The sequence below is a fragment of the Burkholderia sp. BCC1998 genome (assembly GCF_905339875.1).
GTDB lineage: Bacteria > Pseudomonadota > Gammaproteobacteria > Burkholderiales > Burkholderiaceae > Burkholderia.
Genome location: NZ_CAJPHE010000008.1, coordinates 55,520 through 168,039 on the forward strand (window position 1 = coordinate 55,520; position 112,520 = coordinate 168,039).

A 112,520-nucleotide genomic window follows, 5' to 3' on the forward strand; every position below is an offset into this window, starting at 1 on the left:
GGCGGGCAACGCCAGCAATGGCAGCGCGACGGCCGGCACGGGCAACGGCGGCGGCGGCGGAGCCGGCGGCTCACCTGACGCCAGCGGCGGGGGCGGCGGCAATGCCACTGCGAGCGGCGGCTCCGGCTCCGGCACGGGCGGCGGCGCGATCGCGGCCTCGGTCGGCGTAGGCGGTTCCGGCAAGGGCAGCGGCACAGGCTGGGGCGGCGGCACCGGCACAGCCAATCCCGGCTCCGCGTGGGCCAGGAATCATGGCAGCGGAAGCGCGTCGGCATCGGCCGGCAGCGGCACCGGCACCGGCACGGGTACCGGCACCGGCTCGGGCAGTGGCTCAGGCGGCGCAGGGTCGGCGGGTACGTCGACCGCTTCGGGCGGATCGGGCGCAGGCATCGGCGGCGCGGGTGCGGCCGCGGGCGGCACCGGCGGCGCGGCGGCGGCCACGGCGGGCAACGGCGGTGCCGGCGGCGCGGGCACGGGCGGCGGCGCGACGAACGGCGGCGCGACGACGACGGCCAGCAACGGCGGCGCAACCGCGGGTAGCGGCGCGGTGGGCGCGATGGGCGGCGCGGGCGGCGCAGGCGGCACCGGCAACGGCGGCGTCGGTAACGGCGCGGTCGGCGGCGCGGGTGGCGCAGGCGGAGCCAATGCGGTCAACGCGGGGACGTTCAACATGTCCAACGCGATGGCGAGTGTCGGCCAGACCGCCGCGGGCATCATGGTCGCCAACCAGAACAGCGGCATGGCGTCGTTCGTTCAGCAGGCTGTGACCGTCCAGGCGAACCTGTCCGTAGGACGTTAGCCGGCCGGCCGGTCCTGGTGAGCCGGATGCATTGACGCGGGCGCAGGCGAGCCCGCGACTTGCGTTCCATCGCCGATGGACAGGACCGCCGGCGAGGGCGGGATGGCCGAACGGCCGTCTCGCTCTCGTTGGCGCAGGCCGGGCTGATTTCCGTCGATCGACGGTCACGCGGATTCCGCTCCCTGTGCGCCGGTTTCGAGCCGGCTCGCGCAGGGACCAAGGAGACAGCCATGCGAATCCGAACGGCACTTTTGCTGGTGATATTGCCTGCGGCGCTGCTGCCGGGCCTGACGGCCCATGCCACGGCTGACGGGTCGCGAACCGTTGCGGCGGAGGCCACCGCCGATGTTGCGCCGGCAGCGGCACCTTCCCTACCCGCAGCGCGCGCGGATCACGCCGATCCGGCCGCGGCCGTCGCGCCCCCTGCGGCAGCCATACCCGCTGCGACCGGCACCGCGACCGCTCAAGCGGGCGGCTTCGGTGTCGCGATGACGCCTGACCAGCTCGACGAGCATCGGGGCGGCGATGCGCTGATCGGCCAAAACTATCTGACCGGCGCGGTGACCGATAACGTGGCGAACCGCGTGTCGACCGGCTCGAATTCGATCGCCGACGGCTCGTTCGCCAATGCGAGCGGCCTGCCCACGGTCATCCAGAATACCGGCGCCAACGTGCTGATTCAGAACGCGACGGTGCTCAACGTGCGCTTCGGGAACTGAGCGATGAGACAGGTTGCCGCAGCATGCATCGCGGCGCTCGCTTACGCGCTGTCCGTCCCGGTTGCATGGGCGGACGAGATGACGGTCGTCGATCCGGCGGGCGCCGGCTATGCGATGCACGTCACGAGTCTCAAGGAGGCCCGCTTCAAGCGCACCGTCAAGCAGCAATTCGATTTCAGTTGCGGGTCGGCTGCCGTCGCGACGCTGCTGACTTATCAGTATGACTATCCGATGACCGAGCAGACCGCCTTCGCCCAGATGTGGGAGAACGGCAATCAGGAGAAGATTCGCCAGCAGGGCTTCTCGCTGCTCGACATCCGGCGGTTTCTCGACGCGCACGGCTTCGTCGCGGACGGCTTCGAGCTGCCGTTGCAGACGCTCGCCAGGACGCACACGCCGGCGATCGTGTTGATCACCGAGCACGGCTATCACCATTTCGTGGTCGTGAAGGGGCTGCGTGACGGGCGTGTGCTCGTCGGCGATCCTGCCACCGGCACGCGCCCGATGTCGCTGGCGAGCTTCGAGCAGAAGTGGGAAGACCATGTGATTTTCGTGATTCACAATCGGCCCGAGCTGGCGGTGTTCAACGACCCGCGTGACTGGCGCGTCGCGCCCAGCGCGCCGCTCTACACCGGTATCGCGCGCGACGGCCTGTACAACGTCGTGATGCCGAAGCACGGCCCGAACGACTTTTGAGGACCGTCATGAGATCCCAGACCAGGAACATCGCCGGCATCGCCGTGATGGTGTGCGGCGGGGTGACGTCCGTGAGTGCGGCGGCGATGCAGGACGACGCGCTGGCCGCGACCGACGTGCCGGTCGCGCAGACGAGCGGCGTCGTCGAGGCATCCGCCGCGAATGCGGGTGCGGATGCGGCGCCTGCGGAGTCGCGGGCCGGCGAGGTGCCGATCCTGCGTGCCGCGCCGCTCGCGATGGCGGAGTGCGCGGCAGGGCCGCCGGCCGCGGAGCCGGGCGGCGCGCAGGAACGGAACTGGCCGGCAGCCGGCGCGATCGCGCTCAGCGACGCGCGCCTCGATGCGATGCGCGGCGGCTTCGATATGCCGAGCGGTCTGAAGGTTTCGTTCGGCGTGTCGCGTGTCGCGTTCGTGAACGGCAATCTGGTCACGACGACCAGCTTCAACATCCCGGACATCAGTCATATCACCGCGCAACAGGCGCAGGCGCTGGCGGCCGCGAACGCGGGCGCGCTGATCCAGGTCGGCGCCGGCAACGCCGCGCAGCCCGCCGCGCTGCCGGCGCTGACCGGCGCGGTAATCCAGAACACGTTGAACAACCAGCAGATCCAGGCGGTGACGACGATCAACACGACCGTCAACACACTGTCGACGTTCAAGAACCTGAACGTGATGTCGACGCTGAACAATGCGTTGATCGGCGTGTTGCCGGGGCGATGAAGGCTCGGTGAGCGACCGATGAATGGCAGGCGAGCGCGCACTGGCGCGCCGGGGCCCGCGTGCGGCGCGCGGCCCGCCGCACGCGCACGCTGGCGATCAGAATGCGATCGGCACGCGCAGCGTCATGACCACGTCCGGCGTGTCGCGTGTGAGGCCGGCGCCGATCGAGAGATTCAGCGTGGTCTTCGGCGACAACCGGTACGAGTAACCGAGGAGCAGTGAGCCGAGGATCACGCGCACCGAACTGGGCACCGTCTGGCCGTTCTGTTTCGTCGGCAGTACGATGCTCTGGTCGTAGCCGAGGCTCACCGACGCTTTCTCGTTCAGCGCGAGGCCCATGCCGATATTGAAACCCCAGATGTCGCCGGGCTGCACCTTGCCGATGAAGTCCTTCTGTCCATCGCGAATCGTGAGGCTGAGATTGTCGCGGCTGAAGCTGTGCAGATAGCTCAGGTTGCCGAAGAACACCACCGGGTCGGACGGAAAGAGCCACGTGAGGCCAGGCTGGATCGCGTAGAAGCCGGAGCCCGTCGGCTGCTCGAGCGGCAGGCCGGTGCCGGTGGCATTGCCGACGCAGCGCGTGACGCAGTCGGTGACGACGTCGAACGGGCTCTTGCCGGTGGCGCTCTTGAAGCGCAGCCAGCCGATGTAATAGAACTTGTCGGGGCCGCCGGTATTGAACTGGTAGCGCAGCGTCATTTCGACGTCGCCGAGGCCCTTGCCGTGGCTGTTGAACGCGTTGTCCTGGGCGGTGCCGGTGAAGATCTCGCGGCTGATCGTGTCGTTCGTCGAGTACACATAGGGGACGCGGACTTCGACTTCCATCCGGTTGGTGATCCCGTAGCGCACCGCGACCGCGCCCGTCAGCGTGGTCGTCTTGACTTCCCGTACGTCGACCAGGCCGATCAGCAGCGCCGGGATGATCGTGTAGCCGACGAGTGCGACGCGGTTCGACGACGAATAGCTGAACTGGAAGGACGGCTCGACGACGAACTTGTTCTTCGGCGTCAGCACGCCGGGCTGATCGAAGATCGGCGCGACAGGCGGCGGTGCGGTTTCCGCCACCGGCGCCTGGCCGACCGGCCGGCTCGGCGGCGCGGCGGACCCGGCCGACGATTGCACGTTGCCGGGGGCGTTGCCGGCCGCGCCGGGCGCGCCGCCCGGGGAGCCGGTATCGGCCTGCGTCGCCGCGTCGCCGGAGCCGCCGGCATCGCCGGTGCCCGCGCCACGCCGGGCCGCGAGTTCGCGGTTGTCCAGCGCCCGGCTCAGGCGCGAGAGATTGGCTTCCTCGTCGGCCAGTTTGCGCTTGAGCGCACTCAGTTCCTGCAGATGGCGATCGACTTCCTGGCGCAGCGCGGAAATGTTCTCCTGCGTCGACTGGGCGTCGAGCGACTGCGCTTGCGCCTGGGCCTGAAAGAGCAGCACGCTTGCATAGCTGATGGCATGGATGCAGCGAAATGGCATGCGCTTCACGGTGCGTCTCCACGATCGGGCCTGCGGTTCCCCGGTGCACACCGACGGCTGGCCGGCGCGCGTGTTGCCCCGGATCTCCTCGCGTCACATCGCACGCGAGCCAGAGGATGTTTCTCCGGCGGCAACGACATGCGTGATCGAACGCAATGAAACGTCGGCAGCGAGGCCGCGCGCCGACACTCGATTGTCGATGTGCACGACGTCATGTCCCGCCGGCCGAACGACGCGGGGGCAGACCTCACGAGGCTAGTGCAGGCGGGCATCGAAAGCCAACCAGACAAACCCTTGCCCGCGTACGGTGGACAACGGACGTCACGGTTCTCCCTGTTTCACGGGGGCTTGCGTCAAAACCGAATGCACGTTTCGAGCCCGTGCGCGCAGGCTGCGCGGCGGGTTCATGGCAGTGTTTTCCCGTGTGCCGGCGGGCGTTGTTCCGATCAGGCGATGCAGGGGGGCGACCGCCGTTGCCGGAGAGGCGATCGCGCGGAAATCGCGCGTTCCCTTCCATCCGTGAGGCGCGTCGGTTGCGCGGGAAACGATTCGACGCGAGCGCGATCGTGCCGCGGCTCGTCGGCCGGCACGGGTTGAACGCGATCAGGTATCGGGAATACGGCTCGGGCTTGATGGCCGCGCGATACGTCGCGCTCGTCGTGCGGCATGGGAATGCCTGACGTCGAGGTGGCACGCAGCGTACCGGCGAATCGTGGGCGGTTGTCCTGTCAGCGTTGACCGGGCGCACGCACGACCTGCGCCGAATCACGTTGCCTCGCGTCGTCGCGGCGCGAAACAAAAAACCCGCCGGCAGGCTGGCGCTTGCGGGCGGGCGAAGACACCTCGGGCCGAGCGGCGCGGGTGTCGCGTGAAGAACGGAGAACCGGGTTGCGTCAGAACTTGTGGCGCAGCGCGAGACGCACGGCCACCTGGTTCGACGTCGACGACGGCGCGTCGGTGCCGGGGATGAACGCGTTGTCGAGAATCGAGTTCGTCTTGTCGCCGGCGATGTGCTGGTACGCGGCCTGCACGTACACGTCGGTGCGCTTCGACAGGTTGTAGTCGGCCATCAATCCGACCGAGTGGATCTTCGGCTTCGCGTCGCCGGTCGATGCGTCGTACTTCTCGAGCGACAACACGTACTGCGCGCCGACCATGAACGCCGGCGTGATCTGGTACGAACCGTTCACCTCGAAGTTCTGGTACTTGATCGCGCTGACGGTCGCACCCGGTGCGATGATCGCGCCTGGCGTGCCGAGGTAGCCGTTGCCGGTCGGGTTCTTGTAGTTCGAGTTCGTGTATGCGAAGCCGACCGTCGCGGGTCCGAACGTGTAGTTGATGCCCGCGCCGAACACGCGCATGCGCTCGGCGATGTAGCTCGCGTCGTTCGCGGTGATCGCGCCGGCCGAGCCGTCGCCCGGCCGGTTCGCCTGCAGGTAGGCGGCGCCGATCAGCAGGCCGTTGTTCTGGTATTGCGCGCCGAAGCTGTACGCGCGGTTGTCCGAGAAGTTCGTGCTGTTGCTGAAGCTGTATGCACCGCCGAACTGGAAGCCGCCGAAGTTCGGGCTCGCGTACTTCACCGTGTTGTCGAGGCGGAACGAGTTGTCGGTGTTGTCGTTGTCGAACGGGTGCGCGAGCAGGTAGCCGCCCCAGTTGCCGTTGGCCGTGGTCGGCGCGAGATAGTCGACGACGGAGTCGTACTGGCGGCCGAACGTCAGCGTGCCGTACTGCGTCTGGCTCAGGCCGACGTATGCCTGGCGGCCGAACATGCGGCCGCCCTGGTTGAGCCGGCCGGTGTTCACGTCGAAGCCGTTCTCGAGCTGGAAGATCGCCTTCATGCCGCCGCCGAGATCCTCGCTGCCCTTCAGGCCCCAGCGGCTGCCTTGCGCGTAGCCGCTCGCCATCTCGTAGACGTGGCCGGTGCCGACGTTGTTCGTGTAGTTCAGGCCTTCGTCGATCACGCCGTACAGCGTGACGCTGCTTTGCGCGAACGCGGGGGCTGCGAAGGTTGCCGTTACGGCGAGCGCCGTCAGGGTCTTTTTCATTGAGAGATCTCCGGGATATCCAGCTTCTTGTATCGGTTGTCGTGAGCGCGTCCGGCGAGGCGCGCCCCGTCATCCGGGGCGACCCGGCGCAGCGCGCGCGGCGCCGGAAACGCGCGATGCGCGGCGGCGCGGCGACCGGCTGGGTCGGGTCGTGTCTCCTCCGATGACACCGCGCATTCTTCCCAAGCCGAAACGGATTCGAAAGCGAGTAATTTCGATGGATGGGATCGGGTTCGCCAATGGGGCGCGGCGGGTCGTTTCGACGGTCGAAACGGTGTGCGCGGCGCCGCGCTTCAATGTGGGTCGAGCTGTGCCCGAACAAGGCTCGACGCAGCCCGTTCCGGGCCGTGCGCGGGCCCGGTGAATCGGCTGAGGGGCCCGTCCGGCGGGCCTCGCGAGGCACCCGACGATCGATTGGCGCTGCCGATTGCAATGATCGGAATTACTCGTTTCCCTAAACATATTGGTGGCTCGACCATGCAGCCTGACCGGACGTGGCTGGCTTCGCGATTTGCCGGTCGCCGCGCATGCCGCGACGCACAAACAACAGATTCGATTTGGAGACGACCCACCATGCAGATTCGACGACTGAAAACGGTCCTTCTCGCCGCCGCGGCGATCCTGTCCGCGCCCGCGGCCCATGCGGCCGGCGGCGCGTGCGCCGACGGCAAGACGGTCCATTTCGCGGGCATCACGTGGGAGAGCGGATCGTTTGCGACCGAAGTGCTGCGGCAGATCATGGAGAAGGGCTACGGCTGCAAGACGGACGTCGTGCCGGGCAGCACGGCCGCCACCGAAACGGCGCTCGCGCGCAACGACCTGCAGATCTGGGCCGAGCAGTGGACGGGCCGCAGCGAGATCACCGCGAAGGCCGTTTCGTCGGGCGCCGTGAAGCTGATCGGCGACACGCTGCCGGGCGGCACGACCGAAGGCTGGTTCGTGCCCGACTACGTGGTGAAGGGCGATCCGGCGCGCAACATCAAGCCGGTCGCGCCCGGGCTCGTGTCGGTCGACGATCTGCCGAAGTTCAAGCAGGTGTTCGCCGACGAGGAGGAACCGGACAAGGGCCGCTTCCTGAACTGCCCGACGGGCTGGGACTGCGAGCGCGTGAACACGCGCCTGCTGAAGGTGCTGAAGCTCGACCAGTCGTACACGAACTTCCACCCGGGCACCGGTGCGGCGCTCGACGCGGCGATCGCGTCCGCGTACCAGCGCGGCGCGCCGATCGTGTTCTATTACTGGGGCCCGGCCGCGCTGATGGCGAAATACAAGTTCACCGCGCTGAAGATGCCGGCCTATAACGAAGCATGCTGGAAGACGTTGCGCGACGAGAGCAGCACGCACCAGTGCGCGTCGTCGTACATGGTGTCGCGGCTGACGGTCGGCGTGTCGAAGCCGTTCGCCGATGCGAATCCCGATCTCGTCGGCGTATTCGGCAAGGTGCGTTTCCCGATGGACTTCCTGAACCAGACGATCCTCGAGATGACGACGAGGAAGATCGACGGCGCGGCGATGGCCACGCAGTTCCTGAAGACCCGTCAGGACATGTGGAAGCAGTGGGTGCCGGCCGACGTCGCGCAGAAGATCGCCGGCAGCCTGAAGGGCGCGTAACCTGCGCGCGGCGACGGGCCCGCGCCCGTCGCCGCCGTCACGCGCCTTCGCGGCGCGACGGAGAATCAACATGAACGGCTTCTTTCTGCACCTGTCGATCGCCGACTGGGTGAACAGCGCGCTCGAGACGTTCGTCGCGCAATACGGCGACAGCTTCCATCACTTCAGCGCGCTCGTGTTGCGCTACCTGCTCGTGCCGCTCGAAGGCGCGCTGCGCGTCGCGCCGCCGTGGCTCGTGCTGCTGGTCGTCGGCGCGATCGCGTGGAACGCGACGCGCCGCATCGGCCTCGGCGCGCTCTTCATGCTGCTGCTCTACGCGATCGGCTGCTTCGGCCTGTGGGACAAGCTGATGCAGACGCTCGCGCTGATGCTCGTCGCGACGGTGCTGTCGGTTGCGATCGGCGTGCCGGCCGGCATCCTCGCGTCGCGCAGCGCATGGCTGCGCCGGATGCTGCTGCCCGTGCTCGACGTGATGCAGACGCTGCCGAGCTTCGTGTACCTGATCCCGGTGCTGATGCTGTTCGGCCTCGGCAAGGTGCCCGCGATCCTCGCGACGATCATCTACGCGCTGCCGCCGCTGATCCGCCTGACCGATCTCGGCATCCGCCAGGTCGATCCGGACGTGACGGAAGCCGCGCGTGCGTTCGGCACGACGCGCTGGCAATTGCTCGTCAACGTGCAGTTGCCGCTCGCGCGGCCGAGCATCATGGCCGGCATCAACCAGACGACGATGATGGCGCTGTCGATGGTCGTGATCGCGTCGATGATCGGCTCGCGCGGGCTCGGCGAGGACGTGCTCGCGGGCATCCAGACGCTCGACGTCGGCAAGGGCACGCAGGCCGGCCTCGCGATCGTGATCCTCGCGATCGTGATCGACCGGATCAGCCAGGGCTTCGGCCAGGAGCGGCGCGCGCGCCGCCGGCTCGCACAGCAGCGCCGACAGAAGGGCGCGTCGCGCGTGCCGTACCGGCTGCCGCGCAAGGCGGAGTCGGCGGGCGTCGATTCGAATCAGGCGACGCAATCGTCGCGCGCATAGGAACGGAGGCAGACATGGCGACCATCGACGTCAAACACGTGTACAAGCTGTTCGGGCCGCAGGCCGCGCATGCGCGCGTGCTCGACCTGCTGCGCTCGGGCAAGCGCAAGGCCGACGTGCTGGCCGAAACCGGCTGCAACGTCGGGCTCAACGACGTGAGCCTCGGCATCGAGTCGGGCGAGATCTTCGTGATCATGGGGCTGTCGGGTTCCGGGAAATCGACGCTCGTGCGGCACTTCAACCGGCTGATCGAGCCGACGGCCGGCGAGATCGTGATCGACGGCAGCGACGTGATCAAGCTCGACGCGCACGGGCTGCGCGAGCTGCGCCGTTTCAAGGTCAGCATGGTGTTCCAGAACTTCGGGCTGCTGCCGCACCAGACCGTGCTCGACAACGCCGCGTATGCGCTGCGCACGCGCGGCGAGAAGCGCCACGACGCGGCCGAGGCCGCGCGCAACTGGCTGACGAAGGTCGGGCTCGACGGCTACGGCGATCATTATCCGGACGAGTTGTCGGGCGGGATGCGGCAGCGTGTCGGGCTGGCGCGCGCGCTGGCGGCCGATACCGACGTGCTGCTGATGGACGAGGCGTTCTCCGCGCTCGATCCGCTGATCCGCACCGAGATGCAGGATCAACTGCTCGAACTGCAGGCGACGCTGTCGAAGACGATCGTGTTCATCACGCACGATCTCGACGAGGCGCTGCGCATCGGCGACCGGATCGCGATCCTGCGCGACGGCACGCTTGTGCAGGTCGGCACGCCGGACGACATCCTGTCGCGTCCGGCGGACGATTATGTGCGGCGGTTCGTCGAGAAGCGCACGAGCGTGAACTGACGCGTCGTGCCCGGTCAGGCCGCGCGGTGCGCGGCCGTCGTCAGCACGATCTTGCCGACGTGCACACCGGAGTCGATCAGCGCGTGCGCGCCGCGCGCGTCGTCGAGCGGGAAGGTGCGGAACACCTGCGGCCTGACCGTGCCGGCTGCGACGTGCGGCCACAGGTGCCGTTCGAGTTCGGCGATGAGCGCGCCCTTCTCCTCCGGCGTGCGCGAGCGCAGCGTCGAACCGATGTGCGTGAGGCGCTTGGTCATCATCGGCCACACGTCGAGTTCCTTCGCCGGCCCGTTCAGCGCGCTGACCTGCAGGATCCGCCCGTTCATCGCCGCGGCCCGGTAATTGCGCGCGACGTAGTCGCCCGCGATGATGTCGAGGATCACGTCCACGCCCTTGCCGGCGGTGATCCTGTCGACTTCGGCGACGAAATCTTCTTCCCGGTAATGCACCGCGTGATCCGCGCCGAGCCGCAGGCTCGCGGCGCGATGCGCTTCCGAGCCGACCGTCGTGATGACGGTCGACGCGCCCATCGCCTTCGCGATCATCGTCGCGGTGGTGCCGATGCCCGACGCGCCGCCGTGGATCAGCACCGATTCGCCCGCCTGCAGCCGCCCGCGCTGGATCAGGTTCAGCCAGACCGTCAGGAACGTTTCCGGCAGCGCCGCGGCTTCGATCATGTCGAGTCCGGGCGGCAGCTTCATCGTCGTGAGTTGATGGGCGACCGCGTATTCCGCATAACCACCGCCCGTCACCAGCGCGCTGACCCGGTCGCCCGGCGCGAAGCCGTGCACGGCTGCGCCGGTCGCGACGACTTCGCCCGCGATTTCCAGGCCCGGGATGTCGGATGCGCCGGGCGGCGGGTTGTAGAGTCCCTTGCGTTGCAGCACGTCCGGGCCGTTCACGCCGGCGGCGTGAACCCGGATCAGCACTTCGTCTGCCTTCGGCTGCGGCGCGGGGCGACGTGCGGTTGCAAGGACTTCGGGGCCGCCGGGGCGGGTGATTTCGACTGCCGCCATGTCGGCGGGAACGGGGGAGAGCGTATCGGACATGTTTGCCTCGAAAAGACTGGTGAGTGGTCGGTGAAAAAAGTATAGGCTTGGGCCTTGATGAATTCGCGCAGCGATTTGCACGACCACAGATGCAAATTTGCATCACACCGGAGAAGCCGCTTGAACTGGGACGACGCTCGGATCTTTCTCGCGATCCACCGCGAACGCAGCCTGCGCGGCGCCGCGCGGGCGGTCGGGCTCGACCAGGCGACGGTCGGCAGGCGGCTCGCGGCGCTCGAGCGCGCGCTCGGCGCGACGCTGTTCCTGCGCACGTCGGCCGGGTACGTGCCGACCGCGGTGGGCGAGGTCGCGCTGCGCAACGTGGAGAAGATGGAGCAATCGGCGATCGACCTGGTGCGGCAGACCCAGGGCGTCGACCGGCGTCTTGCCGGCGACGTGCGCGTGACGACGACCGATACGATCGGGCTCGAATTCGTGATGCGCGCGATGCGCGACCTGCACGACGAGCATCCGGACGTGCGCGTGCTGCTCAACACGTCGACGCAGGTGGAGAACCTGGCCAAGCGCGAGGCGGACATCGCGATCCGCACGATCAAGCCCGACAATCCCGATCTGCTCACGCGCCGGCTCGCCGCGTGGCCGACGGGGTTGTACGCGTCGGAGGAATACCTGGAGCGGCATGGCGAACCGGTGCCCGGCACCGGCTTCGAAGGACATGACCTCGTGTGCTTCCTGCCGCACCTGAATGCACGCGGCCCGCTCACGGTGGTCGGCGAGCCGGTGCGCGCGGGGCGGATCGTGTCGGGGTTGAATTCGAATCTGATGTTGCGCGCGGCGGCGCGCGCCGGGCTCGGGCTCGCCGAACTCCCGGTGCCGATCGCGGAGCGCGACGCGCTGGTGCGCGTGTGGCCGGCGCGTACGTCGGCGCGTCCTTACGAAGTCTGGATGGTGACGCACAAGGACTTGCGACATACCGCGCGGATGAGCGCGATGATCGATCATATCGTGCGGGTGTTCGACGAGGTGGAGGTGCGGAGCGGGGCGCGGGATTGGAGGTGAATTGAAGGACGAGATGCGGTTCGCTGCAGTGTGTCGACGATCTGCGGGATCGACCCGGGCGGGCGCGACCTGTTCGATGCGGGCGAACCGGCTCTCGGGGCGTGAAAAACGAACGGCGGTAGTGATTTTCCGATGAACGAGAGGGCTCGATGAACCGATTCAGCGTGGACGGAAAAACGCTTGGCGATTGGGCGAAGTTTCACGACTACTTCGCGAGCGAATTCGGATTTCCGGGTTACTACGGCCGGAACATGGATGCATGGAACGATTGCATGAGCGACTATTGCTACGAGCACGGCATCGTGTCGCTGCGGATCGACGATGCGGGAGCGTTGAAGGACCGCAATCCGGAGATATTCGCCGCACTCGTCGAGTGCAGCGCGTTCATCAACTGGCGAGCAACGAAGGAAGGGGGCGACCCGTTGATCGTGTTGTCCTATTGCGCGTAGTCGCGGCGTTGACGTTGCGTTGAGTTGAGTCGCATCGTGAAGCCGATCACCGGGCCGGCACGCAACCGCATGGCGCGCGCCTGCCCGCATCGTCGAGAACGCAGCCGCCTTAATGCGTGACCGTTTCCCGTTCGCTTGCTCTCACGGCAGCCGCGTCGCCACGCCCCGCATCCGCCAGAACCAGATCCGCGCCTTTCTCCGCGACCATCATCGTCGGCGCGTTGATGTTGCCCGACGTGATGTTCGGGAACACCGATGCATCGACGATCCGCAGCGCCTGCAGCCCGTGCACGCGCAACGACGCATCGACCACCGACGTCGCGGCGTCCGGCCCCATCGCGCACGAGCCGCACAGGTGGTAGATCGAACCCGACTGCTCGCGGAAATACTGCAGCATCGCTTCGTCGGAATCGACCTGCGGCCCCGGCGAGATTTCCTCGACGGTCATCGACTTCAGCGCCGGCGCGCGCATCAGCGCACGAATCACCTTGCTGCCCTGCACGGCCTCGTCGAGATCCTTCTGCGTGGTCAGCGCATTGATGTGGATCTTGGCGGCATCTTCCGCGCGGTTCGAGGCGATCTCGATCGTGCCGCGGCTCGTCGGCCGGCACGGGTTGAACGCGATCAGGAATCCGGAGTAAGGCTCGGGCTTGATGCTCGCGCGGTCGCTCTTCGGGATCCGGTACGACAGCGGGTTGAAGTAGAGCTGAATGTTCGGCTCGTGCGCATCGGCCGTGCCGCGGAAGAAGCCGCCCGCCTGATTCACGCTCATCGCGAGCGGGCCGCGCTTCGTCAGCAGATAGCGCAGGCCGATCTTCATCTTGCCGAGCAGGGTGCCCATCTCGTCGTTCAGCGTCGGCCGGTTCGCCTTGAAGTAGAAGCTCACGCACAGGTGGTCCTGCAGGTTGCGGCCGACGGCCGACAGCGCATGCACGAGCGGCACGCGCCGGCGCGCGAGCAGCGCCGGATCGCCGACGCCCGACAGTTGCAGCAGCTTCGGCGTATCGACTGCACCGGCCGCGAGGATCACCTCGCGCGCGGCGACGAGCGTTTCGTCGCCATGCCCGCCCGCGACGACCACGCCGGTCGCGCGCGTGCCGTCGAACGTCACGCGCCGCACGAGCACGCCCGAGCGGAGCGTGAGGTTCGCGCGGCCCAGCGCGGGACGCAGGTACGCGAAGCTGCTGGAGCAGCGTTCGCCGTGCTTCGTGTTCAGGTCGTAGATGCCCGCGCCCTCGAACTGCGCGCCGTTGAAATCGTCGGTGCGCGGCAGGTTCAGTTCGCCGCAGCCCTTCAGGAACTCATGGACGATCGGATGCACGTCGGCCTTCATCGACGTGATGTGGATCGGCCCCGTCGCGCCGTGATGCTGCGGATCGGTCGCGCCGGCCGCGTGGGTTTCGAGCTTGCGGAAGTACGGCAGCACGTCGTCATACGCCCAGCCCGGATTGCCGGCGGCCGCCCAGTCGTCGTAGTCGCTGCGCTGGCCGCGCACGTAGACCATCGCGTTGATCGAGCCCGACCCGCCGACCACCTTGCCGCGCGGGCAGTACAGCTTGCGATCGGCGAGCTGCGCCTCGGGCTCGCTGTAGTACATCCAGTTGTAGCGGCGGTTGTAGTAGGTCTTCGTGAAGCCGACGGGCACCTTGAACCAGAACGACGCGTCGCGTTCGCCCGCTTCGAGCAGCAGCACCGAGTGCCGGCCCGATTCGCTCAGGCGGTTCGCGAGGATGCAGCCGGCCGAGCCCGCGCCGACGATGATGTAGTCGTAGCTCATGTCTGTCCTTTGCGCTCAGCCCTTCGCGGGGGCGAGATCCTTCACGTCGACGGGCTTTTCGCCCATCTGCAGATGCAGCCGTTCGCCGGTGTACGGCGTGTGGCGCTTCACGACGTCCATGTCGAGTTCGATGCCGAGGCCCGGCTCGCTCGACGGGACGATGTAGCCGTCTTCCCAGCGGATCGGCGTCTTCACGACTTCGGCGTGGAAACCGCCCCACGTCATGATGCTTTCCTGGATCAGGAAATTCGGCGTGCAGGTCGCGAGCTGGATGCTCGCGGCCGCGCCCACCGGCCCGTTGTACAGGTGCGGTGCGATCTGCGCGTAGTGCACTTCGGCGAGCGTCGCGATCTTCTTCGCTTCGAGCAGGCCGCCCACACGCGCGACGTTCAACTGCAGGATCGATGCGCCGCCCGCCTGCAGCAACTTGTGGAATTCGTACTTGGTGGTCAGGCGCTCGCCGGTCGCGATCGGAATCGACGTGTGCTTCGCGACTTGCGCGATCGCCTCTTCCTGGCCGGGGGGCACCGGCTCCTCGAACCACAGCGGGTCGTATTTCTCGAGCCGCTTCGCGAGCCGGATCGCCGACGACGGTACCATCTGCCCGTGCGTGCCGAACAGCAGGTCGGCCTTGCTGCCGACGGCTTCGCGCACCTTGCGGCAGAACGTCTCGCAGCGGTCGAGCACTTCGAGCGACAGCTGGTGGCCCGAGTAGGCCGTGTACGGACCGGCCGGATCGAACTTGACGGCCGTGAAGCCGAGCTTCACGTTCTCGGCCGCGCATTCGGCCGCGAGGTCGGGATCGTCGTAGTCGTATTCGCCTTTCGCGTTCTTCGGGTACAGGTACGTGTACGAGCGCAGCCGCTCGTGGATCTTTCCGCCGAGCAGTTCGTACACGGGCTTGCCGGCGGCCTTGCCGATGATGTCCCAGCACGCCATTTCAAGGCCGCTGACCACGCCCATCATCGTGAGATCCGGTCGCTGCGTGAAGCCGCTCGAATAGGCCTGGCGGAACAGCCGTTCGACGTGATGCGGGTCGCGGTTCAGCAGGTGGCGTTCGAACACGTCGTCGATGATCGGCGCCATCGCCTTCGGGCCGAACGTCGCCGAGTAGATCTCGCCGACGCCTTCGATGCCGTCGTCGGTCTTCAGCTTCACGAAGATCCAGTACATCCCGCCGACATGCGGCGGCGGCACGGCGACGATATGGGTTTCGAGCGAAACGATCTTCATGCGGACTCCTGGATACGGTGAATGCGGGTGAGGCGGTATTTGAGGAACGCGGCGGCGCCCGCGCCGCAGAGCGCGATCGCAGCGATGTAGCCGAAATAGAGCTGGTAGCCGTGGGCGCCCGGCCAGGTCTGCGTCACGTAGCCGTTGATCAGCGGCACGAACACGTCGGGCGAATAGCCGAGCACCGAGATCAGGCCGATCGCGAGTCCGGCGCAATGGGTCGGCACCTTGCAGTCGTCGAGCAGCGACCAGTAGAGGCCGCGGATCGCATAGGTGAGGATGCCGATGAACAGCACGAGCACGACGAGCATCGCCTGCGGGCTGTGCGCGGGCGCGGCGATCAGCCCGACGAGCGACAGCGCGGTGAGCACCAGCGCCCAGAACAGCACCGACACCTTCGACACGCGGTCGCCGAGGAAGCCGCCGCCGATGCCGCCGACGGGACGCATCCACAGCTTGAGCGTCGTGATGAAGCCGGCCGCCGTCGCGCTGAGCCCGAAATTGCCTTCATGCAGATAGGCCGAGAAACTGTAGGTCGCCCAGAACACCTGGTAGCCGCAGAACACGATCGCGGCGACGAGCCACAGCTCGGGGATCGCCGCGAGCGTCTTCAGGTCGGTCAGCACGCTGCCTTTTCGGCGTTCCGTCACGGCCTTGCGATCGTCCGCGCCCGCCGGATCCTTCACCAGCGCGAGCAGCACGCCGAGCGCGATGCAGAAGAACGCGTACAGATGCACGACGAGCGTGAAGCCGGCTGCATCGGTGCCGCCACGCGCTTGCGTCATGTAGGCGAACAGCGTGATCGCGATCGTCGCGAGCAGCGCCTCGACGAGCCCGCGGCCGCCGTCGAGCAGCCCGAAGAAACGGCCCTGTTCGTCGGGGCCCGCGATCATGTTCACGCGCTTGATCACGGCGGCCCAGAACGTGAGGCCGGTGGTCAACCCCCAGCCGCCGAAGATCAGCACGAGCGTGTGGAACGACGGCCCGGTCGCGTAGACGAGCCCGAGCGCGCCCGTCGCGAGCAGCGAGAAGCAGATCAGCCAGCGCGGCGACAGGCGGTCGGCGAGCCAGCCGCTCGGCAGGTAGCTGACGAGGAAGATCGTGCCGAGCGACGAATACAGGTAACCGAGCTGCACGTCGTCGATATGGAAAAACTGCAGCATCGTCGGCTGGTACACCTGCCGCAGATACAGCATCGGGTAGATCGCGCCCGCGGCAATCACGAGCAGCAGCAGTTGCAGGTAGCGTTGCGCGCGGGAATGCTGCGACGCGTGAGCGTCGTCGTGCAGCGCGAGCGACGCGGCGGGCGTCGACGGTTGGGTCGGCATGATGTCTTCCTCCATCAGGCGTCCTTGAAGCGGACGCCTGCAGGTTTTTTATGTTCTGGTCGGGTCAGGGGCGGCGCGCGCGGCGTGGTGTCGTGGTGCGCGCGCCGGAAACGGTGCGTTGGTGCGGCGGTGTCAGTACTTCATGACGACGAGGCGCGTCTGCGTGAATTCGAGCATCCCGTGCTTGCCGTCGTCGCCGCCGAGGCCCGAGCGCTTCCAGCCGGCGTGGAAGCCCTGGTACGGATCGGCCGGCGTGCGGTTCACGTACAGCTCGCCGGCCTCGATCGCGTTCGCGACGGTCATCGCGGTGCGGTAGCGCTCGGTATAGAGCACCGACGACAGGCCGAACTGGTGGTCGTTGGCCTGCGCGATCGCTTCGTCGATCGTCGTGTAGCGCAGCACGGGCATGATCGGGCCGAAGGTTTCCTCCTGCACGATCTCCATGTCCTGCCGCACGCCGGTGAGCAGCGTGGCCGGGTAGAAGAAGCCGGGGCCGTCGGGAATCGCGCCACCGGTTTCGAGCGTCGCACCCGCCGCGATCGCACGTTCGACCATCCCGTGGATGTGCGCGCGCGCCGATGCGCTGACGAGCGGGCCCATCCGCGTGGCGTCCTGCGCACGGTCGCCGATGCGCACGGCGGCCATCTTCTCCTTCAGCAGCGCGACGAAACGGTCGTGCACGCTGTCGTGCACGTACACGCGCTCGATCGCCGTGCAGAGCTGGCCGCAATGGGTCGTCTTCGACGCGACGAGCGCGGCGGCAGCGCGTTCGAGGTCGGCGTCGGGCTCGATGATCGCGGGCGTCTTGCCGCCGAGTTCGAGCGACGGCTTCGCGATGTTCGCCTTGCAGTAATCGAGCACCTTGCGGCCCGCGTTCACGCTGCCGGTCAGTGTGATCATCCCGACTGCCGGGTGCGTGCACAGCGCTTCGGCCGTCGCGTGATCCATCGTCAGGATGTTGACGACGCCCGGCGGGAAGCCCGCTTCGTCGGCCGCCTTCGCGATCTCGAACGCGGACACCGGCGTGTGGTTGCTCGGCCGCACGACCACGGTATTGCCGGCGATCAGCGCGGGCGCGACCTTGCGCAGCAGCGTGTAGACGGGATAGTTGAACGGGATCAGGCATGCGACGACGCCGATCGGCTCGCGCTGCAGGAACAGGTTCTCGTCGGGCGTGTCGCTCGGGATGATCTCGCCCTCGATCCGGCGTGCCCATTCGGCGTGATAGCGCGTGATCTGGCCCGCGTAGACGGCTTCGTTCGACGCGTCCTCGATGCTCTTGCCGGATTCCTGCGCGAGCGCCGCGCCGATCTCCGGAGCACGCGCGGTCAGCGCGTCGGCTAAGCGGTGCAGGTACACGGCGCGCTCGGCGCTCGGCAGCTTGCGCCACGCCTTTTGCGCGGCGGCCGCGGCGTCGACGGCGGCGAGCGCGTCGGCCGGCGTCGCGGCCGGCACGCGCGCGAACGGCGCTTCGGTGGCGGGATTGTGGACCACGATGAACGCGTCGCTTTCCGGGGCGACGAAACGGCCGTTCACGTAGTTGCGTTCAGTGCGCATGAAGTGACTCCTCCGATGATTGCGGGCGGATCGCTTCGGGTGGCGACGCGCGCGGTACGGGACAGAGGCCATTCTCTTCATGCGTTTAGTGCACGACAAACGACTTATTTTCGCGTCGAGCATGAGAAAAATGCAAGTTACTCGACCGATCGGCCGGAATCGCGCGTCCGGCAAGGCTGCCGTGGTGCGGGCCGCGAGCGGGACGGGCGGCGGCGGGCCCGCATTTTTCGACTGATCCGGATGCGCGCGCGAGCGGGAGCCGGTAAGGTGTCGGCCGCGGTTGACGCTTCGGCGCGGCGCGGGGCGGTCGGCTACGCTTGGGGCACGGATCGTGTGTTAGGCCAGCGGCACTTGCGGCAGCGGCGACGACGGTTCGAGATGGCGCTTCGCGAGCCACACTTCCTGCTGCAGCCAGTCGCGGAACTGGACGATGTGCGGCAGGTTCGTCTGCTCGGGCCGCGTGACGAACCAGTACGACTGGTGGCCGTCGACGTGTACGTTGAGCACCTGCATCAGCTGCCCGGTCGCGAGTTCGCGCGCGACCATGTGGCGATCGGCGATCGTGATCCCGAGGCCGTCGATCGCCGCGCGGATCGCGTGGTCGAGCAGGTCGAATTCGTAGCCGCCGCGCGTGTCGACGTCGGCGATGCCGGCGGCCTTCAGCCAGTGCTGCCAGGTCAGGTAGCGCTGGTCGTCGGTGGCGAGCACGTGCAGCAGCGTGAAGCGGTTCAGGTCGATCGGCGCGCCGTCCTGCCGCAGCCGCGCATACAGCGCGGGCGCGCAGACGGCGATATGCTGCTCCTGCATCAGCAGTGCGTTGTCGAAGCCGTCCCATTCGCCGTCGCCGAAGCGGATCGCGCAGTCGAGCACGCGCGATTCGCCGAGACTGTCGTGGATGCGGGTCGTGAGGCTCAGCTCGAATTCGGGATGCGCGTCGCGCAGCCGGCCGAGCCGCGGCATCAGCCAGCGCGCGGCGAAGGTGGGCGGCACGTTCGCGCGCAGGCGGTTCAGGTGGGTTTTTTCCTGCAGGCTGCGTACGGTCAGCTCGATCTTGTCGAACGATTGCTGCAGCGCGCGCAGCAGCACGCGGCCGGCCGCCGTCAGTTCGAGCTGGTGATGGCGCCGCTCGAGCAGGGTTTCGCCGAGCTGGCCCTCGAGCTGGCGAACCTGGCGGCTGACCGCGCTCTGCGTCACGTTGAGCAGCTCGGCCGCGCGTGTGAAGCTGCCGGTGCGGCCGGCCATCTCGAAGGCTTTCAGCGCGTTCAGCGCCGGCATCTTGCGTCTCACGGGGCGGTGTCGTGTCTGGTGCGGGATGCTTATTGTAGGCGGGCGGCGCGGGCGCTGGGGGCGATGAATGGATGCGACGAAGGGGGCGGGCCCTCGGGGCTTTTTACGGCGCGGCGGTTGATGCACGTCGTTGCGATGAGACTGCCGGCGGGATGGACGGCGGCGCCGGCCCGCAACAGCACGAACGATACGAACGATACGAACGATACGAACGAAAGGGACACACATCATGCGACGCCTGCCATCGTTGATCGCGCTGCGATTTTTCGAGGAGACCGCGCGTCACCTGAGCTTCAACCGTGCGGCGGTTTCGCTGTGCGTGACGCAGGGGGCGGTGAGCCGGCAGATCCGGCTGCTCGAGGAGGCGCTCGGCGCGCGGCTGTTCGAGCGCGATCACAAGGGCGTGCGCCTGACCGATGCCGGCCAGCGGTTGCTGCCGTTCATCGGGCAGGCGTTCGATACGATCGAACGCGGCGTCGACGAAGTCGCCGCCACGCGGCCGGGTGCGAAGCGGCGCCTGACGGTGTCGCTGCCGCCGACCTTCGCGACGCAGTGGTTTTCGCCGCGGCTCGGCACGCTCGCGCAGGCGCTGCCCGACGTCGAGCTGTCGATCCGCACCGAGCCGGCCGACGACTGCCATTGCCACATCCGCTTCGGGCGCGCGGCGCGCGCGGGAATGCAGTCGGAGCTGCTGATGATGGAACGGCATGCGCTCGTCGGCGCGCCGCGTTATCGCGGCGATGCGCTCGACGTGCTGCTCGGCCGACTGCCGTCGCTGCATGTGCTGCACGAAGGCAAGCGCCTGACGCTATGGGCCGACTGGTGCGAGCAGGCCGGCGTGCCGGTGGCGCGGATCGCCGACGGCATCGAGTTTTCCACGCTCGAACAGGCGATCCGCGCGGCGCGCAAGGGCGCGGGGCTCGCGGTGGTCGACCTGAACATGATCGAGGAGGAGATCGCCGAGGGCAGTCTCGTGCGGCTGTCGCCGGTACAGCCGATCGGACCGTTCGGCTATTGGCTCGATGTCGAGCCGGAGAGTATCGCGGTCGAGCCCGTGGTTGCGTTTGCCGCGTGGTTGCGGGGGCAGGCGGGGCGGAAGGGTTAGGCGGCGATTGTGGGACGCGACTGATCGGAATGCGGGAAAAATCGGATCAGGCCGGGCACTGTCGGACAGTGCTTCCGGCATGGTGTCCGTTAAAGACCGTTACCAACGGGAGACGTAAACGGTCGTTGTCGAGCCGAACCGGACGGCTTTTTCCTGTCGTTGCCGGCTACGCGTCGGGGTCGTGTCCGAAGTGCATGAGTGTCTCCCGGCGGCCGCTGGCTTCGATTTCCGCGATCGATACGACCGGCAACTGGCATTTCGAGAGATCGATACGCCCGACGTTGAAGACGGTGCGTCGCGGCGGGGACGCCGGCATGTCGGCTGGCCGTGTGTCGTGCCCGACGGCGGACTTGCGCATGACGCGCGCCAGGCTTTGATGGAGTTCGTTTGCGACGAGCATGTCGAGGAGTTGCCTGGCTTCGGAGACGAGTGCGAGGCGATGCCGGTTCGCCGGCCGGCCCCGCTTCGCCGTGGCGCGCGCGATCCGGAATCCGGCAATCGGCGTGTGCTTTGCGTTCATTCGTAAATCCCCTTTTCGATCAGGTATCGGTGCAACGCGTGCACGGATGTGCCATGCGGTGCGACGTCGAATGTCATCCAGCGGTGCGATCCCGCCACGCGCCAGAAATCTCGCCCGAATCGCGTCGCATAGAGCGCACGCAGCGACCGGAGCGATCCGTCGGCAAGACCGATCGGGTGCCCCTGGAAATACTGGAACAACGCCGCTTCATCGCTGCACTTGTCGGGAATGGGCGCGTCGAAACCGAACCGTGGCCACGCGTAGTACCCGCATAGCTGGCGCCCGCCCGGTTTGGGCGCTGCTTTCCGGCCCCCCGCTGCAAATGCAATGATTCGGGTGATGCCCAACGTATCAGACGCCCTGACGATGCGCCACAGCATCGCCGCGCCGAGTCCCGCGATTGCGTTGTCGACGAGATCGATTGTCTTGAGTTCGAGTAGGGATGTGTCCGATTCTCGACGCACCGATACGCGGTTCTCGGATCGGATCCACGTGGTGTTCGTGACCGAGAAGGTCAACGAGCCTCTGCTGTCGAGATAGGCTTGAATCTCCGATCCCGTAGGCGCTCCGCACAACGAAACGAGCAGTTCGTCAGAGACGTCGCCGCTCACGCCGAGCAACGCGGAAATGTCGAGGTCGTTTCGATCGATCGCGAGACGATCGTCGAAGTACGTCGCCTCGTACGGCAGAACATGGCAGAGATCGACATGCTGGGCGGGCATGGTTGCGGCCGGAAGAATGGAAAACCCCAGCATATCGCCGCGAATCCGCCGCGCCGAGTCCGCCGAACGGCCAACCGCGAGACGGAACGCCCGCCGTCCCGCCGGCCTTACGACCAGTCGAACGTCAGCAGCGCCGCGCGGCTGACCGGCTCGTATGGCCTGTTGCCCGGTGTAATGCGTGTCCAGTTCCTTGCGAAAGCCTGCGTCGTACGTGTCGGGCGGGTTCTCCGGATAGAAGTAGCGCGGGTCGCCGAGCAACGTATAGCGGTTGTTTTCGTCGAGCCGGAACCCGATCCAGTTCGCGCGCAGATAGTCGTTGTGGCACGCGGCCGTGTCCTGCCCGACGAGCCCGTCATAAGGTTCGACCGGGCTGATCAGGTGGATCCAGCCCTCCCATTACGGATCGACCGCCGACAGGTCGATTGACACGAGCGGATGCAGATGGCGCGCGAGTGCTGCCTGGTGCGCGGCGAAGACGTCGGTGTCCGACGCATAGACCTTCAGGCCGGGTTGTGGCGTGACGATGTCTTCGATCATGATCGGTGTCCGCATGGTGAGCGTTCGGCAAGGCTTCACGCGTGAAGGCGAAAACCGGATGAATGCCGGCGCCGCAGCAGCCTGTCGGAATCAGGTTCCGTTCATCCGCCCGATCGGATGTGAAAGCATTCGCGCTGCCCCTCTGGAGATCGTCTTCCTGATAATAGTTGATAGCCGGGATACGCTTGATGGATCGAATTCAATCCGGTCGGGAGGTCGACATGATCAGTGCGGAACTGGGCCAGCAACTGGAGGCTTATGTCGCGATGCTGGTCGAATCGGGGCGTTACGGGTCCAAGAGCGAAGTGCTGCGCGAAGGCGTGCGCCTGATCCAGGATCGCGAGGCGCAACTGAACGCGCTGGACGCGGTGATCGCGCGCAGCCTGGCCGATGCGCAAGCAGGGCGCGGCGCCGAGGCGGCGGAAGTCTTCGATCGTCTCGAGGCGAAGTATCGGGCGCAGGCGGATCGGCAGGCCTGATCGTGCGCCTGTCCGATTTTGCGATTGCCGAACTCGAAGCGGTCGCCGATTACATTGCACGCGACAACCCGCAACGCGCCGTGACGTTCGTGCGGGAGATTCGCGACAAGTGCATGAGTCTGGCCGCGATGCCGCTGGCGTTTCCGCTGGTGCCGCGCTTCGAGCGTTACGGCGTGCGGCACCGCGTGTATGGCAACTACCAGATCTTCTATCGGGTCGTCGGCGATCCGCCGACGCGGATCGACATCCTTCACGTCCTGCACGGCGCGCGGGACTACGCGTCGATTCTGTTCTGAGCGAACGCGAGCATCTCATCGCGCCCGGAATGAGCGAGCCGCCCGCGACCGAGTCCGACAGAATCGCGCTCGGTGTCGCCGGCGCGCATCGGCGGCGAGTCGAGGCAAAAGCCCCGCGCGCGATGAAGCCGGCGGCCACGCGGCCCGCCACCCTCGTCAATGCCCCGACGCTTCCTCCAGCGTCAGATGCTTCGTCTCCGGCGCCCACGCGATGGACACGATCATCCCCATCAGCAGCACGCCCGCGAGCGCGAACATCGTCGCGTGAAAGCCGAACGTCGCGATGCCGGCCGGCAGCAGGAACGTGCCGATCGCCGAACCGAGCCGGCTGCACGCGATCGCGAGGCCCACGCCGCTCGCGCGCACTTCGGTCGGGAAGCACTCGGGCGGGAACACGCCGACGAGGTTGCTGAACGCCGACATTGTCAGCGTGAAGATCGCGAACGCGACGATCATCGCGACGGCCGCCGTCGACGGCAGCACCGCGAGCGCGACGAGCGACGCGCACGTCACCGCGAACGAGCCGATCAGGAAGCCGCGTCGCGACAGCCGGATCGTCAGCCAGATGCCGATCAGCGCGCCCAGCACGAGAAACGCGTTCAGCAGCAGGTCCGCACCGAAGCCTTCGGCGAGGCCGATCGTCTTCAGGATCGTCGGCAGGAACGTGTAGATCGCGAAATACGGAATCACGAGGCACACGAAGAACGCGCAGTTGAAAAGCGTGCGGCGGATCAGGTCATGCCGGAACAGTCGCGCGAAGCCGGCATTCGCCTGCGGTTCGGCCGAACCGTCGAGCATCACGTGCGGCCCGAAATGTTTCGCGACGATGGCGCGCGCTTCCTGCACGCGGCCCTTGCCGAGCAGCCAGCGCGGCGATTCGGGCGTGCCGATCCGCAGCACCAGCACGATCAGCGCGGGCAATGCAGCCGACGCGAGCAGCCAGCGCCATGCGTCGGGCGCGGCGTCGCCGTACGCGAGGCCGAGCACGTTCGCGGCGACATAGCCGATCGTCCAGATCACGCTGAACGAGCCGAGCAGCGCACCGCGATGCTTGCGCGGCGAGAATTCGGCGAGGATCGCGTGGCCGACGGTGAAGTCGCCGCCCATCCCGAAGCCGATCAGCACGCGCAGCACGCACAGTTCGAGCGGCGACGTGACGAAGAACTGCGCGAACGCGGCCGCCGTGATGATCACGAAGCTCGTCAGGAAGATCTTCTGCCGGCCCATCCGGTCGGACAGCCAGCCGAACACGAGGCTGCCGAAGAAGATGCCGATCAGCGCCGAGCTGCCGATCATCCCCATCCAGAACGCGTCGATCGGCATCTGCCCGCCGAGCGCGGCGAGCGCATAACCGATCGTGCCGAGCGTGTAGCCTTCGGTGAAATGCGCGCCGAACGTGAGGCCGGCGATCTTCACGTGAAAACGGTTGAGCGGCACGTCGTCGAGCGCGACGGGGCGGTGCGGCGCCTCGGCGCCACGCGACAGCGGCAACGCGCGCGCGGTGCCGGATTGAACGTTGGCTGGGGTCAAGCTGCCTCCTGGATTGTCATGCGCGATGCGGCGGCCTGCGCGGGCACGAATGCCCGCGAGCGCCGTGCAAGGCGCCGCGCGCCCGGGCGGCGCGCGGCGCGGATCGACCGCGGGGAGCGGTCAGCGGCCGAGGCCGGCCATCAGCGTGTACTTCAGTTCCACGTATTCGTCGAGGCCGTACTTCGAGCCTTCGCGGCCGAGCCCCGATTGCTTGACGCCGCCGAACGGCGCGACTTCGGTCGAGATGATCCCGTCGTTGACGCCGACCATCCCGCTCTCGAGCGCACCCGACACGCGCCACGCGCGGCCGAGGTCGCGCGTGTAGAAGTACGCGGACAGCCCGAACGGCGTGTCGTTGGCCGCGGCGACGGCCTCTTCCTCGGTCGTGAAGCGGAAGCAGCCGGCGACGGGGCCGAAGGTTTCCTCTTCGGCGATCAGCATGTCGGGCGTCATGCCGGTCAGCACGGTCGGCTCGTAGAACGTGCCGCCGAGCGCGTGGCGCTTGCCGCCGGTGAGCGCGTGCGCGCCCTTCGCGGTTGCATCGGCCACGTGCCGCTCGACCTTGCCGAGCGCCGCCTCGTTGATCAGCGGCCCCTGGTCGACTTCACCGGCGAGCGCGTTGCCGACGCGCAGCGTGCGCACGGCGTCCGCCAGCTTGCGCGTGAACGCGTCGTACACGCCGTCCTGCACGAGAAAGCGGTTCACGCATACGCAGGTCTGGCCCGTGTTGCGGAACTTCGACGCGATCGCGCCCGTGACCGCCGCATCGAGATCGGCATCGTCGAACACGATGAACGGCGCGTTGCCGCCGAGTTCGAGCGACAGCTTCTTCAGCGTGTCGGCCGACTGCTTCGCGAGCAGCTTGCCGACCCGCGTCGAGCCCGTGAACGACAGCTTGCGCACGACGGACGAACTCGTCAGCGTCTCGCCGATCGCGACCGCGTCGCCCGACACGACGTTGAACACGCCGGCCGGCACGCCCGCGCGCTCGGCCAGCACCGCGAGCGCGAACGCCGACAGCGGCGTTTCCTCGGACGGCTTCAGCACCATCGTGCAGCCGGCCGCGAGCGCGGGGCCGGCCTTGCGCGTGATCATCGCGAGCGGGAAGTTCCACGGCGTGATCGCCGCGACGACGCCGACCGGCTCGCGCGTGACGACGATCTGCGAATCCGGCTTCGGGCTCGGGATCACGTCGCCGTACATGCGCTTCGCTTCTTCCGCGAACCATTCGAGAAAGCTCGCCGCGTACGCGACTTCGCCGCGCGCTTCCGCGAGCGGCTTGCCTTGCTCGCGCGTCAGCAGCTCGGCGAGCGCATCGCGATGCTCGAGCATCAGCTCGCCCCAGCGCTTCACGCGTGCGCCACGCTCCTTCGCGGTCAGCGCGCGCCACGCGGGAAACGCGTGCGCGGCCGCGTCGATGGCGCGCTGCGTGTCGTCGGCGCCGCCTTTCGCGACTTTCGCGATCGTCTCGCCGGTCGCGGGGTTCAGCACCGGATAGGTCGCATCGCTCGCGCCATGCGATTCGTGCCATTCGCCGCCGATGTAATGGCCGGTCCTCAGAAATTCGTTCATTGTGTGTCGTTCCTTCAGTGCGTCGGAGCCGCAGCCCTTCAGTCCGTTGCGAAGCTGCCCTGCGCCGGACGCGACGCGCGCGCGATGCGCTTGCCGGCCGTGTAGTCGTTGATCAGGTCGCACGGCGTGTAGTTGCGCTCCAGTTCGTGCAGTTCTTCCTCGGTGAGCTGCGTTTCGAGCGCGCCGAGCGCGCTGTCGAACTGCGCGACGGAATCCGCGCCGACCAGCACGCTCGCGACGCCGGGGCGGCTCAGCACCCACGCCTGCGCGATCTGCGCGGGCGGCACGCCGCGGCGCTTCGCGACCTTCGCGACCGATTCCGCGATTGCGAGCGACGCAGCGTCGCCGTACATCTGCGCGGTGAAGAAGTCGGTCTGGTTGCGCGTGGATTGCGGCTCGCAGGTCAGCAGGCCGCGCGCGAGCGGGCTGAACACCGACACGCCGACGCCCTGGTCGATGCAGTACGGCACCATCTCGCGCTCTTCCTCGCGATACGCGAGGTTCAGCTGCAGCTGCATGTTGATCGGTTTGTCCCAGCCGTTTCGTTCGCAGGCCTGCATGATCTTCGCGAACTGCCACGTGTACATCGTCGATACGCCGATATAGCGCGCCTTGCCCGCGCGCACGATGTCGTGCAGCGCGCTCATGGTTTCCTCGACGGGCGTGTTCACGTCGAAGAAGTGCAGCATGAAGATGTCGACGTAATCCATCCCGAGCCGCGTCAGCGAACCGTCGACGCCGTCGAGCACGTGCTTGCGCGAATGGCCGCCCGCGTTCGGATAACTGCCCATGTCGTAGCCGACCTTGGTCGTCACGACGAGCTCCTCGCGGCGCGCGTTGCGCTTCAGGATGCGACCGACCACTTCCTCGCCGACGCCCGTCGAATAGAAGTCCGCGAGATCGATGAAGTTGACGCCGGCGTCGAGCGCGCGGCGCACGATCGGCTCGCTCTGCGCTTCGTCGAAGATCCAGGGCTTCCATTCCGGGGTGCCCATGTTCATCGTGCCGAGACACAGGCGGGACACCTTCAGGCCGGACTGGCCGAGGCGGACGTATTCCATGTTTCCTCCAGGTGCGGCCTTGTGTCGGCCGCTCGTCGTCGTCAGTTTTTCTTCGGGGTGTAGAACGGGTTCGACACGTCGCGCGCGGCGGCGAATACCGCATCGCGATGCGGCAGTCCTTCCATCGCGGCGACGATCGCGTTGCGGCACGCACGATAGTTGTTCTCGAACACGGCATCGAGGTCGTCGGTCTGCGGGTTCACCCAGTTCGCCGACACGACGACCCAGTCGTTTTCCGCCTCGGGCGGCAGCGTGCCGTTCTCGAGCGCTTCGGCCACCGCTTTCGCGATGCCGGCCTGCGACGCGCCCCACGTGGCGTTGCCGTGGAAATCGCCGGCGATCTGCGCCTTGTTGACGTACAGCGTGAGCGGCTTGGTCGGCACGCCCGGCTGCGCGATCACGACGAACGGCGCATGGCCGGCCGACGGCGTCGCGAGGGCCGTGGCGAACGCCTGGCCCGCCGGGCCGTTGCGCGGGCCGACCAGCACGTTGATGTGCGCGAGGTTGACGCCGGGGCCTTCGAAGCCTTCGCCGATGTAAAGCTGCCTGGGTTGAGATGCGGTCATTGCGGTGTCTCGTCGATGAGGTTGGGAGTGAGGCGATTGTGGTGGGCCGCGGCGCGGCCGGTGAATCGATGTTTTCTGATCGGGCTATGAGTTTTCGTCGTCTCCGGGAATGCCCTGAGCCCGGCGCGCGGACGCCCGCCGGGCGGGCCTCGGCCGGCGTCGTGACGGCGGGCGGGGCGGGATCGGCGGGTGGGCATTCGCGAACCGGCTCCGGGTTTGTCATACCCGGGCAGGGGTTGGAGGGCCGGGCGCTTCCGGACAACAATCGGCGTGCTCCGAGCCCTATCTTTCGTCTTCCCTTCTTTTTTCGAAAGCGAGTAATTCCGATGGCTGCCATTCAAAGGCCCGATTGGTCGAAGCTCAGTTCGCTCGATCCCGAGCTGATCCGCGCATTCGTCGCCGTCGTCGAGAGCGGCGGCTTCACCGCGGCGGCCCGGCAACTGCATCGCACGCAATCGACGATCAGCCTGCGCATCCGCACGCTCGAGGAGCGGCTCGACACGCACCTGTTCATGCGCAACAGCCGGCGGCTCGAACTGTCGCGCGACGGCGAGAATTTCCTGATCCATGCGCGCCGCATCATCCAGGTGCAGAACGACGCGATCCTCGCGCTGAAGCAGGCGAGCAGCGACCGCGGCGTCGTGCGCTTCGGGCTGCCCGAGGACTATGCGGAGCTGTGGCTGCCGGACCTGCTGAAGTCGTTCTATGCGATGCGGCCGGGCGCGCGCTTCCACGTGCATTGCCGCACGTCGCTCGAACTGCTCGAACGGCTGCAGGCCGGCGAGCTCGACGTCGCGCTCGTCGTGCGGCACGGGCCGAACGCGGGCGGGCGGCTGCTCGGCCGGCACGAGGTCGTGTGGGCCGCGCACCGCGATTTCGCGCTCGGCCCGCAGGCGTCGGTGCCGCTCGCGCTGTTTCCGGAGACGTGCTGCTACCGGCAGCGCGGGCTGCAGGCGCTCGCGACGGCCGAGCGGCCGTATCACGTCGTCTATACGAGCCAGAGCCCGACCGGCATCAAGATCGCGGTGAACCACGGCGCGGCCGTGACGATGATCGACCGCTGCACGCTGCCCGAGAACTGGCGCGTGCTCGACGAGACCGACGGGCTGCCGCCGCTGCCGGCGGCCGATCTCGAACTGCATCGCTCGCCGGGCATCTGCGATCCGCTGACCGACGATCTGGTGTCGCTGATCGAATCGATGGTCGACGAGCGGCGGCGCGCGTCGCTCGAAGCGTTCGCTTAGCGGGGCAGGGCGGCGCAAACGCGGGTGAGATTGACGCGAACCGCGGCGCGCGGCCGCAACGCGCGCATGACGATCGCGCGGCCCGCCGCAGATCGCTGTCGTGTTATGTCCCCCGTGCCGTTTTTTGCACGGGCGGCCCGTTTTTTTGCACGACGTTTATCCGGTCTCTTCTAAGCTGGGGACGTGTCGAACAGCCGGGACGGCCTCCGTCCGCTCCATGACCTTCATTCATCCCGTTCCCGCCTGCGATGTCGCCGGCCGCCAGTTGCGCGCCGGCGCACCCAGCAATGTCATTCCGTTCCCGCCGCCGCGCCCGCGCCTGCAGTTGCCCGTCACCATGACGGCCGATTCCGGCGAACGCGCGCACGCCCGGCTCGCGGCGCTGCTGCATTCCCCGCTCGGCGTGTATGTCGTCAGCGCGCGTGCCGTGCGCGACGTGGTCCACGTGCACTTCGACATCGCGCCGGAAGACCTGGATTTCACGCTGCACATGCTGATCGCGCAGCAGGCCGATGCTGTGATCGGGCCGGTCGCGCGCCGATTGCATGTCGGGCCGAACCCACGGTGAAGCTGGGAACGGTTGTTGCTCGTGGGTTGTCGTTCGTTCCTTGATGGCTTGTCCGATCCGCCGCCCGATCGCCGGTCGCCGTGTCGTCCGCCCGCAGGCGGCGAACCGGCGCGCGATGCTGCGTGCGCGGCGCCGATCACGAATACGGAGGAGTCATGGATCTATTGGAAGCCGTACCTGTCGCGCGGCCGGCGAGCGGCCGGTTACGGACGGCGTTGCTGCCGTCCGGCCAGCAACTCGCGCGTCAGCTCGTGACGACGGTGCGCGTGGCCGAAATGCTGCTGCATCAGGCGATCGTCGTGCCCGACCGGCACCAGTGGTCGGTGGACACCGAGCGGGTCGACGCGGCCGGCGGGCCGCTCGAGGCCTGGGAGAGCTTCGTGACCTGGCGGATCGGCAAGGTGTTCGCAGCGTCGGTGAGCCCCGCCGCGCGCGTCAACGATCGCGACCAGGTCGCGGTCGAGATCCGGCTTTGTCTGCCCGAGCAGGACTACGTGGCCGGGCGGCGCGTGAGCACCTTCGGCCGCCGCCACGGCAACCGCTTCGGCGCGACGCTGTCGGTCGTGTCGGGCGCGCAGTGGGGCTGGCAACGCGCGGAGCACGTCGCGCCGGAACACGCGCAGGTATGCGGCGATACGCTGGAAGCGCTCGTCGACCGGGTGGCCGCGAACGTCAATGCGGCGCTGGGCGCGGCCGGGTTCGGCGCGACGCGCTGATCACGCGTCGCCGGTCTGCCCGGTCTGGCGCTGCAGGTCTTCCATCAGCTGTTCCGCGAGAAAGTCGCACGGCGGGCGCTTCGATTTCGTGCTGCGCGCGAGGATCAGTTCGAGCGGCGGCAAATCGGGCAGCCCGTGCGAGCGGCCGAGCATCGACAGTTGCGCGGGAATCGCGCAGCGCGCGAGCGGCGCGACCGCGAGGCCGGCCTCGACCATGCTGAGCAGACCGAGCAGGCTCGGGCTTTCATACGAAGTGCGGAACGGCAGCTTCGCGCGTTCGAGGCTGCGGATCGCGTTCTCGCGCGCGACGCTGCCCGGCATGAACACCGCGATCGGCAGCGGCCGTTCTTCCCATACGCGCGGCCCGTTCGTCATCGCGGCCCATGCCATCGGCTCGTGGCGGATGAAGTCGCCGGACAGCCCCTTGATGCGCGTGCCGCACACGAGATCGACCGTGCCGTCCTTCAGGAGCGGCGCGAGCGCGCTGCTCGGCAACCCGATCACCTGGATCTCGACCTTCGGATAGGTCGCCGAAAATTTCTTCAGCACCGACGGCAGCAGCGACGACGCATAGTCGTCCGGCACGCCGATGACCACCTTACCCGTCACTTCCGGCCGCACCACGGCCGCCCACGCCTCGTCGCGCAGCGCCAGCATTCGTCTGGCGAATCCGAGCAGCACCTCGCCTTCGCGCGTCAGCACGATGCTGCGCGGCTTGCGCACGAACAGCGGCCGGCCGATCGCGTCTTCCAGGCTCTTGATCTGCATGCTCACGGCCGATTGCGAGCGGTTCACCGCTTCGGCGGCACGGGTCATGTTGCCGGTTTCCGCGACGGCGACGACGGTGGCCAGCACGTCGTGATCGAGCATCTTCATCGGTATCAGGAAAACTGAACGTAACGATCAGCATTATGCGTTTTTATTGTCGCTGTGTGTCTGCCATAGTGGCATCGAGCCGGCCGCATCGTTCGATGCGGTGCGGCGATCACGCCGGCCTGCCCGGCACGCAGCGCCGAACAGGGAAGAGTGGTGTACCGATGATGGATCATCCATTGCGTGCCGCACTGGCCGCGGAATTGCATGCGCGGCCGTTCCTGCGGCTCGCCGAAGCCGTGTCGCTCACGCACTACGCGATCTACGCGGACGGCCAGCCCGACATCCACGAAACGCTGCTGCACGCGCTGTGCCGCGACACCGGCATTGCCGCGCCGCAGGACGGCGCGACCCACTACGCGGTGCAATCGCCGGGCGGCTGGTACCTGAAGTGGGAGCGCCACACCGAATTCTCGACCTTCACGTTCGTCGCGCCGCGCCGCGACACCGGCTATTTCGACGATCTCGCGATCGAAGGGATTCCGGCCGCCTGGTTCGCACGGCTCGCGGGCATCCGCTTCGTCGCGGTGCGCATGGAGTTGCTGTCTGGCGATGCCGCGCGGCTCGTGTGCGGCGACCTGCGCCGCTGGATCGACGGGCCCGCGCTCGTCGGCAGCAACGTGCTCGGCGGCGGCAAGGTGTACTGCGACTGGCACGTGCGCGACGACGGCTTCATGCGCTTTCTCGTCGTCGACGAGGATTTCCGCGAGGAGCAGGGCGGCCGCCTGCTGCAACGCCTCCATGAAATCGAGACGTACCGGATGATGGCGCTGCTCGCGTTGCCGGTCGCACGGCGGATGAGCCGCGAGCTCGACGAGATCCACGCGGCGCTGCATGCGCTGATGCAGCGGATGGACGCGGGCGGCGCCGACGGCGACGACGCGGCCTTGCTCGTGAAGCTCACGCATCTCGCGGTGCGGGTCGAAGCGCTGTCGGGGTCCGGCGGCCGCTTCAGCGCGTCGCGAGCTTACGAAAAGCTCGTGCTGGCGCGCATCCACGAGCTGCGCGAGGAGCGCATCGAAGGGATGCCGACGATCGCGGAGTTCATGGAGCGGCGCTTCGCGCCGGCGATGGAAACTTGCCGCAGCGTGTGGGCGCGTCACGAGCAGATCGCCGCGCGGATCGCGCGCGCGGTCGACCTGCTGCGCACGCGCGTGAATCTCGCGCAGGAAAAGGACGTCACGCGCCTGCTGGCGGGCATGGAGCGCACCGCGCGCAACCAGCTGCATCTGCAGCATGCGGTCGAAGGGCTGTCGGTGGCGGCCATTTCGTACTACGTGCTGTCGCTCGCGACCGCGGCGTTCAAGGCGCTGCACGTGATGAACCTGCCGGTCGATCCCGAACTCGCGGAAGGCCTGCTGATCGCGCCGGTCGTGTTCGCGGTGATTCACATCACGCGGCGCACGCGCGCGCAGCTCGCGCGGTCGGAGGCCGCGCATGGCGGCGCAGCCGTGCAAGCGGCGGCGTTGAAACAGGCAAATTGAATCAGAACATCGACGACATATCGAAAGGAGTGGAGATGACTTTTACGCAAACGCAAGCGGGTTTTTTCACTGGCTACGACGCATTCGACGAACCCGGTCGGGATGACGCCGGCGCGCCGGAAGAGGTGCGCGTGACGTCGTATCAGGCCGTGCTGCAGGAGCCGATGACGTCGCTCGTCGGCAGCACGATCGATCGGCCGGATGTCGCGGCCGTGGCGATTCTCGGGTACAACTGACGCCTGGTCGTTTCGCGTCGATTCACGACGTCCGCCGTGGACGCTGCAGGCCCGGCGGCCCCTTCACGTACACCTTCACGCCATGAACGCGCATCCCGCCGTTTCGCTTCAACTGACCGACATCGAGCAGCCGGCCGCACGCGACCTCATCAGCCGCAAGCTCGGCGAGTTCAACCACGCGATGACGGGCCGATCCGACACGGCGGCGCTCGACGTCTACGTGACCGATCCCGCGACCGGCGAGGTCGTGGGCGGCCTCACCGGCCGGACGTCGCTGGGCCTCTTCTTCATCGACCTCTTTTACCTGCCGGAATCGCTGCGTGGCGGCGGTTTCGGCAGCCGGCTGCTGCGCGAGGCCGAAGCGGAGGCGAAGCGGCGCGGGTGTGCGCGCGCCGTGCTGTACACGATTACGTTCCAGGCGCCGGACTTCTACCGGAAGCACGGTTACGAGGCGTTCGGCGAGGTGCCGTGCGAGCCGGAAGGGACGGCGCGCGTGTTCATGGTCAAGACGCTTTGAGCGAGGTAGCCTGACGTTACCGCGCCGGCGTCGCTACCGAAGACCGGCGGGATCGCAGCATGTGCTGCATCGACGGCGACGGGTAGCGCGACGCCGTCCACGCCGACCCGGAGGCATATCGTGACAACGCCACCCGAGCAATACGCCAGACAGTACGTGCGCTTCGAAGACGAACGCACGCGGCCTGTCCGCGACCTGCTGGCCGCCGTGCCGGACACGCCGATCCATACCGCGCTCGACATCGGCTGCGGGCCGGGCAATTCGACCGAAGCGCTGATCGCGCGCGCACCCGACGCGACGGTGCGCGGGATCGACGCGTCGCCGGACATGATCGCGGCCGCGCGCAAGCGCCTGCCCGCGCTGCGTTTCGATCTCGCGGATGTCTCCACGTGGGACGATCCGGGCGGCTACGACCTGATCCTGTCGAACGCGGTGCTGCAATGGGTGCCGGCGCACGACACGCTGTTTCCGTCGCTCGTCGGCCGGCTCGCGCCGGGCGGCCATCTCGCGGTGCAGATGCCCGACAACCTCGACGAACCCGCGCACCGGCTGATGCGCGCGGTCGCCGCGGGGGGGCCCTGGGCGGACAAGCTCAAAGGCGCGGCGCGCACCGAGCGGTTCGACGCGCGGTATTACTACGCGCTGCTGTCGCCGTCGTGTTCGCGGGTGGATGTCTGGCGCACGACCTACTACCATCCGCTGCGCGGCGGCGCCGACGCGGTCGTCGAATGGTTCAAGGGCAGCGCGCTGCGGCCGTTCCTCGCGGCACTCGATGAAGGCGAACGCGACGCGTTCGTCGCGCGCTATCGCGATGCGCTCGCCGGTCCGGATGGCTACCCGTCGCTCGACGACGGCACCGTGCTGCTGCCGTTCCCGCGCCTGTTCATCGTCGCGACGCGGAAGTAAGGCGCAAGCAAAGGCGCAAGCAGGACCGGAGCGGGCGGCGGGTCATCGGTCACGACAGCGGCCGCATCGATTCCGGATCGACCGTCCGGCTCTTCGCGCTTTGCCCGTCGCGCAGATCCTTGTACCAGAAGAGGGCGACTTCCCCGTCGTTCGCGCCGTCGGCGTACAGGAAGCGGTCGTGCCCGCCCACGACGAAGCCCGCCCGCGCGTACGTGCAGCAGGCCGCGACGTTGTTCGCCTGCGTTTCCAGCCGCATGAAGCCGAACCCGCGGCTGCGCGCCCACGCTTCCGCGGCCGCGAGCAGGAACTGGCCGATCCCTTGCCGCCGGCAGCTGCGGTCGACCGCGAGTTCCGCGATCTCGGCCATCCCGTTCCAGCTTTCGGTGATCGCGACGAATCCCGCGAGGCGCCCGCCCGCGCTCGCGCGGAACAGCGCGGTGCCGCCGGACGCCTCGCGCGCCCAGCCGGCCGGATCGAAGCCGTAGTCCTTGCGCTGCACGGGCAGCGCGCGCAAATCGAGCAGATCCTCGTACGGCGCATTCAGCTCCCACGCGATCTCGAACGAAAAGTCGCATCCGTTCAGTTCGTCGGCGGGCAGATCGACCGCCTGTTCGATGCTGATGTGCTCGGCTCGGTCCATGTGTCGGTGTCCTGTCTTCAGCGGGATTGCCTGGTCTTCCCCCGGGGCGGGCGCAGCCGCCTTGCGGCGAGAGCCGGATCGCACCCGTTCCTGTTTTGAATTGATGCGCTCGCACGATGTCTCTTCCCGCGGCGGCGCTCAACGCCCGATTATGCGGGATATCGGCGCGGGCTCATCCGCATCTCGTCTCGTGGCGGAGCGCCGATCCCGGCCATGCCGCGTATTCGTCGGCGAATTGCTTCATTTGGCAGGGCGATGCGATCACGCAACGGATTGCTCATACGGAATCCACACGGCCCGATTGCCGGAGACCCTCATGGGGGCCGCCTCGCGGTTCGACTATGCTGAATTGTCCGCGGCGAACCTGCGATGACGGGAGAGGGCGATGAGCGAACAAGACAACGTGCAACTCGTGCAGCAGGCATACGCGGCGTTCGGCCGCGCGGATATCGAGGGCATTCTGCAGACGCTTTCCGACAGCGTCGACTGGTTCATCCCGGGGCCGGCCGACGTCGTTCCGTTCGTCGGCAGACGACGTGGGCCGCAGGCGGTCGCGGCGTTCTTCGCGGCGCTTGCGTCGGCGCAGACCGCGGAACGCTTCGAGCCGCTCGAGTTCATCGCGAGCGGCAACCGGGTCGTCGTGCTCGGCACGCAACGCTGGCGTGTCCACTCGACCGGGCGCACTTACGAGGACGACTGGGTGCACCTGCTCACGATCGAAAGCGGGAAGATCGCGGCGTTCGTCGAGTATCACGATACGGAGGCCGAAGCGGCCGCGCATCGACGGTGACGGTGCCGAAGATGCGCCGGGCCGCTGTGCCCGGCGGCTTCGGCATCCGGCGCGGCCGGCATGGCCCGCGGTGCCGCGCCCGCCCGCCGGGGATGGTGCCGCCGGCGGCCTGAACGGCCGCGCAGGTCAATCGATCGCGCGCATCGCGTGGCGCAGTTCCTGGTAGCTGCGCAGGCCCGTCACGCCGAGTTCGCGGCCGATTCCGCTGAGCCCGAAGCCGCCCCAGCACACATGCGGGTAGATGAGTTGCGGCGCGTTGATCCACACGAGCCCGGCACGCAGGCGTGCCTGAAACTGCTTCGCGATTTCCGCGTCGCGCGTCACGACGGTCGCGACGAGCCCGTAGCGCGTGTCGTTCGCGAGCGCGATCGCCTCGTCGTCGGTACGGAACGACTTCACGCACGCGACCGGGCCGAACACCTCGTCGGTCCACAGCAGGTTGTCGGCGGCCGGCTCCGCGACCACGACGGGCGCCATGAAGAAGCCATTGCCGCCGGCTTCGGCGACGCGCCCGCTGAACGCGACGCGCGCGCCCGCCGCGATGCCTTGCGCGAGCATCGCCTCGACGCGCGTGCGCTGCGCGGCCGAGATCATCGGCCCCATCGCGACCTCCGCGGTGGCAGGCGGCGCGACGACGAGCGCACGCACGGCCGTCTCGAACGCGGCCATGAAGCTGCGATAGAGGCTGTCGTGCACGAGGATGCGCGCGGTGGCCGAGCACATCTGGCCCGCGTTCGTGAAGGCGCCGGCGACCGCGAGCGACACCGCGGCGTCGAGATCGGCGTCGTCGCGCACGATCAGCGACGACTTGCCGCCGAGTTCGAGCGTCACGCGCTTCATGTCCTCGGCCGCGGCCTGCATGACCTTGCGGCCGGCGGCCGTGCTGCCGGTAAACGAGATCTTGTCGATCAGCGGATGCGCGGTGAGCGCCGCGCCGACCTCGGCGCCGCCGTTCACGACGTTGACGACGCCGTCCGGCACGCCGGCTTCGGCGATCAGGTCGAGCAGCGCGTGCTCGGCCGGCGACGTCAGTTCGGACGGCTTCAGCACGACCGTGCAGCCGGCCGCGAGCGCGGGCGCGAGCTTCCACGCGGTCGTGACCATCGGGAAGTTCCACGGCACGACCAGCGCGGCGACGCCGACCGCGTCGTAGAAGCGCTCGGCCGCGACGGTGTCGCTCGGCAATGCGACGGGCTCGGCCTCGAACAGCGCCGGGTTCCCGCACAGCGTCGCGTAATACGCGAACGTCGCGGCGACGTCGCCGACGTCGGCGTCGGCCTCGAACGGCGGCTTGCCGCTCACCTGCATCTGCAGTGTCGCGAGCCGCTCGCGGTCGGCTTCGACGCGCTCGGCGAGCGTCGCGAGCAGGCGGCCGCGCTCGGCGGGCGGCGTCTCGCGCCAGCCGGCGAACGCGTCGCGCGCGGCGCGGACCGCGGCGTCGACGTGCGCGGCCGTCGCGAATTCCTGCCAGCCGATCGTCGCGCCGGTCGACGCATCGAAGATCGGCGCGCCGGCTTCATCGGAATGCGTGCGCACGGGCTGGCCGGCGATGCGCGCGGCGGGCAGCACGATGGCCGCGGCGGAAGGGGAAAGCTCGGCGGTGGACATGAACGTGTTCCTGTCGATCGGATTAGCGGTAGGCGACGCCCGGCATCACGCAGAGCATCTCGAATGCGAGGTTCGCGCCGACGAGCGCGGTGGTGCCGGTCGGATCGTACGGCGGCGACACTTCGACGAGATCCGCGCCGACGATGTTCAGCCCCTTCATCCCGCGAATGATCTCGAGACCCTGCTGCACCGACAGGCCGCCGATTTCCGGCGTGCCGGTGCCGGGCGCGAACGACGGATCGAGACCGTCGATGTCGAAGCTGAGATACACCGGCGTGTCGCCGACGCGTTCGCGCACCTGCGCCATCAGCGGCGCGAGCGACCGGTTCCAGCATTCCTCCGCCTGCACGACGGTGAAGCCCTGCTGGCGGCACCAGTCGAAATCGTCCGCGTGATAGCCGGTGCCGCGCAGGCCGATCTGCGTGACCTTGTCGCATTGCAGCAGGCCGTCTTCCACCGCGCGGCGGAACGGCGTGCCGTGCGCGATCTTCTCGCCGAACATCGTGTCGTTCACGTCCGCGTGCGCGTCGACGTGCACCACGGCGACCTTGCCGTATTTCCTGTGCAGCGCGCGCAGGATCGGCCACGCGATCGTGTGGTCGCCGCCGAGCGTGATCGGCCGGCAGCCGTTCGCGACGATCTCGTGATACGCGTGCTCGATGCGGCGCACCGAATCCTTCAGGTCATACGGGTTGGTCGCGACGTCGCCGATGTCGGCGACCTGCAGCGAATCGAACGGCGCCGCGCGCGTGGCCATGTTGTACGGGCGCAGCAGCACGGATTCGGTGCGGATCTGGCGCGGGCCGAAGCGCGAACCCGAGCGGTTCGACGTGCCGAGGTCGAGCGGCACGCCGACGAAGCACACGTCGAGGCCGTCGGTCGTGTCGGCCTGCGGCAGGCGCATCATCGTGGCGATGCCGCCAAAGCGCGGCATCTCGTTGCCGCCCATCGGCTGGTTCAGTTCGCGGTGCATGGGGCCGTCTCCTCTTTATGGTGAAAAGCGATCGGCCGATGGTAGAGGAGAACGCGGGCGCGAAGATCTTGAAGTCGCAACGTTTACATCGACGGGTCTCGATGCGAACGGCGCCGCCGCATCGACGCGGCGCGACCGGATCAGCCGGCGATCGCGGGCGGCGTGCCGGCGTCGTCGCCGTCGTCGCCTACGTGGTCACGCATTGCGGCCGCAGGAAACGCCGGCACGGCCGAGCCCCACGCAGCCAGCTCGCGCTTCGTGCGCACCCCGAGCTTCGCGAACGCACGCTTCACGTACGACTCGGCCGACGCGACGCGCACGCCGAGGATGTCGGCGGTTTCCGGCACGGTCTTGCCGGAGATCAGGTGCTTGCAGGTTTCGTATTCGCGCTTCGACAGCTTCACGCCGTCGGCCGCGATCCGCGCGTCGAACTGCGCGAGCGGATGCACGTCGGGCGTCGGGTGCGCGATGCGGCGCGCGGCGGTGGTCGACGCGTGCAGCTCGAGCAGCGGGAACAGCACGTCGCTGATGCTGCGAAAGCGGTTCATTTCGGCGAGCGTGAACGGCGGGCGGTCGCGGCCGCGTTCCAGCGCGATCGAATGCTGCGCATAGCGGGTGCCGCGCGCGAGCACGCATTCGTGGCCGATATGCACGTCGTCGAACAGCCGCTGGCGGAATTCGCCGGGCGGGATCGCCGCGATGTCGCGCACGACCAGCATCGTGCCCGTCTTGCCGCGCAGCCCCGCGAACAGCGGGTCGCTGTCGAGAAAGCGCTCGTAGTAGAGCGTCATCACGTCGGAGATCTCGGCGGTCGCGGTGCCGATGCCGCTGCTGCCGATCCATTCGCAGCGGTAGCCGGTGGGCATCGTGCCGTCGACGCGCGAGCGCTCGACGTGCGCGACGTCGAGCGGCACGACGTCGTTCAGCAGTTGCGTGAGACGCGGCACGAAGTGCGGCGTGCCGACCGTCTCGATCAGCTCGCCCAGCGCCTTGAACGACACGTTGAAGCGATCGGTGTCGCGGTGGAAGGGGTTCACGTTGAGCAGCATGCGGTTCCCCGGTGAAAAGCGGCGGCGATTCTAGCGTCCGAAGTCAAAAACGTCATTAGGGGGAAATACGGTACGGAGTCCTGCGACCCTGCGCGCCGCGGAAAACACGGTTTGTCCCCCCCGCAGGGGGGCATACCGGGGCAGTGTAAATGAGTAACTTTGTCTCTGCTTTTTTCAATCGAGAGACGAAAGATTCAAATGACCAAACTGATCAAGGACATCCTGCCGCTGGGCGCAGGCGTGGGCGAATTCACGAAGCTCGACTTCGGGATGGACGAAAGCGACTGGCGCGCGGCCGAAGGCAAGAGCGGCAGCTACCTCATCGGCTGGTGGGAAGGCAAGGTCGGCTCCGTGGAGTTCCCGGAAACCGCGGCGGACGAAGCGGTGTGGCTCGTCGAGGGCCGGATCGCGCTGACCGATGTCGAAGGCAACCGCAAGGAATTCACGCCGGGCCAGGGCTACCTGCTGCCGGCCGGTTTCGCGGGCCGCTGGGAAACGATCGAGGACGCGAAGAAGTTCTACGTGCTGCTCGAGAAGTCGTGATGCGAGCGGCCGCCGTGGCGTCGTCGTCAGGTTGACGCGAGGCCCGGCGGCGGCGTTTTCGATCGACTGCAGGCGACGTGCGTCGCGCGGGTGTCGAAGGCACGCGTCGCGGCTTGCGGTGCATCGCGCCGATGGTCGCCGTCGGCGCGACCGAGGCAACCGCGGCGACCGAGGTAATCGGCGCTCGCTGAATTCGGCACGCCGTGCACGCATCGCATGCGCGGGCCGCGATCACGTGGAATGGCTGGGATCATGGAAATGGAAGTCAACGAAGCAGGACAAGCCGCACCGGCTCACGCGCACGCCGCGCGTCACGCGCCGGTCGCACTGGGCGCCGCCGAGGCGCTCGCGAATACGAAACTGTTCCCGTACTGGCTCGACAACCCGGCCGCGCCGGCCGCCGAGCCGGAACTCGTCGGCGACGTGACGGCCGACCTGCTGGTCGTCGGCGGCGGCTTCACCGGGCTGTGGACGGCCGTGCAGGCGAAGGAACAGATGCCGCACCTGAAGGTGGTGCTGATCGAGGCCGGCAAGGTCGCGCACGGCGCGTCGGGCCGCGCGGGCGGGATCATCTCGACGTCGGTGATGCACGGGCTGCCGAACGCGGTGCGCGTGTTCCCGAACGACATCGCGCAGCTCGAGGCATTCGGCCACCACAACCTCGACGGCTTCGAGGACACGCTGAAGCGCTACGCCATCGACGCCGACATCGAGTGGAACGGCGAGATGACGGTCGCGGTGGACCCCGGGCACCTCGCGCACCTGAAGGGCGACTACGACCTGCATCGCGAATACGGGCACGACGTCGTGCTGCTGAACCGCGAGGAAACGCTCGAGCAACTGAACTCGCCGCTGTTCGCGGGCGCGCTGTGGTCGCGCAACCGCAGCGGCATCGTGCATCCGGCGAAGCTCGCGTGGGGGCTCAAGCGCGCGGCGCTGTCGCTCGGCGTGAAGCTGTACGAGCACACGCCGCTCACGACGGTGACCGACGAAGGCGGCACGGTGTACGTGACGACGCCGAAGGGCAGCGTGCGCGCGCCGCGTGTCGTGTTCGGTAGCGGCACCGCAAAGGTTGGCATTCCTGATATCAACCGCCGCGTGATGCAGGTGCGCGATCACGTGCTCGCGACCGAGCCGCTCACCGACGAACAGCTCGCGCGGATCGGCTGGAAGAATCGCCAGGGCGTGTACGACACGCGCACGCAGCTCAACTATTTCCGGCTGACGAAGAACAACAACATCATCTTCGGCGGGCTGGTCAGCTATCACTTCGACGGCGACCCGGAACCGCACCAGGACGGCCGGCGCGAAACCTACTACCGGCTCGCGGAGGCGTTCTACCGGACCTTCCCGCAACTCGCGGACGTGCGCTTCTCGCACGCGTGGGGCGGCCCGATCGACTACTGCTCGCGCGGCTCGGTGTTCGCGAAGCGCTATCTCGGCGGCAAGGCCGTGTTCGTCGCCGGCTACACGGGCTTCGGCGTCGCGGCGAGCCGGTTCGGCGCGTTCATGGGGCTGAACATCCTGTTCGACCGCGACAGCCCGGAGCGCAAGCTCGACATCGCGAACCAGAGCCCGGGCTACATCCCGCCCGAGCCGATGCGCTGGGTCGCCGCGAAGATCACGTTCCACGCGTTCGACGGCGCGGATGCCGAAGGCGGCTGGAAGCGCGCGTGGATCAACGGGCTCAAGGCGATGGGCTTCCCGATGTAAGCGGCGGTCGTTCACGAACGACGGGTATGGCGCGTGCCGTTGCCGATGACGGCGCGCGTCCGGTCAGGTTCATCGGCGCGGGCGGCCGGTGTCGTGCCGGCCCGGCAACGCGCGAGAAGCGCAGCGGCTTGAAGCATGTTTTCGAATACCACCGATCTCGATCTCCGGCTCATCCGGGTCTTCCTGGCCGTCGTCGACGCACGCGGCATCACGGCCGCCGAGGCATCGCTCGGCGTGCGTCAGTCGACCATCAGCACGCAGCTCTCCGCGCTGGAAGCGCGTGTCGGCTTCAAGCTGTGCGACCGCGGTCGCGGCGGCTTTCGGCTGACATCGAAGGGCGAACGCTTCGCGGCCACGGCGCGCACGCTGGTCGCGGCGACGTCGGAGTTCGTCGCGCGCGTGCGCGACATCGACCGCAAGCTGGTCGGCACGTTGTCGATCGGGCTGATCGGGCAGGCGCCGCTCGTCGAGAACGCGCGCGTCGCCGACGCGATCGGCACGTTCCGCAAGCGCGACCAGGCCGTCACGTTCTCGATGAAGGTCGCATCGCCGCAGGAACTCGAGGAGGGCCTCGTCAACAACCAGCTCGATTTCGCGATCGGGTATTTCTGGCATCGCGTGCCGGGGCTCGACTACACGCCGTTGTTTACCGAGGAACAGGTGATCTACTGCGGTCGCGGCCATCCGCTGTTCCATGTGTCGCGGCCGGTGTCGATGGACGACCTGCAGGCGCACGACTGGGTGTGGCGTACCTATCCGGTGCCGGAGGAACAGTGTCCGCTGCCGGAGCGGCGCGTGACCGCGAGCGCGGACAGCATCGAGGCCGCGACGATCCTGATCCTGTCGGGCGGCCATCTCGGCTACCTGCCCGCGCATTACGCGGAGCCGTTCGAGCAGCGTGGGCTCGTGAAGGCCGTCGGCCGTGCGACGTTCGGCTTCGATGTGCCGCTGCATCTCGCGATGAAGCGCAACGCGAGCGGCAAGCCGATCGTCGATGCGTTCCGCGAGGACTTGCTGCGCGCGTTCAACATCAAGGCGGCCGCGCTGGCTGCATAGCGCGTGCCGGTCGTGCGGCCGCGCCGCCCCGCGGGCGAGGAACAGCGGCTGGAATCGCGAAACGCGTGTCCCGGGCGGTCGGCGAACGCGCGGGATGTGAACGAGTATCGGGCGGCTCGCGTTACGCGCTTGCGCTGTCGTCGCGATATCCGCTCTTGCCGTCGAAGATTTCCTTCAGCGCGGCGCGCAGCGCGACGGGATCGTGTTCGCCGGGCGCAAGATGAATCACGTAATGCGTGTTGCCGTCGAGCCGCGCGGCGGTGCGCTCGTCGAGTTCGACATCGAGCGTGTCGCCCGTGAGACGCACCGACAGGTCGTTCACGTGCGCGGTGAGCTGGTCGAGCACCATCACCTCGATCGACGTTTCCTCCGGAAAGCGCAGCAGCGAGAAGCAATAGTTCTGCGCCGCGTCGTGGCAATAGATGTTCGCGAAGCTTTCGTCGTCGTCGACATCGGACGTGGCCGCGCCGACGGTAGCGTGTAGTTCCATGATGTTTCTCTCGGTAAGGGGTTATCGGGGCAGCGCGGCTTGCGCGTCGACCTCGCAACGCGCATCGCGCGCCTTCAGCCACAGCCCGAATTCGCGCATGACCTCGACGACGGGCCGCAGCCGGTCGCCGTCCGCGGTCAGATCGTACTCGACGCGCACCGGCACTTCCGGATACACGGTGCGCCGCACGAAGCCGGCGTCCTCGAGCGCGCGCAGATCGAGCGTCAGCATCCGCTGCGAGATGCCCGGCATGTCGCGGCGCAGGTCGCTGAAGCGCTTCGGCCCGTCGAGCAGATACGACACGAGCAGCAGCCGCCAGCGGCCGCCGAGCATGCGCATCGCTTCTTCCACGGAACATCCTGTCGCACTCGTCTTCATGCCGCTGACCCTGTCGGTAACTTTTTTGTGACTACGGCACAAACGACTGCCTTCTTCTCAGTGCTGCGCCGATGCGAGATATTAGCGCCCGCGTCGCGGCGAATCGATAGTCGAACCACCCAATCAAGGAAACGCATGAAGCTTTATCACGCTCCCGGCAGCTGTTCGCAGGCCATCTGCATCGTGCTGCGCGAAAGCGGCATCGACGCGCAGGTCATCAAGGTCGACGCGCGCAAACACGTCATTGAAGACGGGCGCAATTACTACGATGTGAGCGAACTCGGCTACGTGCCGCTGCTCGAACTCGACGACGGCACGATGCTGCGCGAAGGACCGGTGATCGCGCAGTATCTCGCGGACCGGCGCCCCGAAGCGCGGCTCGCGCCCGCGTACGGCACGCTCGCCCGCTACCGGCTGATGGAATGGCTGAACTTCCTCGGCACCGAGATCCACAAGGGCTTCATCCCGCTGCTTTACGCGGTGCAGGCGGGGCAATACGTCGACCCGGTGCGGCAGAAGCTCGACAGCCGCTTTGCGTGGATCGACCGGCAGCTCGACGGCAACACGTATGTGACGGGCGACACGTTCACCGTCGCCGATGCGTACCTGTTCGCGCTGACGGGCTGGGGCAGGGCCGACTGGATGCGCTCGGTGTACAACGCGGACATCGACCTGAGCCGCCATGCGAACCTGCGCGCGTGGTACGAGCGGGTGCGGGCGCGGCCGGCCGTACAGCAGGTGCTCGCCGCGGACGGGCTGGCACGCTAGCGCGTTTTGGGGGGGGCGCCGGACACCGTAAGAAGCCGCACACGTCGCCGCGCCATACCGCAAACCGCCGCGCTATAATCGCCGCCATGAAACTGCTTCGGACCTTCATCCTGCTGCTGCTTTGCGCGGTGCTGCCCATCAGCGGGCTGGCAGCCAGCGGTTTGACCGGTGAATGTCCGATGCAGCACACGATGTCGATGGACGCGAACGCGGGCATGAGCATGTCCGCCGACATGAGCGGCTGCGATTCGATGAAAGCGTCGCCCACCGACACCACGAAGGCCAAAGCGAAGGGCATGGCCTGCAAGGTGACGGCCCAATGCCAGTTCGGCAGTCTCTATCACCCGGCCGCCCGCGCCGACGTGAGCCGTCCCGCTGCATTCGCCAGCACGATCGTCTTCCACTACGCGCAGTCCGTCCCGATCCGCGACCCGAACGGGTTGTGGCGCCCGCCCCGCATCAGCTGATCCCGATTTGACCGGTTCACCGCCGAGGCGGTGAGGTTCGTCCCGTGTTCGGGACGTGGAATCCATTCGGGTTCCGACTTGGGGTTACACCATGTCATTCGATTTCTGCACGCCGCGCATGCGGCGTGCGTGCCGGCGCGCGCCCGTGCTTTGGGCGGCGCTGCTGGCGGCGGGCGCCCATGCGCAGCAGTCGCCCGTCACGCTGGACGCCGCGCTGCAGGCCGCCACCGAACGTTCCGCGTCGATGCAGGCCGCGCAGGCTTCGGTGCGCGCGAGTTCGGAAGCGGCAGTCAGGGCCGGCCAGCTGCCGGACCCGATGCTCAAGGCCGGCATCGACAACCTGCCGGTCAACGGCGGGCAGCGCTTCACCGTCGGCCAGGACTTCATGACGATGCGCCGCATCGGCATCGAGCAGGAATGGGTGTCCGGCGACAAGCGGCGGCTGCGCGCGGCGCTGGCCGACGAGCGAGTCGGCCGCGAACGCGCGGACTATCTCGTGCAGCTGGCTACGGTGCGCCAGCGGACCGCGGCGGCCTGGCTCGACGCCATCTACGCGAAGCAGGCGCTCGCGCTTCGCCAGGCGCTGCTCGATCACATGCGGCATGAGCTCGACGCGACGCAGGCGTCGTATCGCGGCGCGAAGGCGAGCGCAGGCGAGGTCGTCCAGGCTCGCGCGATGCTGGCGCAAACGCAGGATCAGGTGCTCGACGCGCGGCAGGCCTATCGCACCGCACTCATCGTGCTCGGCCGCTGGACGGCTGCGCCCGTCACGGACGTGACGGGCACGCCGCCCGCGCCCGAATCCTTCGTGGCGTCGTTGTCGCCGGACGAACTGCGCGTGTCGCAACCGGCGCTCGCCGCCGCCGCGGACGACATTGCGGTCGCCGAGGCCGACGCCGCGGTGGCCGACAGCGAGCGCAGCCCGAACTGGACGTGGGAGATCGCGTACCAGCAGCGCGGCGGCGCGTATTCGAACATGGTGTCCGTCGGTGTCACGATCCCGTTGCCGCTCGATCGCAGGAACCGGCAGAACCGCGACGTCGCCGAAAAGGCCGCGCTCGCGACGAAGGCGCGCCTGATGTACGAGGACACGCTGCGTCAGGTGCAAGCCGATATCCGTATGCAGTCCGAAACGCTGGCAAGCGGCCGAGAACGCCTCGCGACCCTGCGCGAATCGCTGTTGCCCGCCGCCGGGCAGCGCGTGCAGCTCGCCACGGCCGCCTACCGGGCCGGCACCGGTTCGCTCGCCGACACGTTCGCCGCCCGGCGCGCGCAGCTGGACGCGCAGTTGCAGGTGCTCGAGCTCGGACGCGACGTGTCGCGGACCTGGGCGCAGCTCGAATATCAGGTCGTGCCGTCGACGATGGCCGCCGCGCAGTGAAGGAGAACCTCATGACGAAGCAATCACTGGCGCGTGCGGTGCTGCTGGCATGCGCGGGCGCGGCGCTGCTCGGCGCCGGTTATGTCGCGGGCATGCGCCATGCATCGGGCGGCGCGGCAACGGCTGCCGTCGCGGCGGCAGGCACGCCCGATTCGCAGGCAGGACGCAAGGTGCTGTATTGGCACGACCCGATGGTGCCGAACCAGCACTTCGACAAACCGGGGAAATCGCCGTTCATGGACATGCAACTGCAGCCCGTCTATGCGGACGAGGGCGGCGATGCACGGGGCGTCCGGATCGATCCGGGCCTGCAGCAGAACCTCGGCATCCGCTATGCGACCGTGCGCCGGCAGCAGACGGCGGACGGTTTCGATGCGGTGGGCACCACGCAATTCGACGAATCGCGCGCGGACGTCGTGCAGTCGCGCGTCACCGGCTACATCGACCGGCTTTACGCACGGGCGCCAATGCAGCGCATCGAAAAGGGCGCGCCGATCGCGTCGCTGTTCGTGCCGGAATGGCTCGCGCCGCAGGAGGAATATCTCGCGCTCAAGCGGGGCGGGATGGACGGCAGCCTGCTCGATGCGTCGCGCGCGCGGATGCGTGCGCTGTCGATGCCCGACGCGATGATCGCCGCGCTCGATCGCACCGGCCGCGCGCAGACGCACGTCGTGCTGAGCGCGCCGGAAACCGGCGTCGTCAGCGAACTGAACGTGCGGGACGGCGCGATGGTCGCGCCGGGACAGACGCTCGCGAAGATCGCCGGGCTGTCGACGCTCTGGCTCATCGTCGAGGTGCCGGAAGCGCTCGCGCTGAACGTGCAGCCGGGGATGGCGGTCGACGCGACGTTCGCGGGCGATCCGGCGCGGCACTTCACCGGCCGCATCCGCGAAGTGCTGCCCGGCATCAGCACGGGCAGCCGCACGCTGCAGGCGCGCGTGGAGATCGACAATGCGGCGCTCAGGCTCACGCCCGGCATGCTGATGCGCGTGCATGTCGCGGCGCGGAAGGCGGTGTCGCGCCTGCTGGTGCCGTCCGAAGCGGTGATCGCGACCGGCAAGCGCACGATCGTCATCGTGAAGACGGGCGACGGCCGGCTCCGGCCGGTATCTGTGAAGTTGGGCAACGACGTCGGCGGCGACACGGAAGTGCTCGACGGGTTGAGCGAAAGCGATACGGTCGTCGCATCGGGGCAGTTCCTGATCGATTCGGAAGCGAGCCTGAAAAGCGTGCTGCCGCGGCTGGAAGGCGCGGCGGGCGCGAGCGCGGCGCAAGCGCCGGCCGCCGCGGCCGCGCCGGTGTACGAAACCACCGGCAAGGTCGAGCAAGTCACCGACGACGACATCACGTTCTCGCATCAGCCGGTGCCGGCACTCGGCTGGGGCGCGATGACGATGGCGTTCGGCAAGCCGTCGGCACACGCGTTCCCGGACGTGAAGGCTGGCCAGACGGTGCGTTTCGCGTTCGTGCAGCGCGACGACGGCTACCGGCTGACGAAGGTCGAGCCGCAGGGAGGCACGCGATGATCGCGCACGTGATTCGCTGGTCCGTCCGCAACCGCTTCCTGGTGCTGCTCGCCACCGTGCTGATCGCGGCGTGGGGCGTGCATGCGCTGCGGCAGACGCCGCTCGATGCGCTGCCCGACCTGTCGGACACGCAGGTGATCGTCAAGGCGTCGTATCCGGGCAAGGCGCCGCAGGTCGTCGAGGACCAGGTCACCTATCCGCTGACGACGACGCTGCTCGGCGTGCCGGGCGCGAAGACCGTGCGCGCGTACTCGTCGTTCGGCGACGCGTTCGTCTACGTGCTGTTCGACGACCACACCGACCCGTACTGGGCGCGTTCGCGCGTGCTCGAATACCTGAGCCAGGTGCAGAGCCGCCTGCCCGCGGGCGCGACCGTGTCGCTCGGGCCGGATGCGACCGGGGTCGGCTGGGTGTACGAGTACGCGCTCGTCGATCGCACCGGCCGTCACGACCTCGGGCAACTGCGTGCGCTCAACGACTGGTTCCTGAAGTTCGAGCTGAAGGCCGTGCCGGACGTCTCGGAAGTGGCGAGCGTCGGCGGGATGGTGCGCCAGTACCAGGTCGTGCTCGATCCGGACAAGCTGCGCGCGTACGGCATCACGCAGGCGGTGGTCGCGGACGCGCTCGGCAAGGCCAACCAGGCATCGGGCGGCGCGGTCGTCGAGCTGGCCGAGTCGGAGTACATGGTGCGTTCGTCCGGCTACCTGCGCACGCTCGACGACTTCCGGCACGTGGTGCTGCGCACCGACGACGCGGGTACGCCGGTGCTGCTCGGCGACGTCGCGCGCATCCAGGTCGGCCCGGCGATGCGGCGCGGGATCGCGGAGCTGGACGGGCAGGGCGAGGTGGCGGGCGGCGTCGTCGTGATGCGCTCGGGCAAGAACGCGCTGACGACGATCGACGCGGTGAAGGCGAAGCTCGCCGACCTGAAGCGATCGCTGCCGCCCGGCGTGGATATCGTCACGACCTACGACCGCTCGCAATTGATCGAGCGCGCGGTGGACAACCTCCGCGACAAGCTGATCGAGGAGTTCGTGATCGTCGGGATCGTCTGCGCGGTGTTCCTGTTCCACCTGCGCAGCGCGTTCGTCGCGATCCTGTCGCTGCCGCTCGGCGTGCTGGCCGCGTTCATCGTGATGCGCTACCAGGGCGTGAACGCGAACCTGATGTCGCTGGGCGGCATCGCGATCGCGATCGGCGCGATGATCGATGCGGCGATCGTGATGATCGAGAACGCGCACAAGCATCTGGAGGCATACGGCCACGCGCATCCCGGCGAGCCGATCACGACGGCGCGGCGCTGGGAACTCGTCGCGACGTCGGCCGCGGAGGTCGGGCCGGCGCTGTTCTTCTCGCTGCTGATCATCACGCTGTCGTTCGTGCCGGTGTTTTCGCTCGAAGGGCAGGAAGGCAAGCTGTTCGCGCCGCTCGCGTTCACGAAGACCTACACGATCGCCGCCGCGGCCGCGCTGTCGGTGACGCTGGTGCCGGTGCTGATGGGGTATCTCGTGCGCGGCCGCATTCCGCCCGAGCACGCGAACCCGATCAACCGAGTGCTGACCCGCGTGTACCGGCCGCTGCTCGAAGCGACGCTGCAGCGCCCGTGGCGCGCGATCGGCGTCGCGATCGCCGCGCTGTTGCTGACCGTCGTGCCGTTGTCGCGTCTCGGCGGCGAGTTCATGCCGCCGCTCGACGAAGGCGATCTGCTGTACATGCCGACCGCGCTGCCGGGCATCTCGGCCGACAAGGCGAGCGAACTGCTGCAGCAGACCGACCGGCTGATCAAGACCGTGCCCGAGGTCGACACGGTGTTCGGCAAGTCGGGGCGCGCGGATACGGCGACCGATCCCGCGCCGCTCGAGATGTTCGAAACGACGATCCGCTTCAAGCCGCGCAGCGCATGGCGGCCGGGGATGACGCCGGAGAAGCTCGTCGACGAACTCGATCGCACGGTGAAGGTGCCGGGCCTGTCGAACGTGTGGGTGCCGCCGATCCGCAACCGGCTCGACATGCTCTCCACCGGCATCAAGACGCCGGTCGGCGTGAAGATTTCCGGGCCGGACCTGACGGGGATAGACGCGATCGCGACGCAGGTCGAGGCGGCGGTGAAACGTGTACCGGGCGTCACGTCCGCGCTCGCGGAACGGCTGAACGGCGGCCGCTACCTCGACGTCGACGTCGACCGGCTCGCGGCCGCGCGCTACGGGCTGTCGGTGGCCGACATCCAGTCGGTGGTGTCGTCGGCGATCGGCGGCGAGGATGTCGGCGAAGTGATCGCGGGGCGCGAGCGGTTCCCGATCAACCTGCGCTATCCGCGCGAGCTCCGCGATTCGCTCGAGAACCTGCGGCAACTGCCGGTCGTCACCGCGCGCGGCGCGCAGATCCGCCTCGGCGACGTCGCGCGCATCGCGATCGCCGACGGGCCGCCGATGATCCGCAGCGAGAACGCGCGGCTGTCCGGCTATGTGTACGTCGATATCCGCGGCACCGATCTGAGTACGGCAGTCCGTGCGATGCGGCAGGTCGTCGCGCAACAGGTCGCATTGCCGCCCGGCTATTCGATCGCGTGGTCGGGACAGTTCGAGTATCTCGAACGCGCGGCGGCGACGCTGCGCACCGTGGTGCCGGTGACGCTCGTCGTGATCTTCGTGCTGCTGTTCGTCACGTTCGGCTCCGCGGCCGATGCGCTGCTGCTGATGTCTACGGTGCCGTTCGCGCTGATCGGCGGCTTCTGGCTCGTCTGGGCGTTGGGCCACGCGGTGTCGGTCGCGACGTCGGTGGGCTTCATCGCGCTGGCGGGCGTGGCCGCCGAGTTCGGCGTCGTGATGCTGCTGTACCTGAAGGGCGCGCTGCAGCGCCGCCTCGACGCCGGCGCGCCGCTGACCGATGCCGTGCTGCTCGACGCGATTCGCGAAGGCGCGGTGCTGCGCGTCCGGCCGAAAGCGATGACGGTCGCCGTCGTGCTGGCCGGCCTCGTGCCGATCATGGTCGGACACGGCGCCGGCTCCGAAGTGATGCAGCGCATCGCCGCGCCGATGGTCGGCGGCATGATCACCGCGCCGCTGCTGTCGATGTTCGTCATTCCCGCCGCGTGGCTTCTGCTGCAGCGCCGTCGTGCGCGAGGCGCGAGCCGTCAGCGGCAATCCGATGCAGTTCCTCACGGCATGAACGTGCCGTCCACCCCCACTGGAGAGTCTCGATGAAGATGAATCAATTGATCGCTACCGCCACTGCCGTTTTCGCGACCGGCGTGTTCGCCGTTCCCGCGCTGGCCGCGGGCGACATGCCGGGCATGGACATGTCCGGCATGAAGATGTCGTCGGGCGGCGCGGCCGAGTCGCATGCCGCGCTGACCGATGCCGAAGTGAAGAAGGTCGATGCCGCGAGCGGCAAGATCACGCTGAAGCATGGCGCGCTGGAGAACGTCGGGATGCCGCCGATGACGATGGCGTTCAAGGCGAAGGACGCGGCCATGCTCGCCGAGGTCCATGCGGGTGACAAGGTGAAGGTCCGCGTCGAGAACGTCAACGGCACGCTGACGATCGTCAGGCTCGTGAAGGCGTCGTAAGCGCGGGGAAGCAGGCGGGATGGCCGCCCGCCGCGAGCGTCGTCAAGCGCAGTGCGGTGACGACGGTCGCGTTCGGGGGCGTACGCCTGTCGGGCGACGCGCCCGATCCGCGTCTTCAGCGCATTCAGTTCCTTCAGCACCTTCAGCGCCTTCAGCGCCTTCAGCGCGTCAGCGTCACGAACAGATAGCCGACATATCCGGCCCCGTTCGCCAGCAGCGCCCAGATCGCGAGCCCGCGCGCACGCGCATTGACACGCAGCCACACCGCCGCCGCGAGCGTGATGACCACGCCGGTCAGCACTTCGGGGCGCGGCTCCCACGGCGTCAGCATGATGCCGATCGCCGGCAGCAGCGTGCCCTGGAACACCATCGCGCCGGTGATGTTGCCGAACGCGAGCGTGTCCTTCTTGCGGCGGATCCACAGCACGCTGTTGACCTTTTCCGGCAACTCGGTCGCGATCGGCACGATGATCAGCGACAGCAGCAGCGCGGAAATACCGAGCAGGTGCGACACGCCTTCGACGCCGTGGATGAAGCCCTTCGCCCCGCCGACGAGCAGCGCGACGCCGAGCGCGAGCTGCAGCGCGATGGTCGCGAGGTTGGTCGGCAGCCCGACGCGCGACAGGAACATCGCGTGCGGCGCCTCGGTGCCGTGCCCGGCATCGACGAGCTGCGTCGACGCGCGAAACGTCATCGCGACGTACATCACGTAGACGCCGACCAGCATCGCGGCGAGCAGCGCGCGGACCGCCCACACGTGATGCGGGACGAACATCGCGACGGTGGCGAGCGCGAATGCGGCGATGAAGTAGTTCAGGTCGCGCACGAAGCCGGTCCGCTCGGGCGCGATCGTGCCGGTCAGTCCGCGCGAGCGGATCACGGCGAGCGTCATCAGGAAGGTCGTCAGCGTCGCGAGCATCAGCGGCGCGCCCAGAATCGCGCCGACGCCGATCTCCTCGTTGACCGCCGCGTTCGACGTGCCGCCCGCGAGCGCGAGCAGCGGCACCATCGTTTCGGGCAGCGCGGTGCCGACGGCGGCGAACAGCGAACCGGTCACGCCTTCGGAAATCTTCAGCCGTTCGCCGAGATGTTCGAGCGCATTCGTGAAGAGTTCGGCCGCGACCAGGATGACGATCAGCATGAACGCCAGTTCGACGAGCATCAGGGTCATGCGGCACCTCCGCAGGCAGGCAGGCGGGCAGTGACGAAATGCGAGAGGGAAGCCAGGAGGAACATGGGGACTCCGTGGTCGGACGTGGACGAACCATGACGCATCTGCCGACGTCCGACCAGGAACGACGCGATGCGTCGATGGTCTCGCCAGACCGATACGGCCGAATACGCCACGGCCGCAGGCCGAGTGTGTTGACGCATTCGCTTTCCGGGGATGGAAAGCAGGCTACTCCCCAAAGACGAAGGGCAGTCTAGCCGAGCCGGCCGCTTTCGGCAAGCGTGTGCGGTCATGCCGCTTCATTCGGGATGGTAAGCCGCCTTCCGACGGACGCACATGCCATTCCAGGAAGCAATCGGTGTGCGCGCGCGGCGGCGTCACGCGCGTGTCACGCAGCGCCGGCCGGGAAATACAGCGCGAACGTCGTGCGTCCGCCCTGGCTCACGACCTCGACCTTGCCGCGGTGCAGTTCGACGATCGACTTGACGATCGCGAGCCCGAGCCCCGCGTTGCGCGCCGCGCCGTGCCGCGACGAATCGATCCGGTAGAAGCGCTCGAAGATCCGCTCGATCTGTTCGGGCGGAATCGCCACGCCGCGGTTCGTGACTTCGACGACCGCGAAGCCGGGCCGGGTCGAGACGGCCAGCTCGATCGTCGACCCGGCTTCCGCGTGTTCGAGCGCGTTCGACGCGAGGTTGCTGACGGCGCGGCGGAACAGCGTCGCGTCCGCGACGACCGGCGCTTCGCCGCGCACGTCGAGCCGCACGCCGGCCTCGTCGGCCAGCGCCTGGAAATACGACGCGAGCCGGCGCAGTTCGTTGCCGGCGTCGAGTTCGGCGGTCTTCAGGTGCTGCCGCGCGTTGTCCGTGCGCGCGAGAAACAGCATGTTCTCGATCATCCGCTGCAACCGTTCGCATTCCTCGATGTTCGAATCGATCAGCGCTTCGTATTCCTCGGTGGTGCGGGCGCGCGACAGCGTGACCTGCGACGCGCTGATCACGTTCGCGAGCGGCGTGCGCATGTCGTGCGCGAGGTCGGACGAGAACTGCGACAGCCGCACGAACGCGCGCTCGAGCCGGTCGAGCATCCGGTTGACCGAGGTGGCGAGTTCGCGCAACTCGACCGGGCCGCCGCGCGCGTCGAGACGCGCGTTGAGGTTGTGCGCCTCGATGCGCGACGTCTGCCGGCCGAGGCTCTCGACCGGACGCAGGCCGCGGGACGCGACCGCGTAGCCGAGCGCGCCGACCAGCAGCGCGCCGAGCGCGGCCGCGAGCCAGATGTCGACGCGATAGCTTTCGAGCAGCGACTGGCGATCGGCAGCCGTGCGCGCCACCGCGACCTGGACGGTTTCGCCCGACGGCAACGTGGCGCGTGCACGCACGCAGCGCGACGGGCCGATGCCGGGCGGCGCGCAGGTGAACGGGCTGGCGGCCGCGCGCGAGGCACCGGCCGGCTGCGGCCGCGCGATCACCGATGCGAGGGTGTGGCCGGCTGCGTCGGTGTGTTCGACGAGCGGGCGGTTCGCGCCGTCGTAGATGCCGAGATAGACGCCCGGATGCGACAGCAGCACTTCATGGAAGACGGCCGGGTCGGCGCGCAGGGCGGCGGTCGAGCCGCTGGCCCGCGCGAGCTGCAGGAACTGGTCGAGCTTGCCGGCGATTTCGATGTCGTCGCGCCGGGTCAATTCGGCGGACAGCGAGCGGTACAGGTACGCGCCGGTCAGCGCGAACACGAGCGCGGCCACGGCCGCGAACGCGAGCGTCAGGCGCCGAAGCAGCGAATACGGGGCGGGGCCGCCGGTCACGCGCGATCCTCGAGCACGTAGCCCATCCCGCGGATCGTGTGGATCAGCTTCTTCTCGTATGCGTTGTCGATTTTTGCGCGCAGGCGCTTGATCGCCGCATCGACGACGTTCGTGTCGCTGTCGAAATTCATGTCCCAGATCTGCGATGTGATGAAGGTGCGCGTCAGCACTTCGCCCTCGCGTTCCGCGAGCAGCTGCAGCAGCGCGAATTCCTGCGCGGTCAGGTCGATGCGGGTGTCGGCGCGCCGCACGCGGCGCTTGATCAGGTCGACTTCCAGATCGGCGACCTGCAGGATCTCGCGCGCATTGCGCGGCGCACGGCGCAGCAGCGAGCGGATGCGGGCGAGGAACTCCGCATACGCGAACGGCTTGAGCAGGTAATCGTCGGCGCCCAGTTCGAGCCCCGTGACCTTGTCCTCGATCGCCTCCCGGGCCGTCAGCAGCAGCACCGGCGTCTGCTTCTGCGCGCGCAGGCGCCGGAGCACCTCGAAGCCGTCCAGTTCCGGCAGCATCACGTCGAGCACGACGAGATCGAAATCCTCGTGCAGCGCGAGGAACAGCCCGTCCTGGCCGTTCTCGGCCACGTCGACCGTGTAGCTCGCCTCCGTCAGCCCCTTGCGGAGGTACGACGCCATCTTGGGTTCGTCTTCGACTATCAGTATCCGCATGGTGGTGCAGGCCGTGGGTGATTCCGGCCGGTCAGTGTAACGCGTGAGCTTACGGCGCCGCGCGTGCGCGAAAGATGACAGGCGGATGACGGAATTGTCATCCGGCGCGCGTGCGATGCCGTGCCGCCCTTCATGAAAATCCGGTCATGTTTCGGCCATGTCGTCGTCACGCCGGCGGCGATAAGCTGCGGCCGTCTTGTGTCCGGAGCGCGCCGTCGCGGTGCCGCTCCCGTTCATCCGGTCATTGTCTGCCTGATTCCGCATCCATGTCGTACTGGCGCAAATTCATCCTCGTCGTGCTGCTGGCGCTGTGCGTGCCGCTCCAGTCGTTCGCGACCGGGTCGATGCAGTGCGCGGGCACGGTCGCTGCGGTGCCGCATGCGGAGCATGGGGCGAGCGCCGCTGCGCCCGCTGCGTCGCCTGCAATGCAGCGCATGCACGGCGAACCGCATGAGCACGACAACCACTCGCGGCATGCGACGCCTTGTTCCGCCTGCGGATCCTGCTGTTTCGGCACGGGCATGGCGGCGGTGCCTGCGGTGCCCGTTACGTCGGACATCGGTACCGCGATCGTCTCTTTCGCGCCTTCGACCGTCGTCGTGTCGTTCCTGACCGGCGGCATCGACAGGCCGCCGCGCCGGATTTCCGTCTAGTCCCTGCCCGCGGCCACCGGCCGCGATCCACACACGGTGCCGGCGAACGCACGACGTCCGCCGCACGACTCACGACTCACGACGAGAAACATCCATGCGATTGATCATTGCGGCGCTGCTTGGCGCGGCGAGCCTCGTGCCGTCGCTCGCGCCCGCGCAAACCGCCTTTCCCGATCCGGCCGATGCGGCCGCGTCGGTGCCGGACGTCACGACGACGTCCGCGTTCGACGGCTACGTGCCGTATCGCGACGACGCCGGCCCCGGCTGGAAGCAACTGAACCGGGACGTGATGGAGCGGCCCGTGAAGGCACCCACGAAGGGAGCCGCGACCGGACACGCGAAGCCCGGAAACCCGGCGGGCGGCGCAGCCCATTCGACGCACGGAGGGGCCGGGCAATGACGCGATTTGCGATTTCACCGCGATTCGGCGCGACCATGCTCGCGCTGGCATTTCTCGCCGGCTGCACGACGTTTTCGAAGGACGGCGGCTTCGACGCCGTGTCGTCCGCCGCATCCGAGCGCATCGGGAAAGACGCCGTCATCGTCAGGACCGATGCCGACCGCGAAGCCGTCGACAAGCAGACGAAGGAATTGCTCGCGAAACCGCTGTCGATGGACGACGCGGTGCAGCTTGCACTGCTGAACAACCGGGGCCTGCAGGCGTCGTACGCGGAACTCGGGCTGTCGGAGGCCGATCTCGTGCAGGCTGGCCGGTTGCCGAATCCGCGCTTCTCGTTCAGCCGCACGCGGGCCGGCGACGGCGAACTGAGTCTCGGCCGCACGTTCTCGGCCAACGTGTTCGCGCTGCTGACGCTGCCGCTCGCGACGAATATCGAACGCCGCCGCTTCGAGCAGACCAGGCTCGAAACCGCCGACACGATGCTGAAGGTCGCGGCCGACGCGCGCCGTGCGTATGTCGAAGCCGTCGCCGCCGAACAGGCCGCGAACTATGCGCAACAGGTGCGCGACGCCGCGAGCGCGGCCGCCGAACTCGCGCTGCGCATGCGGCAGGCCGGCAATTCCAGCCGGCTCGACTACGCACGCGAACAGGCGTTCCATGCGGACGCGGTCGCGCAGCAGGCGAAGGCGCAGCAGCAGGCCGTGGCCGCGCGCGAGAAGCTCACGCGCGCGATGGGGTTGTGGGGCGAGCGCACGCGGTACGCGCTGCCCGAGCGCTTGCCCGACCTGCCGAACGCACGCCCCGATCTGCCCGATCTCGAGCGCTATGCGATGCACAACCGCCTCGACATCCAGGCCGCGAAGCTGCGGACGCAGGGCGTCGCGTCGTCGCTCGGGCTCAGCAAGGCGACACGCTTCGTCAACGCGGTCGATCTCGGCTACGTGAACAACTACGAGACCGACAAGGGGCACGAGCACGGCTACGAGATCAGCGTGGAGATTCCGCTGTTCGACTGGGGCGGCGCGAAGGTCGCACGGGCCGAGGCCGTCTACATGCAGTCGGCGAACCGGCTCGCGCAGACGGCCATCGACGCGCGCTCGGAAGTGCGCGAATCGTATGCGGCATACACGACGCGCTACGACGTCGCGAAACATTATCGCGACGAAGTCGTGCCGCTGCGCAGGACGATCTCGGACGAGCTGCTGCTGCGTTACAACGGGATGCTCGCGAGCGTGTTCGAGCTGCTGGCCGATGCGCGCGAGCAGGTCGGCGCGGTGAATGGCTACATCGATGCACTGAAGGACTACTGGCTCGCTGAAACCGATCTGCAGGCGGCCGTCGGCGGCCGGCTGCCGACTGGGCAGACAACGCAGGCGCAGCCGACGCTGGCAACGCAGGCAACGCAGGCAACGCAGGCAACGCAGGCGACGCAGCCAGCACAGCCAGCACAGCCAGCACAGCCAGCACAGCCAGCACAGCCAGCACAGCCAGCACAGCCAGCACAGCCAGCACAGCCAGCACAGCCAGCACAGCCAGCACAGCCAGCACAGCCAGCACAGCCAACACAGCCAACACAGCCAACACAGCCAACACAGCCAACACAGCCAACACAGCCAACACAGCCAACACAGCCAACACAGCCAACACGGCCAACACAGCCAACACAGCCAACACAGCCAACGCCACGCGCGGACGCTCCCGCCGCATCCACGCCCGACGCTGCGTCGCGGCCGGCTTCTTCACCCGTGGCGCAACCGGCGCCCGCAACGCATCCGGAAGGTCATTGACATGGTGTCCCGTCGACAATTTCTCAGCGGCTCGGGTGCCGCGCTGCTCGGTGCGGCGATGGTCAGCAAGGCCGGCGCGGCGTCGCTGCCCGAAGCGCCCACGATGGCGAAGGCCGGCACGCAGCCGCCGCTCGTGCCGCCCAACGGCCGCCCGTACACGCCCGTCGCGACGCTGAACGGCTGGACGCTGCCGTGGCGCATGAAGAACGGCTGGAAGGAGTTCCACCTGACGGCCGAACCCGTCGTGCGCGAGATGGCGCCCGGGATGAACGCGAACCTGTGGGGCTACAACGGCCAGTCGCCGGGCCCGACGATCGAGGCCGTCGAAGGCGACAAGGTCCGCATCTTCGTGACGAACCGCTTGCCCGAGCACACGACGATCCACTGGCACGGGCTGCGGCTGCCCAACGGCATGGACGGCGTCGGCGGCCTTACGCAGCCGCATATCCCGCCCGGCAAGACCTTCGTCTACGAGTTCCAGCTGGAGGCGCACGGCACGTTCATGTATCACCCGCACGCCGACGAGATGGTGCAGATGGCGATGGGGATGATGGGCATGTTCATCGTGCATCCGAAGGATCGCGCGACGATGCCGGTCGATCGCGACTTCGTCTTTCTGCTCGCCGCGTACGACATCGATCCGGGCAGCTACACGCCGCGCGTGAACGAGATGACGGACTTCAACATGTGGACGTTCAACTCGCGCGTGTTCCCGGGCATCGACCCGCTGCCGGTGCGGGCGGGCGACCGCGTGCGGATTCGTTTCGGAAACCTGACGATGACGAACCATCCGATCCACCTGCACGGCTACAGCTTCGAGGTGGCCGGCACCGACGGCGGCTGGATTCCGCCGGCGGCGCGCTGGCCGGAGGTGACGGCCGACGTCGCGGTCGGCCAGATGCGCGCGATCGAGTTCACCGCCGATCGTCCGGGCGACTGGGCGTTCCATTGCCACAAGTCGCATCACACGATGAACGCGATGGGCCACCAGGTGCCGAACCTGATCGGCGTGCCGCAGAAGGATCTCGCGCAGAAGATCGGCAAGCTCGTGCCCGACTACATGGCGATGGGCAGCACCGGCGGCGCGATGGGCGGCATGGAAATGCCGCTGCCCGACAACACCCTGCCGATGATGACGGGCACCGGCCCGTTCGGGCCGCTGGAGATGGGCGGCATGTTCACGGTCTGCAAGGTGCGGCAGGGGCTCGGCCGCAACGACTATCGCGATCCGGGCTGGTTCCGGCATCCGAAGGGCACCGTCGCCTACGAATACACCGGCGAATTGCTGGACGGTTGAGCGGCAGGCGGCATGCGGCGGCGCGTGACGATGCGGCCGCCGGTTTTCGTTTCATTCACTCAGGAGCACGCACGATGAAGAAGGAACTGGTTTCGATTGCAACGGGTTGCATGCTGGCGTTTTCCGCCGCGTCGTACGCGGCTGGCGACATGGCCGGCATGGACATGAGCGGCGGCGCGATGCAGGGCGCCGCGAAGCACGAGATGTCGCACGGCGAGATCCGCAAGATCGATACGGGCACGGGCAAGCTGACGATCAAGCACGGTCCGCTGGACAACCTCGGGATGGACGCGATGACGATGGCGTTCAAAGTGAAGGACACGGCGATGCTGTCGCAGGTGAAGGTGGGCGACAAGGTCGACTTCGTCGCTGAGGACGTGAGCGGCGCGCTGACCGTCGTCGAGCTGAAGAAGCCGTGATGACGGGCCCGACCATGAAGATCACCACTCTGGGGCGGCTGGCCGCCCTCGCCGCGGCCGGCGCGATCGCCGCCGCCGTGCCGGCCGCGGCGTTCGCGCACGGCAAGCTGGAAAGCGCCGCGCCGGCGACGGGCAGCACGGTCGATACCGCGCCCGACACGTTGCGGCTGACGTTCAACGAAGATCTCGAACCGGCGTTCAGCTCGGTGAAGGTGTCGGACGCGAGCGGCAACGCTGTCGCGCACGAAAAGGCGAAAGTCGATGCGTCGAACCCGCGCGTGATGACCGTCGCGATCCCGAAGCTCGCGCCCGGCGCGTACACGGTGCAGTGGGTGGCGATGACCGCCGACGCGCATCGCACCAAGGGTACCTATACGTTCAGGGTGAAGGGGTGAACGAGGGCTTCGTCGGCCTCCTGAGGCTCGTGTCGGTGGCGATCCAGAACACCGGGTTCGCCGTCATCGTCGGCGCGCTGCTCGGCAGCCACTGGCTCGCGCGCGGCGAGTCGGCGTGGCAGCACGGCATCGCGCGGCGTCTCGTCGCGACGCTGCGCATCGCGTCCGCCGTGTCGCTGCTCGCGAGCACCACCGCGTTCTGGGCGCACTGCGCGCTGATGAGCGACGTGTCGATGCTGGACGCCGGGCCGGCCGTCCGCTCGATGCTCGCCGGCACCGGCTTCGGCCACGCGTGGCTGGCCAGTGCGGTGTTCACGGCGGTCGTCGTGCTTCTGTCATTGCTTCGGCATGCGAACGACACGCGCTTTCCGTTCGCGATGTGGGCCGCACTCGCGGGCGTCGCACTCGCGCGCAGCAACGGCGGGCATCCGGTCGATGCGGGGCTGTTCAGCGTGCCGGTGTGGGTCGACTGGCTGCATCTGCTGGCGATCAGCGCGTGGGTCGGGCTCGTGTTCGTGACTGCGTTCGGCGTGATGCCGCGTCTTGCCGGCATGCCGACGAGCGAACGCGCGACCGGCGCTTCGTTCGTGCAGTCGCTGTCCGATGCGTCGACGTATGCGTTGATCGTGCTGTTCGCGACCGGCGCCTACAACGGCTGGCGCGGTGTCGATACGCCCGCGAACCTGCTTGCGTCGACGTACGGACAGATCCTGCTGTTCAAGCTCGCGCTCGTGCTGATCGCGGCGGCGCTCGGCGGGCACAACCGGTTCTTCGAGATGCCGAAGCTGCTGGCGGCGCTGAAGGACCCGGACGCTGCGACGCCGGCCGGCCTGTTGCGCCGGTTCGGCGCGGTGCTGCGGATCGAGGCGGTCGTGCTGGCCGGCGTGCTGATGGTGGCTGCCGTGCTCGTGTCGAGCGCGTTGCCGGGGGCGGTTTAGCTCCACGGTTGGCGGGGCGAAGCCGGCATCGGGAAATCGTCGCAACAGGGGACGGGATTCATCAGGCGATTTCCCGCTTTTCGACCGCGGGCGCGCGGTCGATCGCCATCGCGCAGCGGTGTCGAAGATTACGTTCATCTGTCTTCCGGTTACTAACAACTGTCATCGAGCGCCGCTAAGCTTTCGCTATCCTCACAACCGGGATTCCCCGCCATGCGCTCGACAATCCGCCTGTTTGCCCCGCTATTGCTGCTTCCCACGCTTGCCGCACCGGTCTTCGCCGCCACTGCCGCCCCCGTCAGCCCGAACTGCGGCGGCAGCGCGACGCCGATCGCCGACATCCAGGGGCCGGGCGCGCCGTCGCCGCTCGCCGGGCAGAACGTGTCGATCGAAGCGGTCGTCACCGCCGATTTCGGCGGCACGGACGGCTTCGGCGGCTTCTTTGTCCAGCAGGCCGACGCGCAGCGCCGCAACCAGCCGGGCGTGTCCGAAGGGCTGTTCGTCTATGCGCCGAAAGCGCGCGCGAAGGCCGGCGATCTCGTGCACGTGAGCGGCAAGGTCGAGGAAAAATACGGGCAGACGCAGCTGACGCTGTCGGGCGCGATCGCGGTGTGCGCGAACAGCCAGACGGTCACGCCCGCGACGCTCACGCTGCCGGTCGACAACCCGAACGCGTTCGCCGCGTACGAAGGGATGCGCGTGCGCCTGCCGCAGACGCTCACCGTCACCGACAACTACGAGCTCGGCCGCTACGGCAGCGTGATGCTGAGCAACGGCCGCCTGCACACGCCGACGAGCGTGGTGCCGCCGTCGCAGGCGCAGACGCAGATCGATGCGAACGCACGCAACCGGCTGATCCTCGACGACGGCTCGAACAAGCAGAACCCGGCGACCGTGCCTTACCCGGCGCCCGAACTGTCGGCCGCCAACACGCTGCGCTCGGGCTACACCGTGCGCGACGTCGAAGGCGTGCTTGAGGTGCGTTACGGCGCATGGCGCGTGCAGCCGCTGCCCGGCGCGGCCGCGCCGGCGTTCGACGCGCGTTCGAACCCGCGCACCAACGCTCCGGCGCGCGATCCGAAATCGAACCTGCGCGTCGCGTCGTTCAACGTCCTCAACTACTTCAACGGCAACGGTCTCGGCGGCGGCTTCGACGATCCGAACAACCGCGGCGCGAAGAGCTACCCGGAATTCCAGCGCCAGGAAGCGAAGATCGTCAGCGCGCTGAAGGCGCTCGACGCCGACGTGATCGGCCTGATGGAAATCCAGAACAACGGCTACGGCGAACTGAGCGCGGTGCGCCAGCTCGCGGCGAAGCTCGGCAGCCACTGGCGCGTGGTCGACCCGGGCACGTCGCGCCTCGGCGGCGACGCGATCACGGTCGCGATGATCTACGACAGCCGCGCGGTCGAACCCGTCGGCCGCGCGTCGACGCTCGCGATCGACGACAAGAACCGCCAGCCGCTCGCGCAGTCGTTCCGCCGGATCGGCGGCAAGCAGGCGCTGACGATCGCGGTCAACCACCTGAAGTCGAAGAACTGCCCGGACGCGGCGAACGACGATCTCGACCAGGGCGACGGCCAGGGCTGCTGGAACCCGACGCGCACGCGCGCGGCCGCGAAGCTGGCCGACTGGCTCGCCGGCACGCCGACGGGCGTCGCGGGGCAGGGCACGCTGCTGATCGGCGACTTCAACAGCTACACGTACGAAGACCCGATCCGCCTGCTCGAATCGCGCGGCTACCGCAACCTCGTGTCGCGCTGGATCGGCGCCAATGCGTACAGCTACGTGTACAACGGCGAAGCCGGCTACCTCGATCACGCGCTCGCGTCGCTGCCGCTCGCATCGCACGTGAAGGCCGTGCACGAATGGCACATCAACGCGGACGAGCCGCTCGCGCTGCAGTACACGCTCGCGTACAAGTCGGCCGAGCAGCAGAAGACCTTCTACGCGCCGGATGCGTATCGTTCGTCGGACCACGATCCGGTGCTGATCGATATCGCGCTGCCGGGCGGCGGGCGCTGATCTTCTCCACGTCGAACCTCTGAAGTACGGCGTGCGGCGCTGCCGCACGTCGTCGCTTGAGTCGGCGGCGGCGCGCAAGTCATGCGCTGTCGCTCACCGGCCTCTCCTCCACGCATCACGTGTCCGATTCGCGATCGCCGCAATCCGATCCGGAACGCGTGGCGCGAATGATCGCTTCTTCGTTGCGAATACCCGCGTATTGCGCATCAATGCCGTTCAGCACATCCGATGGTTTAATTCCGATATCGGGTAAATAATTCCTCAGTGCATCGTGTAAACAGTCGGAATCGGTATTTTGTGGGTGATATCGGGCTTTATTCAACGATTCGTTCTAATCGGATTCGAATAATTAAAATGAAAGAAAAATCCTGTCGATTTGAAGGGCTTTTGCGCGCGATTCCAATACTCGCCAAGCGCTGCGGGACCTGCACAAAACGAGCGGCATTTCAGGAAAAATGATTCACGCAATGTGTCCAGTTCGAACAATCGTTTTTCTTTCAAATACCAGACACTGACCGCCGTTCGCATCATAAGAGATTTTTTAATATCGGAATGATCTTTGACAACGCGGCGCAGCACCGCCTATTTTTGTCATGTCGTAAATATTGGTAATACGATAAGTCGTCGAAACTGCCAGGGGGCGGCGTTCCCGCATCATTCTCCGCCAGCAGTTCGCTGTGTCTGTATCAAGTTCAGTCTCTCGAAGAAGTCCATTCCCCAACCGCCGTCTGCCGACCGTGCAACGCGAGTGGCGGGTATGCCTGTGCGTTTTTCGCCGGCGATGGCGGCCTGTGTGAAGCGGTATCCGACCCAACACAAGGATCGAGGCATGAAACCAGACAGGAGCATTACCGGCAGCCGCCGCGCACGTCGCGGCCGGCTGGCCGGGCTGGGCGCATTGACCGTCGTGACGATGGTGCTCGCAGGCTGCGGCGGCGATGATTCGTCGTCGGTCGGCGCATCGAGCCTCGCGCAGGCCGCCGCCAGCCAGCAGGCCGGCGCGCAACAGGCGGCCGGCAGCCAGACGCCGGCGGCGAACCAGCCTTATGTCGACCCCGTCGCCTATTCGATGAACGCGACCGACGGCCTCGCGGCCGCGCAGGTCTCGGAGAAGGCGGCGGTGATGCATTACCAGTGGCAATCCGGCGGCACGACGGTCAGCTACACGACGACCACCGGCCACCTGACCGCGCAGGACGCGAACGGCAATGCGGAAGCGTCGATGTCGTACGTCGCGTACACGGTGCCGAGCAAGAACGGCAAGCCGCGCCCCGTCACGTTCGTCTATAACGGCGGCCCGGGCTCGTCGTCGATCTGGCTGCGGCTCGGCTCGTTCGCGCCGACGCGCGTCGCCACGCCCGATCCGCTGTTCGGCAGCAACTGGCCGAACTATCCGCTCGTCGACAACGCGGAAAGCCTGATCGACACGACCGACCTCGTGTTCATCGACCCGCCGGGCACCGGGCTGTCGGAAGCCGTGCTGCCGAACACCAACCAGAAGTACTGGGGTTCGGATGCGGACGTCAACATCATGCGCGACTTCATCCAGCGCTACCTGAACGTCAACAACCGCGGCACGTCGCCGATCTACCTGTACGGCGAATCGTACGGCACGCCGCGTACCGACATGCTCGCGCTGGCGCTCGAATCGGCCGGCGTGCCCCTGACGGGGATCGTGCTGCAGTCGGCGATCCTGAACTACTTCGCCGATGCGGTGGAAGCGGTCGCGATCACGCAGTCGACCGAAGGGCTGCTGCTCGAGACCGATACCGTGGCCGGCTACCTGCCCGGCTATGCGGCGGTCGCGGCGTACTTCAACCAGGTGTCGCCGGCGCCGGTCAATCCCTATCTGTACGCACTGCAGACCGAGTTGTTCACGACGCTGATCTACAACCAGCTGCAGCAGTACTCGCAGTCGTGGGTGCTGAGCCAGCTCGGCATTCCGGACGCGCTCGGCACGCCGGTGTTCCCGAGCGATGCGACGCTGACGCTGTGGTCGTTGCCGTCGAGCCTCACGCAGCAGGCGCTGCGCGGCTACTTCAACGCGAACCCGTTCGGTACGAGCCTGCTGCCCGGCACGACGGTCGGCCGCTACGACGGACGCGTGTCGTTGCCGAACGCCGACCCGCGGCTGCAAACGGACGGCGATCCGTCGGACATCCTGATCTCGCAACCGTTCACCAACGCGCTCGCGACGCAGATGCCCGACTACCTCGGCTACACCGCGCCGAACGCGACCTACCTGCCGCTGAACGACAACATCATCCAGGTGTGGGACTTCTCGCATGACGGCCAGCCGATGCCCGACACGATCCCCGATCTGCTCGGCGCGCTGCAGCTCAATCCGAAGCTCCGGGTACTCGCGGAGAACGGCCTCCACGATCTGGCGACACCGTTCTTCAACACCGAGAAGCAACTCGCGCGGCTGCAGACGGTGAAGGGGCTGAACCCGAAGCTGCAGGTGAACTTCTTCCAGGGCGGACACATGACGTATCTGGATGACGTGGCCCGTCCGCAGATGAAGCGCGACCTGAAGCTCTTCTATCAGGGCCGGCGGATTCCGACCGCGCTGACGCTGCACACGCTGCCGCCGCCGTGGCCGGACGAGAACCCGGCCGGCACGCCGACCGGCGCAGCGCCGGGCGCGACCACCGCGACGACGCTGGCAGCGGCACCGTAAACGACGGACTCCTTGCGAAAAGGAACCCTCTATTCATCCATCGAATGCGAGTGATCATGTCCCTAATCAACTTGATGCGGCGTATGTCCCCGTTGATCGTCCTCGGTGCCGTGATGAGCAGCGCCCATGCATTGCCGCCGCAGGCGGTGGCGCCGGTGAAGCTGCCGCGCGGCGGGCACGGCGTCGACGGCCCGTTCTTTCCTTCGACCCGCGTGGCACCGGTATTGCCGTCGACCGGCGCGACGCTGCAGCAGCAGGCGCAGAAGCGCGTCGATGCCCGGCTCGGCGGCAACACGGTACTGAGCAACGGCGCGGCGGTGACGAAAGCGCAGGCGCAGAGCGGCGGGCTCGGGTTCGTCGCGAAGCACTTCGACGAGATCGATGCGAAACACACCGGTCGCGTGACGATGAGCGACGTGCGGCAGTTCATCCAGCAGCGGCAGGTGCAGGCGCAGCAGGAACAGCAGGAGTGACGGTGTAGCGAGGTCGCGCGCGGGAGGGCGGCTGGTGTCGGCCGGTGCCGATGGGGCCGGCCGCTCGACCGCGGCGGCGGCCTGCCTTCAACCTGCCGCGGCGCACGTTCGGCCGCGGCTTTCTTCATCGAAGTTCGGTTCACGCGCGGGCAACGCGAAGCCGCGTCATGCTTCACGCGATCGACGCTCAGCCTTCCCGGTGCGCGTAGCGCCTCGCCGTCGTCGACGGCAACTCGCCGAACATCGCGCGGTAGTCCTGCGCAAAACTGCTCAGGTGCCAGAAGCCCCACTTCGTCGCGGCCGACGTCACGGACCCGCCGAGCCGCAGCTCGCGGCGAACGTGATTCAACCGGACCGCGCGCAGGTACGCGATCGGATTCAGGTTGAGCGTGTCGTTGAACGCGTACTGCGCGGTACGCCGGCTGATGCCGAGCTGCACGCACAGTTCGGCGATCGACAGCGGGCACGTCGACGCATCCTGCAGCCGCGCCTGCACCGCGTTGACGAGCGACCAGTACTTCGTCGGCCGCGTCGCGAGGGCGTTCGCCTCCGGCGCGGGCATCGTCATCGCTTCGGAAATCGCATACAGCACGGTCCGTTCGAGCAGTTCGATCCGCGCCTGCGTCGTCACGTCCTCGATCGGCGTGCTCTTCGCGGCCGCGGCCATCGTGTGGCGCAGCAGGTCGCGCAGGCGGTCCGCGACCTGGGGCGTCATCGGGATCAGCGGCGCGAAGGTGCGCGCGCGCAGCGACGCGGCGAGCGTGCGCATCGCCTCCGTCGACAGCTTGTCGGGCTCGATCTCGACGTTCACGAGCACGTGCCGGTCGGGCGAATAGAACTCGAACACCGGCTGGCTGGAAAACACGTGGAGGCTGTCGCGTCCGCTCTTCTCGCCGCACATGCGCGCATGGCCTTCGAGTTCCAGCGGCACGGCCACCGCGATGCGGTCCGACGGCACCGCGCCCTGCTGCAGGATCACCTTGTCGAGGTCTTCGACCAGGAGCCGGATGCCGCCGAGCGACACGATGGACGACGAACCATGAAACCGGCCGCCCGAGATCTGCGTGTAGTTGAGATGCCAGCCGTCGAAGATCCGCGCCTGTTCCTCCACGTCGGTGAACGCGCAGAACGCCACCGCGCGTGCGAACGGCGGGGCGCCGGAAAAATCGCTCGGATCGGCGGACGGCGTCATCGGAGTCGGGAAGGGGCGGGCCGGATCGACGCATTGTAGCCGTTGCGCGCGCCGGTCAAAAACCCCGGCGGCCCGATTCCCGGAGAAAACCCTCGCTTGCCGAAATCCGATAGTGAAAAGCCGGCCGGCGCAATACCTTTGGTACGAACGGAACACAACGCATCGCGCCGGCGCGGAGCATCCCGCTTCGTTGCCGGACGAACCGAACACGGCTGCCGGCGCGGGTCCGGCGGCACTTTTCTGGAGAGACGTCGATGGAGCTTCCACGTGGCGGGTTCTGGCGGAACTGGGTCGGCAATCAGTCGTGCGTCGCCGCGCACATGGCGTCGCCGACCAGCGAGGCGGAAATCGCCGAGCTGGTGCAGGCCGCGACGCGCCAGGGCAAGAACGTCCGATGCTCGGGATCGGGACATTCGTTCACGCCGATCGTCGCGACGAGCGGCCTGCTGCTGTCGCTGAAGGACTACCAGGGCATCGTCGCGGTCGACGAGCGACGCAAGCGCGTCACGGTGAAGGCCGGCACGCGGATCAATGCGGTGACGCGTCATCTGAAGGACATCGGCTTCTCGCTCGTCAACCAGGGCGACATCGATTCCCAGGCGATTGCCGGTGCGCTCGCAACCGGCACGCATGGCACGGGGACGACGCTGGGCAACCTGTCGTCGCAGGTGGTCGGGATGCGGATCGTTCGCCCCGACGGCTCGATCATGGAAGTGAGCGACCAGCAGGACCTCGATCTGCTGCACGCGACCCAGGTGAACCTCGGCCTGTTCGGCGTGGTGTCGGAGCTGACGCTGCAGGTGACCGACGCGTTCTGGCTGCACGACCGCGTGTGGCGCGAGGACTTCGAGGCGCTGATGGAACAGTACGACGACCTCGCGGCGAAGCATCGCCATTTCGGGTTCTTCTGGTGCCCGACGTCCGAAAGCCGGCACCTGTACTGCCTGCCCGATACCACGAAGGTGTCGAATTCGAAGAAGGACTACGACGTGTGCGAGATCAAGGTGATGGACATCACCGACAAGCGCACGTTCTACGAAGGCGAGCACGAGAAGATCGCGTACAGCTCCGAGGTCTACGCGATTCATTACGTCGCGAACTTCCACGAGCTCGAATACGCGGTGCCCGCCGAACACGGCAAGGAGGCGCTGCGCCGCGTGCGCGAGCTGATCCTCACGAAGCATCGCGACTGCATCTTCCCGGTCGAGTACCGCTTCACGAAGGGCGATCCGGCGTGGATCAGCCCGTTCAATCATCAGGATAGCGTGACGATTTCGTGCTCGGGCGGTCCGAACGGCGTCGACTACTGGCCGTTCCTGAAGGACGTCGACGACATCCTGCGCGACTACGGCTCGCGTCCGCACTGGGGCAAGCTGCACTTCACGAACCGCGACGACGTGGACCGCTGGTTCCCGAAGGCCGAGGCGTTCCGCGAACTGCGCCGCAGCGTGGATCCTGAAGGCCATTTCCTCAACGATCATCTTCGGACGCTGTTCAGCTGAGCGGTCCGAACGAACCAGACTGGAGAACGACTCATGAATGTCAAGATCGACGGGCGCCTGGCGGGCAAGGTCGCGATCGTGAGCGGCGGCGCGGGCGGATGCGGTGCCGCCGCGTCGGAACTGTTCGCCGCGCAAGGGGCGAAGGTGGCGATCATCGACCGCGACGGCGACGCGGCCGACACGCTCGCGGCGCGGCTGCGCGATGCCGGCTTGCAGGCGATCGGCCTCGGCGCCGACGTGTCGAAGCAGTCCGACGTGCGGAACGCGGTCGACGCGGCCCGCAAGCAGTTCGGCAACGCGGACATCCTGTTCAATCACGCGGGCACGCTGATCGTCAAACCGTTCCTCGACATCGAGGAGTCGGAGTGGGACTGGCTGATGGGCGTGAACGTGAAGAGCATGTTCCTGATGACGCAGGCGGTGCTGCCGCAGATGCTGGAAAAAGGGCGCGGCAGCATCGTCTGCACGTCGTCGATCTCGGCTGTTTGCGCGACGCCAGGCGAAGTGCTGTATGACGCGACCAAGGGCGCATGCCACATGTTCGCGCGCGCGATCGCCGTCGAATACCGCGATCGCGGCATCCGCTGCAATGCGCTCGCGCCCGGGTTCATCCGCACCCCGCACGGGATGCGCGAACTGAGAGATCTGCAGGCGATGGGCGTGGACGCGACCGAAGCGGCTATCGCAGTGCAGCAAGGCCGGCTGTGCGAGCCGTCGGAAGTGGCGGCGGCCGCACTGTTCCTGGCGTCGGACGAATCGAGCTTCGTCAACGGCACCCATCTGTTCGTCGACAACTGTTTCTCCGCCGTTTAGGCCCCGATATTCGCAGGAAGCCGAAGGGCAGGCGCGAGCTCCCCAGGGACGGCAGGTTCTGTCGAAGGTTCCGCAGCGATGCGGACCTTCGATTTTTTTTGCCGGTTCGCCGCGCGATGTGTCCTAGCGGATTGTCGTAATCCTTCTATCTGAACGAATCTGCGTCTGCTGGAATGGCAATGCCGAATCACCGTTCAGCCGGCGTCGCGGGGCGGCATGGTTGTCGACGTCATCGAGCGCCGGTCCGGCGCTCGACTTCGCGGGTCCGGGCAAGTCCGGCCCACCAGGGTCAATCCATCACTCTCTTTTGATCAATCATCATGTTCAATCGCACTACCAGCACCGTCGCCAACGTCGATCCGGAACTCTGGACTGCCATTCAGGACGAGAACCGCCGCCAGGAAGACCACATCGAGCTGATCGCGTCGGAAAACTACACGAGCCCGGCCGTCATGGCCGCACAGGGTTCGCAGCTCACGAACAAGTACGCGGAAGGTTATCCCGGCAAGCGCTACTACGGCGGCTGTGAGTACGTCGACGTGGTCGAGCAGCTGGCTATCGACCGCGTGAAGCAGCTGTTCGGCGCGGAAGCCGCGAACGTGCAGCCGAACTCGGGTTCGCAGGCGAACCAGGGCGTGTTCTTCGCAATGCTCAAGCCGGGCGACACGATCATGGGGCTGAGCCTCGCGCACGGCGGCCACCTGACGCACGGCTCGCCGGTGAACATGTCGGGCAAGTGGTTCAACGTCGTCAGCTATGGCCTGAACGAACAGGAAGACATCGACTACGACGCGGCCGAGAAGCTGGCAAACGAACACAAGCCGAAGCTGATCGTCGCGGGCGCATCGGCATTCGCGCTGAAGATCGACTTCGAGCGTCTCGCGAAGATCGCGAAGTCGGTCGGCGCATACCTGATGGTCGACATGGCGCACTACGCCGGCCTGATCGCCGCGGGCGTGTACCCGAACCCGGTGCCGCACGCGGACTTCGTGACGACGACGACGCACAAGAGCCTGCGCGGCCCGCGCGGCGGCGTGATCCTGATGAAGTCGGAATACGAGAAGCAGATCAATTCGGCGATCTTCCCGGGTATCCAGGGCGGCCCGCTGATGCACGTGATCGCGGCGAAGGCGGTGGCGTTCAAGGAAGCACTGTCGCCGGAGTTCAAGGAATATCAGCAGAAGGTGGTCGAGAACGCACGCGTGCTGGCTGAAACGCTGGTCAAGCGTGGCCTGCGGATCGTGTCGGGGCGCACCGAAAGCCACGTGATGCTGGTCGACCTGCGCGCGAAGAACATCACGGGCAAGGCAGCGGAAGCGGCACTCGGTGCTGCGCACATCACGGTGAACAAGAACGCGATCCCGAACGATCCGGAAAAGCCGTTCGTGACGAGCGGCATCCGCCTCGGTTCGCCGGCGATGACGACGCGCGGCTTCGGCACGGCGGAAGCGGAGAAGGTCGGCAACCTGATCGCCGACGTGCTGGAAGCACCGGAAGATGCCGCGACGATCGAACGCGTACGCGGTCTGGTCGCGGAGTTGACCCAGCGTTTTCCGGTCTACGGCTGAGACGCGGCAATCGGGTTCGACTGCCGACGCGGTTGAACCTCGCGCGTTCCGAAACGATGTAAAAAAATCCGGCTCGCACACCGCGAGCCGGATTTTTTGCACTGTGTGCGAATCGGTGTCGCGTCACACGGTCGGATCGACGTTCGCTTCGAGTTCGCGAATACGCTCGTCATTGCGCGTGTCCTTGAGCACCGGCGGCCCGGCGAAGGACTTGCGCACGCCGAACCCGTACCAGATGACCATCAGCACGCCCACGAACGCGACGAGCACGTAGAGCACCTTCTCGTTCGGCGGCTGGATGCCGACGTACGCGAGCACGCACGCGCCCACCAGCGCGAGCAGCGCGCACGGCTTCGACCAGATGCCCAGCTGGAACGGGCCCTTTTCGGTCCACGTGCGCCCTTCGGCGAGCATCCCGGAACCGATCGGCATCGCATACGAGATGAACAGGAACACGGCGCTGCCCGCGCTCAGTACCGAGAACGCGTCGCCGTACAGCGTGACGACGATCGCGAGCACCGCGCACGTCCAGATTGCCGGGCCGGGCGTCCGGTGATTGTGATTCACGCTGCGCAGCAGCTTCGACGCCGGCAGCCCGCCGTCGCGCGCGAACGCGTACATCATCCGCGACGTCGACATGATCGCGGCGAGCCCGCACACGTAGTTGATGAAGAACATCGCGAGCTCGAGGCAGACGCGCAAGGTCTTCGGGATCGGTGCGAGGATGGCTTCGAAGAAGCCGGTGCCCTGTTTCATCGCGGCGGTCAGGTCGGGCATGACCAGCACGAACGTGCACACCATCACGTAGCCGAACACCGCGGACCAGAACACCGAGCCGATGATGCCGCGCGGCACGTTCTTCGCCGCGTCGTGCGTTTCTTCCGACGTATGCGCGGACGCGTCGAAACCGGTGATCGTGTAGGTCACCAGCAGCAGGCCGGACAGGAACGCGAGCGGCGTGGTCTGCTTCGGCCAGGCGCCGCCGTCGACGCCCGTGTAGTTGGTGAAGGTGACGAGCCGATGCAGGTCGAACGTGACCGGCGAGTAGACCAGCAGCGACACGACCAGCGCGATCGTCACGACGAAGATCAGGTAGCCGGACAGGTCGGTGATCTTGCTCGCGATCCGGATGCCGCGTGCGTTCAGGATCGCCTGCGAAATCGTGATGACCGTGATGAACGCGGTCTGATGCCACCACGTCAGGCTGTCCGGACCGACACCGAACATCGGTGCGATCAGCGTCTTGAAGAACGGATCGTAGGTGCCGAAGTTGATCGCCGCGATCACGAAGATCAGGCCGATCAGGTTGAGCCACGCCGTCATCCACCCCCATTTCTTCCCGCCGAGGATCGCGCCCCAGTGATAAAGGCCGCCGGCGGTCGGAAACGCGGACGCGATCTGCGACATCGACACCGCGACGATCAGCGCGAACAGCGAGCCGAGCGGCCAGCCGAGGCCGACCGAGGCGCCGCCGGCCGCGGAGAACGCCAGTTGAAACGCGGTGATGCCGCCCGACAGAATGCAGATCACCGAAAACGACACGGCGAAGTTCGAGAAGCCGTTCATGCGTCTCGACAGCTCCTGCGCATATCCCATCTTGTGGAGGAGGCTTACGTCGCTGTCGGTACCTGCATCAGGCTGGATATTCGCATCCATATTCGCTCCGTCACGTATGTCCTGCGAGGCAGGACCGTCATCGCTGCCCGGGCCCGGTGCTGCGGCCCGCTCCTGGAATTCGTCGGCGGGCACGCGTTGTCATGCATCGATGGCGATCGCGTATCCGGTCCGATACGGAACGGTATGAAGCCAAATCTCGCGGCGATATCGGATTTCGGCAATCCGGCGAAACTCCGGACGGGTGCACCGTTCGGGGGCATCGCGTGGCGGGCTGAATATTTGTAAGGAATCCAACCGGATCCGGATGATCCGTACTTGTCGAAATGCGACAGTCGGGGAAAAAGTGCGTTCCCTTGAAGGGCGACATGGCCCGCAATCGCTTTCTGAAGTCGATCGCGCCCCGTGTCGCAATCCCGTGAGTCGGCCCGGCAGGGAACCTGGAGCGGCCTACTCGGCTTGCTGCTTGCCGGGTTTCCGTCCGAACCGCGCACGGTAGTCGCGCGGCGATATCCCGACCCGCTTCGCGAATGCACGTTGCAGCGCATCCACGCTGCCGAACCCCGAACGTTGCGCGACCCGTTCGAGCGGCCAGTCTGCCCGCTCCAGCAGCGCCTTCGCGCGCTCGACGCGTGCGGCCAGCACGAATTGCGCGGGCGGGAGCCCCGCCTCCTTGAGGAAATTGCGCGCAAACGTGCGCTCGCTCATGTGCAGGCGCGCGGCCAGCGCGGCGACGCCGAGGTCGCCGGTCGGGTCGTCGGCGATCGACGTGAGCAGCGCGCGCATCGGTGGCGTCGCGTTTGCCTGGATGTCGAGACCGACGCTGAACTGCGCCTGTCCGCCGGGACGGTGCATGAAGAGCACGAGTTCGCGCGCGACCGCGAGCGCGGTCGGCGCGCCGCAGTCGGCCTCGACGAGTGCGAGACACAGGTCGATGCCGGCCGTCACGCCGGCCGACGTATGAAACGGCGGATCGCTCACGTAGATCGCATCCGGCTCGACCCGCACGTCGGGGCAAAGCGCCTGCAGCGTCGCACACTGATTCCAGTGCGTGGTGGCGCGCTTGCCGTCCAGCCATCCGCCCGCGGCGAGCACGAATGCGCCCGTGCAGATGCTCGTGATCCGCCGCGTGCCCGCGATCCGCGTGCGCAGCCAGGGCAGCACGCCGGCGTTCGACGCCGCGTGCCGCAGCGCCGCTTCGCTGCCGCCTGCGACGATGATCGTGTCGATGGGCTCGGGCAACGCCGCAAGCGCGGTCGGGCCGGCAAGACGCAGGCCCGCGTGCGTGACGATGTCGTTGCCGTGTTGCGATGCGAGCGTGAGCCGATAGCGCGGGACATGCCCGGGAAGATGGCGGTTCGCGACCGCGAACACTTCCATCGGGCCGGTGATGTCGAGTGACTGGACGCCTTCGAAGCCGACGACGACGATGTCGCGTGCCGGACCGGTTGACTGGGGCATGGCGGAAAGTGCGGTGGAGTTGTCCTTGTGACCGCGTGCATGATCCTTGTAATTTTCCGCACATGCAATCGATTGACGCGGGTGGGCGATGCGGGAACGGAACAGAAACGGGGCGATGCGCGTGGCGGTTGCGCTGCTCGTATGCGCGGTGCTGGGCGCGTGCATGTCGGGGCAGTCGGGGCCGTCGGCCGCGCACGGCGCACGAACGGTCACGCAAACGCTGAGCGTGAACGCACCGAAGGCGGGCCGCACGCGGCCGCTCGTTGCGATCGTCGCGGACAATGCCGGAACTGAGACGACCGATTTCATCGTCCCGTACGCGATTCTGAAGACGTCGGGCGCGGCCGATGTCGTGGCCGTGTCGGCCGACGCCGGCGCGGTCGAACTGATGCCCGCGCTGCGGATCCTGGCCGATACGACGTTCGACCGGTTCGACGCGGACGTGCCCCTCGGCGCGGACGTCGTGATCGTGCCGGCCTTGCATCGTGCCGACCGGCCGGCCGTGCTCGCGTGGCTGCGCAAACAGGCCGCTGCCGGCGCCACGATGGTGGCGATCTGCGATGGCGCGGCCGTGCTCGCGAACGCCGGGCTGCTGCGCGATCGCATCGCGACCGCGCACTGGTATTCGCGCGACGGACTGCGTCGCCGTTTTGCCGATACGGCGTGGGTCGACGATCGCCGCTACGTGATGGACGGCAACGTGATGACGACGAGCGGCGTGTCGGCGTCGATTCCCGCGTCGCTTGCGTTGGTGAATGCGCTGGCGGGGCCGGTGGCCGCGCGCGAAACGGCACGCAACATCGGCGCGCACGGATGGAGCGATGTTCACGACGGCAGCCGGTTCGGGTTGACCGCGCGTGCCGTGGCGACCGCACTGACGAATCGCGTCGCGTTCTGGCGGCATCGGACCTTCGATCTGCCTGTCGCGAGCGGATTCGACGAACTTCCGGTTGCGCTCACCGCGGATGCGTGGGCGCGGACGTGGCGCAGCGACATCGTCGCAACGGCGGACGCGCACGTGATCGAATCGAAGCACGGGCTGCGCTTGCTGACGCAACCGGCCGATGCCGGCCACGCGCGCGTGACGATTCCGGACGGGCGGCGTGGCGAAGCGGTGCTGCCCGGTGTGCTCGGCGACGTCGCGGCGCGCTACGGCGACGCGACGTCGGACTGGGTGGCGCTGCAACTGGAGTATGCGAAGTAGCGGCTGCCGGGCTTGCGCGTTGCCCGGCGCAAACCGTGCCTCCGACGCCGGAAACGGCCCGAGCGGGATGATGTCCCGATCGACGAGCTCGGCCTGTGCCAGCGGACATGCGCGCAGCACATCGCGCGCACTTCGCACTTTCCGCCGACTTGCATTCGGCGTTTGATCGCGACGCCCGGGCGGCCACGCGTCGAAACGTCGGTTTCGAGCATGAACGTGGACGCGCGCGATGCTTCGTTACATGCGGGCCGCGCTCAGACCGTCGCCGTCCGCCGCGCCGTCAGCCGGTTCCACAGCATCCCGGCGCGGCTTCCGCTTCGACAATAGGCGAGCACCGGCTTCGGCAGCGCATCGACCAGCGCACCGAACGCGTCGACTTCCGCATCGCCGATCCGGTCGCTTTCGACCGGTAGATAGCGCGCGTCGAGGCCCAGTTCGCGCGCAGCGGCGGCGATTGCCTCGAATGCCGGTTGATCGGCGCTTTCGCCGTCCGGCCGGTTGCAGATCACCGCGCGAAAGCCGGCGCTGCGGATCGCTTTCAGGTCCGCCGGCGTGATCTGTCGCGACGCTGTGAACCCGGTCGCTGCCGCGGCCCGGCATTGCTCGAGCGCGCGCGCGAAACACGCGATCGCGAAATCGACGTCCTGTTCCGTCGTGAAGCGGCCGAAGCTGATCCGCACCGTGCGGCCCGCGGCTTGCTCGTCGAGGCCGATCGCGGTCAGCACGTGGGACGGCGCGCCGCTGGTCGAGTTGCATGCGGAGGTCGACGACACGGCGAGCGCATCGCCGAGCATGAACGGGAAGAAGCCCGGCACGTTCACCGTGAGGCTCAGCGTGTGCGGGATGCGGCGTGCCGCTGCCGCGTTGTGCGTGATGTCGCCGAGCGTGAGCAGCGCGTCCGTCAGGCGTGCGCTGAGTGCCGCGATCCTCGCGGCTTCGCGCTCGAGTTTTTCGGCGGCCAGTTCGCACGCCACGCCCATCCCGACGATCTGGTGCGTCGCGAGCGTGCCCGAGCGCAGGCCGCGCTCGTGCCCGCCGCCGTGGATCTGCGGCGCGATGCGCTCGGCGATCTCGCTGCGGACGAACAGCGCGCCGATCCCCTTGGGGCCGTACACCTTGTGCGCGGACATCGACAGCAGGTCGATGCCGAGCGCGCGCACGTCGATCGGCGTCTTGCCGAGCGCCTGCGCGGCGTCGACGTGCAGCAGCGCGCCGGCCGCATGCACGATGCGCGAGATCGCGCCGATGTCGGTCAGCGTGCCGAGTTCGTTGTTGACGAGCATCAGCGACACGAGGCCCGTATCGGGGCCGATCGCCGCGGCAACGGCGTCGACGGTGATTTCGCCGTCGGCGGTGGGTGTCAGGCAGGTCGCGGTCATGCCGCGCTTCGACAGGTTCGCCATCGTGTCGAGGATCGCCTTGTGTTCGAGGCGGCTCGTGACGAGGTGGCGCTTGCTGGTCGCGGTCTCCGCGTAGCCCTTCAGCGCGAGGTTGTTCGATTCGGTGGCGCCGGAGGTCCAGACGATCTCGTCGGCCTGCGCGCCGATCAGCGCGGCGACCTGCGCGCGTGCGTGCTCGACCTTTTCCTTCGCGAGCCGGCCGGCGGCGTGCGAACTCGACGCGGGATTGCCGAAGATGCCGTCGGCACCGAGGCAGGCCGTCATCGCTTCGATCACGCGGGGGTCCGCAGGGGTGGTGGCTGCGTAGTCGAGGTAGTGCAGCGGGGTGGTATCGCTCATGTCCTTCTCTGGTTCTTTCTCTTCGGAATGGGAGAAATGATACGAGGGTGGACGGGGAAAAAGGATCCAAAGTTGGCTGGGAATTCAGAGCGATGTGGAATAACGTTTTATTTTTGTTTGATATGGGGGAATTTGTTTTCGTCTGGACCTGATGGAAGATCGGGAATTGTTCATGCGGATGCCGGCGCGGCCGGGCGCTGCCGATGGGCGTTGCCCGGCCTGCCCGCGCCGAATCGGATCTCCGTGAACGTCTTGAGGGGCGCGTCGATCACGTCAACTCGTCTTGATCGGGCTGATTCGATAAGCGATGCGCGTCCTGCACCCAGGCATGCAGCGCTTGCTCATATTTCGTCGGGATCGTAATCGTGAGCGTGGTGAGGTGCGTGACGTTGCCCGGTAGTTCCAGATACCGCTGCCACGCCTTGCGAACGAGCTGCGACATTGCCGAGCGGTTCATACCCAGTTTCGCGGCCAGCTCGCGCTGTGGGCGGCCCTTCACGAAAATCTCGTGCAGGGCCCATTGGTTCAACGGTTTGATCCGGGTATCTTGAAGCCGCAGCAGCTGGAACTGTTCGGCGGTCATGCGTCGTATCTTCAGCATTCAGGGGCGCCCGGAGCTCGGAATGGAAGAAATGAGCGTCGCACCGCACGAAGTCTTGTGACCGTCGAATGCGGCGGCCCAACCTTCGACGTTGAAGGCAGCGTCGCCGGCGGCAATCGTGCAGGTGCCGTGGATCGGACACGAACACGTGTCGCCGAAGCGCGCGACCGCGCGCCCCATGACCTTGCTGATATCGGCGCCGGACTCGACCCGGCCGCCGTGGGTATGGCTGTCGCCTACCCGGATGATTCCTCGCATATGACTCGTCCTCTCGATGATTCGCGCGGCATCGGCGTTTTGCTCGCCACATGCTGCGGTGCTGGTTGGCATCACCACGAATAGCCTTGCATTCCGTAGTCGGTGTCGTGTCGGCGTCCCCACCACGGGAGATACGCGTTGTTGCCGCCGCGTGCGCGGAACCAGTCCTGGTCCGGATCGATCGGGGTGAGCTTCGACGGTGGTCTGACGACGACGGCGACGGGGTGCTCGGGGTCGGTCGTGCCTGCTACCAAGGCGTTGCCGCCGAAGTGGTTGATCCGGCCGATTGCGAGTGCGACATCGGTCAATGCGCTGCCGGTTCCCATGTCGCCGAGCAGGGCGGCCGTGTTGAAGGTCTGATTCGTGTGGTCGTATTCAGGGAGGGTTTCGGTCAAGGTCTGCGCGAGCGAGACAACGCGTGACGACGCTGCGTCGCTGGGTACACCTGCGTCGTGGACGATGTAATTCAGGTCCGTGACCGCGACGCCGGCATTGCGTGCTGCTTCGTCGATCGTGGCTTTCCATGCCTGCACGGCGCGTGTCGTGCCGACCTTCGGTGAAAAATCGTGCGTGTTGCCGGTTGCGGCCTTGCCGATCCAGGCGAGCGGTTCGCGCTCGGTGTTGAAGTTCGGGCCGGCGAGGAACAGCACGACGAGGTTCTCGTTGATCTGCGCATCCGTGGGCGGGAAATTCGGGGCGTCCCAGTTCATCGCCCAGACAGTCTTGTCGGGGTTCGCCTGTAAATAGTCCAACGCGTTATTCAGCGATGTGAAGCCGGCGTTTGCGCCGCCTTGAGTGATTTGCACATCGGGAGGCGTGTCGCGGCTCCACATCGTCGGGAAATGCCGATTGCCAATCGAGAACGTCTTTCGGATCGAGTCTTTCAAGTAGGTTTGCGAGTCGTCGATTTCGAGTCGATTCGGAATGGCAAGTTCGACACGAATGCCCGCCAGTTCGCGCCAGTCATTTTTATTGGCCGGGCTCACCGTGTAGAAATATTTTGGATTGGATGCATAGCGTGAGCTAAGTAGGAGCGGAAACTTGTACATGTACTTGTGGTAGAAGCCCTTGAACGTTTCCTCGCCCTCATTGCCGTAAACCAACGCCCCAATCGACTGAAGCGTGGAAAATGACTTCGCGTCGGTGCGCACCATGTCGTCGTTCTTGTTCGGTGCGGCGAGCCCTTGCGTCCACAACAATTGCCATTCGGTCGGATAGTCCATGCGTTGCAAAGGATTCAACCAAATCAGACCGACCACCTGCGCGACGAAGGGCTTCACCGGCTTCTCGGCTGCCAGCGCCATATTCCCTACAGCCTCCTTGGCAGGCGCAGCTTGTGCCGGACGCATCACTGACGTGGTCAACAGAAACACCATGAGCGCAGCCAGGCCAGGTACAACAATGAAGCGTTTCATCCAATCTCCTATTTCCACATGTGCCGGATCGGGTTGCTCTACGTAAGCCATCAGCATGGCCATGAGCACGACGGTAATCAGCCATGCCGAAACGGCAATAGCGACACGTCGCGGCCATGTAGCGATTAGCGCCTTCAAATCACACCTCCGACTTTCAAATAAAGTTCTCCTTCACGTTGATCCGCGATCGCGCCGGGAATATTTCCTTCGCTGCCCTCGGTATGTACCCATTCATGCAGCGGCAAGTCGTCGAATTTTCCGCGTGAAAAATATTCGTAATACTTCTTGTTTGGATTGTCATCCGGAATACCTTCACCCATCCGCCAGTCCGCCTCGATACGCAACGCTTTGAGTTGCTTCTCCGTTACGTAGCACAAGCCCACTGCGACGTCATACGCAAGCGCCTTTTCAGCATGCTCGGGGTTGGTCATCGTCGTTGAGTGATTCGTGGGGCTATTGGTCGCACCGCGATCGAGCCAATCGACGATCTGCTTGTCGCGCCAATCCTTGTAGCCTTCCGGAATCGCGCTCTTGCCATCCTCGCCGATCACGTGGCCGTCTCGGTCTAGCCACTCCGTGTTCAATGTCCTACGTGCCTCCATTCGCATCAATGCGCGGTCCTCGTAACGCTGCCCGGCTTCGGTTGCGGCCGTACCTTGAGCGATACTGTCCTGGTTCTTCGCCTTGTACTGGTCGTAGGGGTCGTCGGCTCGCTTGTCCGCGTCAGCCTTGTTCGCATCGCGCCATGCAGCCGGCGGATCGTTGCCTTCGTTGAAGTCGCTGATCGCGTCGCCGTCCTTGGTCTCGACTGACTTGCCGAATCGCAATGCCTTCGGCGGGAATGGCTCGTCAAGCGCCGGGGCATCCGCAACTACCGTCCAGCCCTTCGGCGGATCGGCGTTCACACGGAGCATGTTCAATGCCGAACTGATGCCGGTCACGACGAACATGAGTGGCGCGGTCACGAGCGTCGCCGCCACGCCGAACACAGACTCGTTCCCTCTGATCGCACCCACCAGATTGAATTTGGCCGGCGGCGACGGCGGATACCAGAACCCCGGCTTCGTTCCCTGTTTGCCATGCCGCCAATCGTCTTCCCAGTATCGGTATGGTTTCTGCACGCCGACCGGAAAACCGGAAGCAAAGACCCGTTGCGTTAGGATGCCGGCTGCCCCGATATCGTCGAGTTCGTGCTTGCTGATGCCGCGCCAGCCGATCCCTTGCACCGTCACCGCCGAAATCACTTGATCGTGCGGGCAGCAATATGCGGTGACGCGGCCATATGTCGATTCATTCAGCCCGTGCCTCGCGCGATCCTGTTGCGCCGCATAAGACCGCTTGCTCGTCGGCGAGACCCGCTCGTTTTCCATGTCCTCATCGATTTTGTCGGCAGGTTGTTCGTGTGCTTTTCGAGCGTCGATGATCGACAGGAATGTGCCGAACGTCTTCGCGCGCGCCACGTAGGTTTGTCGTCCACGCCGTCCGCTGCCGTCCTTCGTCGCGCGTTGCGACCATGAATCCATGAATGTGTCGGACTTGTTCGGGCCGTCAGCATTGGCGAGACTGTACGGTGCGTTCGCCAGCACGTAGGCGTCTGCCACGCAGTGGCCCGTGCGCCCCCACGGATCCTCGACATCGGGGAATGCGTCGCCGAAGAACGCCGCAGTGAGGCCGACGATATTTCCTTGGCTGTGGCATACGACGGTAATCGGGACATCGGCCTGCATGCTTCGGATCGATTCGATCAGTCTGGCCAAGCGCAACGCGGCGAGTACGCCATACGCTCGAGGCGGCGCGCGATACAGCGGACGATTGGTTGGATTGATGCCTTGCACGGTCATCCACCCCATCGTTCGATCATCCAGACCGCCGTGCCAAAGATCGGGCAGACTGGCACAGCCGTTCGTGAACGGGCCGCCGCCCCAATAGTCCTTCTCGTTCAGGAAGATCTTGTCGCCGTACTCCTTCAATTCCGCAGCAGTCGCGCGATAGCCCCAGCGGAAATGAATGACGGGCGAGAACGACGGCTCGGGCTTGACGTAGTTATTGGGAAGCAGCTTCGGGTTGAGAAACCCATCCGGCGTCAAACTCTCCGTGTACTTCGCGGGCGTCAATTGCCCGGCATCGATACCGTGATACATCATCTGATCGTCCAGACGCCCGAGCCGGCGATTCAGCCCGGCGCACAGCCCTTCCTCCGACGCCTCGAACCATTCGCCCTCCGAGTTCACCCCATGCACGAAGATCACGATACCGGGCAACGGCAATTGCTTGATGCAGATGAGTGGCGTGTTCTTCGCGAACATCGTCACGCCTTCGCCCCGGCCGACGACGATCGGCGGCGGTGCCGGCCGCGACACAGCTACGTCGTCAGCATCGACTTTCGCCGCAGGTTGGTCGCGATGAGCAGTCGCCATCAGCGGCGGGTCAAGAAATGAATCAGTCATGCAGATTCCTTCGCGATCCTATGTATTGTTTTTGATGAACTGCACCGCCAGTCTCTCGAACTGGTCAGCATCGACGGCCGGAAGTTGGCCGGCCGCATCGCTCGACAAGTTGGATAGCGGTCCGGACGGCCTTTTGACTTCGCCCTCGAATCCCGCAGCCGCGTTGCCGTCGGTGGATCGGACCAACCTAGGTACGCGGCCAAGCGTGTCCTGACCAAACTTCGGCATATCCGCACTCATGCTCGCAGGCCCGTCCCACACATGCCCCGCCGACTTCACCGTGAATGTCCCCGGACATCCCAGCTCGATATCCCCGCCGCGCAGCTTGAGATACGCGCCACCGGACGTGACGAACACGACTTCATCGCTCGCCGTGCCCGCAAGTTTCCCGCCGGACGCGGTCAGTTGAAGGTTCTTCGCCGAATCGACCTGCGTATCGTCGTGCTGCGATTGAATCGTGACCTTCCCGTGATTCGCGATCGCCGACACGCCGTCGCTGTGCGCGAACAACGCGACGCCACGACCGGCATGCAGATTGATGCGCTCGCCGCTGCTGACCTGAACGTGTTGCTGCGCGATCTGATCGATGTTCTCGCCCGCATACATGACGTGCGTTCTGGGCGTGACGTTGAGCGACCCCGACTGCGCGCCGAACGCGATCAACGCGGGCGCATCGCCGGTCGAACCGGGCCGTGCCCCGTCAGGCGTCCAGTTGCGGAACGCATCGGCGACGTTGTCCTGACCGGCGGTATCGGCCGACTGTCCGCCATGCTCGCCGGCATAGTCGCCGAGCGATTTGAACAGCGCCGTGCATTCGTCGAGCAGCCGAATCAGTTCGTCTCGATCGAGCTGACCGCCCGTGGCCCGTGTGCGCGCATAGGTCGACAACAGGATGCCCTGCGCCGCGCGCAGAGCCGCGGCGGCGTCGGTGCGCAGCTCGGCACCTTCGCCGCGATCCTTCCCGTGTCCGCTTTCGCGCGGCTGCGTCAGATAGCCGAGATTCAGTTGGGTATGCGCATGTTCGCTCGCCAGCTGCGCCGAGATTTGCGACGGCGTATCGTCGAGACGAAGCTGGTTGTAGCGCCGGCCGTTGATTTCCTTGGTCTTGATGCCCGACAGGAAGCGGTTGCCGGGGAGCGCGCCCGTATGGGTGAACGTCACGGGCGGGTTCGCGCCGTTGCTCAGCACCCCGATGATGACGAGCCGATCCGGGTCGCCGGACAGACATCCCAGCAGCACTTCCATACCGACGCGCGGCAGGAAGAGCGCGCCGAAGTTGCCTCCGGCGAGGCTTGTTCCGACACGAATCGGCGCACTGTCGCCGGCCCGGCCGTTCGTTCCGGCGCCTTGCGCGTGCGCATGATCGGCCGGATCGTGTCCGTGGATCAGCACACGCACGCGGCCGGCCCCGTCGCAAAACACTTCCTCGCCCTGGGCGCCGACGATCGTGCCGGTCAGCAGGTGAACCGGCGGTACATCGACCTTCGGATCATAGGCTGGCTTCAGCGGCACGCCGCGTCGCACGCACGTGAAACGGTTTTCATAGCGCGTGTCGGTTTGCTCCGGCAGATCGACAGGTGCCGGCACAGCCGTTTGCGCGAGGTTCCGGCTCGCCGCGAACAACTTGTGCGTGCGGCCCGCGAGCGGCTTCGGCAGGTTGTTCCAGATATCGTGCCGAACCGACGTGACGACGAACTGGCGACGATCGGCCGGCCGCATGTCCAGCTCCGGGTCGCCCGTCAGCGTGAACCAGTGGCCGACGGGCAGGTCGCGTACGCTGCTGATTCCGTCGTAACGCTCGGCTTCGAACTGATGCGCCAGTATCCGGTCGCGCGTGATGCGATCGTGATCGCGCCATGAGTCGCCGACGTGCGGGATGTCGATCGCGACGTCGGTCAGCAGGCGCGCAAGGTCGTTCCCGGCTTCGCCCTGGTCAAGGTCCGTGACAGCGGTGGAGTCATCTGCACGAGCCGGCTTGTAGTCCCAGGACGCGCGGCGGACCTGGCCGGGAGACACGCTCTGGCAGTGCGCAAAAAGCGTCACCGTGTCGCGTTGTTCGGTTCCGGCGTCGCGCGGGTGAAGCCGCAGCGTACCGGCCGGCGCCGCCTTCAGGCGATGCGGGTCGTCGCAAAACACGAGCGTATGAAGCGGCCACGCGTCGTTCATGCCGCGCGCGGCTCCGGCCGGCTCGGCCTTCGCGAAGACCGTAATGCCTTCCCGACGCAGCAGGCGCCGGATGAACCGAGCGTCCGACTCGTTGACCTGCCGCGTGAGTTCGCGCACCGGATAGCGATCGGCCTGCAATCCGGACAGGTCGAAATCGAATGCGCGCGTGAGTGCGTGGCTGCGCAGTTTCCACTCGTTCATCAGCGTCGCGAGAATCTCCGTCACGTGGCGCGATCGGAATACGCGGGCGTTGGTGCGACGGTCCATCAACGACAGCGCGTCACACACGTGCAATTGATAGACGGTCAGTTCGCCGTCGGATTGACCGGTTCGCACTTCGCGCACGATCGCATTGATCGCACGCGTACTGCCGCGGTCGGTCGTCAGCCGGACCGATACGGGCAGGCCGAGAAACAGCGTCGGCGACAGATGATCGTGGCTCGACACGCAGGTCAGTTCGCCGTCGATGCCGGACATCAGGCCTTCGCGGATATCGGCGTGATGGAGCGCAAGCAAGTGGCCGACCGCGCGCTGCGCCCGGCCGAAATGGAGATCGACGGGTCGCGAGCTCCCGTCGGTCAGACTGGTCGCAAATTCCCGAAATGTTCTTGCTATCGACATCGCCATAATCTCATTGCTTTTTTATTGATTGGGATTTGTTTGAAATGTGATCCTGTTTGAAATGAGGAAATTGGATCTAAAATTCGCGTCGAGAATATCAAGCTTGTCGGTCTTGATAAATGTATTTTTGTTTTTATGTAGCTAGATGCTTAGTTTGAAACGGTATTTTTCTTTTTCGGTGATTTGGATGGTTTTTAAAAGTCTTGTATTGATCGGCGAAAAGGGGGCGCACGGTGGTTCTGTCGGATTGCGTAGTTGTCGCACGGGCCGTTTTATTTAAATAAAATCGATTAACGGTCTTTGGGGATCAGATCCGTCTGATTTCGAAGAAAATGGCGGCGTATTGCGTCGACGAAAAACGTGTGGACGGATTGCTTCGTGCCCGCTCGGAGCGCATCGGCCGGTTGCCGGTCTCGTCATTCGACGCGACCTGATCAGCGCGCGGCCGGGCGGCGCGCTGAACGGCGTTCATCGGTCGCGCAAGCGGCGTCGCCTGCGGGCATCGCTAATGTCTATGAGGGATTCCCCCGTAACCCTCAACCAAGCGCCGCTTCGGCGCAGCGCCCCCTTCCACAGCGCTTCTCCACCGACCTTTCCCGCCCGCCGCCGCCGATTATTTGCGTTTCGCGAATGGCGCGTTCGCCGGTTGTTCCATACCCGATCCGCCTGCGCGCACCTATCGTTCGGGCGTCGGCTGATTGAATTCGACGCCTGCACCCGGAAAGAAGCCGGACAGGCGGCCGCCACTTCCTCGCGACTCACGTCGCGTCGCACACCCAAGACAACGGACCTGGCTGATGCGCGGACGCCCCGGCGCGCGCAAGCGGACCAATCCACGGAGACAGACATGAAAGCAAACGAGTGGGATACCTCCTATGAGTGGAAGGCGGTGACGCTGCTGGCGCTCGGCTTCGGCCTGGTCGGCCTCGACCGCTGGCTCATCGCGCCGCTGTTCCCTTCGATCATGAAGGACCTGCACCTGAGCGCGCAGGACGTCGGCAACTGCATCGGCGTGCTCGGCCTGTCGTGGGGCATCTTCGCGGCACTGATGGGCGGCATCTCCGACAAGGTCGGCCGCCGCAAGGTCCTGATTCCCGCCATCATCGCGTTCTCGCTGCTGTCCGGCTTCTCGGGCCTCGCGGGCGGCTTGCTCGGCCTGATCGCGATCCGCGGGCTGATGGGCGTCGCCGAAGGTTCGTTCTGCCCGACCAGCTTCGCGGCCACCGCCGACGCGTCGCACCCGCGGCGGCGCGGCCTGAACCTCGGGCTGCAGCAAAGCGGCTTCGCGCTGTTCGGGCTGGCGCTGTCGCCGATCATCGCGACCCAACTGCTCAACGTCGTGTCGTGGCGCTGGGTGTTCGCGCTCGTGGCCATTCCCGGGCTGATCCTCGGCGCGATCATGTTCTTCGTGATCCGCGAACCGAAGCGCGCGAAGGAGGTCGTGTCGGAGCACGCGCCGGCGTCGCTCGGCCATGTGCTCAAGAGCCGCAACATCCTCGTCGCGATGGCCGCCCTGTGTTGCGCGATGACCGGCGTGTTCGTGCTCGGCGCGCTGCTGCCGCTGTACCTGACGGATTACCTTGCGCTCGGCACGCAGAAGATGGGCCTCGTGGTGTCGGCGATCGGCTTCGGCGGCTTTCTCGGGCAGTTCGGGCTGCCGGGCCTGTCCGACGTGGTGGGCCGCCGCCTCGCGAGCATCGCGGGCTTCGCCGGCACGGCGGTGATGCTCTACATCTTCCGCGGCCTCGGCCCGCAACCGGTCGTGCTGTTCGTTGTCCTGTTCGTCGCGTCGTTCTTCACGCTCGGGCTGGTGTCGCTGCTGTCGGGCCCCGTCGCGACCGAAGCCGCGCCCGTCGGCCTCGTGTCGACGTCGATCGGCGTGGTGGTCGGTTGCGGCGAGATCTTCGGCGGCGGCATCGCGCCGGCGATGGGCGGCTACGTCGCCGCGAACTTCGGGATCCAGAACATTCTGTGGCTGCCGATGGGGGCGGTGCTGCTCGGCATCGTGGTCAGCATGCTGCTGCGGGAGACGGCCCCGGCCGTGTTGCAGCGCCGCGTGGGCGTGCAGCCGGAGCTGTCGGCGGGCAAGCAGCCGTAACGTGCGGCGCGGTCATGCGCGCAGCCGGCGGGATTGACACCCGTCAGGTGACAGTGTGACGCGTTCGGCGTGACCCACCCGGCCGGCAGGTGCGGTTAGACTGCCGGTTTGGCTTTCGGGAAAGGTGCGGCATGGACCGGTTTCTGAGCATCGAGGCGTTCGTCAGGGTCGCGGAGGCGAGCAGCTTCGCGGAAGCGGCGCGGCAGCTTGGGGTCACCAGTTCGGTCGTGACGAACCGCATCCAGCAACTGGAGAAGTTCGTCAACGCGCCGCTGTTCCATCGCAGCACGCGCCACGTGCGGCTGTCCGAAGTGGGCGAGACCTTTTATCGCGAATGCGCGGAAGTCGTGGGGCGCGTCAACGAGCTGACCGACCAGATGCGCGAGCTGCGCGCGACGCCGACCGGGCGGCTGCGCATCCAGATGCTGCCCGGCTTCGCGCTCGATCACTTCGGCGTGCCGCTCGCCGAATTCAATCGCCGCTATCCGGGCATCCAGCTCGACATCATCGTCAATGACCGTGTCGTGGACCCTGTCGAAGAAGGGTTCGACATCGCGTTCCAGATCTTTCCGCCGATATCCGAGTCGCTGATCGAGCGGCGCCTGTTCGTGGTCCGACGCCTGTTCTGCGCGTCGCCGGCCTACCTCGATGCGCATGGTGCGCCACAACATCCGCGCGAATTGCTGCAGCACACCACGGCGCTGTATTCGGGTTATCCATCACGCAACCGCTGGACGCTGACGCGCGGCGACGAGGTCGTCGAAATGGAGCTGCCGGGCATGATCCGCTCGAACTCCGTGCACCTGCTGCGCGAGTACGCGCTGACGGGCGGCGGCGTCGTGTGCCTGCCCACGCTGGTCGCGAGCGACGCGCTCGTCGCGGGCCGGCTGGTGCCCATCCTCACCGACTTCCAGATCGCGCCGCTGAGCTTCGCCGCCGTTTATCCCGCAACGCAGCGACAGGCGCTGAAGGTGAAGGCGCTGGTCGAATTCCTTGTCGAATACATCGGCGACGAGTCGCCGTGGGATCGTCCGCTGCTGGAGCGCGGCTGGGTTCGTTGAGCGAAGCGATTATTCGCGAAACGCAAATGCCGTAGTCGCGCTCCGTTGCCTTGTTGACGGGCGTCGTCGCCCCTAAAGTTGAATCCAACAAGCGGTTCAACTCAGGAGACAGCAATGACCGACACGGCATTCCACACCGTCTTTGGCTCGCTCGACGGCTACACGAAGGGCGAGATCGAAATCACCAGCGGTAGCGCAAAACACTACGCGTTCTCGAACGTCTTCGAGATCGCATCGAAGTCGGCGCCCTACGAAAAGGTCGTCGCCGGCAAGAACCTCGAATACGTGATCGAAGTGCTGCGCACCGAAGGCCAGTCGCCGTGGTTCGCGTGCGCGCATGACGAGTTCGCGATCCAGATGGATGGCGAAGTCCGCATCGACTTCATCAAGCTCGACAACCCGCCCGCCACCGGCCGCGGCACCGTGAACGCCGGCACGCAGCCGGCGGGCCGCGAGATGGGTTATGTCGTGCTGCGCAAGGGCCACCAGGCACTGCTGCCGGCCGGCTGCGCGTATCGCTTCACCGCCAGCAAGCCGGGCGTCGCGCTCGTGCAGACCGTGCTCGGCGAGCTGTCCGTCGAGAAGTGGGCCGACATCTGCCTGCACTGATCGATTCGATCGCGAAGATTCAACTATTCCAGGAGACACGTTATGGCCACCCTCGAGACCCTCGATCTTTCCGCAGGCTTCGCCGCCGATCTGGTGCAGGCCACGCAAGCCGATGCCGTCACCGGTTACCGCCGCTTCCACCTCGGTGAATTCGCGTTCCAGCGCGACGAGTATTTCGTGAAAATCAGCTGGCCGGCGAAAGGCCAGACCCGCACGCACGCGATCCCCGCGGACGCATTCCTGCGCGCGATGATGCGCGACGTCGCGTGGGGCTTCTTCTACGGCTGGGTGAATTTCGATCACGTGTTCGGCACGCGCAATCACTACGGCAAGGTCGACATGTATGCGGGCACGTTCAACGGGATCCTGAAGGAAGCCGGCGTCGACTACACCGAGACGTTCGACACGCCGACGATCATGGCGACCTTCAAGGCGATGCTGCACGACTGGACCAACGAAGGCTTCGATCCGTTCGCGGCGCCGGAGGAAACCGGCACGGCGTTCGGGCGCAAGCACGGCGAGAACGGCGCGGCGATCGAACGCACGCGCATCGCGACGCGCCGCATGCCGGGCCTCGAAGGCGACTCGCCGCTGCGCGACGATCTGCCGGTCAACCGCGCGTTTCTCGACGTCGCTCAGGACGAGCCGGAAGTGCACGTGAAGCCGGGCTTCGAAGGCGAGCTGCATGCGTTCAACCTGTTCAAGTATCTGTCGCGTTCGGACGTGACGTGGAATCCGTCGGTGACCTCCGTGTGCGGGCGCAGCCTGTTCTGCCCGACCACCGAGGAATTCATCCTGCCGGTATTCCACGGCAACGACCGCGTCGAATGGTTCCTGCAACTGTCCGACGAAATCGTGTGGGACATCGGCGACAAGAACACCGGCGCACCGCGCGCGCGCGTCACGATGCGGGCCGGCGACATCTGCGCGATGCCCGCCGACATCCGGCACCAGGGCTACTCGACGAAGCGTTCGATGCTGCTGGTCTGGGAAAACGCGACGCCGAACCTTCCGCAGCGATACGAGAGCGGCGAGCTGGCGCCGTATCCGATCGAGTTCTGAGCCGCGCCGGCTCGCACAAGCACACCATCGAGGACGATTCATGCAAACCCAACTCTTCATCGACGGGCGCTTCGTCGACGCCGTCGAGCGCGGCACCATCGACGTGCTCAACCCGCACGACGGCTCGCTGATCGCGAAGATCGCCGCCGCTACCGCGGCGGACGTGGACCTCGCGGTCGAAGCCGCGACCCGCGCATTTCCGAAGTGGTCGGCGATGCCGGCGGCCGAGCGCGGCCGGCTGCTGCTGCGCCTCGCGGACGCGATCGAAGCCAACGCGGAGGAACTCGCGCAGCTCGAATCGCTGGACACCGGCCACCCGATCCGCGATTCGCGCGCGCTCGACGTGCCGCGCACGGCCGGCTGCTTCCGCTACTTCGGCGGCATGGCCGACAAGCTGCAGGGCTCGGTGATTCCGGTCGAAACCGGCTTCCTGAACTACGTGCAGCGCGCGCCGATCGGCGTCGTCGGCCAGATCGTGCCGTGGAATTTCCCGCTGATGTTCACGAGCTGGAAGATGGGCCCGGCGTTGGCGGCAGGCAACACCGTCGTGCTCAAGCCGTCGGAGATCACACCGCTGTCGACGCTGCGCATCGTCGAACTGATGGCCGAAGTCGGGTTTCCCGAAGGCGTCGTCAATATCGTTCCCGGCTACGGTCATACGGCCGGCCAGCGTCTCGCCGAACACCCCGGTGTCGGGAAGATCGCGTTCACCGGTTCGACGGCGACGGGCCGCCGGATCGTCGAGGCCTCGCAGGGCAACCTGAAGCGCGTGCAGCTGGAACTCGGCGGCAAGGGCGCGAACATCGTGTTCGACGACGCGAACCTCGACGCCGCCATCAACGGCGCCGCGTGGGCGATCTTCCACAACCAGGGGCAGGCGTGCATAGCGGGTTCGCGGCTCGTGCTGCATGAACGCATCGCCGACGAATTCCTCGAGCGCTTCGTGTCGCTGGCGTCGTCGATCCGCGTCGGCAACCCGCTGGACCCCGACACCGAGATGGGCCCGCTGACGTCGAAGCAGCATCTCGACCGCGTGCTGTCGTTCGTCGACGTCGCGCGCGAGCAGGGCGGCCGCGTGCTCGCCGGCGGCAGCGCGCCGCAGGATGCGGCACTCGCGAACGGTTACTACGTGCGCCCGACCGTCATCGAAGCGAAGAGCGCCGCCGATCGTGTTGCGCAGGAGGAAGTGTTCGGCCCGTTCGTCACCGTGCTGCGCTTCGGCAGCGACGAGGAAGCGCTGGCGATCGCCAACGCGACCGAATACGGGCTCGGCAGCGGACTCTGGACCAACGATCTCTCCCGCGCGCACAGGATGGCGGCGCGGATCGACGCGGGCATGTGCTGGATCAACTGCTACAAGCGCGTCAATCCGGGCAGCCCGTTCGGCGGCATCGGCAAGTCGGGCTACGGCCGCGAGATGGGTTTCGAGGCGATGCACGACTATACGGAAGCACGCTCGGTGTGGGTCAACGTCGACGGCAAGGTGCCGCCGCACTTCAAGCGCTGAGGCCGAGATGGAGCGCTTCGTCTATCAGGGAACGCCGTCCCGCGTCGTGTTCGAATGGGGCGCGCTCGAACGGCTGCCGGACGAGTTGTCCGCGCTCGGCGCGCAGCGGGCGCTGATTCTGTCGACGCCCGAGCAGCAGCCGCTCGCCGAACGTGTCCGGGCCGTGCTCGGCGAGCGCGCGGCCGGCGTGTGCGCGCAGGCCGTGATGCACGTGCCGGTCGAGGTGGCGCGGGCCGCGCGCGAGATGGCCGCCGAGCTGGGCGCGGACTGCTGCATCGCGATCGGCGGCGGCTCGACGATCGGGCTCGGCAAGGCGATTGCGCTCGAGTCGTCGCTGCCGATCCTCGCCGTGCCGACGACTTACGCGGGCTCGGAGATGACGCCGATCTTCGGGCTCACGGAAGGCCGGCTCAAGCGCACCGGACGCGATGCGCGCGTGTTGCCGCGTACCGTGCTGTATGACCCGTCCCTGACGCTGTCGCTGCCGCCGGGGATTTCAGCGGCGTCGGGCGTCAATGCGATGGCGCATGCGGTCGAGGCGCTCTACGCGGAAGATGCGAACCCGGTGATCAGCCTGATGGCCGAGGAGTCGATTCGTGCGCTCGGCGAAGCGCTGCCGGCGATCGTGCGCGCGCCCGACGATCGCGAGATGCGCAGCCGCGCGCTGTATGGCGCTTGGCTCGCCGGCACGTGCCTGGGTGCGGTCGGCATGGCGCTGCATCACAAGCTCTGTCATACGCTCGGCGGCACCTTCAACCTGCCGCACGCACAGACGCATGCCGCGATGCTGCCGCATACCGCGCACTACAACCATGCGGCGGCGCCCGACGCGCTGCGCCGCGTCGCGCGGGCGCTGGGCGGCACCGACGCGGCCGACGCCGGCCCGCTGCTGTTCCGGTTGAACCGGCAACTGGGCTTGTCGGCGGCGCTGGCCGACATCGGAATGCCGGAAGCGGGCCTCGACGAAGCCGCCGACCTCGCGTGCCGGAACCCGTACGCGAATCCGCGGCCGATCGAGCGCGCGCCGATCCGCGAGTTGCTTCAGCATGCGTGGGAAGGGCGCGAGCCGCAGTGAGCGGCCGGCTGCATACAAAGGAGACGAACGTGACGAATGATCATCATGATGACGGCGACACGCGGTTGACCGAGCAGGTCGTCGCCAGCTTCGACGGTACGCCGAACCCGCGCTTGCGCGTGCTGATGCAGAGCCTCGTGCGGCACCTGCATGCGTTCGTCCGCGAAACGGAGCTGACCGAGGCCGAGTGGATGGCCGCGATTCGCTTCCTGACCGAAACCGGGCAGATGTGCGACGACGTCGTGCGCCAGGAATTCATCCTGCTGTCGGACACGCTCGGCGTGTCGATGCTGGTCGATGCGATCAACCATCGCTTCGCCACCGGTGCGACGGAAACAACCGTGTTCGGCCCGTTCTACATCGAGGGCATGCCCGAGCGCGCGTATGGCGAGAACATGGCGTTCACGCCCGGCACGCCGGTCGTCGTGCATGGCCGCGTGCTCACGACCGACGGCGCGCCGGTGCGGGACGCCGTGCTCGACGTCTGGCAGACCGCCGAAAACGGCATGTATTCCGGGCAGGACACGGCGCAGCCGCACGGCAACCTGCGCGGCCGCTACCGGACCGATGCCGAAGGTCGTTACGCGATCACGACGATCCTGCCGGTCAGCTATCCGATTCCGACCGACGGCCCGGTCGGGAAGATGCTCGATGCCACCGGGCGCCATCCGTGGCGGCCCGCGCATTTGCATTTCATGATCGATGCGCCGGGCTACCGCAAGCTCGTCACGCATCTGTTCGACGAGAACGACGCGTATCTGCAGTCGGATGCCGTCTTCGGCGTGAAGCCGTCGCTGATGATCGCCTATCGGCCGCGTGCGGCGGGTGACGAACTCGCGCGCCGGGTCGGCTTGAGCGGCCCGTATCGCGAGGCGACGTACGACTTCGTGCTCGACCGGAGCTGACCGACATGGCGCGATTCTTTGCGGTGTTTGCGACGGACCAGCCCGGCATGCGCGAGGTGCGCGACCGCGTGCGGCCGACGCATCGGACCTACCTGCGTTCCGCCGCGCAGCACGGCGTGTATGTGCGGCTCGGCGGGCCGACGCTCGATCCGCAGGGCGATGCGATGAACGGCACGCTGCTCGTCGTCGAGGCGGACGACATCGATGCGGTGATGCAGTTCGTCGGCAACGATCCGTATGTGAAGGAAGGGCTGTTCTCGCGGGTCGAGGTGCGTCCGTGGGACTGGAGCCTCGGCAATCCCGAGCGGAGAGCGTGAGTCATGGGTGCCACGCAACTCTGTCGCTTCGCCGATGTGCCGGATGGTGGCGCGCGGGTCGTCGATGAGGCGTGCATCGGACGCCCCGTCATCGTCGTGCGGCGCGGGGAGCAGGTGTGGGCTTACGTGAATCGTTGCCCGCATTTCTCGGTTCCGCTCGATTTCGTGCCGGGCAGCGTTTCCTGTTATCGATCCCAGGTGCTGATGTGCGCGCATCACAGTGCGCTGTTCCGGTTCGACGACGGTGTGTGTATCGACGGGCCGTGTTCGGGTGCCGGGCTGGAAGCCGTGGCCGTCGAGGTGGATGCGGCGGCGTGGGTGATTTGCCGGAGCGCCTGAATCGGCGGACGGCCCGATCGCATCTGGCTGGATGAAATCGGAAATACGCGGGATTTCATTCGTTCAAGTCGATAAGCAAAACTAAATGAATTTTATTGTACCGGCCCGGATGCAAGCCTGATCCGGGTGGGGGAAGGTGTTGTTTCACGAAGCATGAGCGGATCGTTCGCGACGTGGCGGGCGACCGGCTCGAATTTCAAAAAAAGACGGAGACGCAATGAAGCTCAGGTTTGGAGTATTCGCGATGCTGGCCATCGCGCAGGGTGCGTACGCACAGAGCAGCGTGACCATGTTCGGTCTGATCGACAGCGGCATCTCGTACGTCAGCAACGAGGGCGGCGGGAAGAACGTCAAGTTCGACGACGGCATCTTCACGCCGAACCTGTTCGGCTTTCGCGGCACGGAAGATCTCGGCGGCGGATATCACGCGACGTTCGCGCTCGTGAACCAGTTCTCGATGGCGAACGGCAGCATCATCGGGACCGGGATTTTCGGACGTAATGCATACGTGGGCATCGAGAGCGACCGGTTCGGCAGCGTCAGGCTCGGGAATCAGTACGACTTCATGGTCGATTCGCTGTTTGCGAAGGGGAATGCGATCTCGATGGACATCTCGGGGCTGTACGGATTCAGGAATGGCCCGTTCCAGCGTCTCGCGCTGCCCGGTAACCCGACCGGCGCGTTCGACTGGGATCGCACGGCAGGCAGCAAGCCGGTCGCGAATTCGGTCAAATACACTTCGCCGACGGTCGCGGGGTTTTCCGGCGGTGTGATGTATGCGTTCGGCGGCGTGGCCGGTTCCATCGGCGCGGACAATGCCGTGAGCGCGGGCTTGAACTACGAAGTCGGCGCGCTCGGCATCGGTGCCGCATATACGAACGAGAAGTACGGCCCGGCGCCCGGCACGCCGTCGACCAGCGTGCGCAACTGGGGTGTCGGGATGCACTACGACTTCGGTGCGGTGAGCGCGAAGGCGCTGCTGACCACCGTGCACAATTCGTTCAACGATGCCGGCGTGTGGATGGCCGAGGCCGGCGGCGTGTGGCGCATCAGGCCGGACGTGTTTCTCGGCGCGAAGTACATGTACATGAAGGGCAACGAAGCCGTGAACGACAACCATGCGCATCAGGTCAGCGTCGCGCTTCAATACCTGTTCACGAAGCGGACGATGGTCTACGTGTCCGCCGATTATCAGCGCGCGAACAGCGGCGCGAACGCGCAGATCAACGGCGTGCTCGATCCGAACGGGGCGTCGAGTTCAGCGAGTCAGGCGGTGGCGCGGGTCGGCCTGCATACGATGTTCTGATGGCGCGGCGGGCGGGACCGGCGTCGCGGTCCGCCCGCCAACCGGCTACCGCGCCGCTGCGGCCGCCTCCTTGGCCTTGTCCTGTTCCGCCGCCAGCGCCGCATCCGCCGCCTGCGCGCGCTGGATCGCCGGGCGCGCCAGCACGCGATCGATGTACGCGCGAATGCGCGGCGTTTCGGGTACCAGCTTGAACATCGTCGTCCAGTTCAGTGCCGAGCCCCACAGCACGTCGACCGCCGTAAAGCGTTCGCCCAGCAGGTAGGGCCCTTTCGCCAGTTGCGCATCGATCCGCATCATCACGGTATCGAAGTCGCCGTACGGCGACGTCGAGTAGGCGGCGGGCGGGCGATTCATCGAGCGGTCGACGAGGGCCGGCTCGAGGCACGAGCCATAGAACGTCATCCAGGTCAGATACGGCCCGCGCAGCGAATCGCCCGGCGCCGGCGACAGGCCGGCTTCCGGATACAACTCGGCCGCGTACATGTAGACGGCGGCCTGCTCGGTGACGATCACGTCGCCATGACGCAGCGCGGGAACCTTGCCCAGCGGGTTGATGCCGAGGTAGTCGGCTTCGTGATGTTTTCCGGTGGAGAGGTCGAACGCGTGCAGTTCATAGTCGGCACTCAGTTCTTCCAGCAGCATCCGCGCGCCGGCCGAGCGGCTGCGCGGGGAGTGGAACAGGGTCAGGTGACGGTCTTGCGGCATCGCGGGCTCCGGTGTGCATTCGGGACAGGCCGACCAATATAGGACGGCCGCGCGGCTTCGTCTTGGAAAAATCCGCTGCGGCGGCGCATCATCACGCAGTCACCTCAACGGTTCGTCACCATGGCCGACTTGCGTAACGTGACCGAGACGCCCAAAGGCGTCGTCGGCCCGAAAGCCTTCAATCAGCGCTTCCGCCTGAATCGCTATTACCCGTGTGCCGACCTGGCCGGCGTGCTGGATCACCACTGGATCGTCGAATGGGATCTGCGCGACCAGCCGCCGCATGTGCAGCGCACGCTGCCGTATCCGTGCGTGAATCTGGTGTTCGACCGGCGGCGGACGGGGATCTTCGGCGTGGTGTCGGGGGCGTTCGAGACGACGTTGGCCGGGGCCGGGCGCGTGATCGGCTTGCGGTTCCGGCCGGGCGCGTTTCGGGCGTTCTTCGGCAAGCCGGTGCATTTGTCGACCGACAAGGTGCTGCCGGTGTCGACGCTGCTCGATTGCGGCGACGCGCAAGCCGAAGACGCCGTGCTCGGTGCCGAGGATGACGCCGGAATGGTGGCGGCTGCCGAGGCGCTGCTGTTGCGGGTGCTGCCGCCGGCCGATCCGCAGGTAGAACGTATTCATGGCATTTTGCAGATGCTGCAGCAGGATATCGGGCTCACGCAGGTGCGTGACCCGGCCGAGCGCGCGGGGTTGAGCGAGCGCACGTTGCAGCAGCTCTTTTCCGACTATGTGGGCGTGACGCCGAAGTGGGTGATCTGTCGTTATCGCCTGCATGAGGCGGCCGACAAACTCGCCGGCGGCGAGCCGGTCGATCTTGCGGAACTGGCGCAGGCGTTGGGGTATTTCGACCAGGCGCATTTCACGCGCGATTTTCGCAAGCTGGTCGGGAAGGCGCCGGCGGAGTATCGGCGGGAGGATCGGCAGGGGTGAGGTTGCGGATGAGCGGGCGTTGGCCTGCTTTCGGGCTGACAATGAACCGGCGAAGGGGCGCTCAGGGCATCGGTGAATTTCAAACAATGGATGCGTTGCCTATCATTCCACCCTATAGTGCTCGTCGTTGACCGATCCGCAAGAAAATCAGGAGCCTTCGTGTTTCATCGGAAATCCAAGTTGGGGCGTTCGAGCTTCGCGTGCGTCGTCGCTTTGACGATGATCCTGGCGCCGGTCGCGGCGCATGCAGAGGCGGAGGCTGTCGATGGCACGACGCGCATCGCGCCTGCTGCCGATCACGACGCGTCGCCCGCACGACCGATCGTCGGCGACGACCCGATTGCCATTCGGGATGCCCTGAAGAAGCTGCACATCAGCCCCGCGCCGCCGTCCTTGACCGACCGGGTTCGCGGCCTGGTCTCCGACGCAACCGACCGGTATGCCCCGAATCCCGACCTGGCGGCCGTCGGCCTGGATCGCGACGTGACGTTCGTGGTGCCGGTGCAGTACGGGCTGAGGTACCGGTCGCAGCGGCACCTGTTGACGCTGGACGTCGACCTGTTCGACACGGAGCACGACGACCGGACGGGCATCCTGCTCCGGAAGGTCACGAAGGGGCCACGAGGGCGAGGGCTCGTGATCGCCCCCGAAGCGAAGGCGAAAGGGTACATCCAGCAGATCGACATCATCGAACTCGATTCCGGGCATGGGAAAAAGACCACGGTTCGCAGCCGGATGCGGATTTCGCCCGCCGTGTACGCTCAAGCGCATGGCGACTTCGCGCTCGTGTTTTCCGGGCGCCTGGTTCGGCCTTATCTGACCGAGCAAGTCGAGCATGCCGATCCGAGTATCGACGAGCCGACGGACATTACGACCCGGATCTCCAGGGTGCATATGGATATCAATGCGATCTCGCTGGTGAGTCCGTCGAGCGGGGTTGTGTTGGCGAAAAAGCTGAAGTTGTCGAAGTAGGGTTTTTTCCTGTGCAGGGCGGTGATGCCGACCGGCTTGCGGGGGCACGCATGTCGCGTGCTTCGGCGCCGGTCGTCTGCGCGATTGCGTGCGATTGCGGTGCGGTCGGCGTCCGGTCGGCACAGCCCGGCCCTCCACGATATGCCCTCACTCCACCGTCACCGACTTGGCCAGATTCCTCGGCTTATCGATATCCGTCCCCCTTGCCAACGCCGCGTGATAAGCGAGCAACTGCATCGGCACCGTATGCAGAATCGGCGACAGCGGCCCGTAGTACTCATTGAGTCGAATCACCTCGATCCCCTCGCTCGGCACCAACCCGCAGTCCACATCCGCGAACACGAAAAGCCTGCCGTTCCGCGCGCTGACTTCATGCATGTTCGACCTGAGCTTTTCGAGCAGCACGTCATTCGGCGCCACCGCAATCACGGGCATTTCATTACTGACCAACGCCAGCGGCCCATGCTTCAACTCCCCGGCGGGATAAGCCTCCGCGTGGATATACGAAATCTCCTTCATCTTCAGCGCGCCTTCGAGCGCGATCGGATAGTGCATTCCGCGTCCGAGAAACAGCATGTTGTCGCGTCGCGCGAGCAGTTCCGACCAGCCCATGATCTGCGGCTCCAGCGCGAGCACCTTCGACATCGCATCGGGCAGATGCCGCAGCGCGCGCAGATGCGTCTTCTCCTCGTCGTCGCTCAACCGCCCGCGCACCTGCGCCAGTGACAACGTCAGCAAGAACAACGCCACGAGCTGCGTCGTAAAAGCCTTCGTCGACGCCACCCCGATCTCGATCCCCGCACGCGTGACGAACTGCAGCGCGCATTCGCGCATCAGCGCGCTCGTCGCGACGTTGCAGATCGCGAGCGTGTGCAGCATCCCGCGCTGCTTCGCGACGTGCACGGCCCCGAGCACGTCAGCCGTCTCGCCGCTCTGCGACACCGCGACGACCAGCGTGCGTGGATTCGGCACACTGTCGCGATACCGGAACTCGCTCGCGATCTCGACACTCGCCGGCAGCTTCGCGATGCTCTCGATCCAGTACTTCGCGGTCAGCGCGGCGTGATAACTGCCGCCGCACGCGAGCAGCAACACCGAATCGACGTCGTTGAACACGCGCCACGCGCCGTCGCCGAACAGCTCCGGCATGATCGACCCGACATCGAGCAGCGTATCGGCCACCGCCTGCGGCTGCTCGAAGATCTCCTTCTGCATGTAATAGCGATACGATCCGAGATCGGCCGCGCCGCTATGCGCGGCCACCCGCTGCACCGCACGCTCGACGCGCTGGCCGGCCGCATCGACGATCCAGTAGCGATGCAGCTGGATATCGGCAACGTCACCGTTCTCGAGGTAAGCGATCCGATCGGTGATGCCCGACAACGCGATCGCATCCGACGCCAGGAAATTCTCGCCATCCCCGACACCGACGACGAGCGGCATCCCGTCGCGCGCACCGACGATCCGGTGCGGCTCGTCGCGGCACATCACCGCGATCGCGTAGCTGCCGCGCAGTCGCGCGACCGCGCGGCGCACCGCGTCGAACAGGTCGCCGTCGTACAGGTGATCGATCAGGTGCGCGATTGCCTCGCTGTCGGTCTGGCTTGCGAACACATAACCATGCGCCTGCAGTTCCGCGCGCAGCTGATCGCAGTTCTCGATGATCCCGTTGTGCGACAGCGCGATGCGCGCGTTGTCGTCGCTCGGCGAGAAGTGCGGATGCGCGTTGAGCGTGACGGGCGCGCCGTGCGTCGCCCAGCGCGTATGCGCGATGCCGGTGTAGCCCGACAGCGCATGCCCGGCGATCTCGCGCTGCAGGTTGGCGACACGGTCGACGCTGCGCGCGCGGGCCAGCGCGCGATCGCGATAGACCACGACGCCGCACGAGTCGTAGCCGCGGTATTCGAGCCGCTTCAGCCCGTCGACGAGGTTCGGCAGGATGTCCCGCTGGGCAACCGCCCCGACAATTCCACACATAGCGCGCTCCGTAAATGTCCTGTCTGGACCCGTGACAGCGATGGTAGAGGCGTGTGAATGGAATTAAATTTCAAAATACATCAACGAATGAAACGGGCAGGCAATCAACTATCATGTTGAAATTAAATTTCACACCCTGACCGGAAGGAGCCGTCCATGGCCGGCATCACGCTCGACGATCTCGACCTGCGCATTCTCGCGATCCTGCAGGACGACGCATCGGTGTCGAACCTGCAACTCGCCGAGCGCGCGCTGTCGTCGCCGCCGACCTGCATGCGTCGCGTGCGGCGGCTGACGGAAGCGGGCGTGATCCGCCGCCAGGTCGCGGTGCTCGATCCGGTCGCGATCGGCACGGCGGTCACGGCGTTGATCGAGATCAGCCTCGACCGGCAGACGGCCGAAGACTACGATGCGTTCGAAGCCTACGTGTGCGCGGAGCCGGCGGTCACGCAGTGCTACCGCGTGTCGCCGGGGCCGGATTTCGTGGTCGTGGCCGACCTGGCCGACGTCGCCGAATACGACGCGTTCGCGCGGCGGCTGTTCACCGGCGCATCGAACGTCCGCAACGTGCGGACGTTCTTCTCGACGCATCGTGCGAAGTTCGAGGCGAACGCGCGGGTCGCGCATGCGATGCGCAAGCGTGCGTAATCGCGCGTAAGCGCAGCCGTCACGCCGCGGCGGCTGCCGCGAGTTGCAGCGGCTTGCCGTACCCGAAGCAGTGCGCCGGCTCGGGAAACACGCGCTGCCGCACGTCGTGCGCGTACTGGCGGATCGCGTCGCGCATCACCGCGTTCGCATCGGCGTAGCGCTTCACGAAGCGCGGCGTGTACGCGTCGAATGCGCCGATCATGTCCTCGGTCACGAGCACCTGCCCGTCGCATGCGGGCGATGCGCCGATGCCGATGGTCGGGATCGACAGTGTTTCGGTCAGATGGCGCGCGAGCGCTTCCGCTGTGCCCTCGACGACGACGCTGAACGCGCCGGCCCGCTCGGCCGCGCACGCGGCGTCGAACACCTGCGCGGCCGAGCGCGGGTCCATCCCCTGCGCGCGGAAGCCGCCGGTCGCATTGGCCTGCTGCGGCATGAGGCCGACGTGCGCCATCACCGGAATGCCGCGCTCCGTCAGGAAGCGGATCGTGTCGGCCATCTCGCTGCCGCCTTCGAGCTTGACGCCTTGCGCGCCGGTTTCGGCGAGCAGCCGCGCGGCGGAGCGATACGCTTGCGCGGGCGATTCCTGATACGTCGAAAACGGCAGATCGACGACGACGCACGCCTGCGCGGTGCCACGCACGACTGCCGCGCCGTGCGCGCTCATCATGTCGAGCGTGACGCGCAGCGTATCGGGCATGCCGTACAGCACCATGCCGACGGAGTCGCCGACGATGATCACGTCGGCCACTTCGTCGACGAGCTTCGCCATCGGCGCGGAATAGGCGGTGAGCGAGACGAGGCTGCCGATGCCTTTCGTCGCGCGGATTGCGGTGACGGTCTTGCGGGTGGTGCGGGTATGCGCGCTCATGAACGGAAGCCGTGAGAAAGAAGAGTCGTTACGGTAGCATCGCGATCGTGCATGCAATGACCTTCGGAGGACGTCTTATGTCGCTGGCGGGACAATCGGGTGATCCGTACGCGGTGCCGCCGATGGCGCGCCTGCCGAGGCCGCTGTTCGTGCGCGCGTTCGGGATTCCCGGCAACGCGAGCGTCGACGCGCATAGTCACCCGTGGGCCCAGCTGATGTATGCGACGAGCGGCGTGCTGGAGGTATCGACGCCGTCGGGCCGGCACCTGCTGCCGCCGCACTATGCGATGTGGATTCCGCCGCACGTGCCGCACGCGGTGTCGACGCGCGATTGCGTCGCGTTCCACAGCCTGTATCTCGACGATGCGATCGCGCGCGACGATGCCGCCGACGATTGCATGATCCTCTGCATGACGCCGCTGTTGCGCGAGCTGGTGATCGCGACCGGCGAGTTGCCGGTGGACTACGACGAGTCGGGGCCGGACGGTGCGCTCGTGTGCCTGATCGCTGACCGGATCGCGCGGATGCGGCCCGCGCCGCTGACGGTGCCGCTGCCGCACGATTCGCGTCTGCTCAAAATCGCGCGTGCGTTGCATGCGCATCCGGGCGACACGCGCAGCCTGGACGAATGGAGCCGTCAGGTCGGTGCGACACGGCGCACGCTGTCGCGTCTGTTCCGGCAGGACACGGGGCTGTCGTTCACCGAGTGGCGGCAGGCCGTGCGGCTGCTCGCGGCGCTGCCGCTGCTCGATGCGGGCGAGCCGATCGGCGCGGTGGCCGCACAACTGGGCTACGACTCGACGTCGTCGTTCATCGCGCTGTTTCAGGCGAAGTTCAACGTGACGCCGGGCGCGTATGCGAAGCGTGAAGCGCGCCGGCCGGCGTTGAGCGCATGACGCGGCAACGCGCGCCGCGGATCTTCGTTCAGAACGCCAGCGACTGCTGCATCGGATGACGTTCCCCGCGCGCGAACCCGGCGCCTTCGAGCGACAACAACGCGCGTTTGCGTTCGATGCCGCCTGCATAACCGGTCAGGCTGCCCGACGCGCCGATCACGCGATGGCACGGCACCATGATCGACACGGGATTGCGGCCAACCGCGCCGCCGACGGCACGCGCCGCGCTCGTCGGCAGCCCGACGCGTTCGGTGATGTCGCCGTACGACACGAGTTCGCCGAACGGAATCGCGAGCAGTTCCTTCCACACGCTGCGCTGAAACGCGGTGCCGCGCAGATGAATCGGCACCGAGAAGGTTTCGCGCGTGCCGGTGAAATATTCGGCGACTTCCTCGGCCACCTTGCGCGCGAGCGGCGACGCGCTGCGTACGTCCGCGTCCGGCGCGATCGCCAGCGACGGATAGTATTTCTGGCCGACGAAAAAAAGGCCTGTGAGCGCATCGTCCTCGATACGGATGGCGATGTCGCCCAGCGGGCTCGGAATCAGATGAGCGTGCGTCATCGCGAAGCTTCTCCATGAAGGTCGAGCAGCCCGTGGCCGGGCGCGAGCTCGGGCCGGCAGCGCATGCATGGCCGAAAGCCGGCCTTCTCGGCGGCCGCGGCGGTCGGGTAATAACTGCAGTTCCGCGCCTTCGGCGGTTTCACCGGGCAAACGGGGCGGCAATACACGCCGGTCGTCGACACGCCGACGAAGAACCAGCCGTCGAAGCGGCGGTTCCGCGCAAGCAGGGCGTCGTAGCAGGTGTCGGGATCGAGGCGCATGCGACGACTGTAAACCATCCGCGCCGCCGATTCTGGCTGGAATCGGACATGTGTATCGACGCGCCATCCCGCGTCGTGGCCTCGTTTCGCACGCGGGAGAATCCCGGAAAAACGGTTAATGCCACTCTGCGAAACAGTCATCTCTTTTTGCGCGGCCCATTTTGAGATGACTCATCGAAATCCCCGACTGACACGGCACCGGCCCACGCCCTATCCTTTGAAAAACGTTTTCCAGAACTCGACGGACGAGCGGCCGCGCCACGCAAGGGGCGTGGCCGCCGCCCGCCCCGGCGCCCGTCGTCGGTCACGGACAGCACAATCCAGCGGCGCGACGGGCGCGACCGCGTATCGGAGACATTCATGCAATCCGCCGTCGTCGGTGCCGTGCGCACCGCGGCCAGCCGCTACCGCTGGACCGTTTGTGCGCTGCTGTTCTTCGCGACCGTCATCAACTACATGGATCGACAGATCCTCGGCCTGCTCGCGCCGATGCTGCAGCACGACATCGGCTGGAGCCAGGTGCAGTACGGTCGCATCGTGATGGCGTTTTCCGCGTTCTATGCGATCGGCCTGCTCGGCTTCGGGCGCATCGTCGACTGGCTCGGCACGCGCATCTCGTATGCGGTCGCGATGCTGGTGTGGAGCATCGCGGCGATGCTGCACGCGGCAGTCGGCTCCGTGACGGGCTTCGCGGCGGTGCGCGCGCTGCTCGGGATCGGCGAGGGCGGCAACTTCCCGGCCGCGATCAAGACGACGGCCGAATGGTTTCCGCGCCGCGAACGCGCGCTCGCCACCGGCATCTTCAACTCGGGCGCGAACATCGGCGCGGTGTTCGCGCCGGCGATCATCCCGGCGATCGCGGTGGCCTACGGGTGGCGCGCGGCGTTCGTGATCATCGGCGCGATCGGCATCGTGTGGCTCGCGGTGTGGCTGCTGATGTATCGCACGGCCGACACGCGCGCACTCGCCGCGGAATACGACGAGCCGCGCGACGAAGCCGAAGCGCTCGACGCGGCGAACGCGGATGCCGGCGCGCCGCGCTGGGGCGAACTGATCCGCAAGCGCGAGACGTGGGCGTTCCTGATCGGCAAGTTCCTGACCGACCCGGTGTGGTGGTTCTATCTGTTCTGGCTGCCGAAGTGGCTCAACGAGTCGCGCGGGATGGACATGCAGCATATCGGCCTGCCGCTCGTGTGCATCTATGCGCTGACGACGGTCGGCAGCATCGGCGGCGGCTGGCTGTCGTCGGCGCTGCTGCGCGCGGGCTGGAGCGTGAATGGCGCGCGCAAGACGGCGATGCTGTTCTGCGCGTGCTGCGTGCTGCCGATCGCGTTCGTGTCGCAGGTGCATAGCCTGTGGATCGCGGTGCTGATCGTCGGTCTCGCGGCCGCCGCGCACCAGGGCTGGTCGGCGAACCTGTTCACGACGGCGTCCGACCTGTTCCCGCGCCGCGCGGTCGCGTCGGTGGTCGGCATCGGCGGGATGGCCGGCTCGATCGGCGGCGTGCTGTTCTCGGAAGTGATCGGCCAGGTGCTGCAACGCACGGGCCACTACTGGGTGCTGTTCGCGATCGGCGCGCTGGCCTACCTGCTCGCGCTGGCGATCATGCACATGCTCACGCCGAAGATGAAGCCCGCGAAGCTCGACGCGTGATCGCGTGCCGGCAAACGAACGCGCCGCCCGGAGGCGGCGCGTTTTTGTTTGCGAAGCGACGAATCAACGAATCAACGAATCAACGATACGCCGAAGCAGCGATACAGCGGATATTGAACGCGATGCGCGCTTCAACCCACCGCGGCCGTCGACGCGCGCATGATCAGCCGCGGCTCGAACGTCGAATAGCTCGCCTCGGTACGCCCGGCGAGCGCGTCGATCAGCTTCTGCATCGCGAGCTCGCCCATGTTTTCGCTCTGGATGTCGATGGTGGTCAGCGCGGGCGCCGCGTATGCGCCGTACGGCACGTTGTCGACGCCGGCAACCGACACGTCCTGCGGCAGCCGGAACCCGAGCGACGCCGCTTCCTTCATGAAGCCGAGCGCGATCAGGTCGTTGTAGCAGATCACGGCCTGCGGACGCTGCGGCCCGAGCATCACGCGCGAGCATGCGCGCTCGCCGGCTTCGGCGGTCGGCGCGTGCGCGTCGTGCACGTCGAGCGTGAGCCCCGCTTCCGCGAGACAGTCGCGCGCGCCCTGGATCCGTTCGTCGTTCACGCGCGCGGGCCCGAAGCCGAGGTACGCGATGCGCGTATGGCCGAGATTGAGCAGGTGACGCGCGAGCATGTAGGTGGCGAGCCGGTTGTCGATGCCGACGCTCGGAATCGGCAGGCCGGGGCTGCGCCGCAGCAGCACGAGCGGCTTGTGCAGGTCGAGCATCCAGCCGGCCTGGTCGTCGGGCATCCGCGTGCTGACGATCAGCCCGTCGACGCGCTGCGCGAGCGCCTCGATCAGCGAGCGTTCGCGCGCCTGGTTCTCCTCGGTATCGACGAGCAGCAGCGTGTAGTCGTGCTGGAGCGCGACGCGGTTCGCGCCCTTCACGACGTTCGTGAAGTGCGGATTGCTGATGTCGAGGATCACGAGGCCGATGGTGCGCGTGCGCCCGGTGATCATCGAGCGCGCGAGCGGGTTCGAACGGTAGCCGAGCCGCTCGATCGCTTCCTTGAGCCGCGCTTCGACGGTCGGCGAAAAGCGCTGCGTGCCGTTCACGTACTTGGAGACCGTCGCGACCGACACGCCGGCTTCCGCGGCCACGTCGCGGATCGTCGGGGAAACTTTTTTCATCGGAAGGGTAACGTTTTCGTTCGATTGCACCGGATTGTGGCAGAAAAAGCCGGCGTCCGGCCGCCGGACGATATCGGGAAAGTGCGGATGGGTGCGAACAGGTTCAGCCATTGACGTTCGGCTTTTGCCCCGCGTATAGTTGGAAAACGTTTTCCGATCGTTTGCCGGCTCCGCCGGTTTCGGGCAACGTCCAGCACACCTCAGAACAGATTCAAGGAGATTCGATGAACGCCACATCCACCGGCGCACGCAAGCCGTTCGGGCGCCTGCTGCTGACCGGCGCGGCCGGCAATCTCGGCCGTCAGGTGCGCGGCGCGCTGGCGAACTGGGCCGACGTCGTGCGCGTGAGCGACATCGCCGCGCTGGGCGACGCCGCCCCGCACGAAGAAACCCGCGTCGTCGACCTGGCCGACCGGCCGGCGGTGATGGCACTCGTCGACGGCGTCGACGCGATCGTCCACCTCGGCGGCATTTCGGTCGACGCGCCGTTCGACGATCTCGTCGATGCGAACATCACCGGCACGTACAACCTGTACGAAGCCGCGCGCAAGCACGGCGTGAGGCGCGTCGTGTTCGCGAGCTCGAACCATGCGATCGGGTTCCATCCGGTCACGGAAGTGCTCGATGCCGATTCGCCGCAGCGTCCGGACAGCCTGTATGGCGTGACGAAGTGCTTCGGCGAGTCGCTGTCGCGCTACTACTTCGACCGCTTCGGGATCGAGACGGTGTGCCTGCGGATCGGCTCGTCGTTCGAAGTGCCGAAGAACCCGCGCATGCTCGTGACGTTCCTCAGCTATCGCGACTTCATCGAGCTCGTGCGCTGCTCGCTGCTGACGAACCGCGTCGGCCACGCGATCGTCTACGGCGTGTCGGACAACCCGGTGAAGTGGTGGGACAACACGAAGGCCGGCTTCCTCGGCTTCCGGCCGCAGGACAGTTCCGAGCAGTTCGCCGGGCTGTTCCCGGTGACGGCGCCGAGCGCCGAGTACGACGATCCCGCGCAGCGCTTCCAGGGCGGCGGGTTCGTCGTCGGCGAGCCGATGGAGCGCAACGCGAAGTAAGCGAGGCCGGCTCGCGCACGTCGATCAGCGCAGGACGTCCGTCGCCTTGTGCCGCTCGTCCACGCCGTCGCTGCGACGTAAGCAAATCCGCGCAGCCGTGCGCGCGGGCCGGCGCGCGTGAGCCACACCGCAAGACCCGGCGCACGCGTGCGCTCGCCGCGCCTACGCGCGCTTGCGCATCGGCCGAGCGTGCGCCATCGGCGCAGGCGCCGGCACCGACTCGGCTTCCTCCTTGCACAGCTTGTCGAGCATGCGTTGCGCGGCGCCCGCGCAATCCTCGCCGGCCGGCTTGTTCGCGATCTCGTCGATCAGCGTCTGCAGGTTGCGCCGGTTCTGCGCGAGCCGCTGCTCGAGCAGCGCGATTTCGTCGACCTTGTGCCGCAACGCCTCCAGCAGTTCGTCGCGCGGCCATGCGCCGAGATCGGGCGGCAGCACCGCGCGGATCTCGTCGAGCGCAAAGCCCGCGCGCTGCGCGCGGTCGATGATCGCGAGCCGCGTCAGCGCTTCCGGCCCGTATTCGCGATAGCCGTTCGCCTGCCGGCGCGCCGGTTCGAGCAGGCCGCTCGCTTCGTAGAACCGGATGCGCGACGCCGCGATGCCGCTGGTGCGCGCCAGCTCGCCGATTTTCATGCTTGTGCTCCAGAGGGGCTTGACCTTGAAGCTGACTTTAAAGTTATGGTTGGGCATCGTCAATCGAGGAAGTCCACCATGAACCTGTTTGCGCCCCTCACGCTGCCCAATGGCGCGGTGATCCCGAACCGGCTCGCCAAGGCCGCGATGGAAGAGAACATGGCCGATGCGGATCACGCGCCGTCCGACGCGTTGCTGCGCCTGTACCAGGCGTGGGCCGACGGCCGGGCGGGCCTGATCCTGACCGGCAACGTGATGGTGGACGGCCGCGCGATGACGGGGCCGAACGGCGTCGTGCTCGACAGCGACGCGCATCTCGACCGCTTCCGGCGATGGGCGCAGGTCGCGCGCTCCGGCGGCGCGCACGTGTGGATGCAGATCAACCATCCGGGGCGCCAGATGCAGGCGGCGCTCGGCCAGACGACGCTCGCGCCGTCGGCCGTGCCGCTCGCGCTCGGCGCGCTGTCGAAGCAGTTTCCGGTGCCGAAGGAGATGACGGAAGCCGACATCGCCGACGTGCAGCAGCGCTTCGTGCGCGCCGCGCAGCTTGCCGAGCAAAGCGGCTTCACCGGCGTGCAGATCCACGCGGCGCACGGTTACCTGCTGAGCCAGTTCCTGTCGCCGCTGACGAACCGCCGGCAGGACGCGTGGGGCGGCAGCATCGAGCACCGCGCGCGGCTACTGCTCGACATCGTGCGTGCGGTGCGTGCGACGGTATCGCCGGCGTTCGTCGTGTCGGTCAAGCTGAATTCGGCCGATTTCCAGCGCGGCGGCTTCAGCGCGGACGATGCGAAGCGCGTCGTCGAACTGCTGAATCCGCTGGGCGTCGATCTCGTCGAACTGTCGGGCGGCAGCTACGAAGTGCCGGCGATGCAGGGCGAGGCGCGCGACGGACGCACGCTGGCCCGCGAAGCGTATTTCCTCGAATTCGCACGGGACATCACGGCGGTCGCGGCGATGCCGCTGATGGTCACGGGCGGGATCCGGCGTCGCGCGGTGGCCGAGCAGGTGGTCGCGAGCGGCGTGGCGATGGTCGGCATCGCGACCGCGCTGTCGATCGAGCCGAACCTGCCGCGCGACTGGCAGGCCGGCAAGGACAGCGCGCCGGCGCTGCAGCCGATCCGGTGGAAGAACAAGGCGCTGGGCGCGCTGGCGAACATGGCCGTCGTGAAGTTCCAGCTCGCACGGTTGAGCGTCGGGCGGCGTACGCATCCGGGCGTGTCGCCGCTGCGCGCGCTGCTGTCGCAGCAACTCGCCGCGCAGTGCCAGACGCGGCGGTACCGCAAGTGGATGGCGGGGCGGGCGGCGCGCTAGCCGCGCACGCGGCGCGTCGGGCTGCCCGAGGCTCGCTCACACCGGATACGCGTCGTCGACCTTCAGGTTCGCGAGCCGGAACAGCGTGCGCAGCGTCTGCGGATGAATGTCGCGGTGCGCGGCGAGCGACGTCAGCATGAAGTCGAGGACCTTCGCGTAGCGCAACAGCACGAGGCAGTGCGCGAGATCCGCGCTGCCGCCGCGCATGGCTTCCGCGTAGCTGACCATCCGGGTCGACAGCGTGCGCGCCATCTCGAGTTCCATCTGCTGCTTTTCCGTCCATTCGGGCTGCGGCTGTTCGAGCAGTTTCGCGAGGAAGATCTGGAACGACGTATCGGACGAATTGGGCAGCGCATCCATGATGTGCCTCGCAGCTTGCGTGGATCGTTCGGGCGTATCCGGGGACGGTCCCGATCCGGGTTCGTGTTCGCGCCGATCGTCGGCGCGGCTGTCACTGCAATGCGAATGCAGGTTCCGTACCAGCCCTCGATCCGATTGTTGAGCACTGTTGACGCGGGGCGCGGCAGCGGTCATCGCGTCCCGCCGGGACTGGCTTGCACGGAAAATCGGGCAGGGCGCCCGTCCGCCGCGCGCGATCGCGGTCGGCCGCGCGACAGGGGCCGGACGGACGAAATGCTTCAGCGATGTAACGTAACGCCGGGTTGAAATCGGTCGAGTGTGTCGATCGACGAAGCGCTGCAAGGTCGCGGAGCATGGGCGTCGGCGGCGTCCCCGCGGCTTCGGGACGGTCTCGTGCGGCGAGCCGCGACGCCACCCGCCGCCACCCGCCGCGCATTGAAGGCGCGCGCCGCATGCGCCGGATGTTTCATATCCGAGACGTTTTTTTCGCGGCCCGCCGGACGCACGTGCAACCGGCGTCACGCGCGCCCTCCAACTGGCCCAGCGAATAACCCGACAACTGTTCATGGGCAGCGGCGCCGGGTTCGCGAACAATCACCGCATCATCCCCCGCGAGGTTCGACATGAGCGTCCACGCCTTCTTCTCGGCCAACCTGCTGCTGGCCTACACGGCTTACTTCGTCGGCACGGCCAGCCCCGGCCCGAGCAATCTCGCGATCATGTCGGTCGCCGCGAACCACGGCCGCAAGGCGGCGCTCGCGTTCGCGCTCGGCGTGATCTCCGGTTCGATGTGCTGGGCGACGGTGGCCGCTTTGGGCGTTTCGGCCGCGCTGCTCGCATGGTCGAAGCTGCTGCTCGCGATCAAGCTATTCGGCGGCGTGTATCTGCTGTGGCTCGCGTTCAAGTCCGGCCGCACCGCGTGGGCGGCGAAGGCGGGCGCCGCGCTGAAAGCTGCGCCCGAGCAGACGCTGTCGCGCTTCTTTGCGCGCGGCGCGATGCTTCACCTGACGAATCCGAAAGCGATCCTGGTGTGGGTGTCGATCGTCGCGCTGTCGTCGAACGGCGCAGGCGCGTCGCACGGCGCCGTCGTGCCGGGCTGCCTCGCGATCGGCTGCGCGGTGTTCGGCGGCTATGCGCTGGTATTCTCGACGGACGGCGCGCGCCGGCTGTACGTGCGCGGCCGCCGCATGATGGACGCGTGTCTCGCGGTGGTGTTCGGGCTCGCCGGGGTCCGGTTGCTCGCGTCCAACGTGTGAGCGAGCCTGCCGCGGTCACCAGAACCCAAATCCCGAATCCCCGAATCCCCGAATCCCCGAATCCGAAAACAGATGATCCGCCGCGTGCGCACGCGGCGGATCGTCGATCGCACCGTCCCGGCTTCAGCGCTTCAGAAGATGAAGCCGGTATTGATGAACTTCGAGTAGTGATCCGACACGATCGAATCGAGCAGCTGCTTGCTGCCGTCGGTCTGCTTCGCCGCGACCATCGAGCGGATCGAGAACGCGCGCAGCGCGTCGGTCACCGACAGCGTGCCTTCCGCCGAATCCTTGCGCCCGGCGAACGGGAACACGTCCGGCCCGCGCTGGCACTGGCAGTTGATGTTCACGCGGCACACCTGGTTCACGAGCGGATCGACGAGCGCGCCGATCTGCGCCGGATCGGAACCGAAGATGCTGACCTGCTGGCCGTGCTCCGAGGTCGTCACGTAGTCGAGCGCGGTTTCCACGTCGTCGAACGGCGCGACCGGAATGATCGGCCCGAACTGCTCCTCGCGATACAGCTTCATCCCTTCGGACACCGGATACACGACGGCCGGGTAGAACAGCGTCTTGCTGAACTCGCCGCCCGACTGGTTGACGACCTGCGCGCCGCGGGCCTTCGCGTCGTCGATCGCGTCGGTCATGTACGCGGTGCGATGCATGCCCGGCAGCGGCGTGATGCTCACGCCTTTCTCCCACGGCATGCCGATCTTCAACTGCTCGAGCGCGGCGGTGAAGCGCTTCAGGAATTCGTCGACGATCGAGCGATGCACGAGCAGCATCTTCAGCGCGGTACAGCGCTGGCCGTTGAACGACAGCGCGCCGAGCAGGCACTCCTTCACGGTGAGGTCGAGATCGGCGTCGGGCAGCACGATCGCCGCGTTCTTCGCGTCGAGGCCGAGGATCGCGCGCAGCCGGTGCGACTTCGGGTGCTGCTTCTTCAGGTGATCGGCGACCTTGCTCGAACCGATCAGCGCGAGCACGTTGATCTTGCCCGACGCGAGCATGTGCGGCACGACCACCGCGCCCGGCGCGTAGATCGTGTTGATCACGCCCTTCGGGAACGCGTCGCGGAACGCCTCGAGCAGCGGCTCGAACAGCAGCGTGCCGTACTGCGGCGGCTTGAACACCACCGTGTTGCCCATCAGCAGCGCGGGGATCAGCGTCGCGAAGGTTTCGTTCAGCGGGTAGTTGTACGGCCCCATGCACAGCACGACGCCGAGCGGCGTGCGGCGGATCTGGCCGATCGTGCCTTCCGCGATCACGAAGCGCGAGTTCGCGTTGTCGAGCTCCTTCAGCGCGTCGATCGTCTGCGTCATGTACGTGACGGTGCGGTCGAACTCCTTCTGCGAATCGGCGAGGCTCTTGCCGATCTCCCACATGATCAGGTTCACGACCAGCTCGCGCTGCGCGACCATCCGCTTGATGAAGTCCTGCATGCAGGCGATGCGCTGTTCGACCTTCATCGTCGGCCACTCGCCGCGGCCCGAGTCGTACGCGCGCACCGCGGCGTCGAGCGCCGCGTCGCTTTCCGTCTCGCCCATCACCGGATAGCTGCCGATCTCCATCTGCGCGACGCTGCCGTCCGGCTGGCGCACGCACACGGGCGACAGCACGGTCTTGGTCGTGCCGTCCCACGGGCGCAGTTCGCCGTCGACCAGCGACACGCGCTGGTGGATGGGGGCTGCGAGCCGGAACTCGGCGGGGATGTCCTGATAGGCGGGAAACAGCTGCTGCAGGGAAGCGGAATCGGGCATGACGGTCTCGTTTGACGGGGGTGTCCGGTAAGGACGGGCGATGCGGAATCCTGAGCTGAACGATCCTCGATCCTGAATCGGCATGATGACGCGCGGACGACGGGACGTCACGCGTCGGCATGGCCGAAACGCGGAATGGAACCAGTTCCATTAAAAAGGAACGCCGAGCCGATTGCAAGATTTGCCGAATGCCACCGCACCGTGCGTAAACAATTTGAAGGATTGTGTCCGAATGGCGGGTATAAGCCGCCCGGTGCATGCGCAAACGTTTCACTTCGGCCGCATTGAGCGGATAATGACCCGGCGCGGCGAAGAAAAAATTGCCCGGAACCTGAGAGAAAACAGACGCAGTGAAGAAAAGAGAGAAGGTCCGCCGCGCTGCCGAAGCGAGGTCGGCTGCCCGGAGCGCCGGGTCGGGGTTGCCCGGCTCGGCGCGCACCG

105 protein-coding genes, 1 pseudogene and 1 riboswitch (1 of these 107 cut by a window edge) are annotated in these 112,520 nt (G+C 66.9%); of the genes and pseudogenes, 61 read left to right on the forward strand and 45 right to left on the reverse strand.

From position 1 onward, the window contains the following. The 4 genes from U5A56_RS16170 to U5A56_RS16185 all read left to right on the forward strand — a co-directional run. On the forward strand, positions 1-799 hold the 3' portion of the coding sequence (locus U5A56_RS16170; RefSeq protein WP_321810626.1) for a hypothetical protein. It extends 446 nt beyond the left edge of the window; only the last 799 of its 1,245 coding nucleotides appear in the window; its start codon lies beyond the left edge, outside the window; the stop codon is at positions 797-799. A gap of 230 nt (positions 800-1,029) precedes the next feature. After that, positions 1,030-1,518 (forward strand): hypothetical protein, encoded by a 489-nt coding sequence (locus U5A56_RS16175; protein ID WP_321923363.1) that lies wholly within the window; start codon positions 1,030-1,032, stop codon positions 1,516-1,518. A 3-nt stretch (positions 1,519-1,521) separates the two neighbouring features. Then, a complete protein-coding gene (locus U5A56_RS16180) occupies positions 1,522-2,214 on the forward strand; it encodes a C39 family peptidase (RefSeq protein WP_321923365.1) in 693 nt (230 codons plus the stop codon). Positions 2,215-2,222: 8 nt separating this feature from the next. Further along, a complete protein-coding gene (locus U5A56_RS16185; RefSeq protein ID WP_321923367.1) occupies positions 2,223-2,933 on the forward strand; it encodes a hypothetical protein in 711 nt (236 codons plus the stop codon). A 96-nt stretch (positions 2,934-3,029) separates the two neighbouring features. Here the strand turns inward: U5A56_RS16185 and U5A56_RS16190 are convergent, their stop codons facing one another. Further along, positions 3,030-4,406, reverse strand: a complete 1,377-nt coding sequence (locus tag U5A56_RS16190) for an acetate kinase (RefSeq protein WP_124570822.1) — start codon at positions 4,404-4,406, stop codon at positions 3,030-3,032. A gap of 884 nt (positions 4,407-5,290) precedes the next feature. Beyond that, complete coding sequence (locus U5A56_RS16195; RefSeq protein ID WP_124487047.1) at positions 5,291-6,442, reverse strand: porin; 1,152 nt, start codon at positions 6,440-6,442, stop codon at positions 5,291-5,293. 573 nt (positions 6,443-7,015) lie between these two features. Here U5A56_RS16195 and U5A56_RS16200 point away from each other — a divergent pair. The 3 genes from U5A56_RS16200 to U5A56_RS16210 all read left to right on the forward strand — a co-directional run bounded on the left by U5A56_RS16200 (position 7,016) and on the right by U5A56_RS16210 (position 9,925). After that, positions 7,016-8,053 (forward strand): ABC transporter substrate-binding protein, encoded by a 1,038-nt coding sequence (locus U5A56_RS16200; protein WP_124487046.1) that lies wholly within the window; start codon positions 7,016-7,018, stop codon positions 8,051-8,053. Positions 8,054-8,123: 70 nt separating this feature from the next. After that, complete coding sequence (locus tag U5A56_RS16205; protein ID WP_044848041.1) at positions 8,124-9,089, forward strand: ABC transporter permease; 966 nt, start codon at positions 8,124-8,126, stop codon at positions 9,087-9,089. 14 nt (positions 9,090-9,103) lie between these two features. Further along, a complete protein-coding gene (locus tag U5A56_RS16210; protein ID WP_052664826.1) occupies positions 9,104-9,925 on the forward strand; it encodes a quaternary amine ABC transporter ATP-binding protein in 822 nt (273 codons plus the stop codon). A 14-nt stretch (positions 9,926-9,939) separates the two neighbouring features. Here U5A56_RS16210 and U5A56_RS16215 read toward each other — a convergent pair whose 3' ends face one another. Continuing rightward, positions 9,940-10,971, reverse strand: coding sequence for an NAD(P)H-quinone oxidoreductase (locus U5A56_RS16215; RefSeq protein WP_321923369.1), 1,032 nt, complete (start codon positions 10,969-10,971; stop codon positions 9,940-9,942). Between the two features lie 120 nt (positions 10,972-11,091). Between U5A56_RS16215 and U5A56_RS16220 the strand changes: the two genes are divergently transcribed. Together U5A56_RS16220 and U5A56_RS16225 are read left to right on the forward strand one after the other, a co-directional pair. Continuing rightward, positions 11,092-11,991 carry a LysR family transcriptional regulator gene (locus tag U5A56_RS16220; protein ID WP_321923370.1) on the forward strand — a complete coding sequence of 300 codons (900 nt, stop codon included), beginning with the start codon at positions 11,092-11,094 and terminating at the stop codon, positions 11,989-11,991. A gap of 149 nt (positions 11,992-12,140) precedes the next feature. Continuing rightward, on the forward strand, positions 12,141-12,440 hold the full coding sequence (locus U5A56_RS16225; RefSeq protein ID WP_321923372.1) for a barstar family protein: 300 nt from the start codon (positions 12,141-12,143) through the stop codon (positions 12,438-12,440). A gap of 109 nt (positions 12,441-12,549) precedes the next feature. Here U5A56_RS16225 and U5A56_RS16230 read toward each other — a convergent pair whose 3' ends face one another. The 5 genes from U5A56_RS16230 to U5A56_RS16250 all read right to left on the reverse strand — a co-directional run bounded on the left by U5A56_RS16230 (position 12,550) and on the right by U5A56_RS16250 (position 19,610). Next, entirely contained in the window at positions 12,550-14,217 is a 1,668-nt protein-coding gene (locus U5A56_RS16230; protein WP_321923374.1) for a GMC family oxidoreductase, read from the reverse strand. 15 nt (positions 14,218-14,232) lie between these two features. Further along, complete coding sequence (locus tag U5A56_RS16235; RefSeq protein WP_321923376.1) at positions 14,233-15,450, reverse strand: mandelate racemase/muconate lactonizing enzyme family protein; 1,218 nt, start codon at positions 15,448-15,450, stop codon at positions 14,233-14,235. Further along, the gene (locus tag U5A56_RS16240) at positions 15,447-16,778 is read right to left on the reverse strand and encodes an MFS transporter (protein ID WP_321923378.1); all 1,332 of its coding nucleotides are present in this window, start codon (positions 16,776-16,778) and stop codon (positions 15,447-15,449) included. The genes U5A56_RS16235 and U5A56_RS16240 overlap by 4 nt, the downstream gene beginning before the upstream one ends. 132 nt (positions 16,779-16,910) lie before the next feature. Then, on the reverse strand, positions 16,911-18,335 hold the full coding sequence (gene aldA, locus U5A56_RS16245) for an aldehyde dehydrogenase (RefSeq protein WP_044848047.1): 1,425 nt from the start codon (positions 18,333-18,335) through the stop codon (positions 16,911-16,913). 336 nt (positions 18,336-18,671) lie between these two features. After that, a complete protein-coding gene (locus U5A56_RS16250; RefSeq protein WP_011356424.1) occupies positions 18,672-19,610 on the reverse strand; it encodes a LysR substrate-binding domain-containing protein in 939 nt (312 codons plus the stop codon). Positions 19,611-19,851: 241 nt separating this feature from the next. Between U5A56_RS16250 and U5A56_RS16255 the strand changes: the two genes are divergently transcribed. Next, the gene (locus U5A56_RS16255) at positions 19,852-20,727 is read left to right on the forward strand and encodes a LysR family transcriptional regulator (protein ID WP_321923380.1); all 876 of its coding nucleotides are present in this window, start codon (positions 19,852-19,854) and stop codon (positions 20,725-20,727) included. A 166-nt stretch (positions 20,728-20,893) separates the two neighbouring features. Here U5A56_RS16255 and U5A56_RS16260 read toward each other — a convergent pair whose 3' ends face one another. From U5A56_RS16260 to U5A56_RS16270, 3 genes are all read right to left on the reverse strand, one after another. After that, positions 20,894-21,247 carry a hypothetical protein gene (locus U5A56_RS16260; protein WP_044848049.1) on the reverse strand — a complete coding sequence of 118 codons (354 nt, stop codon included), beginning with the start codon at positions 21,245-21,247 and terminating at the stop codon, positions 20,894-20,896. Beyond that, the gene (locus U5A56_RS16265) at positions 21,244-22,227 is read right to left on the reverse strand and encodes a hypothetical protein (RefSeq protein ID WP_235879191.1); all 984 of its coding nucleotides are present in this window, start codon (positions 22,225-22,227) and stop codon (positions 21,244-21,246) included. The genes U5A56_RS16260 and U5A56_RS16265 overlap by 4 nt, the downstream gene beginning before the upstream one ends. A 138-nt stretch (positions 22,228-22,365) precedes the next feature. Then, on the reverse strand, positions 22,366-22,506 hold the full coding sequence (locus U5A56_RS16270) for a hypothetical protein (RefSeq protein WP_193759804.1): 141 nt from the start codon (positions 22,504-22,506) through the stop codon (positions 22,366-22,368). Positions 22,507-22,727: 221 nt separating this feature from the next. Here U5A56_RS16270 and U5A56_RS16275 point away from each other — a divergent pair, with 221 nt between their 5' ends. After that, the gene (locus U5A56_RS16275; protein ID WP_321923579.1) at positions 22,728-22,985 is read left to right on the forward strand and encodes a type II toxin-antitoxin system ParD family antitoxin; all 258 of its coding nucleotides are present in this window, start codon (positions 22,728-22,730) and stop codon (positions 22,983-22,985) included. Continuing rightward, positions 22,982-23,281, forward strand: coding sequence for a type II toxin-antitoxin system RelE/ParE family toxin (locus tag U5A56_RS16280; RefSeq protein ID WP_044848069.1), 300 nt, complete (start codon positions 22,982-22,984; stop codon positions 23,279-23,281). Before U5A56_RS16275 ends, U5A56_RS16280 begins: the two co-directional genes overlap by 4 nt. A 156-nt stretch (positions 23,282-23,437) precedes the next feature. On the opposite strand, the gene U5A56_RS16285 is transcribed toward U5A56_RS16280, so the two are convergent. The 4 genes from U5A56_RS16285 to fae form a co-directional block, all read right to left on the reverse strand. Continuing rightward, positions 23,438-24,772, reverse strand: a complete 1,335-nt coding sequence (locus U5A56_RS16285; RefSeq protein ID WP_321923580.1) for an MFS transporter — start codon at positions 24,770-24,772, stop codon at positions 23,438-23,440. A 159-nt stretch (positions 24,773-24,931) separates the two neighbouring features. After that, complete coding sequence (locus U5A56_RS16290; RefSeq protein ID WP_044848052.1) at positions 24,932-26,383, reverse strand: NAD-dependent succinate-semialdehyde dehydrogenase; 1,452 nt, start codon at positions 26,381-26,383, stop codon at positions 24,932-24,934. A gap of 38 nt (positions 26,384-26,421) precedes the next feature. Continuing rightward, positions 26,422-27,444 (reverse strand): aldo/keto reductase, encoded by a 1,023-nt coding sequence (locus U5A56_RS16295; protein WP_044848053.1) that lies wholly within the window; start codon positions 27,442-27,444, stop codon positions 26,422-26,424. 41 nt (positions 27,445-27,485) lie between these two features. Next, on the reverse strand, positions 27,486-28,010 hold the full coding sequence (fae, locus tag U5A56_RS16300; protein ID WP_031397394.1) for a formaldehyde-activating enzyme: 525 nt from the start codon (positions 28,008-28,010) through the stop codon (positions 27,486-27,488). Positions 28,011-28,336: 326 nt separating this feature from the next. On the opposite strand from fae, the gene U5A56_RS16305 reads away from it, so the two are divergent. From U5A56_RS16305 to U5A56_RS16315, 3 genes are all read left to right on the forward strand, one after another. Continuing rightward, complete coding sequence (locus U5A56_RS16305; protein ID WP_044848054.1) at positions 28,337-29,254, forward strand: LysR family transcriptional regulator; 918 nt, start codon at positions 28,337-28,339, stop codon at positions 29,252-29,254. A 217-nt stretch (positions 29,255-29,471) separates the two neighbouring features. Next, complete coding sequence (locus U5A56_RS16310) at positions 29,472-29,822, forward strand: hypothetical protein (RefSeq protein ID WP_321923582.1); 351 nt, start codon at positions 29,472-29,474, stop codon at positions 29,820-29,822. Between the two features lie 155 nt (positions 29,823-29,977). After that, complete coding sequence (locus U5A56_RS16315) at positions 29,978-30,538, forward strand: hypothetical protein (RefSeq protein ID WP_321796248.1); 561 nt, start codon at positions 29,978-29,980, stop codon at positions 30,536-30,538. Here the strand turns inward: U5A56_RS16315 and U5A56_RS16320 are convergent, their stop codons facing one another. Further along, complete coding sequence (locus U5A56_RS16320; protein ID WP_044848057.1) at positions 30,539-31,414, reverse strand: LysR family transcriptional regulator; 876 nt, start codon at positions 31,412-31,414, stop codon at positions 30,539-30,541. A 161-nt stretch (positions 31,415-31,575) separates the two neighbouring features. Here U5A56_RS16320 and U5A56_RS16325 point away from each other — a divergent pair, with 161 nt between their 5' ends. The 4 genes from U5A56_RS16325 to tam all read left to right on the forward strand — a co-directional run bounded on the left by U5A56_RS16325 (position 31,576) and on the right by tam (position 34,554). Continuing rightward, a complete protein-coding gene (locus U5A56_RS16325; RefSeq protein ID WP_124520830.1) occupies positions 31,576-32,895 on the forward strand; it encodes a DUF3422 family protein in 1,320 nt (439 codons plus the stop codon). Positions 32,896-32,930: 35 nt separating this feature from the next. Next, positions 32,931-33,131: a hypothetical protein gene (locus U5A56_RS16330; RefSeq protein WP_321796649.1), complete on the forward strand. Its 201-nt coding sequence runs from the start codon at positions 32,931-32,933 to the stop codon at positions 33,129-33,131. An 82-nt stretch (positions 33,132-33,213) separates the two neighbouring features. Then, positions 33,214-33,648 carry a GNAT family N-acetyltransferase gene (locus U5A56_RS16335; protein WP_044848060.1) on the forward strand — a complete coding sequence of 145 codons (435 nt, stop codon included), beginning with the start codon at positions 33,214-33,216 and terminating at the stop codon, positions 33,646-33,648. 120 nt (positions 33,649-33,768) lie between these two features. Continuing rightward, complete coding sequence (gene tam / locus U5A56_RS16340; RefSeq protein ID WP_321923384.1) at positions 33,769-34,554, forward strand: trans-aconitate 2-methyltransferase; 786 nt, start codon at positions 33,769-33,771, stop codon at positions 34,552-34,554. Between the two features lie 49 nt (positions 34,555-34,603). On the opposite strand, the gene U5A56_RS16345 is transcribed toward tam, so the two are convergent. Further along, a complete protein-coding gene (locus tag U5A56_RS16345; protein WP_321923385.1) occupies positions 34,604-35,194 on the reverse strand; it encodes a GNAT family N-acetyltransferase in 591 nt (196 codons plus the stop codon). Positions 35,195-35,579: 385 nt separating this feature from the next. On the opposite strand from U5A56_RS16345, the gene U5A56_RS16350 reads away from it, so the two are divergent. Beyond that, entirely contained in the window at positions 35,580-35,984 is a 405-nt protein-coding gene (locus U5A56_RS16350; protein WP_321923387.1) for a nuclear transport factor 2 family protein, read from the forward strand. 126 nt (positions 35,985-36,110) lie between these two features. On the opposite strand, the gene U5A56_RS16355 is transcribed toward U5A56_RS16350, so the two are convergent. The 3 genes from U5A56_RS16355 to U5A56_RS16365 form a co-directional block, all read right to left on the reverse strand. After that, positions 36,111-37,592, reverse strand: coding sequence for an aldehyde dehydrogenase family protein (locus U5A56_RS16355; protein WP_321923389.1), 1,482 nt, complete (start codon positions 37,590-37,592; stop codon positions 36,111-36,113). Positions 37,593-37,614: 22 nt separating this feature from the next. Next, positions 37,615-38,565: an agmatinase gene (speB, locus tag U5A56_RS16360; RefSeq protein ID WP_321923391.1), complete on the reverse strand. Its 951-nt coding sequence runs from the start codon at positions 38,563-38,565 to the stop codon at positions 37,615-37,617. A gap of 140 nt (positions 38,566-38,705) precedes the next feature. Further along, positions 38,706-39,614, reverse strand: a complete 909-nt coding sequence (locus U5A56_RS16365) for a helix-turn-helix transcriptional regulator (RefSeq protein ID WP_321923393.1) — start codon at positions 39,612-39,614, stop codon at positions 38,706-38,708. Between the two features lie 198 nt (positions 39,615-39,812). Between U5A56_RS16365 and U5A56_RS16370 the strand changes: the two genes are divergently transcribed. The 3 genes from U5A56_RS16370 to U5A56_RS16380 all read left to right on the forward strand — a co-directional run bounded on the left by U5A56_RS16370 (position 39,813) and on the right by U5A56_RS16380 (position 42,926). Beyond that, positions 39,813-40,157, forward strand: a complete 345-nt coding sequence (locus U5A56_RS16370) for a cupin domain-containing protein (RefSeq protein WP_124487026.1) — start codon at positions 39,813-39,815, stop codon at positions 40,155-40,157. Between the two features lie 252 nt (positions 40,158-40,409). Beyond that, positions 40,410-41,870, forward strand: a complete 1,461-nt coding sequence (locus tag U5A56_RS16375) for an FAD-dependent oxidoreductase (RefSeq protein ID WP_321923395.1) — start codon at positions 40,410-40,412, stop codon at positions 41,868-41,870. Positions 41,871-42,005: 135 nt separating this feature from the next. Then, complete coding sequence (locus U5A56_RS16380) at positions 42,006-42,926, forward strand: LysR family transcriptional regulator (protein WP_044848305.1); 921 nt, start codon at positions 42,006-42,008, stop codon at positions 42,924-42,926. A gap of 121 nt (positions 42,927-43,047) precedes the next feature. On the opposite strand, the gene U5A56_RS16385 is transcribed toward U5A56_RS16380, so the two are convergent. Further along, positions 43,048-43,416, reverse strand: a complete 369-nt coding sequence (locus tag U5A56_RS16385) for a hypothetical protein (protein WP_044848306.1) — start codon at positions 43,414-43,416, stop codon at positions 43,048-43,050. A gap of 21 nt (positions 43,417-43,437) precedes the next feature. Further along, positions 43,438-43,794, reverse strand: a complete 357-nt coding sequence (locus U5A56_RS16390; RefSeq protein ID WP_044848307.1) for a winged helix-turn-helix transcriptional regulator — start codon at positions 43,792-43,794, stop codon at positions 43,438-43,440. A 135-nt stretch (positions 43,795-43,929) separates the two neighbouring features. Between U5A56_RS16390 and gstA the strand changes: the two genes are divergently transcribed. The 6 genes from gstA to U5A56_RS16420 all read left to right on the forward strand — a co-directional run bounded on the left by gstA (position 43,930) and on the right by U5A56_RS16420 (position 51,504). Next, positions 43,930-44,562, forward strand: coding sequence for a glutathione transferase GstA (gene gstA, locus U5A56_RS16395; protein ID WP_321923398.1), 633 nt, complete (start codon positions 43,930-43,932; stop codon positions 44,560-44,562). 86 nt (positions 44,563-44,648) lie between these two features. Further along, on the forward strand, positions 44,649-45,029 hold the full coding sequence (locus U5A56_RS16400; protein ID WP_321810654.1) for a hypothetical protein: 381 nt from the start codon (positions 44,649-44,651) through the stop codon (positions 45,027-45,029). A gap of 91 nt (positions 45,030-45,120) precedes the next feature. Next, the gene (locus tag U5A56_RS16405) at positions 45,121-46,410 is read left to right on the forward strand and encodes a TolC family protein (RefSeq protein WP_321923400.1); all 1,290 of its coding nucleotides are present in this window, start codon (positions 45,121-45,123) and stop codon (positions 46,408-46,410) included. Between the two features lie 11 nt (positions 46,411-46,421). Next, positions 46,422-47,936, forward strand: a complete 1,515-nt coding sequence (locus tag U5A56_RS16410; RefSeq protein WP_321923402.1) for an efflux RND transporter periplasmic adaptor subunit — start codon at positions 46,422-46,424, stop codon at positions 47,934-47,936. Next, entirely contained in the window at positions 47,933-51,139 is a 3,207-nt protein-coding gene (locus U5A56_RS16415; protein ID WP_321923404.1) for an efflux RND transporter permease subunit, read from the forward strand. The genes U5A56_RS16410 and U5A56_RS16415 overlap by 4 nt, the downstream gene beginning before the upstream one ends. After that, the gene (locus U5A56_RS16420; protein ID WP_124487019.1) at positions 51,136-51,504 is read left to right on the forward strand and encodes a copper-binding protein; all 369 of its coding nucleotides are present in this window, start codon (positions 51,136-51,138) and stop codon (positions 51,502-51,504) included. The genes U5A56_RS16415 and U5A56_RS16420 overlap by 4 nt, the downstream gene beginning before the upstream one ends. A 160-nt stretch (positions 51,505-51,664) precedes the next feature. Here the strand turns inward: U5A56_RS16420 and U5A56_RS16425 are convergent, their stop codons facing one another. The 3 genes from U5A56_RS16425 to U5A56_RS16435 form a co-directional block, all read right to left on the reverse strand. Beyond that, positions 51,665-52,675, reverse strand: a complete 1,011-nt coding sequence (locus tag U5A56_RS16425; protein WP_321923406.1) for a sodium:calcium antiporter — start codon at positions 52,673-52,675, stop codon at positions 51,665-51,667. 73 nt (positions 52,676-52,748) lie between these two features. Continuing rightward, positions 52,749-52,924, reverse strand: a riboswitch (yybP-ykoY riboswitch). 139 nt (positions 52,925-53,063) lie between these two features. Next, positions 53,064-54,479 (reverse strand): heavy metal sensor histidine kinase, encoded by a 1,416-nt coding sequence (locus U5A56_RS16430; protein ID WP_321923408.1) that lies wholly within the window; start codon positions 54,477-54,479, stop codon positions 53,064-53,066. Then, positions 54,476-55,147, reverse strand: a complete 672-nt coding sequence (locus U5A56_RS16435) for a heavy metal response regulator transcription factor (RefSeq protein WP_044848315.1) — start codon at positions 55,145-55,147, stop codon at positions 54,476-54,478. The genes U5A56_RS16430 and U5A56_RS16435 overlap by 4 nt, the downstream gene beginning before the upstream one ends. Positions 55,148-55,413: 266 nt before the next feature. On the opposite strand from U5A56_RS16435, the gene U5A56_RS16440 reads away from it, so the two are divergent. From U5A56_RS16440 to U5A56_RS16475, 8 genes are all read left to right on the forward strand, one after another. Then, positions 55,414-55,800: a hypothetical protein gene (locus U5A56_RS16440; protein ID WP_321796290.1), complete on the forward strand. Its 387-nt coding sequence runs from the start codon at positions 55,414-55,416 to the stop codon at positions 55,798-55,800. A 94-nt stretch (positions 55,801-55,894) separates the two neighbouring features. Then, complete coding sequence (locus tag U5A56_RS16445) at positions 55,895-56,200, forward strand: hypothetical protein (RefSeq protein ID WP_321923410.1); 306 nt, start codon at positions 55,895-55,897, stop codon at positions 56,198-56,200. Continuing rightward, positions 56,197-57,987: a TolC family protein gene (locus tag U5A56_RS16450; RefSeq protein WP_321923412.1), complete on the forward strand. Its 1,791-nt coding sequence runs from the start codon at positions 56,197-56,199 to the stop codon at positions 57,985-57,987. The genes U5A56_RS16445 and U5A56_RS16450 overlap by 4 nt, the downstream gene beginning before the upstream one ends. 1 nt (position 57,988) lies before the next feature. Beyond that, positions 57,989-59,284, forward strand: coding sequence for a copper oxidase (locus U5A56_RS16455; RefSeq protein ID WP_321923414.1), 1,296 nt, complete (start codon positions 57,989-57,991; stop codon positions 59,282-59,284). Positions 59,285-59,358: 74 nt separating this feature from the next. Then, positions 59,359-59,703 (forward strand): copper-binding protein, encoded by a 345-nt coding sequence (locus U5A56_RS16460; protein ID WP_321802804.1) that lies wholly within the window; start codon positions 59,359-59,361, stop codon positions 59,701-59,703. 14 nt (positions 59,704-59,717) lie between these two features. Then, positions 59,718-60,098: a copper homeostasis periplasmic binding protein CopC gene (gene copC / locus U5A56_RS16465; RefSeq protein WP_124893413.1), complete on the forward strand. Its 381-nt coding sequence runs from the start codon at positions 59,718-59,720 to the stop codon at positions 60,096-60,098. Then, complete coding sequence (locus U5A56_RS16470; RefSeq protein WP_321923417.1) at positions 60,095-61,036, forward strand: copper resistance D family protein; 942 nt, start codon at positions 60,095-60,097, stop codon at positions 61,034-61,036. The genes copC and U5A56_RS16470 overlap by 4 nt, the downstream gene beginning before the upstream one ends. Before the next feature lie 213 nt (positions 61,037-61,249). Next, the gene (locus U5A56_RS16475; RefSeq protein ID WP_321923419.1) at positions 61,250-63,061 is read left to right on the forward strand and encodes an ExeM/NucH family extracellular endonuclease; all 1,812 of its coding nucleotides are present in this window, start codon (positions 61,250-61,252) and stop codon (positions 63,059-63,061) included. Positions 63,062-63,176: 115 nt separating this feature from the next. Here the strand turns inward: U5A56_RS16475 and U5A56_RS16480 are convergent, their stop codons facing one another. Beyond that, entirely contained in the window at positions 63,177-63,383 is a 207-nt protein-coding gene (locus tag U5A56_RS16480; protein ID WP_321923421.1) for a hypothetical protein, read from the reverse strand. Positions 63,384-63,890: 507 nt separating this feature from the next. Between U5A56_RS16480 and U5A56_RS16485 the strand changes: the two genes are divergently transcribed. After that, positions 63,891-65,741, forward strand: coding sequence for a S10 family serine carboxypeptidase-like protein (locus U5A56_RS16485; RefSeq protein WP_321923423.1), 1,851 nt, complete (start codon positions 63,891-63,893; stop codon positions 65,739-65,741). A gap of 44 nt (positions 65,742-65,785) precedes the next feature. Continuing rightward, entirely contained in the window at positions 65,786-66,214 is a 429-nt protein-coding gene (locus U5A56_RS16490; RefSeq protein ID WP_044848324.1) for a hypothetical protein, read from the forward strand. A 187-nt stretch (positions 66,215-66,401) separates the two neighbouring features. Here the strand turns inward: U5A56_RS16490 and U5A56_RS16495 are convergent, their stop codons facing one another. Further along, complete coding sequence (locus U5A56_RS16495; protein WP_321923424.1) at positions 66,402-67,406, reverse strand: helix-turn-helix domain-containing protein; 1,005 nt, start codon at positions 67,404-67,406, stop codon at positions 66,402-66,404. A 254-nt stretch (positions 67,407-67,660) separates the two neighbouring features. On the opposite strand from U5A56_RS16495, the gene U5A56_RS16500 reads away from it, so the two are divergent. From U5A56_RS16500 to glyA, 3 genes are all read left to right on the forward strand, one after another. Next, complete coding sequence (locus tag U5A56_RS16500; RefSeq protein WP_044848326.1) at positions 67,661-68,908, forward strand: D-arabinono-1,4-lactone oxidase; 1,248 nt, start codon at positions 67,661-67,663, stop codon at positions 68,906-68,908. Positions 68,909-68,941: 33 nt separating this feature from the next. Beyond that, positions 68,942-69,721 (forward strand): SDR family NAD(P)-dependent oxidoreductase, encoded by a 780-nt coding sequence (locus U5A56_RS16505; protein ID WP_044848327.1) that lies wholly within the window; start codon positions 68,942-68,944, stop codon positions 69,719-69,721. Between the two features lie 320 nt (positions 69,722-70,041). Beyond that, positions 70,042-71,289 (forward strand): serine hydroxymethyltransferase, encoded by a 1,248-nt coding sequence (glyA, locus tag U5A56_RS16510; RefSeq protein WP_044848328.1) that lies wholly within the window; start codon positions 70,042-70,044, stop codon positions 71,287-71,289. Positions 71,290-71,412: 123 nt separating this feature from the next. On the opposite strand, the gene U5A56_RS16515 is transcribed toward glyA, so the two are convergent. After that, positions 71,413-72,945, reverse strand: a complete 1,533-nt coding sequence (locus U5A56_RS16515; protein ID WP_044848329.1) for an amino acid permease — start codon at positions 72,943-72,945, stop codon at positions 71,413-71,415. A 408-nt stretch (positions 72,946-73,353) separates the two neighbouring features. Next, complete coding sequence (locus tag U5A56_RS16520; protein WP_044848330.1) at positions 73,354-74,364, reverse strand: GlxA family transcriptional regulator; 1,011 nt, start codon at positions 74,362-74,364, stop codon at positions 73,354-73,356. Positions 74,365-74,452: 88 nt separating this feature from the next. Here U5A56_RS16520 and U5A56_RS16525 point away from each other — a divergent pair, with 88 nt between their 5' ends. Then, positions 74,453-75,568, forward strand: a complete 1,116-nt coding sequence (locus U5A56_RS16525; protein ID WP_044848331.1) for a DJ-1/PfpI family protein — start codon at positions 74,453-74,455, stop codon at positions 75,566-75,568. Between the two features lie 254 nt (positions 75,569-75,822). On the opposite strand, the gene U5A56_RS16530 is transcribed toward U5A56_RS16525, so the two are convergent. The 7 genes from U5A56_RS16530 to U5A56_RS16560 all read right to left on the reverse strand — a co-directional run bounded on the left by U5A56_RS16530 (position 75,823) and on the right by U5A56_RS16560 (position 85,287). After that, positions 75,823-77,307: an aminotransferase class V-fold PLP-dependent enzyme gene (locus U5A56_RS16530; RefSeq protein ID WP_044848332.1), complete on the reverse strand. Its 1,485-nt coding sequence runs from the start codon at positions 77,305-77,307 to the stop codon at positions 75,823-75,825. A 268-nt stretch (positions 77,308-77,575) separates the two neighbouring features. Continuing rightward, entirely contained in the window at positions 77,576-77,890 is a 315-nt protein-coding gene (locus U5A56_RS16535; RefSeq protein ID WP_044848364.1) for a TrfB-related DNA-binding protein, read from the reverse strand. An 18-nt stretch (positions 77,891-77,908) separates the two neighbouring features. Next, entirely contained in the window at positions 77,909-78,166 is a 258-nt protein-coding gene (locus U5A56_RS16540) for a PAAR domain-containing protein (RefSeq protein ID WP_321923584.1), read from the reverse strand. 71 nt (positions 78,167-78,237) lie between these two features. Beyond that, a complete protein-coding gene (locus tag U5A56_RS16545) occupies positions 78,238-79,581 on the reverse strand; it encodes a virulence factor (protein ID WP_321923429.1) in 1,344 nt (447 codons plus the stop codon). Between the two features lie 134 nt (positions 79,582-79,715). Next, on the reverse strand, positions 79,716-82,028 hold the full coding sequence (locus U5A56_RS16550; RefSeq protein WP_321923431.1) for a hypothetical protein: 2,313 nt from the start codon (positions 82,026-82,028) through the stop codon (positions 79,716-79,718). Positions 82,029-82,046: 18 nt separating this feature from the next. Beyond that, positions 82,047-84,815, reverse strand: coding sequence for a type VI secretion system Vgr family protein (locus tag U5A56_RS16555; RefSeq protein ID WP_321923433.1), 2,769 nt, complete (start codon positions 84,813-84,815; stop codon positions 82,047-82,049). Between the two features lie 307 nt (positions 84,816-85,122). Beyond that, the gene (locus U5A56_RS16560; RefSeq protein ID WP_193759821.1) at positions 85,123-85,287 is read right to left on the reverse strand and encodes a hypothetical protein; all 165 of its coding nucleotides are present in this window, start codon (positions 85,285-85,287) and stop codon (positions 85,123-85,125) included. 375 nt (positions 85,288-85,662) lie between these two features. Here U5A56_RS16560 and U5A56_RS16565 point away from each other — a divergent pair, with 375 nt between their 5' ends. From U5A56_RS16565 to U5A56_RS16610, 10 genes are all read left to right on the forward strand, one after another. After that, the gene (locus U5A56_RS16565) at positions 85,663-86,913 is read left to right on the forward strand and encodes an MFS transporter (RefSeq protein ID WP_321923435.1); all 1,251 of its coding nucleotides are present in this window, start codon (positions 85,663-85,665) and stop codon (positions 86,911-86,913) included. Between the two features lie 131 nt (positions 86,914-87,044). Then, complete coding sequence (locus U5A56_RS16570; RefSeq protein WP_044848336.1) at positions 87,045-87,974, forward strand: LysR family transcriptional regulator; 930 nt, start codon at positions 87,045-87,047, stop codon at positions 87,972-87,974. A 114-nt stretch (positions 87,975-88,088) separates the two neighbouring features. Beyond that, the gene (locus U5A56_RS16575) at positions 88,089-88,583 is read left to right on the forward strand and encodes a hydroxyquinol 1,2-dioxygenase (RefSeq protein WP_124523322.1); all 495 of its coding nucleotides are present in this window, start codon (positions 88,089-88,091) and stop codon (positions 88,581-88,583) included. A gap of 42 nt (positions 88,584-88,625) precedes the next feature. Continuing rightward, complete coding sequence (locus tag U5A56_RS16580; protein ID WP_321923437.1) at positions 88,626-89,645, forward strand: hydroxyquinol 1,2-dioxygenase; 1,020 nt, start codon at positions 88,626-88,628, stop codon at positions 89,643-89,645. Positions 89,646-89,685: 40 nt separating this feature from the next. Next, complete coding sequence (locus U5A56_RS16585) at positions 89,686-91,152, forward strand: aldehyde dehydrogenase family protein (RefSeq protein ID WP_321923438.1); 1,467 nt, start codon at positions 89,686-89,688, stop codon at positions 91,150-91,152. A 7-nt stretch (positions 91,153-91,159) separates the two neighbouring features. Next, positions 91,160-92,227, forward strand: a complete 1,068-nt coding sequence (locus U5A56_RS16590; protein ID WP_044848340.1) for a maleylacetate reductase — start codon at positions 91,160-91,162, stop codon at positions 92,225-92,227. A gap of 29 nt (positions 92,228-92,256) precedes the next feature. Beyond that, the gene (locus U5A56_RS16595; protein WP_321923440.1) at positions 92,257-93,132 is read left to right on the forward strand and encodes an intradiol ring-cleavage dioxygenase; all 876 of its coding nucleotides are present in this window, start codon (positions 92,257-92,259) and stop codon (positions 93,130-93,132) included. A gap of 5 nt (positions 93,133-93,137) precedes the next feature. Then, the gene (locus U5A56_RS16600) at positions 93,138-93,449 is read left to right on the forward strand and encodes a YciI family protein (RefSeq protein WP_321796337.1); all 312 of its coding nucleotides are present in this window, start codon (positions 93,138-93,140) and stop codon (positions 93,447-93,449) included. 3 nt (positions 93,450-93,452) lie between these two features. Beyond that, complete coding sequence (locus U5A56_RS16605) at positions 93,453-93,788, forward strand: Rieske (2Fe-2S) protein (RefSeq protein ID WP_044848342.1); 336 nt, start codon at positions 93,453-93,455, stop codon at positions 93,786-93,788. A 217-nt stretch (positions 93,789-94,005) separates the two neighbouring features. Continuing rightward, a complete protein-coding gene (locus tag U5A56_RS16610) occupies positions 94,006-95,094 on the forward strand; it encodes a porin (protein WP_321812889.1) in 1,089 nt (362 codons plus the stop codon). Between the two features lie 45 nt (positions 95,095-95,139). Here U5A56_RS16610 and U5A56_RS16615 read toward each other — a convergent pair whose 3' ends face one another. Then, positions 95,140-95,799 (reverse strand): glutathione S-transferase family protein, encoded by a 660-nt coding sequence (locus U5A56_RS16615; RefSeq protein ID WP_321923443.1) that lies wholly within the window; start codon positions 95,797-95,799, stop codon positions 95,140-95,142. 120 nt (positions 95,800-95,919) lie between these two features. Here U5A56_RS16615 and U5A56_RS16620 point away from each other — a divergent pair, with 120 nt between their 5' ends. Beyond that, complete coding sequence (locus U5A56_RS16620) at positions 95,920-96,735, forward strand: helix-turn-helix domain-containing protein (RefSeq protein WP_321923445.1); 816 nt, start codon at positions 95,920-95,922, stop codon at positions 96,733-96,735. Positions 96,736-96,894: 159 nt separating this feature from the next. Then, positions 96,895-97,707 carry a hypothetical protein gene (locus tag U5A56_RS16625; protein ID WP_321923447.1) on the forward strand — a complete coding sequence of 271 codons (813 nt, stop codon included), beginning with the start codon at positions 96,895-96,897 and terminating at the stop codon, positions 97,705-97,707. Between the two features lie 147 nt (positions 97,708-97,854). Here U5A56_RS16625 and glmS read toward each other — a convergent pair whose 3' ends face one another. After that, complete coding sequence (gene glmS / locus U5A56_RS16630) at positions 97,855-99,684, reverse strand: glutamine--fructose-6-phosphate transaminase (isomerizing) (RefSeq protein ID WP_321923448.1); 1,830 nt, start codon at positions 99,682-99,684, stop codon at positions 97,855-97,857. Positions 99,685-99,840: 156 nt separating this feature from the next. On the opposite strand from glmS, the gene U5A56_RS16635 reads away from it, so the two are divergent. Then, on the forward strand, positions 99,841-100,332 hold the full coding sequence (locus tag U5A56_RS16635) for an Lrp/AsnC family transcriptional regulator (protein ID WP_006761025.1): 492 nt from the start codon (positions 99,841-99,843) through the stop codon (positions 100,330-100,332). A gap of 19 nt (positions 100,333-100,351) precedes the next feature. Here the strand turns inward: U5A56_RS16635 and panB are convergent, their stop codons facing one another. Further along, positions 100,352-101,203: a 3-methyl-2-oxobutanoate hydroxymethyltransferase gene (gene panB / locus U5A56_RS16640; protein ID WP_044848348.1), complete on the reverse strand. Its 852-nt coding sequence runs from the start codon at positions 101,201-101,203 to the stop codon at positions 100,352-100,354. Positions 101,204-101,280: 77 nt separating this feature from the next. Here panB and U5A56_RS16645 point away from each other — a divergent pair, with 77 nt between their 5' ends. Further along, on the forward strand, positions 101,281-102,099 hold the full coding sequence (locus U5A56_RS16645) for a helix-turn-helix transcriptional regulator (RefSeq protein WP_321923450.1): 819 nt from the start codon (positions 101,281-101,283) through the stop codon (positions 102,097-102,099). A gap of 28 nt (positions 102,100-102,127) precedes the next feature. Here U5A56_RS16645 and U5A56_RS16650 read toward each other — a convergent pair whose 3' ends face one another. Together U5A56_RS16650 and U5A56_RS16655 are read right to left on the reverse strand one after the other, a co-directional pair. Further along, a complete protein-coding gene (locus tag U5A56_RS16650; protein ID WP_321923452.1) occupies positions 102,128-102,661 on the reverse strand; it encodes a methylated-DNA--[protein]-cysteine S-methyltransferase in 534 nt (177 codons plus the stop codon). A gap of 11 nt (positions 102,662-102,672) precedes the next feature. Next, positions 102,673-102,939, reverse strand: a pseudogene (locus U5A56_RS16655) (Ada metal-binding domain-containing protein); the annotation flags it as partial. Positions 102,940-103,281: 342 nt separating this feature from the next. Between U5A56_RS16655 and U5A56_RS16660 the strand changes: the two are divergent. Then, positions 103,282-104,574 (forward strand): MFS transporter, encoded by a 1,293-nt coding sequence (locus U5A56_RS16660; protein WP_321796364.1) that lies wholly within the window; start codon positions 103,282-103,284, stop codon positions 104,572-104,574. 131 nt (positions 104,575-104,705) lie between these two features. On the opposite strand, the gene U5A56_RS16665 is transcribed toward U5A56_RS16660, so the two are convergent. Continuing rightward, positions 104,706-105,809 (reverse strand): LacI family DNA-binding transcriptional regulator, encoded by a 1,104-nt coding sequence (locus U5A56_RS16665; RefSeq protein WP_321923454.1) that lies wholly within the window; start codon positions 105,807-105,809, stop codon positions 104,706-104,708. Between the two features lie 113 nt (positions 105,810-105,922). Here U5A56_RS16665 and U5A56_RS16670 point away from each other — a divergent pair, with 113 nt between their 5' ends. Then, positions 105,923-106,759: an NAD(P)-dependent oxidoreductase gene (locus U5A56_RS16670; protein ID WP_321923456.1), complete on the forward strand. Its 837-nt coding sequence runs from the start codon at positions 105,923-105,925 to the stop codon at positions 106,757-106,759. Between the two features lie 162 nt (positions 106,760-106,921). On the opposite strand, the gene U5A56_RS16675 is transcribed toward U5A56_RS16670, so the two are convergent. Beyond that, entirely contained in the window at positions 106,922-107,389 is a 468-nt protein-coding gene (locus tag U5A56_RS16675) for a MerR family transcriptional regulator (RefSeq protein WP_321796372.1), read from the reverse strand. 78 nt (positions 107,390-107,467) lie between these two features. Between U5A56_RS16675 and U5A56_RS16680 the strand changes: the two genes are divergently transcribed. Next, positions 107,468-108,703, forward strand: coding sequence for an NADH:flavin oxidoreductase/NADH oxidase family protein (locus U5A56_RS16680; protein ID WP_321923458.1), 1,236 nt, complete (start codon positions 107,468-107,470; stop codon positions 108,701-108,703). Between the two features lie 36 nt (positions 108,704-108,739). On the opposite strand, the gene U5A56_RS16685 is transcribed toward U5A56_RS16680, so the two are convergent. Beyond that, entirely contained in the window at positions 108,740-109,063 is a 324-nt protein-coding gene (locus U5A56_RS16685; protein WP_124489271.1) for a DNA-binding protein, read from the reverse strand. 623 nt (positions 109,064-109,686) lie between these two features. Here U5A56_RS16685 and U5A56_RS16690 point away from each other — a divergent pair. Then, positions 109,687-110,319, forward strand: a complete 633-nt coding sequence (locus U5A56_RS16690) for a LysE family translocator (RefSeq protein ID WP_321923461.1) — start codon at positions 109,687-109,689, stop codon at positions 110,317-110,319. Positions 110,320-110,450: 131 nt separating this feature from the next. Here U5A56_RS16690 and U5A56_RS16695 read toward each other — a convergent pair whose 3' ends face one another. Then, positions 110,451-112,079 carry an NADP-dependent glyceraldehyde-3-phosphate dehydrogenase gene (locus U5A56_RS16695; RefSeq protein ID WP_321923463.1) on the reverse strand — a complete coding sequence of 543 codons (1,629 nt, stop codon included), beginning with the start codon at positions 112,077-112,079 and terminating at the stop codon, positions 110,451-110,453. Positions 112,080-112,520 lie beyond the last annotated feature (441 nt).

Bases quoted from the DNA above. Each gene is read 5' to 3' on its own strand.
- U5A56_RS16175 (WP_321923363.1), top strand. From the start codon at position 1,030: ATGCGAATCCGAACGGCACTTTTGCTGGTGATATTGCCTGCGGCGCTG.
- U5A56_RS16180 (WP_321923365.1), top strand. From the start codon at position 1,522: ATGAGACAGGTTGCCGCAGCATGCATCGCGGCGCTCGCTTACGCGCTG.
- U5A56_RS16185 (WP_321923367.1), top strand. From the start codon at position 2,223: ATGAGATCCCAGACCAGGAACATCGCCGGCATCGCCGTGATGGTGTGC.
- U5A56_RS16195 (WP_124487047.1), bottom strand. From the start codon at position 6,442: ATGAAAAAGACCCTGACGGCGCTCGCCGTAACGGCAACCTTCGCAGCC.
- U5A56_RS16200 (WP_124487046.1), top strand. From the start codon at position 7,016: ATGCAGATTCGACGACTGAAAACGGTCCTTCTCGCCGCCGCGGCGATC.
- U5A56_RS16205 (WP_044848041.1), top strand. From the start codon at position 8,124: ATGAACGGCTTCTTTCTGCACCTGTCGATCGCCGACTGGGTGAACAGC.
- U5A56_RS16210 (WP_052664826.1), top strand. From the start codon at position 9,104: ATGGCGACCATCGACGTCAAACACGTGTACAAGCTGTTCGGGCCGCAG.
- U5A56_RS16215 (WP_321923369.1), bottom strand. From the start codon at position 10,971: ATGTCCGATACGCTCTCCCCCGTTCCCGCCGACATGGCGGCAGTCGAA.
- U5A56_RS16225 (WP_321923372.1), top strand. From the start codon at position 12,141: ATGAACCGATTCAGCGTGGACGGAAAAACGCTTGGCGATTGGGCGAAG.
- U5A56_RS16230 (WP_321923374.1), bottom strand. From the start codon at position 14,217: ATGAGCTACGACTACATCATCGTCGGCGCGGGCTCGGCCGGCTGCATC.
- U5A56_RS16235 (WP_321923376.1), bottom strand. From the start codon at position 15,450: ATGAAGATCGTTTCGCTCGAAACCCATATCGTCGCCGTGCCGCCGCCG.
- U5A56_RS16240 (WP_321923378.1), bottom strand. From the start codon at position 16,778: ATGCCGACCCAACCGTCGACGCCCGCCGCGTCGCTCGCGCTGCACGAC.
- aldA (WP_044848047.1), bottom strand. From the start codon at position 18,335: ATGCGCACTGAACGCAACTACGTGAACGGCCGTTTCGTCGCCCCGGAA.
- U5A56_RS16250 (WP_011356424.1), bottom strand. From the start codon at position 19,610: ATGCCGGCGCTGAACGCGCTGAAAGCCTTCGAGATGGCCGGCCGCACC.
- U5A56_RS16255 (WP_321923380.1), top strand. From the start codon at position 19,852: ATGCGACGCCTGCCATCGTTGATCGCGCTGCGATTTTTCGAGGAGACC.
- U5A56_RS16260 (WP_044848049.1), bottom strand. From the start codon at position 21,247: ATGAACGCAAAGCACACGCCGATTGCCGGATTCCGGATCGCGCGCGCC.
- U5A56_RS16270 (WP_193759804.1), bottom strand. From the start codon at position 22,506: ATGATCGAAGACATCGTCACGCCACAACCCGGCCTGAAGGTCTATGCG.
- U5A56_RS16275 (WP_321923579.1), top strand. From the start codon at position 22,728: ATGATCAGTGCGGAACTGGGCCAGCAACTGGAGGCTTATGTCGCGATG.
- U5A56_RS16290 (WP_044848052.1), bottom strand. From the start codon at position 26,383: ATGAACGAATTTCTGAGGACCGGCCATTACATCGGCGGCGAATGGCAC.
- U5A56_RS16295 (WP_044848053.1), bottom strand. From the start codon at position 27,444: ATGGAATACGTCCGCCTCGGCCAGTCCGGCCTGAAGGTGTCCCGCCTG.
- fae (WP_031397394.1), bottom strand. From the start codon at position 28,010: ATGACCGCATCTCAACCCAGGCAGCTTTACATCGGCGAAGGCTTCGAA.
- U5A56_RS16305 (WP_044848054.1), top strand. From the start codon at position 28,337: ATGGCTGCCATTCAAAGGCCCGATTGGTCGAAGCTCAGTTCGCTCGAT.
- U5A56_RS16310 (WP_321923582.1), top strand. From the start codon at position 29,472: ATGACCTTCATTCATCCCGTTCCCGCCTGCGATGTCGCCGGCCGCCAG.
- U5A56_RS16315 (WP_321796248.1), top strand. From the start codon at position 29,978: ATGGATCTATTGGAAGCCGTACCTGTCGCGCGGCCGGCGAGCGGCCGG.
- U5A56_RS16320 (WP_044848057.1), bottom strand. From the start codon at position 31,414: ATGAAGATGCTCGATCACGACGTGCTGGCCACCGTCGTCGCCGTCGCG.
- U5A56_RS16325 (WP_124520830.1), top strand. From the start codon at position 31,576: ATGATGGATCATCCATTGCGTGCCGCACTGGCCGCGGAATTGCATGCG.
- U5A56_RS16330 (WP_321796649.1), top strand. From the start codon at position 32,931: ATGACTTTTACGCAAACGCAAGCGGGTTTTTTCACTGGCTACGACGCA.
- U5A56_RS16335 (WP_044848060.1), top strand. From the start codon at position 33,214: ATGAACGCGCATCCCGCCGTTTCGCTTCAACTGACCGACATCGAGCAG.
- U5A56_RS16345 (WP_321923385.1), bottom strand. From the start codon at position 35,194: ATGGACCGAGCCGAGCACATCAGCATCGAACAGGCGGTCGATCTGCCC.
- U5A56_RS16350 (WP_321923387.1), top strand. From the start codon at position 35,580: ATGAGCGAACAAGACAACGTGCAACTCGTGCAGCAGGCATACGCGGCG.
- U5A56_RS16355 (WP_321923389.1), bottom strand. From the start codon at position 37,592: ATGTCCACCGCCGAGCTTTCCCCTTCCGCCGCGGCCATCGTGCTGCCC.
- speB (WP_321923391.1), bottom strand. From the start codon at position 38,565: ATGCACCGCGAACTGAACCAGCCGATGGGCGGCAACGAGATGCCGCGC.
- U5A56_RS16365 (WP_321923393.1), bottom strand. From the start codon at position 39,614: ATGCTGCTCAACGTGAACCCCTTCCACCGCGACACCGATCGCTTCAAC.
- U5A56_RS16370 (WP_124487026.1), top strand. From the start codon at position 39,813: ATGACCAAACTGATCAAGGACATCCTGCCGCTGGGCGCAGGCGTGGGC.
- U5A56_RS16375 (WP_321923395.1), top strand. From the start codon at position 40,410: ATGGAAATGGAAGTCAACGAAGCAGGACAAGCCGCACCGGCTCACGCG.
- U5A56_RS16380 (WP_044848305.1), top strand. From the start codon at position 42,006: ATGTTTTCGAATACCACCGATCTCGATCTCCGGCTCATCCGGGTCTTC.
- U5A56_RS16385 (WP_044848306.1), bottom strand. From the start codon at position 43,416: ATGGAACTACACGCTACCGTCGGCGCGGCCACGTCCGATGTCGACGAC.
- U5A56_RS16390 (WP_044848307.1), bottom strand. From the start codon at position 43,794: ATGAAGACGAGTGCGACAGGATGTTCCGTGGAAGAAGCGATGCGCATG.
- gstA (WP_321923398.1), top strand. From the start codon at position 43,930: ATGAAGCTTTATCACGCTCCCGGCAGCTGTTCGCAGGCCATCTGCATC.
- U5A56_RS16400 (WP_321810654.1), top strand. From the start codon at position 44,649: ATGAAACTGCTTCGGACCTTCATCCTGCTGCTGCTTTGCGCGGTGCTG.
- U5A56_RS16405 (WP_321923400.1), top strand. From the start codon at position 45,121: ATGTCATTCGATTTCTGCACGCCGCGCATGCGGCGTGCGTGCCGGCGC.
- U5A56_RS16410 (WP_321923402.1), top strand. From the start codon at position 46,422: ATGACGAAGCAATCACTGGCGCGTGCGGTGCTGCTGGCATGCGCGGGC.
- U5A56_RS16415 (WP_321923404.1), top strand. From the start codon at position 47,933: ATGATCGCGCACGTGATTCGCTGGTCCGTCCGCAACCGCTTCCTGGTG.
- U5A56_RS16420 (WP_124487019.1), top strand. From the start codon at position 51,136: ATGAAGATGAATCAATTGATCGCTACCGCCACTGCCGTTTTCGCGACC.
- U5A56_RS16425 (WP_321923406.1), bottom strand. From the start codon at position 52,675: ATGACCCTGATGCTCGTCGAACTGGCGTTCATGCTGATCGTCATCCTG.
- U5A56_RS16435 (WP_044848315.1), bottom strand. From the start codon at position 55,147: ATGCGGATACTGATAGTCGAAGACGAACCCAAGATGGCGTCGTACCTC.
- U5A56_RS16440 (WP_321796290.1), top strand. From the start codon at position 55,414: ATGTCGTACTGGCGCAAATTCATCCTCGTCGTGCTGCTGGCGCTGTGC.
- U5A56_RS16445 (WP_321923410.1), top strand. From the start codon at position 55,895: ATGCGATTGATCATTGCGGCGCTGCTTGGCGCGGCGAGCCTCGTGCCG.
- U5A56_RS16450 (WP_321923412.1), top strand. From the start codon at position 56,197: ATGACGCGATTTGCGATTTCACCGCGATTCGGCGCGACCATGCTCGCG.
- U5A56_RS16455 (WP_321923414.1), top strand. From the start codon at position 57,989: ATGGTGTCCCGTCGACAATTTCTCAGCGGCTCGGGTGCCGCGCTGCTC.
- U5A56_RS16460 (WP_321802804.1), top strand. From the start codon at position 59,359: ATGAAGAAGGAACTGGTTTCGATTGCAACGGGTTGCATGCTGGCGTTT.
- copC (WP_124893413.1), top strand. From the start codon at position 59,718: ATGAAGATCACCACTCTGGGGCGGCTGGCCGCCCTCGCCGCGGCCGGC.
- U5A56_RS16475 (WP_321923419.1), top strand. From the start codon at position 61,250: ATGCGCTCGACAATCCGCCTGTTTGCCCCGCTATTGCTGCTTCCCACG.
- U5A56_RS16485 (WP_321923423.1), top strand. From the start codon at position 63,891: ATGAAACCAGACAGGAGCATTACCGGCAGCCGCCGCGCACGTCGCGGC.
- U5A56_RS16490 (WP_044848324.1), top strand. From the start codon at position 65,786: ATGCGAGTGATCATGTCCCTAATCAACTTGATGCGGCGTATGTCCCCG.
- U5A56_RS16495 (WP_321923424.1), bottom strand. From the start codon at position 67,406: ATGACGCCGTCCGCCGATCCGAGCGATTTTTCCGGCGCCCCGCCGTTC.
- U5A56_RS16500 (WP_044848326.1), top strand. From the start codon at position 67,661: ATGGAGCTTCCACGTGGCGGGTTCTGGCGGAACTGGGTCGGCAATCAG.
- U5A56_RS16505 (WP_044848327.1), top strand. From the start codon at position 68,942: ATGAATGTCAAGATCGACGGGCGCCTGGCGGGCAAGGTCGCGATCGTG.
- glyA (WP_044848328.1), top strand. From the start codon at position 70,042: ATGTTCAATCGCACTACCAGCACCGTCGCCAACGTCGATCCGGAACTC.
- U5A56_RS16515 (WP_044848329.1), bottom strand. From the start codon at position 72,945: ATGGATGCGAATATCCAGCCTGATGCAGGTACCGACAGCGACGTAAGC.
- U5A56_RS16520 (WP_044848330.1), bottom strand. From the start codon at position 74,364: ATGCCCCAGTCAACCGGTCCGGCACGCGACATCGTCGTCGTCGGCTTC.
- U5A56_RS16525 (WP_044848331.1), top strand. From the start codon at position 74,453: ATGCGGGAACGGAACAGAAACGGGGCGATGCGCGTGGCGGTTGCGCTG.
- U5A56_RS16530 (WP_044848332.1), bottom strand. From the start codon at position 77,307: ATGAGCGATACCACCCCGCTGCACTACCTCGACTACGCAGCCACCACC.
- U5A56_RS16535 (WP_044848364.1), bottom strand. From the start codon at position 77,890: ATGACCGCCGAACAGTTCCAGCTGCTGCGGCTTCAAGATACCCGGATC.
- U5A56_RS16540 (WP_321923584.1), bottom strand. From the start codon at position 78,166: ATGCGAGGAATCATCCGGGTAGGCGACAGCCATACCCACGGCGGCCGG.
- U5A56_RS16545 (WP_321923429.1), bottom strand. From the start codon at position 79,581: ATGAAACGCTTCATTGTTGTACCTGGCCTGGCTGCGCTCATGGTGTTT.
- U5A56_RS16550 (WP_321923431.1), bottom strand. From the start codon at position 82,028: ATGACTGATTCATTTCTTGACCCGCCGCTGATGGCGACTGCTCATCGC.
- U5A56_RS16555 (WP_321923433.1), bottom strand. From the start codon at position 84,815: ATGTCGATAGCAAGAACATTTCGGGAATTTGCGACCAGTCTGACCGAC.
- U5A56_RS16560 (WP_193759821.1), bottom strand. From the start codon at position 85,287: ATGAACGCCGTTCAGCGCGCCGCCCGGCCGCGCGCTGATCAGGTCGCG.
- U5A56_RS16565 (WP_321923435.1), top strand. From the start codon at position 85,663: ATGAAAGCAAACGAGTGGGATACCTCCTATGAGTGGAAGGCGGTGACG.
- U5A56_RS16570 (WP_044848336.1), top strand. From the start codon at position 87,045: ATGGACCGGTTTCTGAGCATCGAGGCGTTCGTCAGGGTCGCGGAGGCG.
- U5A56_RS16575 (WP_124523322.1), top strand. From the start codon at position 88,089: ATGACCGACACGGCATTCCACACCGTCTTTGGCTCGCTCGACGGCTAC.
- U5A56_RS16580 (WP_321923437.1), top strand. From the start codon at position 88,626: ATGGCCACCCTCGAGACCCTCGATCTTTCCGCAGGCTTCGCCGCCGAT.
- U5A56_RS16585 (WP_321923438.1), top strand. From the start codon at position 89,686: ATGCAAACCCAACTCTTCATCGACGGGCGCTTCGTCGACGCCGTCGAG.
- U5A56_RS16590 (WP_044848340.1), top strand. From the start codon at position 91,160: ATGGAGCGCTTCGTCTATCAGGGAACGCCGTCCCGCGTCGTGTTCGAA.
- U5A56_RS16600 (WP_321796337.1), top strand. From the start codon at position 93,138: ATGGCGCGATTCTTTGCGGTGTTTGCGACGGACCAGCCCGGCATGCGC.
- U5A56_RS16605 (WP_044848342.1), top strand. From the start codon at position 93,453: ATGGGTGCCACGCAACTCTGTCGCTTCGCCGATGTGCCGGATGGTGGC.
- U5A56_RS16610 (WP_321812889.1), top strand. From the start codon at position 94,006: ATGAAGCTCAGGTTTGGAGTATTCGCGATGCTGGCCATCGCGCAGGGT.
- U5A56_RS16615 (WP_321923443.1), bottom strand. From the start codon at position 95,799: ATGCCGCAAGACCGTCACCTGACCCTGTTCCACTCCCCGCGCAGCCGC.
- U5A56_RS16620 (WP_321923445.1), top strand. From the start codon at position 95,920: ATGGCCGACTTGCGTAACGTGACCGAGACGCCCAAAGGCGTCGTCGGC.
- glmS (WP_321923448.1), bottom strand. From the start codon at position 99,684: ATGTGTGGAATTGTCGGGGCGGTTGCCCAGCGGGACATCCTGCCGAAC.
- U5A56_RS16635 (WP_006761025.1), top strand. From the start codon at position 99,841: ATGGCCGGCATCACGCTCGACGATCTCGACCTGCGCATTCTCGCGATC.
- panB (WP_044848348.1), bottom strand. From the start codon at position 101,203: ATGAGCGCGCATACCCGCACCACCCGCAAGACCGTCACCGCAATCCGC.
- U5A56_RS16645 (WP_321923450.1), top strand. From the start codon at position 101,281: ATGTCGCTGGCGGGACAATCGGGTGATCCGTACGCGGTGCCGCCGATG.
- U5A56_RS16650 (WP_321923452.1), bottom strand. From the start codon at position 102,661: ATGACGCACGCTCATCTGATTCCGAGCCCGCTGGGCGACATCGCCATC.
- U5A56_RS16660 (WP_321796364.1), top strand. From the start codon at position 103,282: ATGCAATCCGCCGTCGTCGGTGCCGTGCGCACCGCGGCCAGCCGCTAC.
- U5A56_RS16665 (WP_321923454.1), bottom strand. From the start codon at position 105,809: ATGGCTGAACCTGTTCGCACCCATCCGCACTTTCCCGATATCGTCCGG.
- U5A56_RS16670 (WP_321923456.1), top strand. From the start codon at position 105,923: ATGAACGCCACATCCACCGGCGCACGCAAGCCGTTCGGGCGCCTGCTG.
- U5A56_RS16675 (WP_321796372.1), bottom strand. From the start codon at position 107,389: ATGAAAATCGGCGAGCTGGCGCGCACCAGCGGCATCGCGGCGTCGCGC.
- U5A56_RS16680 (WP_321923458.1), top strand. From the start codon at position 107,468: ATGAACCTGTTTGCGCCCCTCACGCTGCCCAATGGCGCGGTGATCCCG.
- U5A56_RS16685 (WP_124489271.1), bottom strand. From the start codon at position 109,063: ATGGATGCGCTGCCCAATTCGTCCGATACGTCGTTCCAGATCTTCCTC.
- U5A56_RS16690 (WP_321923461.1), top strand. From the start codon at position 109,687: ATGAGCGTCCACGCCTTCTTCTCGGCCAACCTGCTGCTGGCCTACACG.
- U5A56_RS16695 (WP_321923463.1), bottom strand. From the start codon at position 112,079: ATGCCCGATTCCGCTTCCCTGCAGCAGCTGTTTCCCGCCTATCAGGAC.